This is a genomic window from Candidatus Tisiphia endosymbiont of Melanophora roralis (assembly GCF_964026575.1).
Lineage (GTDB): Bacteria > Pseudomonadota > Alphaproteobacteria > Rickettsiales > Rickettsiaceae > Tisiphia.
Genome location: NZ_OZ032161.1, coordinates 288357 through 403699 on the forward strand (window position 1 = coordinate 288357; position 115343 = coordinate 403699).

The following is a 115343-nucleotide window of genomic DNA, read 5'->3' on the forward strand; positions in this document are numbered from 1 at the left end:
GGTTGCTGAAACTACCGTGGATCAAGAGGTAAAAATTATCGTTGTACGCGATGGCAAAAATCAAGAATTAAGTGGCAAGATTAGTAGTGAAGAGGATCTAGAAGGTAAAAAAGTAAACGACAAGGTAAGCGATAAAACTTCTGATAATAAATTTTCTGTTGTAAAAAATAATGTTACTTTTAGCAATTTAACAGATAATCTTAAACGAAAATTTGCCATTAAAAGTAAAGTCGAGGGCATTATTGTAACTGATATCGCAAAAGATGGAAAAAATTATGGTTTTAAAATTGGTGATTTAGTAATAGCGAGTAATCAACAACCTATAGCTTCTATAGATCAATTAAATGTATTGTATGACAATGCCCAATCTATTAAAAAGCAAAATATAATCTTGTTGGTACAGAGACGGGGTGTTTCTATGTTTATAGCCTTGCCAGTTACCAAATCTGAAAATTAGTAGTAATGAAGTCAGTATGGATAATGATTTTAAAATAGCAGTATTAAGTTTTTATAGTTTTACTAACCTAGAAAACCTTGAGATTTTGCTGCCAAAGATTTTACTTATTGGTAAAAAAAGAAGAATTAGGGGTACTATTCTTTTAGCTCCAGAAGGATTTAATGGTTCAATTTCTGGGACAAAAGAAGAGGTAAATTTTTTAGTAGATGAAATTATAAAACTTACATCTGCGGAAGATGTAAATATTAAAATAAATTATTGTGATATCCATCCTTTTCAAAAATTAAAAGTAAAGCTGAAAAAAGAAATTATTGCTATGACAGTTGGGGATCTTGATATTGCAAATCTTAAAGGAGAGTATATTGAACCAAAGGACTGGGACAAGTTTATTAGCCAAAATAATGTGGTATTAGTAGACACTAGAAATGACTATGAGGTTTGTGTAGGTACTTTTAAAGGGGCTATAGATCCGAAGACAGAAACGTTTAAGCAATTTCCCAAATGGGTAGAGCAGAATAAAGAATTACTTGCTGGAAAAAAAGTAGCAATGTTTTGTACTGGTGGGATTAGATGCGAGAAATCAACAGCCTATTTGAAGACACTGGGTTTTAATGATGTGTACCATCTTAAAGGCGGTATTTTACAATATTTAGAAGTGACCCATAATCGTAATAGGTTATGGCAAGGAGAATGTTTTGTATTTGATGACAGAAGAGCTGTGGCAAGTGACTTGTCACCAGCTGAAGGACATTGGTTGGAACGTGGTAATCAATAGATATCTTTGGCAAACTCTACTTCTGTTGGTAATTTATTCATGCTCCCGGTACTCTGCTCCTCACGTACATTTTGCGCATAAGCGAGTTTCGAAAGATATCTAATAAGCTATTATAGGCAGGGTCAGATTTTAATATGAATTGTCATCCCAACATAGGCTAATATCTAAAAAAATAGCCTAGAAGGATGTGTTAAGTATTATAGCCCCCTGCCTACATGGTGATAACATGGCGAGTAAGCTGCATCGAAGCAGGGATGATATTTAGTCTCTTAATTATCTTGAATAGAGTTCAACTACTAAATGTACTTCTGGTTCAAATGGGTACGGAACATCAGAAATTACTGGGATTCTGACAAACTGACCAGACAATGAATTGGAATCAAAAGTTAAATAGCTTGGTACAATGTTTCCTTGTTTGCTAGCTGTCTCGAGTATTACAGGGATTTGTTTTGCTGATTCCTTTAGCTCGATGACATCTCCTTCTTTTAGTCTTATACTTGGGATATTAACCTTTTTACCATTCACTTTAATGTGACCATGGGTAACAAATTGTCTTGCAGCAAAAATCGTTGGTGCAATATTCATTCTGTATATAACAGCGTCAAGCCTTCTTTCCAACAGGGCTATAAAATTTTCACCCGTATTGCCTTTCATTTTTTGTGCGAGAGTAAAAGTATTTCTAAATTGCTTCTCGTTAATTCTACCATAATGGCATTTAAGTTTTTGTTTAGCCTTCAAATGTAGACCATAATCAGAAGTTTTAACCATACTATTCTGACCATGTTGACCAGGACGATAATTTCTTGTATTGAAGGCATCTTTACTATCGCCCCACAGGCTTACACCAAGTCTTCTGCTAGCCTTATATTTAGAATTAATAATTTTTGTCACGCTCTATGTCTCATAATTTTGATATCATACTGACGTCATTATGACGTTAATTTAAGTATACTCTTCTGCTTTGAAAAATTGTTTTTTGAAAATATCATGGATTCGCATGCGTAACTATACTATATGTACGTTCCGCTTGCTCACCATTCATTAGACTTCTTTCGAAACTCTACTTCTGCTGGTGATTTGTACGTCAATGCGGTACTCGAATCCTCACGTACATTAGAGTACGCTGCGGGTCGAGATTCCGCGTCTCCTTCACACCCTTGTGCATAAGCGAGTTTCGAAAGAAGTCTATTTTCAAATCCAATTCTTCAAATCATTTAAGTATATACATTTTAACAATTAAAGTCAATTCCTCATTTTTTGAAATTATGGAAGTGTCTGCGAATTCCTCAACATAAGCAAATTATACAAGAGGTCTATTCTAATTCCGTGATTTTATCGGATGGTTCGAGCAACTGGGCATCAATAATTTCAGATTTTGATGAAACAAGCTGATAACGCTCTATAGGATGCTGAATTGTTTTGTTACCAATATCTATGCCTAATTTTTGAATATTCCTAGCCTTAGATAAAAAATGTCGATTAAAAGAAGCGGCAAATTTATCATAATTATTGACTATATGCTGAATATTATTGCCAAGTTTCTGCGAATGCTCCGCTAACGAAGCAATAGAGGTCAATAATTTTCTTACCTCTTCTATAATTAATTTGTGATTTTCTGACCGTCTATAATCTGAAATTTGGAATTTAGCAAATGATAGCATATTCATAAGTCCTGCTGGACCAACTGGGAAAATATTGCTTTTCCAAGCCTTGTATAAAAAATTATTATCTGCAATCAGAATTTTTTCAATTGCTTGTTCAGTAGGGACAAACATCAAAGTAACTATATTAGAAAAATGTTCTTTTTTATCTTGGAAACTAACTAAAATATTTTCCGCGTAATCTTTACTATTTAAGGATTTTAAATGATTATTCATGGTTTTACTAAGATTAGAACTATCTTGCCCTAAATCTACTAAAAACTTTGAAGCTTTTGCATCTATAACCATTAAGTTACCAGAAGGTAAGAAAACTAGGGCATCTGGTCTAAGTTTTAAATTATCGGTAGTTGTCACAGAATATTGTATGATAAAGTCTAAATTAGAACGTAGACCTGATGATTTTAGAATGTTCTCAAGAGTAATTTCAGCAAGTAATCCAGCTCCAGATGGAGAAAGAAGGGATTGTTTAATAATGTCTACTGTTCCTTTAGATTGTTCGATATCCCTACTTAATGACCCAACCATGTTTATTAAACGTTCAAACTCGTTATTAAATTTGCTTGTTGCCCCCGAAATATTTTTTTCTGATAATTCCCTTGCTTCTTGATTTTCCCGTCTATGAATTTCAATTAATTGTTTAGACAATTCATTACCAAGATCAAATAAAGCATTTTTTGCCGATGCATATGACTCCTGTCTTGCTTTATCTGCTTCAGTTATCAATTGATTCTGATAGTCTACTTTACTAGATAATTGCTCAATTTTTTGTATATAAGAAATTTTCTCTTGCTGCAAAATTTGATTCTGCTTATTTGCTTCTAAATAGTTATTTGATAGAAAGCCTAATTCTGCATTTAATTTGGTTGTCTTATGATAAAACCAAGCAAATAAACCAAATAAAACAACAAGTCCGGTAGTAAGCAATAATGGAATATAACTCATTGATAAGTTTACTCTTTAGTTAGTAATTTCGGAATTACCCGGTCTTCTAAAGGACCAGTTGGCATAGCTGGCTTTAATAATTTGGGAGTTAAAATGAATTTAGTCTTTTGTTCAATAGGTGAAAGAGTAACAAAATAACTATGCGGTTGCTGAATTATCCCGTATTTATCCCATTCTGGATATTGCCTATCTAGGTTAGCTTTAAATTCATGAGGACCATAAACTTCAATCTCACCAAATTGATATTTCCTCAGTGGAAATACTTCGTTAATATAAAAGAAATCATTAGGAAATCTACGTAACGTTCTGAAATTAGCATATATAAACATGTTGTCTTTTGGGCGAAAAATAAAAATATCTATACATACCTTGTTGCATATAGTGTAAAAATCTTGATGAGAAGTTTTATAACCCAACTCGACAAAATCTGTTAGTATATCTTGTAACCTTATTTCATCAGCGTGCATTACGCCAATATCTAAGTCATCATCAAAAGGTATGATGCCTTTATGCCTTGCTGCCCCAAGAAGTGTACCACTTGTAATCCAATATGGTATGTTATGTTTAGTCAATATCTCATGAGTATCTTTCATTAATTGGTACAATCTTAGGGCTTTGTTTTCACTAATTGTATATTTCTGTACTTGTTGGTCGGTAGGAGTTACATATCTCCATTTGTGATCATAAAACTCTACATAGCCTAGGTAAAAACCATAAGTAATTATAAGTACTCCAGCTATTTTAAAGAAAAGCTTATTAGTTTTTTTATGATTTTTGTGCATATATATTTCCCATGTTTATTTTAGTAGACTTTTTTAAAGTTATAAACTATAAGTTGCTTTAGTTAGATAATTATATAATTAATAATATATGAAAGTACAACCAGTAATTATGGCTGGTGGTCTAGGAACTAGATTATGGCCATTATCACGACAGATGCAACCAAAACAATTTATAAAAATATTTAATAATTTGAGTTTAATACAAAAAACTTTGATTACAAACAGAACTTTAGGCAAACCAACTTTAATAATTGCTAAGGAATATGAATTAATAGCAAAAGAGCAACTTAGAGAGCTAAATATAGAAGCAGACTTAATAATAGAACCTATGCCTAAAAATACAGCTTCATGTGCAATTATATCAGCTATTCAAGCAAAGAATAACGGTTATGATACGATCATACTACTGCCTTCTGATCATTATATACATGATATTGATAAGTACCTAATTACTATTAATGAATCTTTGAATTATGTCGCAAAATTTGGTATTTGTACTATAGGGGTTAAGCCTAGTTTTGCAAATACCGAATATGGTTATATTAAAATAAATAAGTTACTAGCAGATAGAACTTACAACACCCAACAATTTGTGGAAAAACCTACTCTTCAACAAGCACAAAATTATCTAGCAAATGGCAAATATTTTTGGAATTCAGGAATTTTTATTTTTAATATAGATTTTATTTTAGAGCAGGCTAAATTATGGCAAAAAGCACTCTTTAAACATGCATATGATGCATATTATTTTGCAACCAAAGATTATAATAATATAACACTTGCTTTAGAACCATACCTACATATTACCCCAATTTCTTTAGACTATGCTATAATCGAAAACATTAGTCAAATGATTATGATAGAAGCCAATTTTAGTTGGAATGATATTGGCAATTGGCATTCTTTATGGCAAATACAAAAAGAAGATATAACGAATAATTACTGCGAAGGCGATGTTATAAACATTGATAGTACAAATTCATATATTAGTTCTAATAATAAGCTTACTGCTGTAATAGGAGTTGATAATATAATAATTATTAATACTGAGGATGCTTTACTGATCGTAAATAAATCAAGAGTTGAGAAAATAAAGCAGCTTGTAATGGAAATGACAGAGATGGGACGAAAAGAAGTATTATGAACTTACATGAAAATATAAAAAATTATGTCAGCAATTTTCAAGAAGAATATGAATATAAAGAAAGGATGTTGGACTTTCTAGATAATTGTCAAAATCCATTTAGTAGGGAGACAAAAGAAGGACATTTTACCGGTTCAGGATTCTTGCTTAATTCTAATAAAACAAAATTCTTACTGATGCATCATCGTAAGTTGGATAAATGGTTGCAACCAGGAGGACATTGTGATGGTAATAATGACATTTTGGCTGTAGCAATTAAAGAGGCACAGGAAGAATCCGGTATTTTAGAGATTGAACCGGTTTCTAGACAGATTTATGATATAGATGTTCATCTAATTCCTAGTAATTCTATAGACCAAGAACATTATCATTATGATGTGAGATTTTTATTAAAAACCGTTTGCAACGACTATTTTGTAAAAAATTCTGAATCAAACGAATTACGATGGATAGAATTTGCTTCTAATTATCAAGAACTTGTGCTAGATAATTCAGTAGAAAGGATGATAAAAAAGTACACTCTTATGCTTTGAAGAATTGGCTTCGTAAATATATACTGCTATGATTTCAAGAGTTGGTAGACGATAGTATAACTTCAAGAAGAGCTAGGAATGTCAAAGTTGAGCAGCGGAGCGTACATGAGTAACGGAGCAGCGGAGATATTTAGACACGACGACGCCAATTCTTGAAGTTCACCGAGTATACTCTAGATTTTGACCATTAAGAAAGATTGAGTCTATAATAGGATTTGTGTAAGTTGCAAAAAAAGCAGTAAGAGATTACTGTAAAAAGAAGTAAATAAAACAAAGGAAAATTATGGCTAAAGAAATAGATAAAGAAAAATTAAACATAAATAATCAGCTAGTAGAAGAGTTGTTAGCAAAAGCAAATCCGTCAGAAGTGTTTGGTCGGGATGGATTGTTCCAAAAACTCAAAAAACAAATAGTCGAAAAAATATTGGCAAGTGAGTTGTATCATGAATTGGGCTACTTAAAACATAGTAAAGTAGAAAAAGTAGATAATAATCGTCGTAATGGTAGCTATGAGAAGACAGTAATTGATGATGATTTAGGTCGACATTCCATCTCCATAGTGTTAGATTAGGTACTTTATTAGAAAGAAAAATTTTATAATACAAAACTATAGTTAATGGGAATATTAAAATAATTACCAAATTCTTATATGATAAATTTGGTATATATCGAACTATAAGTTCTAAGGCTCTTAACAGCAATTATCTTTTAAAAAAAATTAAATATTTTTATCTGTATTTTATATCAATAAAAAATATTATTGTTATACTATTTTCAATAGTCCGTCTTGACTAGTACATATCTAAATCATTAAGTATATGAAAGTACTTATCTAGCATTTTCTTATCTAAGTTATCAGGCAGCACTAATGGCGGTGTAGCAAATGCTTCATCTAATGCCTTAATAATAGACTGAACCATAAAAAGAGATAATGCTTTGGATATACTGTGTGCATCACCTGAATGTTGCTTATATAAATCTTGGTATTTTGGCACTATATCCTCAATTATGACAACTTTAGTACGCGGATAATTTGACATCATCAGATTCCAAGGATCACCCTGGGTTCTTTTATGATCTCCCACCAACCTAATATCACTTCTATATAATACTGCAGGTTTATTTAAAAATTTACTATGAATAAATTCCACTACTGTACCAGAATCTGGATCTGACCCATCAAAACTAAATATGCCTCCATCAGCTTCTTTTACAGATTTTAAATCATTATTTTTTATGTGTTGAGCATGGATATCCCTTTGTTCTAAATTTTGAGGTAATATACATTTATACTTACCACTAGATGCCTCCTCTAGGGCTAAAGCCAAATATAAATTACCTATAAGATCCTTATTAGTAAATAAGGGACCTGCGAAATACAAATCATAAGATTTTTTAGTTACATTCTCCTTAGAAGATGCTACTGAATTCACATGATTGATCATATATTAAAGTCCTATGTTAGTTATGAATAAAAAACAATTTATGATCTAGACTGATTTGTCAAGATAAAATTTCCAGTAATTTTTTCCTATTGCATTTGATAGTTTATAACTTACTATAACAATTTACAAGCTGTTAATTGTATCATATATGTTGTAAATATATTCCATCAATTCCAATGTGATAAATTGTACAGCAAGTTTGCAAATCAGAATGCCCTCGTTAAGTGAGGAGTTTGACGATGTCATTTACACTCCTGATAAATAATACTGCTCAAATCACTAGTTACGTTGGGATAAGGTTATAATTTAGAGGTCTATCGGCGTTATACATGTCAAAAATCACCATAAGGGATTATACGAACTTTAAGATTGTAAAGATGCCCTACTGATACTAGGTTAGTGAAATTTAGGTTCAGAATTAGCAAACAAACTTTCCTACTTTTTAATGATTTTTATTATTAATATTTAAACTTAAGTTGAATTATTTTTGCTTATTCTTTATAGTTATCGTATAATGTGTTTTATACGTAATCGCTAGGGCATAATTTATTTTTCAACAGTTTCATTATATGAAAAAATTTTTAACATTATTCATATTACTAATTATTTATAGTAATACTTTTGCTCAAAAACAAGTATCTAATTTAATCACCCCAGTTAGTTATTTTGTCAATCATGAGCAACAACTTAAAATTCTTGAGAAACATTTAGATAAATATAGACAAGCAAGTATAGTGGGTACTAGCGGTATAGGTAAAACTCAATTAATTAGGATGTATAGTTATGAGAATAAAAATAATTATGATCTAATTTGGTTTTTTGATTGTAACCTTGATTTGAATGAACAATTTGTTAAATTAGCCCAACAACTCAATACTATCAAACAAACTAATATATCTGAAGCAGTAACTCTAGCTAAAAAAGAAGTAATGTCATATTTAACTTCTACTAGTAAATGGTTATTGGTATTTGATAATTTAAAAGTTAATGAAAATAAAAAAGTACAAGATTTAATTGATTGGGAACATAATGGTCAGGTCGTATTTTGTTCGCAAGATAATGATAAGTTACCTAATATTATAGCAATGACTTTACTTGATAGACCTACTATTGTAGCTTTAGCTAATAACTTATTGGACAACAAGGATAATAATAGTATCGAATTTTTAACGCAATCTTTTAGTGGTTATCCAATACTTATAGTGCAGGGGGCTCAATTACTTAATAAAATTAAAGGTCTAGATAAAGAAGAATATAAAAAGAAAATTTATCAATCGACTGATAAAATAGCAACAAATATTAGTATGGCTATTCAACAATTAAACCCTAATGCAGTAACATTACTTAATAAAATAGCTTTATTAAATAACCAAAGCTTCTCAAAACAGCTTCTTACTACTATTACTGATCATAAGGATACTTTAGATGATGATATATATCAACTATCTAAATTTATGCTAATCAGTAATACTAATGCTAGCGAGGATAATCCTATTTTTGAAATGCATGATATAATTAGCAATAAAATAATGGAACGAAATGGCAATAGTTCTAAAATATATTTAGAAAATATTATTAGCAAATTACCTAAATTTAAAGGGACTTATTCAGGATATTTGTGGAGGGGGGCCAAAACTATACCAGAGAATTTAGAAATTATTCTAAAAAACTCTGAAAAATATAATGTTAACCTATACGCAATACTTGCCTTAAGAGTTGAGTTATTTTCTTTGTATGTCAACCTTCATAATACCAGCAAAGCGCAACAAATGTTTGATTGGTTTAGTCAAAAAGAGAAAGAATTTAAATTGTGGAAGATGTCTGAATCTCAAAAATTTTGTTATGCTAGGTACTTAGTAGCAATAGGAATGTATTTGATAACATCAAGCAATTTTGACGTAATGATTTCTTATCTTACTAGAGCATTAAAGATTTTAGACAAGCTTGATGATGATGAAGCTAATTATTCCCTTAAACTTACTTTAATTTCTTATACATCTTGGGCTTATATATTTTTAGGCGAAATAAAACTAGCTGAAAAATTTCTTAAAAAGGCTGAAAAACTAGCAAAACAAGGAGTAATACAAGAAATTGATATATCTATAATATATTTTTTAAAAAGTACATTATGTGAGGCACGAGGCAAATATCAGGAAAGTTTAGAGTGGGAAGAGAAAGTTATTGAACTACGTATAAAAAATGGGGTACATATTAATGACCCAATCCTTAGTGGACCTTATATATTTAGAGCAAAGATATTGAATTCTCTTGGTAGATATCAAGAAGCTTATGCTCAAGCTCAACAGTTATATGATATACTTAAGCCCATAAAGCATAAAGATCATGAAATATTTGCAGATATTTATACAGAAATGGCAAGAAGTGAACTAGGTTTAGGTAAAATAGATAAAGCTTCTGAATACATTAATAAAGCTATACATATGTTGCTAGCAAATGAAAACAATGATTCTAAAAGTGCAAATTATTCTAAGAATCCTAATTTAGCAGATAGTTATATAGCACAAGGAGATATTTTGTTTGCCCAAGATAGGCTTAAGCAAGCCATAGAATCTTACAAAGAAGCGTTTGTTATACTTCATTATTTATATGGAGATAGAAGTAAAAATATTGCCCTAATAAGTTATTTGTATAATCATGGAGCAAAAGCAGCTTGTAAAAGCAAAGATTTATATAATTACAAATTCTTTGGCAAGCCACAAATTAAGGAGTTTGGTATACACCACCCTAATACCGTTGATATGTTTAAATATTGCAAACAATATAACATGGATTTGTGGGTCAAGAACAATTAAACATTAAGGTTGCTGTTGACAGATCAGCTTTAGGTTAAAGAATAGATTCTTTTAATTTTTAGTTGCAATTTTTAAATCACTATGATATTAATATTTGTAATTATTTTACTGGATTTTCCTCGTATGTTACTTTATAAATTTAATTTAATTTTATTAAGCTGATTCTAGAAATGAACGTTATAGACAAAGAAAGAGCATTGCTTGCTGCACTTAGCCAGATTGAAAAAAGTTACGGCAAAGGTTCTGTCATGAAACTTGGTCAACGCCCTGCTGTAGACGTTGAGGCAATACCAACAGGATCTCTAGGGCTTGATTTGGCACTCGGTATAGGTGGTTTACCTAAGGGAAGAATTATTGAAATTTTTGGGCCGGAAAGTTCAGGAAAGACCACTTTAACTCTACATGTAATTGCTGAAGCACAGAAGAAAGGTGGTACTTGTGCTTTTATTGATGCAGAACATGCTTTAGACCCAGCATATGCCAAAAAACTTGGCATAAATATTGACGAGCTTATTATTTCTCAACCAGATACTGGAGAGCAGGCACTTGAAATAACTGATACTCTAGTACGTTCTGGAGCTATTGATATGGTCGTTATAGATAGTGTTGCTGCTCTTGTGCCTAAAGCAGAGATTGAAGGGGAAATGGGTGACTCTCATATGGGGTTACAAGCTAGATTAATGAGCCAAGCACTTAGAAAACTCACTGCATCAATTTCAAGAACTAATTGTATAATTATTTTTATTAACCAAATTAGAATGAAAATAGGCGTTATGTTTGGTAGTCCAGAAACTACCACAGGTGGTAATGCTTTAAAATTTTATGCCTCAGTAAGGCTAGATATTAGAAGAATTTCAACAATCAAGGATAAAGAAGATCTAGTAGGAAGCCAAACTAAGATTAAAGTTGTTAAAAATAAAGTCTCTCCACCGTTTAAAACGGCAGAATTTGATATAATGTATGGTAGTGGTATTTCTAGAGAAAGCGAGATAATTGATCTTGGTGTTAAATTTGAAATAATAGAAAAATCAGGTTCTTGGTTTTCATATAATGACACTCGTATAGGTCAAGGTAGAGAAAATGTCAAACATTACCTAAGAGAACACCCTGCTATCTGCTCTGAAATAGAACAACTAATTCGTCAAAAGTCTTCTCATAATACTAGTGTTACTTTTGATAGCGAAACGATAACTATAGAAGAGGAAGAATAGAAATGATAGATTTAACTGCTAAAAAATCTCTAATTACTGGAGCATCTGGGACAATTGGTGGTAGCATTGCTAAGCTATTCCACTCTCTTGGTAGTCATGTGATAATTAGTGGTAGTAACCAAGAGCAATTACAAGAACTTGCAAATAACTTAAAAGATAATTATACGATAGTACCATGTAATCTAGCAAATATTGATGAATGTACTAACTTGGTGTCTAGTCTTGAACAAATCGACATTTTAGTTTGTAATGCCGGAATCACTAAAGATATGCTGGCAATAAAAATGTCCAATGAAATGTTTGATCAAGTTATAGATATAAACTTAAAAGCTAGCTTTATTCTAAATCGTGAAGCGATAAAGAAAATGATGAAAACTCGTTATGGTAGAATAATTAACATATCATCTGTGGTTGCAGTTTCTGGTAATCCAGGACAGGCAAATTATTGTGCTTCCAAAGCTGGTTTGATCGGTATGACAAAGTCTCTAGCAATTGAGGTAGCAAGTAGGGGTATCACAATTAATGTAGTTTCTCCTGGTTTTATTAAATCAAACATGACTGATAAATTAAACGAAGCTCAAAAAGAGGCTATAATGCAAAAAATTCCTCTTAGAACTTTCGGAGAAGCCGAAGATGTTGCAAACGTAGTAGCTTTCCTAGCAAGCGACAAAGCTTCCTACATCACCGGTCAAACTATCCATGTTAATGGTGGAATGTTGATGATATAATTGAAGAAGTGAAATTATGAAATGGAGCGACGCCTATTGTATGTAATAGGCGAGCGAAGACGATGCTATCTACTTCTCATCAATTGACTATAGTAGTAAACTATTGTTCGTGCATGCACGCCTCAAAGTTTTGCGATAGCTTTTCTTGAAAGCAGATATATTCTTCTGCTTTCAAGGATATTCTCTTAGTAGGTAATTAAATTCTGCCCCATATATAAAAATCATGTTAATAATATAAAAAAATATTAAAGTCACTATTATACTACCAAGTGAACCATATATTATACTTAATTGGTTATAATATATTATGTAGGTAGATAATAAATATCCACTTATCACCCATAAAGTTACCGTTAATAAAGCTCCAGGAACTACGTCTGTAAAATTTAATGTTACATTAGGGATTATATAATATAGTGATGAGGAGGTAATAAATAATGAGCAGAAAATGATAGCATATCGAAAAAGGGTTAAAGTGTGCTTATGTTCTTCTATCATTTGTAAAATTATCGGTAGTTTTGTTAATATTATTGGTACTATAATAAGAATAAGCATGGCAAAGGTAATGAATATACTGATTACTAAAAACTGTGCTATGCTAAGTAATCTTCGCCTTATGTAGGTAGGAGGAGATTTTATCTCATATACCCTATTTAAAATTGTTCTTAAACATTCAACAAAAGATGAAGCCGTCCAAATACTTCCCATTATCGCTAAGGTCATTAGACTTTGAGGAGGAGTTTTTCCAAGTTCGTTTATCCTAGTTTTTATTGAGTCAGTAGCCAGTTCTGGCATACTCTCAAGAAGAATAGTAATAAAATTCTTTCCCAGTTCTGATGCTCCAACAAAACTTGTTAGTGCTAACAAAAAAACTAAAAAAGGAAAGATTGTTAGGAGTACCATAAATGACATATACCCTGAATGTTCAACACCATCATGTTCAATTGTTCTAAAGGCTGCCTGATATAGGCATTTTATAATTCTTTTCATCAAGTAACTTTCTTTTGTTTTATATAATCATTCAAGTATATATATAAAATTCAACATTATCACTTTTTATATTAAGTATATTTTTTAACATTCTGCAATAATTCTTTAAATATCCTAGTTAATTCTATGATTTTAATTTTTTAGTCTTATTCTATCTAGAATAGTAAAAAAAAGGTTAAAAAAATACGATAAAAATGAAATTATAATTTACAAGGTTGCTAAGTATCTATAAGATCAGTATAATTATATAATAGTTAAAAAATATTAAGCACTACTTGTACATAAACAAAAAATATAATCAATACTTACTGATAGTAGACAGTTTACATGTGGGTATTCCTATGTGAATTGTTGGCTTTCTAGGTTATATAATATATGACAGTAGTCTTTTTATTTGTTAATAATCTATTATATTCTTAAAATTTAATAGTTCATGCATAAGGGAGTTAATTATGGTACGAAGAAATGACTACATACAAAAAGTTGATCAGTTTATAGGTGGGAAAATCTATTCTCTAAGGCTTGCCAAGGGGTTGTCACGTCAACAACTTGCAGAGGTAATAGAGGTAACACATCAGCAGTTACAAAAATATGAAAAGGGTATTAATAGAATATCAATAGGTAGGTTGGTTCTTATTGCTAAAGCATTAGATAAAAATATCGATTATTTCTATCAAGGTTTAGAAGATGCTGACAATGTCGAGCCTGTACTTACTCAACATCAGCGTATGTGTATAGAAGTGTCAAGGAATTTTATGAAAATTCGTAACTCAGAACATCAGCAAGCAGTTAATGCATTGATACGTTCTTTGATTAAAGAAGATTAGATAAAATAAAAAAATCATTGGCTCATTATGAAACTAATAGTTGGCAGAGATGAAAGAGTATAGTAATTATATACGAGTAGTTAGTAGGAATTAAGTAGCTATTTAGAAGAAAATAATTACATATTAATCAAAGATATTTATGCCAATTATTATTTTAGTAGCACCTCAAATGGGTGAGAATATTGGTGCTGCTGCTAGAGCAATGAAGAATTTTGATGTTTCAGAGTTGAGAATCGTTTCACCTAGAGATGGTTGGCCGAATGAACAGGCACGTAATATGGCGGTATCAGCGGTAAATATCATAGATAATGCTAAGATTTATGATAGTTTGGAAGCAAGTATAGAGGATATTGATTATTTATATGCAACAAGTTCAGCAACACGTAATATCAATAAAAACTATGTTCTATCAGAGCATTTAAGTCAGGATTATCCTACAGGTCTTAAAGTTGCCATCATGTTTGGTCGTGAAAATTGTGGTTTGCGAAATAGAGAAATTACTTATGCCCATAAAATTATTAACATTAATACAGGGGGTTTTAGTTCTCTTAACATTGCACAGTCAGTAATTATTATATGTTATGAGCTATTTCGTAATAAACAACTGAGAATGAATGTTAGTAATGAACAGGACGTAGCATCAAAAGGAGAGTTAGGATATTTCTTTGAACATTTGTTTACTGAATTAAACAAAAAGAATTTCTTTAAAGTGCCTGAGAAAAAATTACACATGACTCAAAATATTATGAATATTTTTACTCGTATAGATAAATTATCTAGTACAGAACTACAAACTTTAAGGGGGGTAATTACAACCCTAAGTTCATAAAAATAGCTAATCTAGTCAATGTTGTTAAAAACTCGTTGCTTTTATAAAAAAAATAGCTATAGTTCCACTTGTTGCCACTTAATAGTGAAAGTGGTGCAGTATATGGTTTTCCCTATAGCTTTAAGGGTTGATAGATAATATCAAAAGGAAAAATTTGGAGTATTGAATGCCAACAAACAATCAGTTAGTACGTTTTGGAAGACAGTCGAAGATTCGTAGGACAAAATCCCCAGCTTTGGAATCTAATCCATTTTTGAAAGGTGTTTGTGTAATAGTGAAAACTGTTACTCCTAAGAAACCTAATTCTGCTCTTCGTAAAATGGCACGTGTTCGCTTAAGTAATGGGCAGTACGTGAATGCTTACATACCTGGTGAAGGGCATAATTTACAAGAACACTCTACGGTGTTGGTAAGGGGCGGAAGGGTTCCTGATCTTCCAGGTGTTAAGTACCATATAGTACGCGGTGCTTATGATACTCAGGGTGTAAAAAATCGTAAGCAAGGACGCTCACGTTATGGTACATCAGCGAAGCAAGCTGTAAAAAAATAATTTGAAATAGAGAGATAAAATGTCACGTCGTCATGCCGCAGAGAAAAGGGTTATCTTGCCTGATATGAAATATAATAGCCCTCTGCTTGCTAGGTTTATTAATAATATCATGAAGGAAGGGAAAAAAGCTCTAGCCGAAAAGATAGTATATTCTGCTTTTAGTAAAATAGAAAAAAAACATAGGGTAGATCCTTATGAAACTTTCAATAATGCTATGAATAATGTAAAGCCATATCTTGAGGTTACCTCAGTGCGTGTGGGAGGTGCAAATTATCAGGTCCCTTCCCCTGTTGATGAAAGAAGAGGGTATGCACTTGCGTCACGTTGGATTATCAATGCAGCAAATAAACGTTCTGAAAAAATGATGATTGATAAGTTGGCGGAGGAATTATTTGAAGCATCAAATAATAGAGGAGTTGCTATTAAAAAAAGAGAGGACACTCATAAAATGGCTGAAGCTAACAAAGCTTTTGCTCATTTTAGTCCCAAAAAATCGCAACCAAGGTAATTAAATCATATGGCGATTACAGAATTTTCTCTTGCTAATACTCGTAATATAGGTATTTGTGCTCATATTGACGCTGGTAAAACTACTACAACCGAGCGTATTCTCTTTTATACAGGAAAATCACATAAAATTGGTGAAGTTCATGAAGGCGGTGCCACTATGGATTGGATGGCACAAGAACAAGAACGTGGTATCACTATTACTTCTGCTGCTACTACCTGTTACTGGAAAAATATAAGGATTAACATTATTGATACCCCAGGTCACGTGGATTTTACAATAGAAGTAGAAAGGTCTTTACGTGTTTTAGATGGAGCAGTGGCGGTATTTGATGGTGTGGCCGGTGTTGAACCTCAGTCAGAAATAGTTTGGAGACAAGCTGATAAATATAAAGTACCTAGAATGTGCTTTGTCAATAAAATGGACAGAATGGGTGCTAATTTCTACAAATGTGTAGAAATGATTAAAGATCGTCTTGGTGCAAAACCTCTAGTAATTCAGTTGCCAGTTGGTATTGAAGAGAATTTCAAAGGAGTTATTGATTTAATCAAGATGCAGGCAATAATTTGGAAGGATGAATCTCTTGGAGCTGAATATTCGTACCAAGAAATCCCTGCTGATATGTTAGAAAAGGCTGAAGAATACCGTGCTTTGCTAATTGAAATGGTTGCTGAGACTGATGATCATTTGATGGAGAAATATTTATCAGGTGAAGAATTTACTGAGGAAGAAATTCAAGTAGTGATAAGGAAAGGAACGATTGACCGAGTCTTTTTTCCTGTGTTATGTGGTAGTGCCTTTAAAAATAAAGGTGTGCAACCTTTGCTGGATGCAGTTGTTGACTACTTACCTTCACCAATCGATATTGGAATAGTCAAGGGAATAGATATTAATTTTGGAGAAGAAAAAGATTTTAAAATATCAGCATCTGAACCTTTCTCTGCTTTAGCTTTTAAGGTAATGACCGATCCATTTGTTGGATCTCTTACATTTATCAGGATTTACTCTGGTAAGATTAGTTCAGGTGCTACTGTCATTAATACGGTAAAAGACCAAAAAGAACGAGTAGGTAGGATGCTTCTGATGCATGCTAATGAAAGAGAAGATATTAAGGAAGCTTTTGCAGGAGATATTGTTGCTCTAGCTGGTCTTAAAAATACCACTACTGGTGATACTTTGTGTGATCCGGATAAGCAGGTTATTTTGGAGAGAATGGAATTTCCTGAACCGGTTATTGAATTAGCTGTAGAGCCAAAATCAACTGCTGATCAAGAAAAGATGGGAATGGCATTGTCTAGGTTAGCTGCTGAAGATCCATCTTTTAGAGTATCAACTGATCAGGAAAGCGGTCAAACTGTTATTAAAGGTATGGGTGAACTGCATCTAGAGATTATGGTTGATCGTATGAAACGTGAGTTTAAAGTTGAGGCTAACATTGGAGCACCACAAGTAGCTTATCGGGAGACAATTACCAAGCCTTGTGAAATTGATTATACTCATAAAAAGCAATCTGGTGGAGCTGGACAATTTGCACGGGTTAAAATAATATTTGAACCTCAAGAAGCTGGAACAGGATTTACTTTTGAAAGCAGAATTGTTGGAGGAGCTATACCTAAAGAATTTATTCCTGGTGTTGAAAAGGGTCTAAATAATATTAAAGATACAGGTGTAGTTGCCGGCTATCCAATGATTGATTTTAAAGCAACTTTGATAGATGGAGCATTCCACGATGTAGATTCAAGTGTACTTGCATTTGAGATTGCTGCAAAAGCTGCTTTTAGAGAAGGTATGCCAAAAGGTAATCCAAAATTACTTGAGCCAATTATGAAAGTTGAAGTAATTACTCCTAATGAGTATATGGGGGATATTATTGGTGATCTAAACAGTCGTAGAGGACAAATGCAAAGTATGGATCCAAGAGGTAATGCACAAGTTATAACTGCAAATGTGCCGTTGGCCGAGATGTTTGGGTATGTTAGTACTTTGAGATCTTTATCACAAGGTAGATCTCAATATAGTATGGTTTTCTCTCATTATGAGCAAGTACCATTACAGGTGGCCGAAACTATTAAAGCTAAGAAATAAAAAAAATTATTAAGATAGCTATTAGTGTATCATATATAATATGCTATAATGTTATTTTTTGTGAATAAATAATATAAGGCGTGAAAATGGCTAAGATGTCGTATGTTGAGGAATTTGTAGGAGACACGGAACGCAAAGCCGCAGCGTACTCAGACGTACGTGAGAATTCAAGTACCGTATCGACGTCCGAATCATCGGTAAAAGTAGAATTTTGCAAAATGTCTAATGAATTATTGCAATTAGTTAAGGGTGATATTGACTTGTATGGCAACTGGGTTTATTCAAAATTAAATTTGATGATGGAAGATATTAACGGAGATATTAATAACCGTGATGAGTTGCAAGAGCTACAAAAAGAACTCTTATATAAGGCGGCATGCCTTAGCAAAAATACTAAAATAATGGATTATTTACTAAGTAGTGTTGCCATACAGAAAGATGAGTATGATACAGTATTATTTTTGGCAGAAAGCTTTAGTAATAGTGAGATGGAAAAATGTTTACTAGACTACGCAAAGATTAGAGATAAGACATTAAAACAAGAACTAATTTCTGGTGATAGTAAAGATAGTTCTGATGAGACAATATCAGATACGTTATCTAACGTAACATTAACTGATTCAGAACAAGAACAGTTCGAGGAAGTAACTACTATAGGGGATGGGTCAGAAGCAATTACAAATATACTAAGTGTATAAGTTTAAGTAAGTATAATAGTCCTAAAGGTTGATGTCATTCTCGCGTAGGCGGGAATCTAAAAAATACTATGGATAATGTTGTTAGATATTTTATATCCCGCACCAAAGCGGGGATGACACCGAGGTTGCTTAAGTTAATAAAACTTGCACACTTGGTAAATATAGAACTTTATTAAAAAAATAGTTTGATTTTTTAGTAAAAATATGATAGGAGTGTAGCTCAATTGGTAGAGCGTCGGTCTCCAAAACCGAAGGTTGCGGGTTCGATTCCTGTCGCTCCTGCCAACTATAATGAGTTCGTATAATATGTTAAAGGAAAATAGAGTCTACAAATTTTACGAGCAAGTAAAGCAAGAAGTTTATAAAATTGTTTGGCTTGGTAAGAAAGAGTTGATAACTTCAACTCTTATAGTAGTGGTGGCTGTATTTATTTTTAGTATAATTTGTTTGGTGTTAGACTACGGTATACATAGCATAATGCAGGTTTTACTTAATATTGGGAAGTAAGGAATAGGTTTAGGGAAAATTGTGGTGCAGTGGTACGTTATTCATACATTATCAGGCTCAGAAAAGCGTGTAAAGCAAATGATTCTCGATCAAATTGCTAAGCAGGGTATGTCGGAGTTTTTTGAGGATATCGTTGTTCCGGTTATTGAAGTACCTGAAGTTAAACGTGGTAAAAACGTTAAGACAGAGAAGAAATTTATGCCTGGTTATATTCTGATTAAAATGAATATGACAGATGATTCTTGGCATTTGGTAAAAAGTGTAACTAAGGTTACAGGTTTTTTAGGTGGTAAAAGTACACCACAAGCCCTTAGCGAAAAAGAAATACAAAATATTTTTAGTAAACTAGAAGCTGAAACCAAAGATGCTAGAATTTCGAAATTATATGAAATTGGTGAGGCAGTAATTGTTACTGACGGTCCGTTTGAGACTTTTACAGGGGTTATAGAAGAAATTGATTATGACAAAAATAGATTGCGTGTGTCTATATCTATTTTTGGTAAAGCAACTCCTATAGAACTAAATTTTACGCAGGTTAAGAAAAATAATTAGGGTTTGTTTAGAGTAGGGTGTGTATTCAAATGATCCTACGAATTGGATTTGAAAATGAATGGTGAGAAAGCGTAGCGTACATATAGTATAGTTACACATGCGAATCCATGATATTTTCAAAAAACAATTCGTAGAAGCAGAAGAGTATGCAGTTTATTGTCTCTACCATCCTAGCTAAAGGTGTATGATTGTCAACTTAATGTCATCCCAGCGTAATTTGGGGTCTGAAAAGAGCCTTCTAGGTTGTTTAGACTCTGCCTACGTAGGGGGTAGGGATAATACTAAGCCTAGTATTAATTTGTTACATCGATACTTGAGGTTAAGTTGAATTCGATATAATATTTGTCGTTGATGTCATCCCAACGTAAGTTAGGGTTTAATAGCCTTTACAGGTTATTTTTTGGATTTTCGCTTTTAGCTAGGAATGACCTCGTTTTTGGTTCTGTAAGTACCATTACTTACGTTGGCTTTTTGATCCACGCGTGGGTAATGCCATAACTGTTGAAAGTTAAAAAACCGTTATTGCGAAGTGCCGTTAGGTGCTGTGCAATCTTCGTGGAGTAAGGTATCCTTCACAAGATTGCCACGTTGCCGCTTGCAGCGGCTTTTCGCAATGACGGTTTAAGCCTTACAACAGTGCTTTGCTAATAGACGATTTTTAACTTTCAACAGTTGTGGGCAATGCCTACACGGTAATGACATCGAGAGTGTATTGACAAGGCTCACATGAATAATGCTATTAATTAAATAAGTAAGGATAAGATTATAATGGCAAAAAAAATAACCGCTTATATTAAGTTAACTGTGCCAGCAGGTAAGGCTAATCCATCCCCACCTATTGGTCCTGCACTTGGTCAGAAGAAACTTAATATTATGGAGTTTTGTAAGGCGTTTAACGCAGCAACTAGTGCTATTGAACCAGGTACTCCTATTCCAGTCGTGATTACTGCTTATGAAGATAATAGTTTTACTTTTGTAACTAAGACTTCTCCAGCATCGTATTACTTAAAACAATTTGCTAAAATTCCTAAAGGTTCTAGTGCTACTAAAAAAGAAGCATTTGTTGGTAAGGTTACCATGTCAGATTGCATTGAAATTGCAAAAATTAAAATGGTAGATCTTAATACTGATAATTTAATAGCTGCCGCTAAAATTATTCGTGGTACTGCTGAATCTATGGGGCTTGAAGTGGTAGGAGATTAATATATGTTAGTTGATAAAAAATTAGTTGGTGGCAAAAAGATTAGAGAAGCAAGAAAAAAAGTAGCTCTAGTTGGCAACCGCACTTTAGCAGAAGGAATAGAGTTACTTAAGTCTGTGTCTTATACTAAATTTGACTCTACTTTGGAAGTGGTGATGAAATTAGGGGTAGATCCTAAGCACTCAGATCAAATGGTGCGTGGTGTTGTCGCATTACCAGCTGGTACGGGTAAAGTTAGTAGAGTTGCAGTGATTTGTAAGGATGAAAAGATAGAAGAAGCTAAAGAAGCTGGAGCAGATATTGCTGGTTCTACAGAAATTATCGATGATATTAAAGCAGGAAAAATTAATTTTGACGTTTGTATTGCAACACCAAATATGATGTCAGCAATAGGTGCAGTGGCAAGAATTTTAGGCCCAAAGGGCTTAATGCCAAATCCAAAACTTGGGACTGTAACTACCGATATTGTAACGGCAATTAAAAATGCCAAAAGTGGTCAAGTAGAGTATAGGGTTGAAAAGGCAGGTATTATTCATGCTGGAGTTGGTAAATTATCATTTTCTAAACAAGATTTGCTAGATAATGCATCAACTTTGATATCTGCTGTAGTTAAAGCAAAGCCTTCTGGTGCTAAAGGAAATTATTTAAAAGCAATATATCTATCTTCTACTATGAGTCCATCAGTAAAAATAGATTTAGCAAGTATATCGTAAAATACGACAAGGAGAGTTAAGGTGTTAAGATCAGAGAAACATGAATTTGTCGTAGAACTTGAAGAGGTGTATAAACGGTCAAATTCCGTGATAATTACTCATTATCATGGGCTTACTGTTAGTCAAGTAACTCTACTGCGTAGGTCTCTTAAAGCAAAAAATGCGGGGTTCAAAGTAGTTAAAAATACTTTGTCAAAAATAGCAGCAAATAAGGCTGGTATTGCTGATATAGTACATTTGCTTGTTGGTCCGACAGCCTTTGCATATTCTGAAGACCCTGTTGAGGCTGCGAAAGTTGTCGTAGAATTTGCTAAAACTAATGAATGTTTGAAAGTAGTTGGTGGTTTAGTAAATAATCAAATATTAGATGCGAATTCTGTACAACAACTTGCAAAATTGCCTTCATTAAATGAGCTTAGAGGTAAAATTATTGGTGTGGTGCAAGCTCCTGCAACTAAAATTGCTGGTGTGGTGCAAGCTCCTGCAGCCAAGCTTGCTAGAGTTTTTCAAGCTTATGCAAATAAAGAATAATTTAATAAAAAAGTTTTAAGAGGAAGAAAATTATGACAGACCTAGTAAAAATCGTAGATCAATTGTCAACACTTACAGTAATTCAAGCAGCAGAGCTTGCAAAAATGCTAGAAGAAAAATGGGGTGTAACAGCCGCAGCTCCTGTAGCACAGGCGGTGGGTTCTGTAGCATCAGAAGCAGTAGCTGAAAAGACAGCATTTGAAGTTGTTTTAGTCAGTAGTGGTGATAAAAAAATAGAGGTAATTAAGGTAACTAGAGAACTTACTGGTCTTGGTTTAAAAGAGGCTAAAGAGTTAGTAGATGCTGCCCCAAAAACTATTAAATCTGGTGTAAATAAAGAAGATGCTGAAAGTTTTAAAGCAAAATTAGAAGCAGTTGGAGCAAAAATTGAATTAAAATAATTGAGTGTACCATCGGGTAGAAAAAGCCTAGAGTTTACTTTGGGGGTGTATTAAATAGCTTGTTTGTGTAAGTTCATATTAATTAGGCTCTGTGAAGGTTGTTAGGATAACTTTCTAAGTTAATTATAGAGTGTAGTGATCAAAGAATAGGGACAAAGGGGTAAAGGATTAAGCGTACATTTGTAAGTATGTGAATCCCCAGCAGTTTTTATGGGTATTAACTTAAGCACAGGGTTTTGTTATTGTTGAGCAGTATTTTAACAAAAAAGATGTCATTCCTGTGTAGGCAGGAATGACATTAATCGTCACAGGGATGATATACTCGAATGATTTGGAGAATTGGATTTAAAAATGAGGGGCAAGCAGACTAGGCGTACATAAGGTACGTGAGTACGCGAGTCCCTGATATTTTCAAAAAATAATTTTTCAAAGCAGAAGATTATACTTAGGCTGCTTAAGTTATACCCATGTAGTAGTTTTGTGATAGCCTTTCTTTATAAAGCAAAACAATAATAAATATATGTATACTCGAATGTGATTCCGAATTATTTTTTGAAAATATCAGGGACTCGCGTACTCACGTACCTTATGTACGCCTAGTCTGCTTGCCCCTCATTTTCAAATCCAATTCGGAGTCACATTCGAGTATACCGCAAGATTTAGAATATACATAGATTGGTAGAAACATTTTGGGACTAAATCTAGGTTTGTATTGTTAATAATGGAAATGAACTTGTTGTGTGATATTCTATTTGGTTTACGAGTTATGTTGCTAAATATGTTATCATACCCGTATAAACTATTACATTTTGTACAAAAACTTATAAAACTTTTAAGACAAAGTTCTTTTGCTTTAAGAGGTCTTTGTATTTATTTATCCAAAATTCTGAATCAGATGAAGATAAGAAACAGATTTGTACATTTTAGTATATTTTTCTACTTTAAAGAATTGGTGTGGCAAAATTTCGGGTATTTGTGTATTTACGTACTAGATGTACGCCTAGTTCGCTTAGCCCTTGTTTATTGTCCCCATTCTTCAAATCATTTAAGTACACCCCTATTATATTTGAATAATTTAACGAATTGGTTTCGCAAAATTACAGAGTATTCGCATGTTTTTATTCCTAATGTACATATGCTACGCTCCCCTCTTGTTTTATGCTCTAATTCTTTAAATCATTCAAGTATATTTTTAAATCGAGTTTTTTTAGATTTTTATCTTTATTTGGAGTTTATATAGAATACTAAAAAAGAAATTTAAGGTATACTCTTCTGCTTTGAAGAATTGCTTTCGCAAATAGTTGTGGGGATTTCGCGTGCGAACAACGGTTTACTACGTTGCGTTTGTTCACCCTTTGTTTGTTGTCCCCATTCTTCAGATCATTCGAGTATAACAATTTAGTTTATGTTAAGGTAAAGAAATTGGTAATTAAAGTTTAATTTTGAATTAAATAACCTGAATTTGATGTAACAAGTTAGTAGCAAATTTAATGTTATCTTTGTTAGGGTTGATGTTATCCGAGCTATGATACAGGGATAAGCAAACTCTATATTATCCCAGCGTGGGTAGTGGAATCTAAAAAAGTAGCCTTCTAGGCTTTTTCTAGACCTTGCTACTTTCGTAGGGGGACATTGAAGGGAATGACATTGAGACTATTGTAATATGTGAGATTCCAAGTTTGAAGTAGATTTTTACTTGGTTTCAAAATAAAAAATTATTAAAAGCATTAATCGGGAGATTATATGACAACGCAATCCTTATCAATTGGCAAACGCGTAAGAAAAAATTTTGGTCACATAAATTTGGTAGCGTCTATACCAAATTTGATAGAGGTTCAGAAAAATTCTTATGAAAAAGGTTTTTTACAATTAGGAGTTAAAGATTCTGAGCGAGAAAACAGAGGATTACAATCAGTATTAAGTTCAATTTTTCCGATTCACGACCCCTCTAATGTTGCATATTTAGAATTTGCTAAATATGAATTTGATAATCCTAAATATGATGTCGAAGAATGTACTCAAAGAGGCCTTAGTTATGCTGCTCCTCTTAAAGTCACATTGCGATTAAGTATTTGGGATATTGATGAAGACACTGGAGCAAAAGAAATCAAAGGTATTAAAGAACAAGAAGTTTATATGGGGGATATTCCCCTAATGACAAAGAATGGTACTTTTATTATTAATGGTACAGAAAGAGTGGTGGTATCACAGATGCATAGGTCACCTGGCGTATTTTTCTATCATGATGATGGGAAAATTCATTCTTCAGGGAAGTTTCTATATTCTGCTAGAGTTATACCTTATAGAGGATCATGGCTAGATTTTGAATTTGATGCTAAAGATATTGTTTACTTTAGAATAGATAGGAAAAGAAAGCTTTATGCTACTACTCTTCTTAGAGCCATTGGAATGTCTACCAATGAAATTATAAAATTCTATTATGATACGGTAACATGTTTTACCAAAAATGCAAGCTGGGCAACAAAGTTTATACCTGAGTCTATAACTGCTCATAGGCTAGTTAATGACTTAGTGGATGCGGATACCGGCAATGTGATACTTGCATTTGGTCAGAAGATTACTCCTCGTTTGGCTAAAAAATTTGCTAAAGATGGAGTGAAAAATATTTTGGTAGAACGTGAATATTTAGTAGGTAAATATTTAGCACAAGATCTTGTTAATCCGGATAATGGTGAGGTACTAGCCGAAATTGGTGAAATGATCACAATGGATATGCTGGACTCTATTATGACTCTTGAAATTCCGTCTGTCGATGTACTTGCTATAAATCCACAATCAAGTCCTTACATAAGGAACACCTTATTTGCTGATAAAAATCAAAATTATGAATCAGCATTGATAGACATATTTAGGGTATTAAGACCAGGAGAACCAGCTAATATTGAAGCTGCTAAAACATTATTTAACAACTTGTTCTTTGACCATGAAAGATATGATCTTTCAGAAGTTGGTCGTATTAAAATGAATGCAAGATTGGAACTTAATATACCAGAATCTACAGCTATTTTAACTATTGAAGATATTAAAAATATTCTTAAAGTTTTAGTAGAGCTAAAAGATGGTAAAGGTTCGATAGATGATATTGATCACCTTGGTAACAGAAGAGTTAGGTCAGTTGGTGAACTAATTGAGAATCAGTTCAGAATTGGTCTTGTTCGTATAGAGAAATCAGTACTTGAAAGAATGTCGGTGGTTGATCTTGATGCCGTTATGCCTCATGATTTAGTAAATTCAAAAGTTTTGGTTTCTGTAGTAAAAGAATTTTTTAGTACTTCACAACTTTCTCAATTTATGGATCAAACTAATCCATTATCAGAAATAACTCATAAAAGAAGATTATCAGCTTTAGGACCTGGTGGACTTAGCAGGGAGAGAGCAGGGTTTGAAGTGAGGGACGTCCACCCTACTCATTATGGGAGGATATGTCCAATTGAAACACCAGAAGGACAGAACATAGGTTTGATTAATTCCATGGCTACTTATGCTAGAGTTAATAAGCATGGCTTCATTGAGACACCTTATCGAAAAGTCGTGGATGGTCATGTAACTGACGAAGTTGTTTACTTGTCAGCTATTGAAGAAGGAAAATATAAAGTTGCTCAAGCTAATGCAGTTGTCGATCAAAAAGGTTTGTTACAAGAAGAATTAATTAACTGTCGAACTGAAGGTGGTAATTTTGTTATGGTTACCCCTCTAGAAGTGGATTACATTGACGTTACCCCGATGCAGGTTGTTTCCGTTGCTGCATCACTTATTCCATTTTTAGAAAATGACGATGCTAATAGAGCCTTGATGGGGTCAAACATGCAACGTCAGGCTGTACCGCTTATTAGAAGTGATGCCCCTTTAGTTGGTACTGGTATTGAAGGAATTGTTGCACAAGATTCTGGGGTTTCAGTTGTAGCCTTGCATGATGGGATAGTAGAGCAAGTTGATTCAACTAGAATAGTTGTAAGGACTAAGGAGCAGAAAACAGATGGATCACCTAGTGTGGACATTTATAATTTATTAAAATTTCAAAGATCTAACCATAATACTTGTATTAATCAAAAGCCGTTGATTAACGTTGGTGATTATGTAAAAAAAGGTGAAGTAATTGCTGATGGACCAAGTACAGATAATGGTGAAATAGCTCTTGGTAGAAATGTGCTAGTAGCTTTTTTACCATGGAATGGTTATAATTTTGAAGATTCGATTTTAATATCAGAACGTATTGTAAAAGATGATATTTATACCTCAATTCATATTGAAGAATTTGAAATAATTGCTAGAGATACAAGACTTGGTCCCGAAGAAATTACTCGCGATATTCCAAATGTTAGTGATGAAAGTTTACGCCATCTTGACGAAGTTGGTATAGTATATGTTGGTGCAGAAATAAAACCAGGCGATATCTTGGTGGGTAAGGTTACCCCTAAAAGTGAGTCACCTATGACTCCAGAAGAGAAATTACTCAGAGCTATTTTTGGAGAAAAAGCTTCAGATGTTCGGGATTCATCTTTACGTGTTCCTACTGGGATCACTGGTACAGTGGTAGAAGTACGAGTGTTTTCTCGTAGGGGAATAGAAAAGGATGAGCGTGCTATAGCTATTGAAAAACAACAAATTGAAAAATTATCAAAAGATAGGGATGATGAACTTCGAATCATAGAGCATTTTGTTTTTATGCGTTTAGAGAAGATTTTAACAGGACAAATAATTGTTAGCGGTCCTAAATCTGTAAAATCCGGTCAATTGATTAGTGATCAAACTCTTAAGTCATTATCAAAAGGACAATTTTGGCAACTGATTGTTGAAGATGCTAATGTAATGAATGAAATTGAGCAAATTAAACGTCATTATGATGAAAAGCAAGAGAAGCTTAATAAGTGTTTTACTAGCAAAGTAGAGAAATTACAAAGTGGTGATGACTTACCACAAGGTGCTCTTAAAGTTGTAAAAGTATTCATTGCTACTAAACATAAGTTACAACCTGGAGATAAAATGGCCGGAAGACACGGGAATAAGGGTGTTATCTCTCGTATTATGCCAGAAGAAGATATGCCATTTTTAGAAGATGGCACAGTAGTTGATATAGTTCTTAACCCACTTGGCTTACCTTCACGTATGAATGTAGGGCAGATTTTAGAGACTCATCTTGGTTGGGCGGCAGTAAATCTTGGTAAAAAAATATCTTCTATGTTGGATCAAGTTCATAACAACAAAATTGATGTAGAAGAGCTTAAATCTTTTGTTTCCGAGGTATATGGGCATAACTCAACGACAAGAAATATAAAGAAAATGTCCAATCAAGAGATTATTGAGTTTTGTAATAATATCGATAAGGGGGTATATTTTTCAACCCCAGTTTTTGATGGTGCAAAGGTTGAGAATGTAAAAGAAATGCTAGTCCTTGCAGATCAAGACCCATCAGGTCAAATTAGGTTGATTGATGGTAGAACAGGAGAGTATTTTGATCGTGCCGTTACAGTTGGCTATAAATATTTCCTAAAATTACATCATTTGGCTGATGATAAAATTCATGCTCGTTCTATCGGTCCTTATAGTTTGGTAACTCAGCAACCATTAGGTGGTAAGTCGCATTTTGGAGGTCAAAGATTTGGTGAGATGGAGTGTTGGGCACTGCAAGCTTATGGTGCTGCTTATACGTTACAAGAAATGTTAACTGTAAAATCAGACGATGTGGTTGGTAGAATTAAAATTTATGAATCTATTGTCCGAGGTGATAATAATTTTGAATCGGGTATTCCTGAGTCGTTTAACGTGATGATCAAAGAATTCAGGTCCTTGTGCTTAAATGTAAAGCTTGAGGATACTACCACAGATTAAAGATATTTTTTGCAATTGCTACAGAAGGTCCAAGAGGCTTTTTACTAAACTATATCTGAAAAATTTTTTAAGGAAGAATCTTTATGACAACAGGGATGACAAATTTTTACGGACAATTAAGCAGTACTCAGCAATTTGATCAAATAAGAATTAATATTGCTAGTCCTGATCAAGTGCGTTCATGGTCTTTTGGTGAGGTAATGAAACCTGAGACAATAAATTACCGTACTTTCAAGCCAGAGAAAGAAGGACTATTTTGTGCTAGAATTTTTGGACCCGTGAAGGACTATGAGTGTCTTTGTGGTAAATATAAACGTATGAAATATCGTGGCATCACTTGTGAGAAATGTGGTGTTGAAGTTACTACATCTAGAGTCCGAAGAGAAAGAATGGGGCATATTGAGCTAGCAGCACCAGTTGCCCATATATGGTTCTTGAAATCTTTACCATCAAGGATTAGTACATTGCTAGATATGACTATGAAGGATCTAGAAAAAGTTCTATATTTTGAAAGTTATGTTGTTGTTGATCCTGGGTTATCTGCTCTGCAAAAAGGTGACCTTTTATCGGAAGACGGTTTGCAAAAGGCACAAGATGAGTACGGGGAAGATAGTTTTACTGCTTCTATTGGGGCTGAAGTAATTCAGCAGATGCTTACAGAACTTGATTTACCTGAATTAAAGAAGAGTTTGCAAGAAGATTTATTAAATACATCTTCAGAAGTTAAAAAGAAGAAGATTGTTAAAAGACTTAAGTTAGTTGAAGATTTTCTTGAATCTGAGAATAAGCCAGAATGGATGATTATGACTGTTCTGCCAGTTATCCCACCTGAAATTAGACCATTAGTTATGCTTGATGGAGGAAGGTTTGCAACTTCTGATCTTAACGAACTTTATAGAAGGGTTATTAATAGAAATAATAGATTAAAAAGACTACTTGAACTAAAAGCACCGGATATTATCATCAGAAATGAAAAAAGGATGTTACAAGAATCGGTCGATGCATTATTTGATAATGGTCGTCGTGGTAAAGTAGTGAAAAATACTAATAAACGTCCATTTAAGTCACTTAGTGATATGCTAAAAGGTAAACAAGGTCGTTTTCGTCAGAATTTGCTTGGTAAACGAGTGGATTATTCTGGTCGTTCTGTTATCGTTGTGGGACCAGAGCTTAAGTTACACCAATGTGGTTTACCAAAGACGATGGCGTTGGAATTATTCAAGCCATTTATTTATTCAAAGCTTGAATTATATGGAATTGCTACCACTATAAAAGCCGCTAAGAAAATGGTTGAAGCTGAGAAATCAGAAGTATGGGATATTTTAGAAGAAGTTATACGTGAACATCCAGTATTGCTGAATAGAGCACCAACTTTGCATCGTTTAGGTATCCAAGCTTTTGAACCTTTACTGATAGAAGGGAAAGCTATCCAGCTACATCCTTTAGTCTGTGCTGCGTTCAATGCTGATTTTGATGGTGATCAGATGGCAGTGCATATCCCTCTTTCAATTGAAGCTCAGCTTGAGGCAAGAGTACTTATGATGTCAACAAACAACATATTGAGTCCGGCAAATGGTCGTCCGATTATCGTCCCTGATAAGGACATAGTACTAGGTCTTTATTATTTAACAATGGTTTTTGACAATGAACCTGGTGAAGGGATGAGTTTTGCTAGCATGTCGGAGATTGAACATGCTTTGTATAATAAGGTAATAACTATTCACTCAAAGATAAAATTTCGTCGCGATGTGCTTAATGTTGAAGGGGAGGTTGTCTCAACTATAGTGGATACTAGCTTTGGTAGGTTAATTATAGGAGAATTATTACCACGTAATCATAATGTTGGATTTAAGTTCGTAAATAAATCCATGACTAAAAAGGATATATCTGCGGTTATTGATTTGGTGTATCGCCACTGTGGACAAAAGGCTACAGTGATCTTTGCTGATCAACTAATGAAACTTGGATTTAAATATGCTTGTTCCTCAGGCATTTCTTTTGGTATGGACGACATGGTTGTACCAAAATCAAAAGATAGTCATATTAATTCAACATTGACTGAGGTAAAAGAGTTTGAACAACAATATTCTGATGGTCTAATTACTTACGGTGAAAAATACAATAAAGTGATTGATGCTTGGTCTAAATGTACGGATAAAGTAGCAAATGACATGATGAAAGAAATTGCTATGACACCTGTTAATAATAAGCCTAATCATCAGAAAGTAAATTCGATATATATGATGGCTACTTCGGGAGCAAGGGGATCAGCAGCACAGATTAAGCAATTAGCTGGTATGCGTGGTTTGATGGCTAAACCATCAAGTGAGATTATTGAAACCCCGATTATTTCTAATTTCCGAGAAGGTCTTACTGTTCTTGAATATTTTAATTCTACACATGGTGCACGTAAAGGTCTTGCAGATACAGCCTTGAAAACAGCTAATTCTGGGTATTTAACCCGTAGATTAGTTGATGTTGCTCAAGATTGTATAATTACTGATGAAGATTGTAAAACTACAAAAGGCATAGAAGTTAGAAGTATTATCGATGGTGGTGAAGTTATTGTATCGCTCGCAGAGCAAATTTTAGGTAGAACAGTTGCGATTAACGTATATCACCCAGTTACTAATGCATTATTACTATCAGCCGGTGAATTAATTAATGAAGCAAAATTAGAAGAAATCGAATCTTCTGGTTTGGATGTGGTAATGGTAAGATCTGTTCTAACATGTGAGGTTGTTGATGGAATATGTGTAAGATGTTATGGTAGAGATCTAGCCACTGGTTCTTTAGTATCAGTCGGAGAAGCAGTAGGAGTGATTGCTGCCCAGTCAATTGGTGAGCCAGGTACCCAGCTGACTATGAGAACTTTCCATATTGGAGGAGCTGCAACGAAAGGTGTTGAAATATCTTCAATAGAAGCCTCTCATGATGCAAAAGTGAAGATTTTAGGTCGTAATGTGGTTGTTGATTCTGAGGGACGTAAGATCGTAATGGGTCGTTCATGTGAGTTATTATTATTGGATGCTAATAATAATGAGAGGGCAAGACATAAAGTACCGTATGGTGCAAGATTAATAGCCGATGATTCAGATAAGGTAAAAAAAGGACAAAAATTAGTAGAGAGGGATCCGTACACTATTCCGATTATTACCGAGAAATCTGGAAAGGTTGTATTTAAGGATATGGTAGAAGGAGTGTCAATTCGTGATATCACTGATGAAACAACTGGTATTTCTAGCAAAGTTATAATTGAATCAAAACAATATTCACGCGGAGCAGAGTTACGTCCTCGTATTCAATTAGTTGATGAGAATGGAGAAACTATTATGCTGTCCAATGGTTTGGAGGCTAGATATTACATGCCAGTGAATGCTATTTTAAATGTTGAAGATGGTGCTAAGGTGTCAGTAGGTGATATTTTATCACGTATTCCAAGGGAATCAACTAAAACAAAAGATATTACTGGGGGTCTTCCACGAGTAGCTGAACTTGTTGAGGCTAGACGTCCAAAAGATCATGCTGTTATTGCAGAAGTAGATGGTAGAGTTGAATTTGGCAAAGACTATAAGTCAAAAAGGCGTATTGTTATTCAGCCAAGTGATAACACTACACCAATTGAATATATGGTATCAAAAGGCAAACATGTTGTTGTTAATGAAGGTGATTTTGTTAAAAAAGGCGATATGTTAATTGATGGCAATCCAGTTCTACAGGATATTTTAAAGGTAATGGGAGTGGAAGCTCTTACAAGCTACATGGTGGGAGAAATCCAAGCAGTTTACCGTTTACAGGGCGTAAAAATTGACGATAAGCACATTGAGGTAATAATTCGCCAAATGTTACAAAAAGTAGAGGTAACCCATTCTGGGGATACGACATTAATGGTTGATGAGAAGATAGATCATCGTGAATTTGCTGAAATTAATACAAAAGCTATAGATAACGGTTTAAGACCGGCTGAAGCCCAACCAATCCTACAAGGTATTACTAAGGCATCGTTGCAAACTAGATCATTTATTTCTGCGGCTTCTTTCCAAGAAACAACAAGAGTTCTAACGGAGTCTGCTATAGCTGGAAAAATTGATAAATTGCGTGGGTTGAAAGAAAATGTCATAGTTGGTAGATTAGTACCAGCAGGAACAGGCTTTTACATGAATAGAATGCGTAAACTTGCAGCTAAACTGGACCAGGAAGAGGTCAATTATCAGAAAACTTTAGGATAGATTCTCTTTAATAGGGAGTGTACTCTTCTGCTCCTACGAATTGTTTTTTGAGAATATCAAGGATTCGCGTCTTATCTTCGAGAGGGAGAAGTGCTTGAAGAGGCAGGAAAGTAAGGTTTACAAGAGTTCTGCGATAAATTTGTAGTCATGTAAATGATATTTTTTACTTGACATGGCTAGAATAAGAAGGGTATGAATCTTATTCATGTATATTACAACTGTCCTAAATAGAAATTCTCGTCCTGCAATATTGCTTCGTACCTCTTATCGCGAAGACGGGAAAGTATTAAATAAAACCCTAGCTAACTTAACTAACTGGGATGATTTACGCATTGAGGCTTTTAAGAAATGTAATAAGCACTTACGCAATTTTTATGACCACTTAATTGCTAAACATAAAGCAGCAAAAGTTGCTCTTGTTGTTGTTATGTGCAAATTACTAGCTTTTATGCACTCTATTGTCAAAAATAATTCTTCTTACAATGAAAATTTATGTTAAGTTACTATTTTTTATTGACTTCCATTACGGATGTTTAGGTTACTTTAGCATTTTTTGGATATATATTTAGTCTGAAAGTAGAAGTTTATTCTCTCAACTTACCTTGGAATTTCTCATAAACAATTGTAACAATTTCTTGACTTAATAAATTTAGGTCTGCTTCATTTAGTGTACGATCATCTGCTTGGAATTGTACTTTAATTGCCATTGATTTCTTACCTGATGGTAGTTTATCTCCTGAATAAATATCAAATATATCAACTGATTTTATTATTTTTTTATTAGAATTCTTTATATAAGTCATCATCTCGCCAACCGGCTGTTCTAGATCAACTACAAAAGCATAATCTCTAAAAGTTGGCTGGTAGTCGGAAACAATAAACTCATCTCTTTTAGCAAACTTTGCTTTAGCAAATGGTATATTGGCAATATTTATTTCAAAGGCAAATATCTCGCAATCAATATCAAAATGCTTTAATATAGATGGATGAATTTGTCCAAAATATGCTATGGCATTTTTACCAAGTTTTATAATACTTGATTTTGTCGGATGGTAATACGGTAACTCAGTTGGACAAAATTGGCACTTATCAATCGATAAGCCAGTATAATTTAAAACATTTTCTAGGTCAGATTTAATATCAAAAACATCTACTAAGCGAGCTTCAGAATGACAATCTTTCACATGATATTGTCCACATCTTACTGCAGAAGCAAAAACTAACTCACCATCAGATTTACAAGAGTTAAAGATTGGTCCTATTTCCATCAAGGCAATTTCTCTAATTGATCTTGCTAAATTTTTTTGAACTAATTTAAGTAAATTTGCAATGAGGCCAGGTCGCATATAATTATTATCTACACTAATAGGATTTAGTAGAAATAATTCCTCTTTTATTGGAGCAAATATTGGAGCGAATAATTTTGCGACGTTACTATCCATGAATGAGTTTGTTACAACTTCATCATACCCGCAAGTGGCTAAAATTCTTTTAATATCAGAAATTCTTCTTTGCTCTTTAGGTATAATCCTTGTTAGTTGCATTTCTGGTAATTTAATCGAGTCTAACTTGTCATAACCATAAATACGAACAATTTCTTCAACAATATCTTCTTTGATTGCTATGTCATACCGCCAAGAAGGTATGGTAAGTTTTAGAGTGTCACCTATATCTACTATATCAAAGCCAAGTTTCTCTAAAATATTACAAATCTCTGTCTTATTTAAGCTCAGACCAGTTATTTTAGCTAGACAATCTACAGGGAATTCCACGAATCTTTGAGCAAAGGAGATATCCCCATTATACACTATATCAGAAATTTCACCCCCACAAATAGATAAAATCATTTTACTTGCAATATTTAAGGCTTTTAAGGTAAATGCCTGATCAATATTACGTTCAAAACGATATCTAGAATCAGTATCAATCTGTAGAGATCTACCAGTTTTAGTAATATATTTAGCAGAAAAACACGCCGCTTCTAGCAAGATATTTTGCGTCTCAAGCTCACTTTTGCTACTATCACCTCCTATAATACCAGCAAGAGTAAGTACTTGCCTATCATCTTGAATTACCAAAGACCCTTCATCTAAATCATATTCTTTGCCATTTAAAGCTAGAAATTTAGTTTTTTCTTTAAGTAATGTAATTTGCAGCTTATCTGATAATTTACTTCTATCGTAAGCATGCATTGGTTGCCCGAAACTATACGATATATAGTTAGTGACGTCCACTAGGGCTGAAACCGGTTTTAGCCCAATATTTTGCAATAATTGCTTTAACCAATCAGGGCTTGTCTTGTTTTGTAAATTTCTTATTTCCCGAAAGCAGAATAATGGACATGCTTCTTTATTTTCTATCTCTAAAGCCAAAATAGATTTAAATTCTCCGGCAATTGATGGTACTTCTAATTCTTTAAGCGTACCAATACCCTTGCTAGCTAGGTCTCTAGCTATACCATAGACGCCAAGAGCATCACCACGATTTGGGGTAACGTTAATGTCAAAAACTGGGTCATCATACCCATAATATTGTATAAATGGCTCTCCTATTTTAGCATCGGGCATCAATTCTATTATACCATCAGAATTAGTACCCACTAATAGTTCTTCTTCAGAACATAACATTCCACAACTTTTTTCTCCTCGTATTACCGACTCTTTAATTTTAAATTTACCATTAGGGATTTCACAACCTATTTTTGCCAGTACTACTTTAATATTTTCCCTAGCATTACTTGCTCCGCAAACTATCTGTAAAATACCTTCGCTAGTTTGGACGTCACATATTTTTAGCTTGTCCGCCGATGGGTGAGGTTTAGTAGCTAGTATATGAGCTACTTCAAAATCCTTTAGTTCCGTCCTTCTGTCTATTATTTCTTCTACTTCAAGGCCAAGCATAGTTAAACATTCAGCAATTTCCTCAACAGATCTCTCGGTATCTAGGAATTTTTTTAACCAAGATAAAGTAAATTTCATCTTGTTAATCCTCCAGCTAGACTTGGCAAGTCAAAAGCAGAGAAGTTATAGTGTTTTAACCATCTTATATCTCCTTCAAAAAATTGTCTGAGATCCTTGATACCGTATTTTAACATAGCAAAACGCTCAACACCTAGACCAAAGGCAAACCCTTGATAGAGATCACTATCTATATTAACATTTTTAAGAACATTTGGATGAACCATACCACAACCAAGCACCTCAAGCCATTTATTGCTACCCTGCATCTTAATATCCACTTCTGCCGATGGCTCAGTAAACGGGAAAAAACTTGGTCTAAAACGTATGTCAATATTTGTTTGTTCAAAGAAATCTTTGATAAATTCAGTGATAACATATTTTAAATGTCCCATATTGATATTTTCATCGATCACCAACCCTTCAATCTGATGGAACATTGGTGTATGTGTTATATCGGAATCAGACCTATAAGTTCTACCAGGAGCAATAAACCTAAAAGGCGGTTTACCATTTTGCATCGTCCTGATTTGTATCGGTGAAGTATGAGTACGTAACAATAGGGGATGTTCTGCCTCTTTTGCCTTTAGATAGAAAGTATCGTGCATCTGCCTTGCGGGGTGATCTTCATAAAAATTTAGGGCAGTAAAATTATACCAATCATTTTCAATAGTTGAACCATACTCAATTGTTAACCCAAATTTTGCAAATATTTGAATTAATTCTTCGGTAGCTTGGGTAATGGGGTGTATGCTCCCCTTCTTATACTGCCGGGTTGGAATTGTTAAATCTGTCTTCTCTTCAGCAAATCGTTTATTTAATTCAATTTCCTCCAAGGCTGCTTGTTTTGCTTCTAGCAAATTACTAATCTGTTCTTTAAGCAGATTAACTGCCTCGCCTAACTTTTTGCGATCATTTTGCTCAAGACTACCAAGCTTTCTCATTTCTTGATTAAGTAAGCTTTGTTTCCCAAGAAACTCCACCCTAATTTGTTGCAACTCTGATAGAGCTTGAGTTGATTCTATTCTGCTTTGTGCAGATTTTAATATTTGGTTTAGATGATTCATAACAAGTTAATAATAATATCGAGCCATAAATATTAGACTAAATTTTATTATATCTCTAGATTAATTAGAAGCAAATGTCAATAACATGTTATTGCAGGGCTGCCTTTTGTTTATGTTATTACATAATAGACTTCTTTCGAAACTCTACTTCTGCTGGTGATTTGTACGCGACGTCTGTACTCGAATCCTCACGTACATTAGAGTACGCTGCGGGTCGAGGTTCCGCGTCTCCTTCAAATCCCTCAGCATAAGCGAGTTTCGAAAGAAGTCTAATGCTTAGCATTTTGGTGCTACTTTTGAGAATTTTGTTATGCTCATGGCATCATAATGTCCAAAATTTAAGGTTTTACGATTCTCGCTAGACCACGATTTACAAATGCGATAAAACCCTTGATTTTTTATTAATATTCCTATATAATTCATAGAACTAACTTAATATTATATTTATGCCTGACACACAACGATTATCAGAATCTGAAAACGAAGACTTTGTTAGCTTAATTCGTAATGAAAACCTCAATGATCTTGAAAAATTTATTAATTCTAAAAGACCGATTGATACAAATCAATCGGTGCTTGATACGACTTGCCAATCCTTTTTGCAAGTGGCTGTTATATATGGTTCATATGAGATTTTAGATCTATTACTCCAAAAGTGTTATTATGACTTAAAGTATCAAGATACAAATGGTAATACTGTTTATCATTATGCGGCAGATTTAAATAAAAATAATGAATTGGCTCTACTGTACAGACACGACCAAAAATCTGCTCTTATACCTAATAAAGAAAATATTACCCCGTGCAATATTACTAAGGTTCGTGGTAATGATATTGGATGCAAATTACTTTCAGATCCCGTTGCACCTTTAACAATCATAGGCAAGCTTGCTGCAATTAATTTGTATGGAAATGTTAACAGTCTGGACATTCCTAAAACAATTATCGATGATATTAATGCAGTACCGCAAGATAATAATACTTTGCAATACTCACTCAATATTACAGGAGATGTAACATTTCCTATTCCTGAGGTTTAAATGGAGATAAAAAACTATATGACTAGTTGTAGCAGATCGCTTTTATCGGTAACAAGTAACTCAAATTAAATGACTTTAAAAATACAGTCTAGCTCGATTTAATTGACTCTCAAAATTTCTTGGCTCACATTATAATTGGTTCTATATTTTCCTTCGGCTCACTTTATTTGACCCTAATTACTCCCACAATACTTACTGAATTTAACTTTAAAAAATAATAATCTTATAATTATTTCGTAGTTTATACAGCTAGATGATTAGATAAAAATGCTCGTTATTTTTATAATAGACCTCTTTCGAAACTCTACTTCTGCTGGTGATTTGTACGTCGATGCGGTACTCGAATCCTCACGTACATCTGAGTACGCTGCGGTTCTGCGTTCCGCGTCTCCTTCAAATCCCTCAGCATAAGCGAGTTTCGAAAGAGGTCTAATAAAAATCACATTGAACTTTTGTATCAAATGTAATATACTGCTAGTAAATGAAGAGTTGATAGACGATAGAATCAAAATCATCCACTACGGTCACCAATTTTTATTTTTAAATGATTAATTTTAAAACTCTTTCAATTTACTTACTCAGGCTATATTGTGGCTATTTCATCGGTATATTGCTTCTGATTATCGGGGTTTTAATTCTTTCAAATATCTTTGACCTTTTGCAAAAATTTAAAGCTGTATATATTCCAACACATTTTTTTTGGAAACTTGTATTATATAAAATACCTTATTTAGTTAATGAAGTAGCTTCTCTTCTTAGCTTCATTGCGATGTTATTTTTTCTAAAAAGACTAACTAAACATAACGAACTAATAACTATTTTATGCAATGGTATACATATTTGGAGGGTTATTGCTGTTCCAGTTTTTGCAGCGGTGATTTTTGGTATAATACTAATAACTATATGTAACCCTATTGGTACATTTGGTTTACAAAAATATGAATCTTTAGAAGCAAAATTGAGTAAAAAGACATCTAATAATTTTATAATATCAAAATCTGGTTTACTATTTTTTGAGAATTATCAAGGCAATAAAAGAATTATTCAGGCTGGGTCTATTGATGTAGTGAACAATAAGTTAAATAAGATTATTATATTATTTTTAGATGACAAAAATAATTTCTTAAAAAGAATTGATGGGGAATATGCTATTTTAGTTGATAATAATTTAAAACTAACTTCTGTAAAAATTTCGGATAACTATAATGTCAAACAATATGAGCATTTTACCGTTTCAACAAATTTATCAATAAGTAACTTACTAAATAGTTTTATAAATCCTGAGATGATTGCTATTTGGGATTTACCAGATATAATTAAACATTTAGTAGAATTTGGTTTACCAATAACTAACTACCAAGTTTATTTCTATAAACAGTTATTTAAGCCTATAATTATGGCTACCACAGTGATTTTAGCAGCCTGCTTTTTTAGTCTCAAGCAACGTGATAATTCTCAAGAAAAAATCTTAGTAATTGGCTTATTTCTAGGTTTTATTATTTATTTCCTATTAGAGATTTTGTTTAAAATACTCGCATATAATGCAACCCCCCCTTTCTTAGCTATTTTATTGCCAAATATATGTATATTATTTTTCAGTAATTTTGTTATTATGCATTCTAAAGAAACCTGATGCGTTAAAATGATTTGATTTTGGAGAAATAAAAATGTTAACAAACTTTTTCAGGAAATTTGTATGTGATATGGCCATAGATCTTGGTACGGCTAATACTTTAGTGTATGTCAAAGGCAAAGGAATCGTACTTAACGAACCTTCTGTAGTTGCATTGATTAAAGTGGACGGAGCATTTAAGCCATACGCATTTGGTCAGGAAGCAAAAAATATGTTAGGACGTACCCCAACAGACATTGAAGCAAAAAGACCACTAAAAGATGGTGTTATAGCCGACTTTAAGGGAGCTGAAGAAATGATAAAATATTTCATCAGAACAGTACATAATCGTAGATCATTTACTGGTCCAATGATTATAATTTGTGTACCCTCAGGTTCTACACCAGTTGAGCGTAGAGCTATTCAAGAAGCAGCAGAGAGTGCAGGAGGTAGAGATGTATACCTTATAGAAGAACCTATGGCAGCAGCAATTGGTGCTGGCTTACCAGTAACAGAAGCAACTGGTTCAATGATTGTTGATGTAGGCGGAGGAACAACAGAAGTAGCAGTCCTATCATTAGGTGGTATTGTGTATGCTAGGTCAGTACGGGTAGGTGGCGATAAAATGGATGAGTCTATTATTTCTTATATTAGAAGGCATTATAATTTACTAATCGGTGAAGCTACAGCAGAAAAAATCAAAAAGCAGATTGGGGCTGCTTACGTAGATGATAGTTTAGAACCAAGAGTAATGGAAATTAAAGGACGGGATTTAATCCATGGTATCCCTAAAGAGATGCTACTAAACGAAAGACAAATTGCTGACAGTCTAATTGAACCAATTAGTCAAATTGTAGAAGCAGTAAAAGTGGCGTTGGAATGCACTCCTCCAGAGCTTTCATCCGATATTGTAGATACGGGAATTGTTATGACTGGTGGTGGGGCATTACTCCGAAACTTAGATCATGTCCTAAAAGAAGCAACTAAACTGCCGGTAATTATTGCTGATCAAGCACTATCATGCGTAGCTCTTGGTACGGGAAAAGTACTAGAAGATTTTCAAAAATTTAAGCATGTGTTATTTAAACAAGATTAACCAATGGCATTACTTGCAAACAGAATAAAGCGTTCTAGTAAAATAGTAGAGTTTGCTAGATTTATACTTGTTACTTTGAGACGTGTTTTCGTTTTATTTTTTGTTATCGCCTCACTTTACTTATTTATTGCTGCTCCAAAAAGATTTTCTTCTATTTCTCTTGAAGTCGTTGGACATGTTATTTTTGGTGGATTGCTAATTCATGAAAACATATTTAAGCAAATTAATTTAATAACCCAAAATTTTATTTATTTACGAGACTTAGCAAGAGAAAATATCGAACTACAATTAGAAGTGGCAAGACTAAGAAAGTTACATAGTAATATATATTTGATCCAATCTGAGAATAAAGAACTAAAAAAACTACTATCAGTTGTAGAAGAAGAACAATATAACTATGTCAGTGCTAAATTACTAAGTGTTTCATTAAACCCTTTCAGTAAAACTGCTTTAGTGTCAGCTGGAGTGAGACATGGTGTAGAAGTTGATCAGATAGTTACCAACAGTGAAGGATTAGTTGGGCGAGTAATACAAGTAAGCAACAATTACTCTAAAATAATTTTAGTTAATGACGTAAACTCTCGAATCCCGATCACTACCGTATCTTCAAAAGAAAAAGGCATCATGAGCGGTTATGGTAATGGTAGCAAAATACTCTATTTACCAAAAACTCATCTTGTCCAAAAAGGCGAAAAAGTTATAACATCTGGTTATGGTAATATTTATCCTTACGGCATAACGGTAGGTTACGTAAAAAAAGCAAATGCAGAAAAGGTTCTTGTAAAGCCTGTAGTTGACTTATCAAAAACTGAGTTTGTTAGTATATTGCTTCCTCAATGAATCTAATAATCGGCTTTTATACTGCTATGATTTCAAGAGTTGATAGACGAAGAGGTCAATTTCAAGAAGAGCTAGGCAGTAGCAAAGTCGAGTAGCTAGGCGTACATGAGTAACGGAGCAGCTGAAATCTTTAGACACAACGACCTTATTCTACCTGAGTATATTATGTTTGGACAAAATCCTAAAAGACCAGCCATATTTAATGATGGAACTAGTCTAGAAATTAAGAGTATTTTTAAGACTATTCAGGGAGAAGGTCCTTTTATAGGTATGCCTGCTGTTTTTATTAGGCTTGGTGGATGCAATCTTGCTTGTAATTTCTGTGATACAGACTTTGAAGATTTTAATATGTTAACCATTAACAATATTATCGAAGAAGTTGAAAAACTTGCGATTAATATCAAATTAGTGGTTATAACTGGTGGTGAGCCTTTTCGTCAACCTATAGAATTATTGTGCTATAAATTAGTAGATTTGGACTATATGGTGCAAATTGAAACTAATGGCACATTATATCGTAATCTTCCAGATAAAGTCCATATAGTTTGTTCACCAAAAGCTGGGAAAAATGGTTATGCACTATTGAGAGATGACTTACTATCTCATATTAATGCCCTAAAATTTTTGGTGGCTAAAAATATCCCCAAATACTCTAACATACCAGAAGTAGGACAAAGCAAGTATAATATACCAGTATTTATTCAGCCTATGGATCAAAATAATCTGTTGCTAAATAAAGAAAATGAACGGTTAGCTATTGATTTGGCCATTAAGTATGGTCATCGCCTTTCCTTACAAACTCATAAGATTTTGGGTATTGAGTGATTATATATTAGATATCTTTGGCAAACTCGTTTATGCTGAAGAATTTAAAGAAGCCACGGAATCTTAACCCGCAGCGGACGATGATGTACGTGAGGAGCAGAGTACCGGTAGCACGAATAAATTACCAGCAGAAGTAGCAGCCAAGAATATAACAGCTGATAACCAACTAAGTAGAATAGTTAGGTTCAAACATACGGAGTTTATGGGCATAAAGTTGAGATACGCTTCCTCTTGATTAATAACATTCATATTTACTAATGCTTTTTTATTTCTACTGCTTTTTGGTCATATCGATTTTTTGCTTGTAGAACTATTTCCTGAATTTTTTTCTCAAAGACCTTAATAGGTGGCAATTCAGTCCAATATTCTGCTACATGTATGCCACTTGCTGATACATCCAAAAGCTCAATTTGAGCATGTGATTTTTCAGTGCAAAGAATAATACCAATTGGTGGGTTTTCTCCTTCAAATGTCTCATATTTCCTAAGCCAATTTATATAAAGCTCCATTTGCCCTTTATATTCTGCCTTAAATTTGCCGTTTTTGAGTTCAATCGCTACTAACCTTTTGAGTTTCCGATTATACATAAGTAAGTCTAAGTAAAAATGCTCATTATCTATGGTCATTCGTTTCTGACGTGCAACAAATGAAAATCCTGTACCAAGCTCTAAAATAAATTGTTCAATTTGCTGCAAAATAGCACTTTCTAGATCACTTTCATAAGGTGCATCCGGCAAATTTAAAAATTCTAATATGTATGGGTCTTTTAACACTAACTCTGGAACTAATTCATTATTTGATTTTAATAACGACAAGATTTGTCCACTATGTTTTTCAGATTGCTTGGATAACTCGCTTCTTTCATAAGTCATTTTATGGATACTAGTGCGAAGTTGCCGTACACTCCAACCATCTTGAATACACATATATGCGTAGAATTCTCTTTGGTTTTGTTCTTTCAACGGTAATAACTCTATTATATGACTCCAGCTCAATTGTTGCGACAGTGTCGCAACAATTTGATAATTTTCAAAAGAATCATAAAACTTAATCATCCTAGTTATTCCAGTATAAGTAAACCCTTTTCCATAGTCGACTGAAAGATGCTGTGCTAGTGTTTGTACGATCGAGTGTCCATACTCTGCTCTTTGATCTTTTAAGATTTCTTCCTTAATTCTCTTACCTATGTGCCAATATACCATAGTCATCTCAGAGTTTGCTACTCTTACTACTCGGCTTTTGGCTTGAATAATCAGAAATTTTATATCCTCTATCAAAGAATTATGGTCATTCGTTATTATTTGGTTCATTTATTTTTCCTATCCTTGCATATGGTTATTTTAATTATGACTTTTTATGCTCAGCTATTCTTGCTTGAATCAGCTCGTAAACTCTATGGGGATTTTTTAGACTATAAAATGTTACACCAACTTGATTCATAGTTGCGTTACTAATCATTGAAACAGTACCCAATCCAAAAATACGTTGTAAGACACCACATGTTAAACTTAGTTCTTTTATATCTTCGTACTTAATATCTACCCTTGTATAATTAATAAAACTATTAATATATGAAACTTTATCTGCCCCAATTAAAAAATCTGTACAATGATATTCTAACGCTATAGCTCCAAATAATATAAAAGGTACTAGAATTAATAAAGTGAAGATAAGTGTATTGACATCTGATATATATAAAATTTTAAGAATACACATATAAGGAATACAAATTAGTATTCCATACATACCATAATATACTGCTCGTAAATGAAGGGTTGCAAAGATAGGAGAGATATTGCAGAGTTTAGGAGATTATGAGTAAGAATGTATTGACAGAAGAACAAAGAGAAAAGTTGAAGGAACGTCATAAGACAGAACGAGACGGACGCATACGTGATCGTATTAAGGCAGTTTTGATGTATGACGATGGGTATAGTAATGTAGAGATTGCTAAGGTACTACTCTTGAGCCACGAATCGATAAGAAAACATATTGTTGATTATCAAAAAGCCAATAAGCTTGATACCAACAATGGAGGTAGCACAAGCAAATTAAGTGATGGTGAGAGGGAAGAATTAGCGAGTCACCTAGAAGCAAATAATTATGTTTATGCTAAAGATATCATGCATCACATTTAGAACAAATATGGGGTAACATATACGATAACGGGAGTAACAAAATTACTATACAAATTGGGTTTTGTTTACAAGAAGGCGAAAATAGTACCGGCTAAGCTGGATTTTGACAAGCAAGAATTATTTAAGTTAAACTACAGTTTACTAAAAGGGAATCTCAGAGATAAGGAAGCCATATATTTTATGGATGGTGTTCATCCTCAGTATCAAGCAAGGGCAAGGTGCGGTTGGATAAGAAAGAAGCAAGATAAGACCTTACCAACATTCAGTGGCTGGAGAAGAAAGCACATGATTGGTGCTATTAATCTAGCTGATTTACAGTTAGTAAGGACAGAGAACCCCAAAATAAATGGGGAGCAGATAGTTAATTTTCTACAGAGATTGGAAGAGGAGAATAGTGACAAGGAAAGAATATATTTAATCTGTGACAATGCTAGTTACCACAAATCCAAGAAAGTTAAAGGATACCTAGTAAATAGTAAAATAGAGCTAGTATTTTTGCCACCATATAGTCCAAATCTTAACCCAATTGAGAGATTATGGAAGTTTATGCACAGTATTACAACTAATAATAAATTTTATCATAATTTTGAACAATTTTCGGAAGCAATAAACAAATTTTTCAGCAACATCGCCGATTATAAAGATAGGTTACGTACCTTAATAAACGATAATTTCCAAACTATTACCGTTAACCATTTCTGCAACTCTTCAGGTTAATTGAGTATACCTAAAATCTAATATAAGCTTAATTTGTTCCATATATTATTCGCTCCCATATTGATTTACATATTTCTTTGCTCTTACTGAGAATTCACCGGAATTTATTGTATATGAATGTTCCTGAAAACATAAAAAACTTTTTAAAAATAAAACTTAAAGATAAAAATTTAAAAAGAAAAGACTTTGTAAGAGATAGTGGTCTCCATTCTTCAACATTAGGTAATATTAATAAAGCTGGATATTATCGTCCTACACTCAAAACTATTATCACTATTGCAAACTACTTTGAATGTTCTATGGATGAAGTTGTTGGCAGAAATATGAACTCTTCTTTAAACATAGGAAATTGTAAATTTCAAATGAGTGATTCAGAAAGCATCAGTATTAATCTAAAAAATTTTCTTACTGCAAAACTAAAAAAACTAAATTTAAATTTCTATAAATTAGCTAGATATCTTGGATTTAATGAGCATATTATTTCTGATTTGATAAAAGACAACTCTTCTCAAAAAACCTTAGGTAATGCAATTACCATAGCTCTAGCCGATTATTTCCAAGTATCACTAGATGAAATGGTTGGTAGAATTGTGCCTACTAAAAATACTGATAATGGTAAATCTTCTGAACAAAGCTCTAATAGTGATCCTGATATGAATAATTTATAGCAATTGCTTTTTTAATACATATTACTAACCATCATACCCTAAAACTAAACATTTAGTGAAGTTACAGGAAATAAGATATAACTTTACAATCATAATTGGGGTAAGGCTAAAAATAGCAACCCATCCTTAGTAAGTTGTTTAAAACCTGATCCTTAGTCCTAGGCCTATATAAATCATACAGCTTAGATCCCCTTAATGATTTTTGGCCCACAAATCCATGTTATATTGTTTGCAATATTCAAACATATCAATTGTATTAGGGTGGTGTATGCCAAACTTCTTAATTTGCGGTTTACCAAAAAATTTATAATTATATATATCTTTTGATTTACAGGCGGCTTTTGCCCCTTTGTTATATAATTCACTTACTTGAGCAACATTTTTACTTCTATCTCCATATAAATAATGATATATAACAAACGCTTTTTTATAAGATTCTATAGCTTGCTTAAGCTGATCTTGAGCAAACAAACTATCACCTTGTACTACATAACTAGCTGCTAAGCTAGGATTTTTAGAATAATTTGTTTTTTCCGGATTGTTGTTTTCATCTGCTAAAAATATGGGAATAGCTTTATTAATGTATTCAGAAGCTTTATCTATTTTACCTAAACCTAATTCACTTCTTGCCATTTCTGTATAAATATCTGCAAATATTTCATTATCTTCATTCTTTATGGGCTTATGTATATAATATAACTGTTGAGCTTGAGCATAAGCTTCTTGATATCTACCAAGGGAATTCAATATCTTTGTTCTAGGCATATAAGCTCCAGTAAAGTATGGGTCATTAATATGCGATCCATTTTTTATAAATAGTTCGATAATTTTATCTTCACCCTCTAAAGCTTCCTTATATTTGCCTTGCATATTAAATAATGCACTTTTTAAAGAATATATTATAGATAGATCAGCTTCTTGTATTGTTCTTTGTTTTACTAATTTTTCTATCTTTTTAAGAAATTCTTCAGCAAGTTTTATCTCTCCTAAAAACATATAAGATCCAGATATATGAGATATAAAATTAAATTTGAGAGAATAACTAGATTCATCATCATCAAGTTTACCTAAAATCTTTAATGATTTAATAAGATAAGAAATTGCTGTTTCAAAATTTCTTAATATTATTTTATTATACACTCCTATTGCTCCTAAATATCTAGCGTAATAAAATTTTTGATATTCAGACATTTGCCACAATTTAAATTTTTTGTTTTTATCTTTCCAACTAAACCAATCAACCATTTGTTGTGCTTTATTATTATTGTAAATGTTTATATATAGAGACAATAATTCACTTCTTAAGGTAAGTATTGCATATATGTTAATATTATATTTCTCAGAATTTGTGAGAATAATTTCTAGGTTTTCTAGTACAGTTTGAGCACTTCTCCACAAATATCCTGAGTGAGTTCCTTTCGCCTTAGGTAGCTTAGCAATAATATTTTCTAAATATATTTTATTATTATTGCCATTTAGTTCCATTATTTTATTGCTGACTATGTCATGCATTTCAAAAATAGGGTTATTCTCGCTAGCATTAATATTACTAATTAGCATAAACTTGGATAATTGATATATATCATCATCAAGGGTATCTTTATTATCAGTAATGATGGTAAGCAGCTGTTTTGAAAAAGCTTGGTTATTTAGTAAAGCTATTTTATTAAGTAACTTTGCTGCACTAAAGGGTAATTGTTGAACAGCCATACTAATATTCGTTGCTATTTTATCAGTTGATTGATAAATTTTCTTTTTATATTCTTCTTTATCTAGACCTTTAATTTTGTTAAGTAATTGAGTTCCTTGCACTATCAATATTGGATAACCACTAAAAGATTGTGTTAAAAATTCGATATTATTGTTATTTTTATTGTCTAATAAGTTATTAGCTAAAGCTACAATAGTAGGGTGATCGAGTAGTGGCATGGCTATAATGTTATGTAACTTTTCATTATCTTGCGAGCAAAACACTACATGACCATTATGTTCCCAATCGATTAAATCTTGTACTTTTTTATTTTCATTAACTTTTAAATTATCAAACACCAATAACCATTTAGTAGTAGTAGTTAAATATGATATTATTTCTTTTTTTGTTAAAGTAACTTCTTCAGATATATTAGTTCGTTTAACCATATTGAGTTGTTTGGCTAATTTCACAAATTGTTCATCAAAATCAAGGTTACAATCAAAAAACCAAATAAGATCATAATTATTTTTATTCTCATAACCATACATCCTAATCAGTTGAGTTTTACCTATACCGCTAGTACCCACTATACTTGCTTGTCTATATTTATTTAAATATTCATCAAGAATTCTAAGTTGTTGCTCATGATTGACAAAATAACTAACTGGAGTGATTAAATTAGATACTTGTTCTTGAGCAAAAGTTCTAGTATTAATGATTAATAATATGATTGATATTAGAAAATTTTTCATATAATGAAACTGTTGAAAAATAAATTATGCCCTAACGGTACGTATAAAACATATTATTACGAATAATTATAAAGAATAAGCAAAAATAACTCAACTTAAGTTTGAATATTAATAATAATCATCATTAAAAATATGAATAGAGAATTTTTATGAGAAAAATTTTAATAATTCTAATTTTGCAATTTATCGTAATAGAAGCATTTGCAAGTATTGAAAGAATAAAACTACATTCTTTTGATAATTTAGTTGATCAAATTAAAAATGATACAATAAAAGGTAAAGATACGCTAATTGTATTTGATATTGATGGAGTTATTCTTTGTCCTAAGGACAGCTATTTAAGCCATAATAATCGTGAAGTACGTCATAAATTTCTTGATGACATTGAAAAATCACAAGGTCTAGCTCAGAGAAAAAATATATATGCACTTATTGCTGCTCAGATGGAATATAAGCTAATTGAACCAAGCTTAATGAAATACTTTTGGTTTCTAAAGTTCAATGGTTATGACGTTATTGCCTTAACATCAATGGGACCAAATAATCCATATTTTGATCAGGAACAAGATCGTGTTGATATGCTTAAAGATAAAGGATTATTGTTTGATAAAAGATATCATGGTCAAATAAAAATTGATAAACAAAAAAGACCCCAGCCAAAAGCCATTGAGGGAGTTATTTTTGCAAGAGGATATGAAAAGGGATTAGTTCTCAAGGCATACCTTGATCAACAACATACTGCCTATAGCAAGATAGCACCAAACAAACTGCTGCACATTTGTAAAAACATAAACAAACTTTGGTGGTAAGCCATCAACAACAAGGTATAGTGTTTGCGATTATTGTGTGTTAAAGTTACAGTTAGCCGAGTTGGTAAAGAGCTATAACCGACCACCACAATGGTGCAGCTTTAAGGCAGCCCGTAAGATAGCATGGTTTTGGAGTTGTTGGTAATATCATTGATGGCATTATGTGTTTATGATACGTAAGAGACCTCGTTTAAGAGATTAATTTTTTCATTCAATACTCCAACTTAAAATTAGCTCGGTCTAATTCTTAGTGTAGGAGATGATATGACAAATAAAAAGAATGATAAACAGAAACTATCTGTAATTAATCCTGATGCGGCAGGTATTGATATTGGTTCTAGAGAACATTATGTTTGTGTACCAGCTGATAGGGATGAAAAGAATGTACGAAAATTTGCTGCTTTTACCAGTGATTTAAGAGAAATGGCAGATTGGTTAAAAAAATGTGGAGTTAAGACGATAGCTATGGAATCAACAGGGATATATTGGATACCTGTATTTCAGATTTTAGAGACTACTGGCTTTGAAGTTATATTGGTGAATGCTAGGCATGTGAAAAACGTACCTGGACGTAAAACAGATGTAGCTGATTGTCAGTGGTTACAACAACTTCATAGCTATGGATTGTTAAGTGGTTCATTTCGTCCAAAAGATCAGATATGTGAATTAAGAACTCTTACTAGACAAAGAGACAGATTAACAAAGAATGCTGCAACCCATGTAAACCGTATGCAGAAAGCACTGAATGAAATGAATATCCAATTACATCATGTGATTAGTGATATAACAGGTGTTACAGGAATGAGTATAATAAAAGCAATTATTGCTGGTGAAAGGGATGCAAATAAATTAGTCACATTTAGGGATAGTCGTATAAAAAGTGATAAAAAGACTATTATCAAAGCTTTGGAGGGAGATTATCGCAAAGAGCATCTTGTAGTATTAAAGCAAGAATTAGATATTTATGAATTTTACCTAAAACAAATCAAGGAGTGTGACGAAGCAATAGAAAGCTGTTACAAAGAGTTTGATAAACGTGGTGATGGTGATGTAACAAATAAGCAACGCAAGAACAAAAATTCTCCAAAGTTTGATTTACAACAATCACTATATAACGCAGCAGGAGCAGATTTTACTGCAATTCCAGGGCTAAGTGAGCTAAGTGTACAAACGATAGTATCGGAAGTGGGGTTAGATATGGACAAATGGAGTACAGAGAAACATTTTACATCTTGGCTTGGCTTAAGTCCTGCTAATAAAATTACCGGTGGTAAAGTATTTGATACGAGAACAAAAAAGGTAGAAAATAAAGCAAGTATGGCATTCAGGATGGCAGCTCTTAATCTAGGTAGAGGTAAATCAGCACTAGCAGGATTTTACAGAAGGATAAAAAGTAGAGCTGGTACACCAAAAGCTATTACAGCAACAGCAAGGAAGTTGGCATGTATGTTTTATCGATTATTAAAATATGGTCAAGACTACGTCGAACAGGGAATTGAAACGTACGAAAAACAATACCAAGAAACAATGGTAAAAAATCTGCAAAAACAGGCAACACGACTAGGGTTTAGTGTGGTTAAAATAGAGCAGTCATTGGAATCAGTTTGTTAAGAGAGCAGTCATTGGAATCAGTTTGTTAAGAGTTGTGAAGCAACATAATCTATTGCAACGAAAGGTATATCTGCCATTCTATCCGGCAAGTAACCTTGCAAATCAAAATATTTCATTTTAAGGGCATATACTAACTTGTTATCCTTCTTTTCTAAACAACGAATTTCTCCTGATACTGATTATCTTTCAAAATAGAATTAATAATTTAATTCCAACTAATGATAGACCTAATACTAAATTATACCATGATACCATGTTAATTCTATTTTGAAAGATAATCAGTATGAGGATAATGACCAACTATCTATTAATTCAATTTTAGTACAATATTGTTTCATAGATCAAGTTTTAAAAGCCTCGAACATCAGTTTTGTTAAGCATACCGGCATAAATTTTAGTAAAAAAGTTCTCAGAATTACTAGAGTGGCTACTTTTTATCAAATAAAACCTAGGTAATACCTAGCAATCCATTGACAAACTAGGCTAAAATACATAGTGTGTCAATCACCAAAATAAAAACGTTACTTTCTGCTGTAAAAAATATTAAATTTAGAGCTAGTTTTTTGCTAAATAAAATAAGGATATCAATTTATGTAACGCTGAAGATTATTAGGGTTACAGAGAAATAAGGCTTTAAATTAAAGAAGGGTCGCAAAAAAAACACGCTCTCCTAAAAAGCTTATTGGTATTATGGATACAGGCGTTGGATTTCGCTTTTCGCACGTTCCGTTACGCTGAGCCAACTAGTTTTCTTGTGGTTTTTTGTTCACTTTAAAGTTGGTTTTGCCAAGCCAAAAAAACGGTCATTTTTCTGATAGTTAGATAGATAAATCTTAACTACTATTATAACTACTAAGTTAATATAATCAAATGTTGACTAAATTAACCTATAAGAAATATTATAAATATATTTGACTATTACATTTAACTAATTATACTATAAATTATATATTTATTATAAGTTAAAAGAATGTCTACTAAAATAGCTATTAGCCAATTTAAGTCTCATTGTCTTGAAATAATTGAAAAACTACAAGTTAATGGACAATCAGTTATAATTACTAAAAGAGAGAAAGCAATAGCTAAAGTATTACCAATTGATACCAAAAAAGTTTCATTATTTGGAATGCTTAAAAATAAAGCTGAGATAAAGGCTGATATATTAGAGCCAATTGACGAAAAATGGAACGTAGAACATGAATAATCCTATAGTACTCGATACCCATGTTTTACTATGGGCGTTGTTACAACCTGAAGAATTATCAGAAGATGTTAAACAACAAATAAATTTAGCTCAAGAAAACTCGCAATTATTTCTAAGTTCAATTTCTCTATGGGAAATTGCTATGCTTAAATTAAAAAAACGTATTAACATCTATGAACCTATAAAAGACTTCCTAGAATCTATAGCTAATATTAACGGATTATCTATCAAAGATATCTCCCCAGAAATTGCTGCAGAAAGTATTTCTCTTATGGATGAGTTTCATGGCGATCCAGCTGATAGAATTATTGTGGCTACAGTAAAATGTTATGGGGCTACGTTACTTACCAGAGACCAAAAAATTCTTACTTGGGCTAATTTAGGGCATATTAAATCGTTGTCAACCTAGCCAATTTCTGCAAATTACCTAATCACCATAATTTTAATTTATTCTGTGATAGTGCAAAAGATGGGATAATATTGGGACACCTAAAACCTTGTGTTTTTGGAATGGTAAATTTTCAGGATATGCCAAAATTATTTTATATGTCATGACTTAATAATAGACTTTATTTTATTATCTATTATTATAAATATACCTAATATATAAGTTAATAATGTCATGAAAATAGAACATTCTCAAATGGATAAACACGGCAGGATATTGATACCTTCTACTATTAGAAATTCTTTGAATTATAAATATGGTGACACGTTTGTAATTAGAGTAATTGATGATGAATTGCATATTGTCGGTATAAATAAAGAAATAAAGGCAGCACAAAGCTTATTTAAAAAATATAATACCAGCTCCAATTCTGCAGTAGATGAATTTTTAGACTCAAGACGTATTGAAGCAAACAACGAAAATTTAAAGTTTGGAGCAAAATGAATAAAAGTGATCAGTATGTAATTCTCGACGCTTCAGCTTTAATAGCACTGCTTTCTGAAGAAAAGGGAGGTGAAACTGTGGCATCTATTTTACCTAAATCAGTTATGAGTAGTGTGAATATTGCAGAAGTAGCTAAATTTTTAATTGAAAGGCGTAGCCTTAGTGAAGAAGAAGTATCCAATATTATTCAAAGTCTAATTGAAATAATTATTCCATTTGATACGCAGCTAGCTCTAATAAGTGCAAATATTGTTAGACAAACAAAAGCTTTGGGCTTATCTCTTGGGGATAGAGCATGTCTTGCACTTGCCCTACAGACAGGTTACACAGTATATAGTGCTGATAGAATATGGTCTAAGTTGAATTTAGATTGTAAGATCGTTATTATACGTTAGCTGCTCGAGTAAGCCAGCATATGTCAAAAAGTGCACAATAATGACCCAGTAAATGGGGTTCTAAGCGTAACAATGGCATTCGGTTAAGCTTTTACTTCTCTCAAATTACGATAAGTTGACCATTTATCCCTAGGCTGGAGGTACGAGGATAGGATATTCTAGGTCGTAACTTTTGTCTAGCACGTACGATTGACCCCATTATTTTAGGTATAATATATCATACTATTCTTCTTAACCGAATGCCATTGCTTCCACTAGACCCCTATCTCTATCGAGCTAGTGAAACTCCCATAAGAAGGCATATCAAAATCAAGAGTAAAGCCCATCCGTATGATCCAAAATTTAAAGAATATTTTAAACACAGGGAAAGTACGAGTAAAACTAGAAGAATAACTACTATTAATAATTCTTCGGAGACTAAATTATTAGGTATAGGACTGTTGGGTGACAATGTTGCTTTACTTAGGGCTTGAGCAGTGTGCGGTGAAAGTTGCATCTACAGTTACAATAATATTGCAAACTCTCTAGAAATCATGCAAATTATTCCACGAACTTTTACATTCAATAATCCAGGGAAAAAATTTACTTATGAAGTTAATTCATTGAGTTCTACTCTGAAAATCGTGTATCCGTGTTTAAATTTAATGGAGTAAAGAAGTGAAAAGAAATGGTATATATCTAACAACTATGAACCAAATCGACTAGCGTTAAACAATTTAATAGACGCTTATGAAAAATTATTACCCAGAAAAAAGTATAAGGGAACTGTAAACATTTCTGCAAAAATTTAGCATAAGGCTACAGGTGAGGTAATAAAAGGGCTACAGAGGTGATTTTCTTTCATTTCTTATAAAATCTTTCCATAAAATAAAAAATACAATTTTAGAAATCTCACCTGTATATCTGTGATAATCAATGTCATAATTTCTAATATTCTGTAAAAGAAACTTTTTACTGTAAGTATGAAATTTGAGCTAATACTGATTATCTTTCAAAATAGAATTAATAATTTAATTCCAACTAATGATAGACCTAATACTAAATTATACCATGATACCATGTTAATTCTATTTTGAAAGATAATCAGTATAAAAATGAATAAATTTCTTCTTTAAAAACATTCCGTAAATTGTACCACTTACGGAATGTTTGTAATATGCTAGGTTCTTATATCATAATTTAAAGATATAAGAACCTAGAGAATAAAAATAACGATGAAGTTGACTATTAGATACAAGAACCAGTTATATTAGAAGAAAAGTTATTATTTTTTGCACTTGAAAAAGATCACCTTAGCTGATATAAAATAAACATCTTTGTATATACTCAGGTAGAACTTCAAGAATTAAGGTCTCGCGACCTAAAGATTTCAGCTGCCCCGTTACTCATGTACGCTACGCCGCTCGACTTTGCTACTGCCTAGCTCTTCTTGAAGTTATACTATCGTCTATTAACTCTTGAAATCATAGAAGTATATATATATACTCTTCTGCTTTGAAGAATTGGCTTTTGCAAATACTTGCAGGGATTTCGCGTACTCACGTATTTTATGTACTGCTTGCGTTCGCTCATCCCTTGTTTATTGTCCCAATTCTCCAAATCATTTGAGTATACGCACCCTTAGCTCAGCTGGATAGAGCAACGGATTTCTAATCCGTAGGTCAGAGGTTCGAATCCTCTAGGGTGCGCCATTCTTCGATTTTAGTGCATTTTACGAATGCGTCAAACGGTGGACGCAAGGTATAATCTAGCTTACAGCCATTCAGCTCTAGGTTCGAAAATACAAGATTTAACAATTTGCGTTTTTTCTCAATATTCGAACCTTTAAATGTTTCTAACGCTCCAGAAGCCAGTTCTACTAGGTTAACCAAGCATTATGAAAATTTATCATCGGCATTGTCGTGGCTTGCTATTTAGTTGGCAATATCCTCTCGTTTTTCAGTTAATTGCTGACGCTTTTCTTCATATATTTCTTTTGTTAAATCTCCTTCTAAAAATAAATCTGTTAGTTTATCCATACGAGTTTTCATCTTTGTGTGTTCAGATTGTAACTCAGATATACGACTCTTATTATAATCTTGTTCGATACTGGTTGAGCTTTTTATACAAGATATTACTTCCTTGAGTAATTCAGGCTCTAAATGGAGTATTGCTTATTGTCCTCAATAATGACATTATTGACGGAGCTTTTCCAGTACTAATAGTTGACTTATCTTCTTCAAAAACCTTATCTTAATTAGCTTTTAGTGTGACTAGGTTAGGATTCTAGTCACATTAGAGTCAATAATTTTTTTTCAAAAGGAGTCAAAAGCATATTGCAATCTAAACTCTAAAATTATTCAGGCAATATCCTCCTAAAGATTAATTAAATTGATACATCTATACAAATGCACGATAAGAATGCTGGTTTATCACATTTCTTACTTCGGTTCGGGTTCTACAATCATCCACTAGGGCATGCCTGTAATTGATTCTTTTTAGTAATTTTGTCGTCAAAATTTGCTTCCGTTCCTCACATATATTTGCGTACTGTTTGCAGTACTCAGCTACATTAGATGTCTTTGGCAAACTCTACTTCTGCTGGTAATTTATTCGTGCTACCGGTACTTTGCTCCTCACGTACATCATCGTCCACTGCGTGTCAAGGTTTTGTGGCTTCTTTAAATTCCTCAGCATAGGCGAGTTTGCCAAAGATATCTATTTTTTACTGAAAAATTATTCAATTCGTAGGCACTCCCAATTAATCAAATATCCAATTATGCCTTCAATTAGTCCTATATTATATTTCTTTAATTTTTGGTATTGGAGGTATTGATTTAGGATCAGGGCATTTACGAGTTTGGAACATTAATTGATCAATAGAATGCCCAAATTTATTAGTGCTTAGTAGATTTTTATTTATCCATTTTGCCGTTATCAACTTACTCAGTTCAGAATGAATAACTGGAATATCCAGTACGGCACTAGCACCTATCCCTGCAATTTTAATATGATAACCCTGTTTATCTAATCCATATTGTTGTAATACTTTATCAACTTCTCTTTGAGTAACAATTGTTTGGCGTTCAATATGAGGATTATTACTGACAAATAAAATAACAAAGTCTTTTTGTCTACCAAATTTTCTACTTAAAATTCTTTCAGCAAAATTAACTGCTGCATCATGAGCAGTAGTGGCTGTATCAGGTCTTTCGTTATTCTTGCCTACTTTAGTATTGATTATTTCAGTACGTTTAACTTGATCCTTATTAAGGAACTTGTTTACTAGGTCACTACTCATCAGGTCTTCTGTGAGTTTTCTCTCATTGCTGCTTGCATAATTAGGATAGAATCTTCTAGGAAAAAGACCTAATGGACATTCTTCTTGTGTTTTATATTGAATAAATGGCTGAGCTTTATTTAACTTAATACCGTAATCTTTAGCAAGAGACTCGATATATCTTTCACCTTCCTCAATACAAGCTGAATCATTTCCAACTAATTGTACAGTATCCAATCTATTAATATCTGCCTTTCCTTGCCATGCTTCTAGCAATTCAGTGTATGTTTTGGGGTTAATGCCATCGAGATTAGCCCATAAGGGTCTTGCTCCTGTTAATACTAGTACTAATCCGTTAACTTTAATTTGTTCTGTTAATTTATTATAATAGATTATACGTGTCAATAACCTAATTCTAGCTGCCCCGGCAATCCAAACTTCATCATATTCTTGATAGTGAGGTTTTATTTCATTAATAAGTCCCAATTGTCTAGCATCTACAATATATTGAGACTTATATTTAGTCATCCAATCTTTAGTAGTCAGTTCATTCCGTTCCTGACCAAGATTAAGATCAAACGCATCCTGAGCAACAAATAGTAACCAATCTTCAATATTTCGTACATTTATCTCATTAATAGATTTAAATAAATTTTTACGCAATGATTTAGCATTGAATTTACTAGGAGCGTTTTGATTAGCACCAGCTTTAGCCAAACTGCCCTGAATCAAACGAAATATTTTGTCTGCATTAGTCTTGTCAAAACATACTAGATCGTGCCATAATTTTTGTGGTTCAAAATATCCAGCTAGATAAAAAATCTTTAACAAAGCTTCTTGCTGGGTTGGTGAGGTAAAACCTAATTTGCTAGCAGCTAATTCGAATCCTGAAAGTTCTGATGAATGTTTATAATCCCCGTATGTTACGCTGGTAGTTAGGGCAACTGTTACAGATAGTAGCATTCTTTTTAAGGCTTGAAGCATAATATAATTTTCTTCGTTTAATTATAACCCTAGATTTTTGGGCTTTTGATACTTAATCCAAGTATCAATCAACAACTTAGTAATAATAATCGCAGAGAACATAGATGATATTATACCAATAGTTAGTGTTACTGCGAAACCTTTTATACCTCCAGCTCCAAATATAAAAAGTAAAAATGCTGCAATCAAAGTTGTAATATTTGAATCAAGGATTGTAGCAAAAGCTGATTCAAATCCCATCCTTATGGCATATAGATTAGATGCACCTTTTTTAAGTTCTTCCCTTATCCTTTCATAAATGAGTACATTGGCATCAACTGCCATACCAATCGTTAGGATTATACCAGCAATTCCTGGCAGAGTTAATGTAGCTTGAAAAAGTGACAATAACGCTAAAATATAAAGTAAAGCTAGGCTTAATGCTATATTGGCAAAAATGCCAAGAATTCCGTAAGACCAAACCATGAATATTACCACACTAACAAAACCAATCATACCTGCTTTCTTGCCTGCCTCTATTGAATCTGCTCCAAGATTTGGTCCTACGGTTCTTTCCTCTATTATTTTTAAAGGGGCTGGCAGCGAACCAGCTCTAAGTAATAACGCTAATTCATTTGCTGATTCAACAGTAAAATTACCTGAAATTATACCGCTTCCTCCAAGAATTGGTTCATTAATTACTGGTGCACTTAATAATTTGTTATCAAGCACGATAGCAAGCCTCTTGCCAGAATTATTCTTGGTTATTTCTGCAAATAATTTACTACCAAGATTATTAAAAGAAAAAGCAACAGCAGGTTGGGAATTTTGATTGAAAGAAGCTTGGGCAGTTGTTAGCTGGTCACCACTAACAATAGCTTTTTTCTTAACAACTACGTAATATTCTTGCTTATTTTCATTTTCCCCTTTCACTAAAATTGAACCAAAGGGTAAATGTCCATTTAATGCTTGTTGTATGTTGGCAGTTTCATCTACTAAATGAAAGGTTAGTTTTGCAGTTTTGCCAAGAATATTTTTGAGTTGTTGTGGATTTTCCTCACCTGGTACTTGCAGTAATATATGTTTATCACCTTGCCTTTGTATGTTAGGTTCTGTTGTGCCGGTGCTATCCACTCTCATTCTGATTATTTCAATTGATTGGGCAATAACTTGATACCTTAATTCAGCAAGCTTTGAATCACTATAGCTAAGCTTAATATTAGTATTATCATTTTCCACAGTAATTTCTCGGTCGACTTTACCTAAGATCTTTTTGACCTGTTTATAATCTTCTAGGTTTCTCAATTCAAACTGCACCGCCTTGTTCTTAACAACAAGATTTTTATAACCTATTTTATCTTCCCGTAAATATTTTCGTAAATGGTCAGCTAAACTGTCCATTACATCATTTAAGTAACTATCAAAATCTACATCTAGCAATAGATGAGCACCACCTCTCAAATCAAGACCAAGATTCACCTTATGGTTTGGCAGTATTTTAGAATCTATAGTTGTAAAATTAGGTAAAGCACAAATAAAGGCTGCTATTGTACATAAAATAGAAAGGAATATTTTCCATTTAGGAATATTATACACAGCTTATTTCCCTTTATCTTTTTTACTTTTGGCAGTAACTTCTGTTTTGTGACGACTTGTAATATCAAGTATTGAAGATTTCAGAATTTTGATTCGTATATTTTCAGCTATTTCAAGATCTACCGTGTTGTCAGCATCGTTAATCTTACTTACCACTCCGAAGATTCCACTATTAGTTACCACCTCTTCTCCTTTCTTAACGCTACCAACTACAGCCTCTTTCTCACGACGACGTTTATCTTGTGGTCTAATTAGAAAAAAATAGAATACAACGAAGATTAATACCATCGGTACAAGGCTTGTTAATATTGATTGAGTAGATGATGGTTCAGCTACTGGAGCTACTTCTTCAGTTTCTGTTATTGATATTGTATCGTTGTTATCTGCGTAGGCATTTTCTATAAACATATATATCTCCTGACGTATTATGTAAAAGTAGTTGTATTAATTTATTGTATACTCTTCTGCTTTGAAGAATTGTTTTTTGACAATGAGGGACTCGCGTACTCTAAAAAAGCTTGTACACTTGCAATATAAGACTGTTATCATTTTATTTCAATAAATATTTTTCGGGCGAAACCTATAGCTTTCAGACGTTCGCACACTTTTTCAAACACCGCTTTTGGTAAAATATTTAGTGTAGAAATTTCAATATATCTATTATCTTTTAACTCAAGAGAAAAAGATGGTGACTGAAATCTTGGTCCGTCAATTTCCCTAGCAATTTTTATAAAATTACCTATTATATGACTGTTACAATAATCGTATGAATTAATCATTCTTTTTGCTAATCTATTAATATATGTATCACTTCTTGTTGTATAGGTAAGTGCAAGAGCAATACTCAGCATCAACCTTTGACGATGACTAAAAGGAATATCTGAAGCTAAAATAAATTCAACAATAAAATTAGAGCGAAGAGTTTTATCGATATTTTTATTATATTGTGCAAGCATTATGACCAAAGTAATTATACTAATTGTTGTTGTATCTGGTTGAATTAAGATAGGCTTAATGACTTCTGTATAATTTTTGATATTATAAGTAGTTTCATCAAAATTTACTAATGTCTTGATTCTTTCATAAATAATATCTTTCTCCTGTTCTTCTTTAGGGAGACAAGCAAATCTAACACCTTCTTTTAAACCATAATTTGAAATTATTACCTTTTCAGGTAAAAAGACATTCAGCATAGATTTTGCCACCAAAATTGCGTTAGAATGAATTCTTGATTTATATTGTGTTCTCATACTATGAGCATGAGCCAATTTTTCGAGATATAGTTCAAATTCTCTACGATTTATTTCAAGGTTATGTAAGTTCTTAAGAGGATAATGAACAAACTCCATATAAGAACGTCCAATTAGCCTTAAAGCTCCTCCTATTAAGTATAAGTTTGGACAATGATACCCTTGTTGACATTGTTGTATACCCGAATGATTTGAGTATACCTCTCCAAACTCTTTGTTGATCATTTGGCTAATTATATTAATATCGTCAAAATGATTATTAGTGATTAAGCTAGTGCCTAAAGGTAGAGACTTTAAGATTCCCACTTTTTTGTCTTTGATTTGGGCAAGTTCAAGGCTACCTCCACCTAGGTCTGCTGCTATGCCACAAGCATCATTGATACCAGAAATTAATCCGGCAGCTGTAAGATAGGCCTCGCGATTACCAGAAATAATTTCAATATTAATATTGAATTTTCTTTTAACTATTTCTCTAAATTCTTCAGCTCTTGGATGCCCTCTAAGTACAGCAGTAGCAACGCATTTAACATCTGTTACTGATAACCTATCAAAAATATGTACAAAATATTGTAGTGACAGATATACTTGATGCTTTACTTCTAGGTCATCTAGATTAAGTAAATTGATAATATCACTTTTAAATTTATCATTGAAAATTTCTGGAGCTCCAAGTCTATCACATTCATAAACTACAGCTCTTATGGCATTATAGCCAATATCAATAATGGCTGAACGCATAGAGTTTTATCTTATTTCTTACTTAAAAAATTAATCTTCTTTAGTAGTAGAATCTGTATCGTCTTGTTCCTCATCTACATTATTTTTATTAGGATCATAAGGTTTTTGAGTTGGAACAAATGTAGGCGGTAATAACCTATTTGTAAAGAACTTATCCTCATAATACTTAATTTTTAAAGATTTAATAGGTGGAAAAGATTCAATTAAAACGATTTGTTCATCTTTTGGTAATTGAATTACTTCTTGAGGCAAAAGCAGAGCCCTGGAAACTTGTGATACATTCTGCGTTCTTGTTGAAATATTAAGATCAAAAAATAGTGGTTTACTATAAGATCGTTGTTCAACTGTTTTATTACCAACTAGCTGAGATATTAAGTTAGCTGTTTCATAGTTATTAGCTGCAAAAGTAATACGATATGTAGAATTTGACAAGAACGAGTTCATTCCAGCATCCTCATAAGTTCCTTTGAGCTGTTGAGTATCTTGTATAATCAAGAATAGGCGAACTCTATATCCCCTGAAAAATGCGATACCAGCCTTAAATGTATCCATTTTGCCTAAAGTAGGGAATTCATCAAGCAGGAACATAACCCCATAAGGTTCTTCTTTTAAATCAGGCATTTTGCGGCTTAAAAATTCCGTAGCTTGTTGGTAAAAAACCTGCATCAATTTTTGTAAACGCTGTATATTATCCGGAGTTAAACCAACATAAACTGAGGTTTTAATCTTCTTAAACTCAAGTATATTAAAGTCAGATGATGCAGTAGCTGAGTCGATTAGCGGGTTTGCCCATAATTCTAAAGAAGAGTTCATTGTAGAGATAACACCTGAACGCTCTTTATCTGCTTTTTGTAGAAATGCAGCAATATTCATATAGGCCACAGGATGTATTACCTTGCCTAAAGTATCTAGAACTACTGCCAAGTTGTACACCACGTCATCACTACGCATTGTCCTGACCACTTCGCCAAAGGATTTAGTTTTTGTCGGATCAGCAATTAAGTATAGTACCACACCAAGAAATAAACTACGTGCTTCATTATTCCAAAAATCTTTTTCAGGCATAATCAGATTTGAGATTTTTTGTACGTCATCCACCATTTGACCTGGTTTGGTACTTACCCAGTCTATAGGATTGTAACAATGAGTTATCCCATCAGGATTGGAAGGTTCCCAAACAAATACTCGTTGTCCTTGTTTCTGTCGCCAGCCACTTGTAAGACCATGATTTTCTAGCTTAATGTCATGTACTATAATAGAGTGTTCCCAAAATAATAAATTAGGAATTACAAATCCTACACCCTTACCTGAACCGGTTGGGGCAAAAAGCAAAGCGTGCTGAAATCCATCAGCAACAAAATATCCTCCGCTATTGGTGCCAAGCAACATACCATGCTTTGAACGTAGACCGGCTCTATCTACATCAGCTTCAGTAGCCCAACTAGCATCTCCATAAACTTTTTCCGGTTGAATAAAAAATTGTAAATTCTTTATTCTTTTAAAATTTTTCCAGTAAAATATGATAACTGTAATTGTCGGTATAGTAAGGGATAATATTAACTTAACTTTTAAGTAGTTATATGCTTGAAAAGTTAATTGCGACCATACACTAATTAGCCAATAAGTCCACTTATAAGCTATATCTATGGCTGTTAAGTCAACATTTATAGCTCTAATCTCGTTAGTAGTAAATGCAACTAGCACTCCACTAATCCATATCGTACAAAATACTACCAAAGGGTGTATTATAAAATGACCTAAGAGGTTACGGGTAATGTTTACTATTTTCTCCAATCCCATCATTAGTCTTGCCTATTCTTACTATAGTATATTTCTGAGACATATCTCTTCCCACCACTACCACGTTTTAATTGTATCACAATATCGACGACCGCTAATATATATTTTTTCACTTCTTCTGGTGGCATGCCTAAACTAGCTTGCATAACCATTAGCTTAAGTTGTTCTATAGCCATTGCTGGTGCATCAGCATGTAAAGTAGATATAGAGCCAGGATGGCCTGTATTAATTGCTCGTAAGAAACTAAATGCCTCAGCTCCTCTAAGTTCACCTACAATAATTCTGTCAGGTCTTAGACGTAAACATGCTTCAATTAAATCCTGAGTAGTAACTTTTGCACGACCTTGCCCCCCTTTTGAAGCAAGGAGATGTAATTTATTAGGGTGATTTGCTAAGATTACCTCCCTAGCATCTTCAACAGTAATTAATCGCTCGCTATTTGGAATTTCTGCTAAAGCAGCGTTAGTAAAGGTTGTTTTACCAGTTGATGTACCACCACTAATAATAATATTTTTTTTAGAAATTACAGCATGTCGAATAAATTCTTTTATTTTATTTTCTTTTAAATAATTATTTAAGATTTTTGCATTCTCGTCAATTAATTCTCCAGTAGATGTTGAATCAAAAGCTCCCAGCTTGGCATATTGATCTAGTGTAAGGTTCATTGTACTACCTTTCCTGATAGCATATCCGACATGACCTGGTTCACAAGCAGGAGGAAATACTATTTGGATACGATAGCCATTTGGTAGGGATGCAGAGAGTAAAGGTTTCTCCTCAGAAATTGTCTGATCAGTTGACTGAGCTACAAGCCTACCAAGCGATATAAGATGTTCAAAATCAAGTTCAGGTACTGATTTACAAAACAAATCTCCTTTCTTCTCAACCCATACTTCTCCTGGTTTATTTACCATGATCTCATTGACACCATCTTCTGCGAACAGTTCTTTAAATGGTAATAGAAAAGTCTCTAATGCAGCAAAATTATCACTCATTTTATCAATCTTGATTTTCTCAGTACAGATTGAGGAAATTTATAATCTTTATTGACATAAATTTTAATTACCGTACCTTGATCTATGGTAATAGTTGGTCTAAATTCATGTTGCTGAATCATACCTTTCATAGTATCACTGATATCAGTAAAAGCTTTTTTTGAAGCTGTTTGTGCCTGGGTTGGAGTGCTAGCAGTTGCAGTGCTAGTTAGCAAACTAGCTGCTGCATTAGTTACTGCAGTCATTAATGCAACAATCCTTTGACCAGGCTGTGATCCAGTTGGATTTTGTGCAGTATTACAAGCCTGCATCATGGAAATATAGGCTGCTGAGGTCTTGTCGGGAATGGCGTTCATGACACTAGAACATATCTGTGAAATTTTAACATCCTCAGTACCAGGACCATTATTAATACTTTGTGCTAAACTTTGTATATTAGCAGCAACAGCAGCATTAGCGGCAGCAGCTTGTGAATTAACTGGGGGAGCTACCACTTTGTCAAGGGCATTGGCAAGTCCAATATTAAATGCCGATAATAATACAGCATTGGTTAATCGTTCTTTATATTTATTATCTACTCTTCCTTGCTCACCTTTCCTTCCAAGATTATCAACAGCTATAGCATCTAAGGTAATGGTATAACCGTTTGATAGATCAATACGATTCCATATTATTGCAATTCGACCATACGCTCCATCAATACCAGTTGTATAAGCACCAAAAATCTTTGATCCTTTAGGAATTAAAATAATCTTTTCCCTTTCAGAAAATACATCTCTGCTAATTATTGCCCTTACTTCCCCACCTAAGTCAGTATTAATAGCAGTCTCTAGTACCGCTTCAATTATCTTACCACGACCAAGAACAAATGCCATATCTCCACGATCTTGAAAATTTGCTTCTTCGGCAATTTGACTTGGTGTTTTTTTCTCTGGAACTCCTGCAATTAATACTATAGAAGATTTTCTCTTTGCTTCACGGCGTTTCTTTTCCTCGTCACTTTCAGCTATTCCTCCAGGAAGGGGTGATGATACAACGGAAGGAAGAGAAGCTTTATCAGCACTTTTGTCAGCATTATTATCTACTGAAGTAGTAGGTAAAGGAAGCTTTGGCACATCAGCAACTTTAGGGGGAGGAGGAGGTGGTGGTGGAGGTGGTGGAGGCTCCACAGGTGTTTCGAGTTTAGGTGCTTCTGGTAATTTTGGAATCTCTGGTAGATTTTTAGAATTATCTTGTGTCGGTTTAGTAATATCAGTAGGTGCTGATGGAGCTACCACCTCAGCTGGTTTATTATCAGCAATAAAAAGTTTAAAAAAAATAAATATAAAGACAGCAGAAATAACAAGTAGAATCAGAATGCTTTGCTTAGGATTAGTGGCAACTTTTGATAGCTCATTTTGAACTTCTGGTATGTCTTGTTCCTCTGCACTCTGTGTACTGATTTGAGAAGAGGTATTATTTTGCTTTGCCATAGTAAATTAATATCATTATTACGCGAATTTGGGATAAGAATTAATTAATTCTTATCCCGAATTGAGGTATTATTGTGAAGTACTAAACCTTTTTTTAGGATAATAAAACCTAACTACATATACCAAGTCTTTTTCACGACCTTCTTCCAATTCTTTGGATACAACATCGAATTGGTAAGTCCTTTTATTAGTTATGATAGTCATATTTGTTCTAATGTTTTTTTCCAATGGCTTAATGAATAATCTATTTGCCAACGGGGTCATTTTCCAAGCATAGGATTCTCCTAGAACAATATTTTGTATCTCCTCATTTTTGGCAAATTCTATACTTGACTGAAAACCAAAATGCAGAACTAATAAATAAACTTCATTAGGATTATGTATATAAGTTTTAATTCTGTTATCAGTAGTTATGGCTAGATCATCTACATCATTATCTATATGCATATTACCTGCACAAGCGTTGGCAATAACCGAATGTAATAATATTGCCGCTACGAAAAGAAGTCTAGCTATTATCATCATCTACCCTATAATCATTAACTTGAAAACCTACTGGGTTAATATCTCGATCTGCATCTGTTAATTCCATTGGAATATATGCGTAACTTACCACAGCTATTTTATTGAAAACCGTTTTATTGCCTGTTGTTTCATTAATAGAGAACCTAACCATATATTTATTTTTTTCTACTCCTGACCAAGATTTAATTACCAAAAAAGTTGTGTTGTTTTGACCATATATTAAAACTGGATTTACATCTTTATTTTGTATATATCCTAGATAGTTATAATATACTGGACTTGAAGATAATAATCTAACGCTTTTCCTTGCTTCAGTATCAAAATCAACAGGATTATATGTTTCTCTAGCTATGAGGTATTTTTTAATAAAATACCTTGAAAGTGCCTCGTCACCGTTTAGTATCTCCGAAGATATTGGATTTACAATCGTTGCCATCCCCGTACTATCATCAATTTGGATAACAAAAGGGCTAAACTCTCTTGAATTTACCACTATAGTTACTGCTGCTATGGATGCCATTATAAGTATTATTAGTAATATAGATAATACCAACAAGATATTACGTTGTACAATTAACCTATCAGATCTTTCCTCATACCAATTCCTAGTAGCTTTAACAAAGTTGTTAGACTGAACACTTTGATCCTCTACCGCATCAGAAGGTGATTTTAGTATATTTAATATATTAGCTAACTTAAACATTGTACATCCCCACTACTTGTAAAACCTAAGACAAGTTAGTGAATAAATTAATTCAAACATTATAATCATAACTTATTTCATAACAAAAACATTGACAATATAATTCATCAATTCTCAATATTTTTGCAGTATACACTAATTTCGAGCTACACTAATAGGTTATTTGTCATAATTCAAAAATATTACTTAACCTTAATTCGATATAAGAATTAATAATTCTTATATCGAACTGGCTTTGTTATACTCGGTGAACTTCAAGAATTGGCGTTCCCGCGACCAAAGATCGAAGCTGCTCACGTACTAATGTACGCTACGCCGCTCGACTTTGACACTCCTAGCTCTTCTTGAAGTTATACTATCGTCTACCAACTCTTCATTTACGAACAGTATATAAGGAAAAATGCACTCTTGAAGCGGTTCTGCAAGTGCATTTTAACTTTTTTCATCATTCAATAATGTGATTTTAATTATTAAAATCACATTATTGAATGGAGTGTTACTTACGGCCACTACCAAAGGAATAAATTAATTTACCTATTAAGGATTCAATATTAACTGCTGACTGGGTGTATTTTATCTGATCACCTCCAGCCAAATTTTCTTCAGATGAACCGGGAGTTACGGATATGTATCTACTACCAAGTATTCCACTTGTGACTATTGCTATACTAGTGTCTTTAGGTAACTTTATATCATTATTGATGCTAAGGGTTAATAAAGCAAAAAAGCTAGTTTTATCTAGAGTTATGTTAGTTACTGATCCGATTTTTATACCAGCTAACATCACGCTACTGCCTTGAACTATCCCTTCCGCATTCTGAAAGTTTGCCTTAACTATATACCCAGATTCAACTTTTGATGAGTTACCAATTTTATAAGCAAAAACAAAAAAGGCTAAAGCAACTAGTATTACTATAAAGCCAACTAAAGTTTCTATAACATTCTGTTTCATTATTTTGATTTATCTAAAGGTTTCCAGCTACTATATTTAGCTTCAGTTGTACTATTTTTTATTAGGTTATGAGATAAGCTAGTGCCAGTGATATTAGGGAGATAATTTTGTTGCCAGTCAAATTTATTATTGTTAGTTGGCACTTCATTAGTCATATAATGCAACCAAGCATGCCACATAGGAGGAACTTTCGATGCTTCCACTTTACCTTTATAAACCACTTGTCTTCTAGCTTGACCTAAATAATTCTGCTTTTTACTTTGATAATATTTGTTACCAAATTGATCTTTTCCAATTTCCTTAGAGAAAATAGATATAAAAAAATTATCTATGAATGACATTTAAGTATTTTTATAGCAGTTTCTTTTCCTTGCACAGCTAGCCTATCAGCCATTTCATTACCTTCATTATTATTGTGACCTTTAACCCAATTCCAAATAATATAGTGTTTACTTAACTCTTCGTACAATTTTTTCCATAAATCAACATTCTTGACTGGATCATTGTTGTTTTTATGCCAGTTATTTTTTATCCATGTGTTAATCCACTGTGTTATTCCAAGCTGTAAATACTTACTATCTGTGTAAAGTTCTACATAGCATGATTTTTTAAGAACTTTTAATGCTTCAATTACTGCTGTCATTTCCATGCGATTATTAGTGGTATATAGTTCATGACCAAATATACTCTTCTGCTTTAAAGAAAAGCTATCACGAAACTTCGTAGAGTTCTCACATATATCTAACTCGTTTAACTTTTTTTTGTTATACCAATTTTTTAAAGCATTTGGGTCTAGCTCTACACTATCTCCATGAAACTGTAATAATGCCCCCCAGCCACCTGGTCCAGGATTACCTGAACAAGCTCCATCAGTGTATATGGTAACCTTAGGCAAAGTAGCTTGACTCTTTGAAATATTTGGCTCTTGCAGATTCATTATAATTTAACCTAAGTTCGATGTAAAACATTGTCCATCCCTACGTCTTCGATGGCACATACCAAATTATGTAGTTAATTCAGGAGGATTGGGTGCTAGGAGCGATGGAGCGATGCCTATAGATAATAGGCGAGCGATCGAAGACGACGTCACCAAATTCTCATCAATTGACTATACCTCTAAATAACGCCAAAGTCTGTCTGTACCTTTGCTAATACCAATTCTAGGAGTACTACCTACATCAATAATACAAAAAGACTTATTACTAGTTACATCTTGACCATTTTGGGTTTTATTAATTCCAAGAGTACGACATAATTTACCAGGTCCATCAAGTAAAACTTGTAAAGGACTATATTGATACACCCCCCTAATTAATACAGCAGCTGGAAATCCCTGTTTTTCTGTTACTATATTTAAACAATAATACATACCATAAATCAAATATACATATGCATAACCTGCAGAACCATACATAATCTTTGTACGGGGCGTTATACCCTTTGCTGCATGACAAGCAGGATCATCTTCTCCAACATAAGCTTCTGTTTCAATAATTCGTGCTTCTATATTACCAAAGCACAAAACCTTTCCAAGTAACTCTTGTGAGACAATAAGCGTATCTCTTTCATAAAATGTTTTTGGAAGTATTTTAAACATCTTAGTGGTTTAATAAAATATGATATAATTGTATTGATGCACTATAATTCACTATTACATCATTTCACAGCTTTTTCTTGACAAATATTAAAGGTAAGATATTTTGTACTTAGGTTTGTATATTATAGAAAAATATTTGAGATTATTACATATATGTCAAAAGCTAAAACAGCGTCTAAAAATAACCCAACCTCTAGAGAACAGGCAAAGGAGTATTTTCATAATGGACAAAAAATTAGACCTGTAAAACTTATATCCGGTAAATCTTCTTTTTTGGCAGCAGAATATGATGTATCAGGAGATTTGGTACTTGGATCTGATGGCAAGGCATTACCTTGGGACAGAACAAAAATTTAGCCTAAATATTAAGTTTTCAAACAAGTTTGTTGACCTTACATGTAAAAAGGTATATAAGCTACCTATCATTAATATGGTTTGGGGATGTAGCTCAGGGGTAGAGCATCTGCCTTGCACGCAGAGGGTCGGGGGTTCGATTCCCTTCGTCTCCACCAATACTTATGCCACTTCCAAGGTTTTCTAACTTTTGCTAAAAATTTCATATGTAACTTCTCAGACAAATTTCCTGAAATTTGACCTACAAAAAAATCTATTTTTAACCCTGTTACAAATTTTCTCTATTACCCGACGGGAAAAATATGGATTTACAATACCAAGTTAATGAACCCTAATAATAGAGTGTAATGGCTTGAATAACTAATAATTTTATGTCTATCGTGGTTCTGAAATTGTCCACTACGCCCCGTCACTGTGGTACAAGTCGTCGTTTTTTCAAAGATATCGAACGGAAAACGTAGAGAGGTCTCAAGTTTTTTGCCCCTCAGTTTAAGGTTCTGAAATACGAAATTTATCATTTTGCGTTTTTGAGGGCTTTCAGAACCTTTAAAAGTTTCATAGGCTTCAGATGCTAGAGTTATTAGCGTTGTAGCGGTATCAGTAAATTTATCGTCTGCTTCATCATAAGTTTTCAGTAAACGAGCAATTTCATATTGGCGATCTTTTAATTGTTGTTTTTTTCTTTGAAATTCTTCTGTGCTAAGTTCTCCATTGAGTCGCAAATCTATTAATGAATTTAATCTATTCTCATTTTCGGTATGTTCTTTCTTTAACATAGAGGTTGCTTGGTCATGCTCAGTTTTTTTTAGCTCATTAGTGTTTCTTAGGTATGCAAGGGGCTCTTTTAGCATTTCCGGGTCTCTCTTAACCTATTCTTTTAAAAACCTCTTCTATTTGCTTTAAAACCTCATCTTCCCTTATATACTCAATTAACCTGAAGAGTTGCAGAAATGGTTAACGGTAATAGTTTGGAAATTATCGTTTATTAAGGTACGTAACCTATCTTTATAATCGGCGATGTTGCTGAAAAATTTGTTTATTGCTTCCGAAAATTGTTCAAAATTATGATAAAATTTATTATTAGTTGTAATACTGTGCATAAACTTCCATAATCTCTCAATTGGGTTAAGATTTGGACTATATGGTGGCAAAAATACTAGCTCTATTTTACTATTTACTAGGTATCCTTTAACTTTCTTGGATTTGTGGTAACTAGCATTGTCACAGATTAAATATATTCTTTCCTTGTCACTATTCTCCTCTTCCAATCTCTGTAGAAAATTAACTATCTGCTCCCCATTTATTTTGGGGTTCTCTGTCCTTACTAACTGTAAATCAGCTAGATTAATAGCACCAATCATGTGCTTTCTTCTCCAGCCACTGAATGTTGGTAAGGTCTTATCTTGCTTCTTTCTTATCCAACCGCACCTTGCCCTTGCTTGATACTGAGGATGAACACCATCCATAAAATATATGGCTTCCTTATCTCTGAGATTCCCTTTTAGTAAACTGTAGTTTAACTTAAATAATTCTTGCTTGTTAAAATCCAGCTTAGCCGGTACTATTTTCGGCTTCTTGTAAACAAAACCCAATTTGTATAGTAATTTTGTTACTCCCGTTATCGTATATGTTACCCCATATTTGTTCTAAATGTGATGCATGATATCTTTAGCATAAACATAATTATTTGCTTCTAGGTGACTCGCTAATTCTTCCCTCTCACCATCACTTAATTTGCTTGTGCTACCTCCATTGTTGGTATCAAGCTTATTGGCTTTTTGATAATCAACAATATGTTTTCTTATCGATTCGTGGCTCAAGAGTAGTACCTTAGCAATCTCTACATTACTATACCCATCGTCATACATCAAAACTGCCTTAATACGATCACGTATGCGTCCGTCTCGTTCTGTCTTATGACGTTCCTTCAACTTTTCTCTTTGTTCTTCTGTCAATACATTCTTACTCATAATCTCCTAAACTCTACAATATCTCTCCTATCTTTGCAACCCTTCATTTACGAGCAGTATATATATACTACTCGTAAATGAAGAGTTGATAGACGATAGAATCAAAATCATGATAGTAGCGGGAATTACCAAGTCGAGGTGCTAGGCGTACTATAGTACGTGAGTACCGCAGATCTTGGATAATGACGACGCAATTCTTGATTTTCTATCTGAGTATATATCAGTTTAAACATTCTGACTTTATAATATATGCTGCTACGCTTGAAGGAGAGCTAGGGCTTTTAAAACCTAATTCTATTAAAATCTTCCTGCTTTCTTTCACTTGCTGCGCTGCTTTTTTCCTGTCAACTAATAGTGATGTAAGCTTATCTGCTATATTTGATTTAGTACAGTTAAACTGGATAAATTCTGGTAATATCTCTTTATTAGCAATAATATTAATCAAAGAAATATAAGGTATTTTTATTAGTAACTTTATTAATAGAAAGCTTAAGATATTTAATTTATAAGCAACAATCATTGGAGTATTACAAGCGGCAATTTCTAAGGTATTAGTGCCAGATTTTGCTAGAGCAAGGGTAGCTACAGCAAAAATCTTAAGTCTATCACTCGAGAAATGGTAGTTAAATGCTGCATCTGATAAAAATGGTTCAATTAAAGATTTATGACTAGGCTCAGCCGTGACAAATATCACTTCAAGATTAGGGAATTTTTTTGCTAGTAGATTGATTGCCGCCGTGAATACCGGAGCATGTCTTGTTATTTCACCTTTGCGGCTACCACAAGTGACACATAACACTTCTGAATAAACAGGTATTTGTAATTCTCGCTTTAATAGCTCTTTATCTTTATTATCATAAAAATACTGCTCTAATATTGGATGACCAATATACCGGCAATCTAGACCTACCTTCTGAAAGTATGGTGGTTCGAATGGCAGTAAAGCCAACAAATAATCGTAAATTTTAGCGTATTTCATAGCCCGGGAAGGTTTGTATGCCCAAACGGAGGGTGCAACAATATGAATAATCTTTAAATTGGGCCGGACTGCTCGAATCTTCTTTGCCACTCTATAAGTAAAGCCTGGCGAGTCTATGGTAATTAACAAATCTGGGGCATGCTGAATTATATCAGCAATAGTATGCTTGATTAGCTTAGTGATCTTAAAAATATGTGGTATAATTTCGACGAAACCCATAAGGTTTATTTGACTAATCGGGAAAAGGCTATGCTCTAACCCCGCTTCTTCCATCTTGCTTCCCCCTACACCAACGAACTCTAATTGTATCTCCTCCAGCTTATAGAGATCTTTTAGGCTTTGTATCAAATGACTCCCTATAAAATCTCCTGAAATTTCACCAGCAATTAGATAAATTTTAGCCATTTGACCGTTGCTTACTACATAGGCTTAAATTTTTGTCAATCACAGCAGAATGAATGCCAACACAATTAAGGATCGAATGAAATACATAGTCATGACTAATTTCAGTGCCTAAATGATTGGCTATAGAACTTACCAAATCAGGATGTTTTTCTTTAAATTCATTCGATACCCAAACTAGAAAAGGCACTGTGGTCTGTTCTGGGATCATAGGTCCACCGTGACCGTAATAACCATGTTCTCCCAAAGATTCTGCATGATCAGAAACATACATTAGGATAGCGTTACTATTTTTTAATAGACCTATTACATTATACAAAAAAAAATCTGTATATAAAATGGTATTATCGTAATCATTAATCAACCCTTCAATATCACAACTGCTCTGATCTACCTTAGTAATGGAATTACACTTAGGAGTAAATTTTTGAAATTCTTGAGGATATCTAGCAGAATATTTCCAATGACTACCAGCTGTGTGGATAACTAAAACATTTTTAGTAGTAGAATTTACAATATTATTTTCAATATGAGGTAACATTTCTCCATCGTGATCAAGCCTCTTTAATAAAATAGAACCACTGGGTATTATAGCAAATCTAACTTCATCATAAATTGTAACGGGGTTTTTACTTCTTAAGTATCCTACTATACTCTGAGTGCCAATCCAATTAGTGTTAAAACCAAGCATGGTAAAAATTGATAAAAAACTCGTTTCTTCTGTACTTTTGTCTAAGCTACTCGCAGGATGGCGAGATAGAAGAGATGGGACAGAAAGATGTGTGTGATTGGAAGCAGACTGTGCTTTAAATGAAAAAAGATTTTCAACAGAACTTAAATATGGAGTAGTGTTCCTGTGATAACCATTAATACCAAAATGATCAAATCGTGCTGATTCTCCTATTACAAGTACTACTGTAATATTTTGATCCGATTGATCAATGAAAGAAAACTTCTTACTTATATCATCACGCATTGCACTTTTTTTGCTATTTAAAGATAAATATGTATTATGTAAATATTGGATAGGAAAATAACCCTTTAGCAAATTAAACTGCGGCATAATAATATTATTAATGGTAATTAAAAGACAAATTGCCGATAGTAATTTTGTAACAAATAGTTTACTATCTAAAATAGAGAAATGCTTCATCGTATAAATACAAGTAGCTAGGCTAAAAATTAGCCAAACAATTAGCCTAATACTAGCTATCTCATATACTTCATTGAAGTCAGTAGAGAAAAAGCTACCCATCATCTCTTTTGTAGGAGAAATTTTGAAAAGATATAGATAATAGCTGGCAATTGCTCCCGTTATAAATAAAAATATTGCTCCTATTATAAAAACAAGTCGATGGATAGTTAAACCAAAAAAAATGATAAAGCAAGTAAAGCAAATATAAATAGAGTCCTTACTCAACTCCAATATTGCTTTAAAAAAAGCGACTTTGTAGTAGCTGAACTTGTAAACAATAACTGCTGAATTAAAAAGTAGAAAATAAATAAAAGAGAACACCAAAGATAGTTTGATTAGGTTACTATCTAAATGTTTTTGGATTAGTTTTAACATATAAATAACGTACTTTTGTATGATTGTAACTTAGGTATCATGATAACATCAACACTGCAAGAGTTTTTTCAACTTTTACAAGTTAATAAACCAATTATATCTGTTGATTATGGGACACGAAAAACAGGCATCGCTGTCTCAAATCAAGAACATACCATCGCTATGCCTATAAAAACTATATATGAGATAACAGAAGAAAATAAGATCAAATCAATATTAGACTTGATCACAACCTATTCTAGCTGTGGTGTTGTCGTAGGGCTGCCGATTAGTATGAATGGTCAGGCTAGTGATCAAACTGCGATTGTATTAAAATTTAGCAAAAAGCTTAGTTTAGCCATAAATCTTCCTATATATCTACAAGATGAAAGACTTACTTCCCTTGCTGCCAATAGTTTATTAAAATCGCTAGGAATCAAAAGACGAGAACGTAACCAAAAAGATAATTCAATTGCAGCAAGTATGATTTTAGAAACTACTTTAGATTCTATTAAGAAACTCCACAGCAACCTAGGTGTATCCTAGTGTAATAAAAATACATAGGCGTCATATACTGCTCGTAAATGAAGAGTTGATAGACGATAGAATCTAAATCATGATAGTAGCAGGAATTACCAAATCGAGGTGTTAGGCGTACATATTAGTACGTGAGTACCGCTAGAATCTTGGATAATGACGACACAATTCTTGATTTTCATCGAGTATATATGGGACACTACAAGAACAAACTCAGATAGACTAAAACTCGTACCATAATTGGTTGCGGGGGTTGGATTTGAACCAACGACCTTCAGGTTATGAGCCTGACGAGCTACCAAACTGCTCCACCCCACGATAATGGAAGTACCTGTGAATTGATTCTTTTTGGTAATTTTATTGTCAAAATTTGCTTCCGTTCCTTACGTATATTTGCGTACTGCTTGCGGTATACTCTTCTACATTTTTCCTAAATACGCACACACCTACTATGACGTCACCCTAAATTTATTTCAGAACCTAAACTACTTAGTTTTAACAAATCCTCCACCCCGTTCAGGTTGACATCTACCTTGAGTAAAAAGCCTAGCTATACCTTTTTACCAAAACTAAGCCCAGCAAACTTTTTATTAAAGTCACTGATATTTTTATTAGATTGGTTAACAACATTTCCAGATTCTTTAGTCCATGCTGGATGTTTCCTATAATCCACATCCATCAAAATCTCTTCTGCATGACCACCGGAATTTGTTTCAAAAACATCCTTACTAATAATAATTTTGAATTTTTTATATTTTGGGTGTATTCCAGTTTTCATAATGAAGCACCAACTTTTTTCTCAACTATCTTTCTTTTAATTATCTGTGCTTTATCTGAGAGTACATCACATGATATTTTAAGCATATATGCATCAAAACCACCTACTTTCTCAACAGAACGCATACATTTGGCATTTACCGAGAGCTTATATTCTTGCTTCGTCAGATCACTTGCAAACCTTACCACCCTTAGGTTAGGTTCAAATCGTCTTCTAGTTTTTCTTTGTGAGTGTGATACTTTATTACCATATAAAACACCTACTCCACTAAGCTCACATCTACGAGACATCGTGATCTCCCTTCCCATAATTTATAACACAGGATTATACTATATAATAAGGTCTTATGTCAATATGTATATTAATATTATGTAAACTTTAATGTAAAAATCGTCAACACTTTTGAAGTAGTGAGAACATATCACGCATTGAATAAAGACCGGCTGGTTTATCAAATAACCAAATGGCAGCCTGAATTGCCCCATCAGCAAAAGATTCTTTACTTAATGCTTGATGTTTTATACTAAGAACTTGGTTATTACCTAAAAATAACACTTCATGTTCCCCATGTACCTGTCCTCCCCTAATAGAACTAATACCAATTTTATCAGGCTGTCTTTGACCTTTTTGACTACGATCAAATACTGCATATTCATCAAAATCTAAATTTCTAGCCTTAGCTACAGCCTTACCCAACATTATAGCTGTACCAGAAGGGGCGTCTTTCTTCATACGATGGTGACAATCTAGAATCTCTATATCGTAAGTATTATCTAGAATTTTTGCTGCCTTTTCTGCCAGTACTGTAAGTAAGTTCGCACCTAAACTCATATTAGCTGAATATAATATAGCCAAGCTTTTGGAAGCTGCGTTTAAGTGATCAAGCTGATATTGAGTTAGGCCAGTAGTGCCAATCACTAATTTATTGTTGTAGCTAATAGCATAATCAAGTAATTTTTCTAATATTTCACTGCTAGAAAAGTCGATAATTACATCAGAATTCTGACAAAACTCAGCAAGATCATCTATGCTATTTTTTCTAGTAAATGTTGTAGAAAGTGTACAAGCATTAAATCCATTCATTCTTTGAATTATCATCTGCCCCATTTTACCAGTTGCACCACAAACACCTATACAAACAGTCATTTTAATCCTCTATATTGTCTTAAACAATGTACTAGTGGGTTTAAGTTACTGTTCACTATAGTATTTATCACCTTACCAATCAGTATAACATGATCTCCTGCTTCATATTGACTAAACTTGTTGCATTCAATATGGCAAACTGCTCCCTCAATCAAAGGACAATTAGTAGTACACCCTAAATTATACGAAATACCCGCAAATTTATCAGTGTTAAACTTAGAAAAATGCCTAGAAATATCTTCTTGATCCTCAGCTAGAATACTAACAGCAAAATACTCGCTACTAGTAAAAGCACTCATGCTAAAAGCTTGTTTAGCAAGACAAAACGATACCAAAGGTGGTAACAAAGAAACTGAGGTAAAGGAATCTGCAGTAAAACCAAATAGCTTATTATTGTATAAAGTAGTGATAATAGTAACCCCTGTAGGCAAAGTACTAAGAGCTTGTTTAAATCGTTCGGAATTCACTGTTGAAGCCATCTTTTAGTAATACGGCTAATTGTTCCATCTTCTGTCAATTCAACAATAGCTTTATTAACACTCTCAATAAGTTTAGAATTTTTTGGCATAGCGATAGCTAGTTCAGATGAAAACTCTGTTAAACTGAAGCTAGCAAGATCAGGATTATTCTCAATAAATTTCTTAGATTGGGATGCCTCTAGTACCACCGCATCTATAACTTTTGACTTTAACTCTTCGACTAGCATTAAATTATTTGATAAATAATTTATTCTAATATTAAACTGCTTAGCTAAATCCTGAACTATTACCGCCCATGTTGTACCAAGTTGTACACCCACAGCTTTATTATCCAAATCTTCAGTATTCTTTAAATTATCTGCTGATCTATACAATATTGACACATTCGTTGATACATAAGGAACTGAGAAGCTAATATGTTTTTTACGCTCTTCGGTTACTGATAACCCAGCTATCACTATATCAACATTCTCAGTAGTCAAGGATGCAAGTAAACCATTAAAATCAAAATTTTTAATTATAACTTTTTTCCCTATTTGTTCTCCTATAGCATTAATAATATCAATATCAAATCCTACTATTTGACCATTTTGGATAAATTCGTAAGGGGGGTTATCTGCAGAAGTTGCAACTATTAAATTTTGTTCCTTAGATTGATTATCACAACCAGTCATCAAAAAGGAACAACATATAACAAGGAAGAATAGCTTTATTAGTTTCATAAAAATCAAATAACTGTTTTAATTAATCTGAGTTACCCGAATTTGGGATAAGAATTGACTAATTCTTATCCCAAATTCGTGTGAGTTCGATGTAATAATTATCCTTCTATACTGGGTATAATGCCTACGCGGGAATGACATCGAGGGAATTAGAATCGAACTCATGTTAATTGATTATCGCACTTCTTATAAGTATATACAATAGACTTTTTTAAAATTTGCCCTTTACATCCTATTATAATTTTTGTAGCATAGAATTGCTGATTTTGTAGCTATAGTAATAAACGTGATTTAGAATAGAGGTTGCGGACTCGGGGGCGGTACCCGACGCTTCCACCAAATTAAGTTGTGATAAAAGGATACTACAGGTTTTATCCATAAGCTTTCATGGGGGCGAAATAGGATCGACGTGCTTAATAAAAAAATTATCTTTACTCGGTATAATTCCGCCGGACCTTGTGTCGTTGGGTTAAAAAAAAGAAACGCAAATGATAATGAACGTTTCGTAGGAACTACAGCACTAGCTGCCTAGTCCTACGCGGTTAGGGGCTTAACCGGGCAACAGAAAAAGCCCCGCTAGAATTTTATCTTGCATAACTAGAGATATACTAAACCTCATGTGAATAAGGCTTGAACTAAGACTATTTAAATTTTGTTCAGCCTATAGCTAACCTGAAAAGGTTTTAGTTATAATGTGACCTAGCTAGAAGCTATGTCATTCCCGTTTTTAGCTAGGAATGACATCAAGGTTGTTACTATGGATCAAACATTTTCGGGTTAGCTATATCTAGTTTTGTGTTATTTTCTTTGTTTAGTTTATAACTATGAAGACCCCATATCAACAATTTCTTAACGAATGTATGTTGGAATTTGTAAAAAAGATTCTTTCAAAAATTCGTACCGATAAGTTGCAGCTGAATCAACTCTTGTATATTTCTTACAAAACTGATAATCCTGCCGTAGTTTTATCTTCTAGGATAAAAGAGCGTTATCCCAAAGAAATAACTATAGTAATACAATATCAATTTGAAGATTTAACTGTAGGACTCAATGGCTTTTCTGTAACAATTAGTTTTGATGGTATCAAAGAAACTATCTATGTACCATTTGATTCGCTTATCAGCTTTGTTGATCCTAATAATGGTTACAGCCTAAAGTTTAAGTTAGAAACAATCAAATCTAATGAATTGCCTAACGAGAAGAAAAGAGAAACAATTAAGGTGTCTAGCGATTCTAAAAGTAAATCTAATTCAGCAGATAATATAATAGTTTTGGACAAATTTCGGAAACCCAGTAAACCCGTATAACGCGAATTTGAGATAAGAATTTGTCAATTCTTATCCCAAATCGGTGAAATTATAGAAACAATCAGATTTGAGACGTCTCTGCATCTGATTGTTAAGTTTATAAGATAGCTTTTTGCATAATATCATTAAGTCTTTTTGCAAATCCGCCAGTATTATTGACTGGCTCACCTTCTACAATACAGGCTTGGTCATACATTAATCTAACCAATTCTTCATTAGCATAGTCCTTATTATTTGAGATTACATCAGCGTTAATTTTCTCAATAATTTTATGCTTAGGGTTTAGCTCAAGTATTTTAGCAGATGCTGCTATTAATTGTTTTTGTTCAATTAAGAATCTTTCCATACGAATATCCATAGCTCCGTCTCCAACGGCGATACAAGCTGGGCTTGAAGTAAGTTTTTTAGAAATCCTTACATCTTTTACTAAATCACCTAATATTTCTTTAAAATATTCCGTTAATTTTATATATTCATCATTTTCGTCTTTTACATCTTCTATTTTCTGCTCAGATTTCTCTAAATCAATATCACTTCTAGTAACTGATTTAATAGCATAACCTTTATAGCTACTATTGACATTAACCCAAAAATCATCAACTGTATCAGTAAAAAGAAGTACATCTATGTTTTTACTTAAAAATCCTTCTATTTGAGGACTAGAAAGTAATTTTGCTGGATCATCACCACTAAGATAATATATAGTGTCTTGCCCTTCTTTAAAGTTGCTAATATAGTCATCAAGACTAATCATCTTATTTAAAAGGCTACTGCTAAATATACATGTCTCAAGTAATTTGTCATGATCACTAGTTGCTTCACACAGTCCTTCTTTTAAAGCAGCTCCAAAATTGGACCAAAATTTGCTGTATTCCTCTATAGACTCGTCTTTTTTCTTTTTAAGTTCACTCAAGACTCTTTTAGTTATAGCTGCTTTAATCTTTTCTAAAGTACTATTATGCTGCAAAGATTCACGACTAATATTTAGAGGTAAATCTTCTGAATCTACTACTCCTCTTAAAAATCTTAGGTAAGAAGGTATTAAATCTATATTTTCATCAGAAATAAAAACTCTTTTGATGTATAATTTTACTCTTCTCTTACGGTCAGGGTGGAATAAATCAAAAGTCTTGGTTGACGGAATAAATAATAAATTAGTAAATTCAACTGTACCCTCATTTTTATTATGAATAGTTAACCAAGGGTCATCAAGCGAATAAGACAGAGTTTTATAAAATTCTTTATATTGCTCAAAAGTCAAATCAGACTTAGGTCTTGTCCACAATGCTGAAGCTGAATTAAGCTGTATTTCATTAGCAGTTGACTCATCAATAAAATATATAGGTATGGCTATATGATCAGAATAACTTTTAACTATATGCTTCAATCTAAAATGATCAATATAACTATCTTCATCTTGCTTGATATGAATAACCACCTCAGTTCCCCTTGTAAAATCATGGTCTAGATCATCTACAGTATATTCTCCAAGACCATCTGACTGCCAAACATAAGCTTTTGTTTCTCCTGCTTTTCTTGAGGTAACGGTGATGCTATCGGCAATCATAAAAGCTGAATAAAACCCAACCCCGAACTGTCCTATTAACATACTGTCTTTTTTAGCATCTCCAGACAGATTGTTTAAGAAATTTCCTGTACCAGACCTTGCGATAGTTCCTAGATTATCAATCAAATCTTCTCGGTTCATACCAATACCGTTATCTCTAACAATAATCTGCCTTTTATCTTTATCAATTCTGACGGTAATTTTAAAGTGAGGATCATCTGCAATAAGCTTTGCGTCACTTTGTGATAAATATCTTAATCTATCACAAGCATCAGAAGAATTAGATATTAATTCACGCATAAAAATCTCTTTATTACTATAAAGAGAGTGAATCATTAAGTTTAAAATCTTACCAACTTCAGCGTCAAACTTCTTTTTTTCTTGGGTCATATAAGTCCTATAAAATACTATACTTCAATGTTATTAGTTATGTATATAATGCTTTAAATGTAAATTTAAATAGTCTAATTCAATATTTTTTATTGCTAAGAGTTTTATACTATTAGTGTGACCTAATATTATCTCAAAATTATTTTTACAAATTTTCCATTCTTTGGATAGAAAATTGACAATAGCATCGTTAGCCTTACCATCCTTTGGAACTGCTTTTATAGATAATTTTAGATGATATTGATTATTAATTATGACAAACTCACTTATCTTATTTGTCTTTGCGTTAGCTTTAACCTTAAGAGCAATAATGGCTAATTTCTTATTGGGGTTATAGTTAAAAATCTTACTCATATACTGCATTATCAACTTATTTTATAGTCCCATTATATTATCTATTCTTTCCCAAGGAAAATCTTGATCTTCCCGTCCAAAATGCCCATATGATGCTGTCTTAAGATAGATTGGATTATATAAAGATAGTTTTTTTATAATACCGCCTGGGCTTAAATCATAATTATTCTTTATTAATTCAATTATTGCTGATTCACTCATTTTGCTAGTTCCAAACGTTTCAATACTTATAGACACTGGCTGGGCAACTCCAATAGCATAAGAAATTTGAATTTCACAACGCTGTGCAACACCTGCTGCTACAATATTTTTTGCTATATATCTTGCTGCATAAGATGCAGATCTATCGATTTTTGTTGGATCCTTACCAGAAAAGCATCCGCCACCGTGGCGTGCTATTCCGCCGTAAGTGTCAACTATTATTTTTCTTCCTGTAAGTCCACAGTCTCCTAAAGGCCCTCCAATTACGAACCTTCCTGTTGGATTCACAAGATATTTAGTATTTTTATCAATCCATTCATCTGGTAACACAGGCTTAATGATTTCTTCAATTACTGCTTCTACTAAATCAGCATGAGAAATATCAGGGTGATGCTGCGTAGAAAGCACAACGGTATCTATACCAACTGGTTTATTCTCAACATATTTAAAAGTGACTTGGCTTTTAGCATCTGGTCTTAACCAAGGCAAGATGCCCTTTTTTCTGAGTTCAGCTTGTCTCATAACTAATTTATGAGCATAGATAATTGGTGCAGGCATAAATGTAGGAGTCTCATTCGTTGCGTACCCAAACACCAAACCTTGATCACCAGCACCTATTTCATGATCTTCACGATTATCTACACCTAATGCAATATCCGGAGATTGATTGCTTATTGAAGTAATCACACTACAAGAGTCTGCGTCAAAACCTATATCAGAGCTAGTATAGCCTATATCTCTTATAATATTGCGTACTATTTGATCAATGTTAACCCAAGCATCTGTTGTGATTTCTCCAGCTATAAATACTAGTCCAGTTTTTATAAGTGTTTCGCATGCTACCCGGCTCTTTTTTGGATCCTCCTTAAGAATTGCATCCAGTATAGAATCTGAAATTTGGTCAGCCATCTTATCTGGATGTCCCTCAGAGACAGACTCAGAAGTAAATAAATGATAATTCTTCATAATATTATTTCCTAAATTTAGTATTGAGCATTAAGGAGTTATAGAGTATGTATTACAAATTGTGAAGTTTAAGTATATAATGGACTGGAAAAATTAGATAAAAAAGCAGGTAGTTTTGCTTATGTTTATATTAACTGTTGATTATGACGTTTAAATTGCCTTGTTGTTTATCAACTATTCATTTGCAAGGAGTATATATTTTTTTATGAATTTGTTTATTACTATTTTAATTATGGAGGTTTTATGCGGAGCAGAGGTAGATTTATTTGTCCCTAGTTTTCCAGATTTACAAGATACCTTTAATCTTTCTACTTTTAATGTGGAATTTTTATTAGGAATAAATCTCATAGCCCACTGTGTTACTTCTCTGATTGTAGGAAATTTAGGGGACAGGTTTGGCAGGAAGTTAATTATTATTATAGGTCTTATAATATTTATTATTGGTAGTAGCTTTTGTACTTTTGCCCCCAATTATTACGTGTTACTATTTGGTAGATTTCTGCAAGGGGTAGGTATATCTGGGGTAGCAGTATTAGGCTATGTAGTACTGGCTGATTTATATTCGGTTAAACAACAACAAAAAATGGCGGGAACTTTAAATGGTGCAATTACTTTAGCCATGGCTTTTGCACCGGTAGTAGGAAGTTATGTAAATTTTTTGCTTAGTTGGCGAGGTAATTTTGCTATACTGTTAATATTCGGGATATTTTGTTTGATAACAGGCCTATTATTTATTCCCAAAGGGCAGATAAATTATAATATTAACATATCTTTAAAAGGCTATAGCGTAGTATTTAAATCTAGAAAAGCTGTCTATCATATAGTAACCATGCTTTTTATTATGCAGGGTTATTGGGTTTTTATTGCTATCTCTCCCATTTTGTACATGCGAGATCTAGGAGTGTCTATTCAGCAGTTTGGTTTTTATCAGGGAGCAATGGCTGCAGTATTCTCGGCTGTAAGTTTTAGCAGTGGTTATTTATTGAAGAATTTTGGACAAAAAAAATGTTTTTTCTTTAGTATTTTAGCACTTGTAGCTTTTATAATTGCCGCTATAGTTTTGGTGATATGCAAGACTAATGACCCATTAACTATAACAATAGTAACACAATTAGTGGCTATTGGCATGATATTCCCTTGTAATATTTTATGGCCTTTGGCATTAGAGAGTATACCAAATGCTAAAGGCAGGATTACTGCTATATTGGTATCAGGAAGATTGATTGTTACCGCATTATGTTTGCAGCTAGTTAGTTATTTTTATCAGGGTACTTTTAAGCAATTAGCAATTGTTATGTGCATCACTATAGTTATAGCATTGATTGGTTGTTATAAATTATTGCAAGTAGATAGAATATTTGATGAACCTAAATAAATGATAAAAGATAATTTTATTCTAAAAGTAGCAGATCGATATTTTAGAGCTAAGAAGAATGAGCGATTTGTTTCTATTATTGCTGGTGTTTCTTTGATGGGTGTAACTATCGGTGTTGCTGCATTGATAGTGGTTATGTCCGTTATGAACGGTTTTCATTATGAACTGACTAAAAACATTATTGGTCTTAATGGTGACATTAGCATAACACCAGTATCACGTTCTATTGCAAATTATGATGAAATTAACAAAAAATTAATTAGTCAGAATTATATAAAACATATTTCTCCAAGCATTGTCGGTCAAGCTCTTGCACTAGGTAAAAGAATGAATAGTGGTGCTATAATTAAAGGTATAGATTTAACTGAACTCAAATATAAAAATCAAATTTTACAGAATGTTAATACTGGAGATTTTACCGATTTTTTTGGTACAGATGTGGTAGCAGTTGGTAATGAACTTGCTCGTAACCTAGGAGTTCAAGCAGGTGCAAAAATAAAATTAATTTCTCCCAATTCAATTTCTACTGCTTTTGGTAGTATGCCTAGGTCTAAAGAATTCAGGGTTGTGGCTACTTTCACTAGCGGTATGTATGATTATGATTCAGCAACTATTTTAATGCCACTTATTGCTGCCCAAAATTTTCTGTCTTTCAAGGAAGTTATTAATCTAATTGAGGTAACAACCATAGAACCGCATAAAGCAGAAATTTTTGCTTGGGAGATACAAAATCTTTTAGGATTAAGGTTAAAAGTAACAAGTTGGCAGAAATCACATTTACAGTTTCTAAATGCTTTAGCTGTTGAAAGGATAGCAATGTTTACTATTCTCTCTTTGATTATTATGGTAGCAGCCTTTAACATCGTGTCTAGCTTATTTATGTTAGTTAAAGACAAGACTTCGGATATTGCAGTACTGCGTACTATTGGTGCAAGTACTAGGCAAATTATGCTTATTTTTATTTGTAATGGCATGTTTATAGGTTTGCTCGGTACGATTTTAGGTATCATATTGGGTACAAGCTTTGCTTATAATATCCAGTCTATTAGAAATATCTTGGAGAAAGTAACTGGTACTAAAATTTTTGAAGCAGCGATTTATTTTTTATATACTCTACCATCAGAGGTAAGATTAGAAGATGTTATATTAGTATCAACTATCTCTATAGTTCTATGTTTTTGTGCAACAATTTATCCTTCATATAAAGCTGCTAAGTTGAATCCTGTGGATGCCTTGCGTTATGAATAAAGCCGTATTAATGTTAAAAAATATTTCTAAGAAATATAAGCAGGGAAAATCTATTATTGAAGTATTAAGTAATGTTAACTTAACTGTAATGCAAGGAGAGCTAGTCGCCATAATAGGCTCTTCTGGTAGCGGTAAATCAACTTTACTGCATATAGCTGGTCTACTTGATACCCCAAATAGTGGAGAGGTGCAGATAGAGTCAACAAACTATTGCCAAAATCACGCTCATATAATAAGACTGCGTAATATAGGTTTTGTCTATCAACAACATCATTTACTCAAAGATTTTACTGCCTTAGAGAATGTAGCAATGCCAAAATTAATTGCTGGTGATAGTTATAAATTAGCTCTGAAGAAGGCAGAAGAGCTATTAGCAGAGTTAGGGCTAGCTAATAAAATACATAATATGCCGGGTGAGCTATCTGGCGGTGAGCAACAAAGAGTAGCTATTGCTCGTAGCCTAATTAATAATCCTCAAATTATTTTAGCTGATGAACCTACTGGGAATCTAGATCCTAATACTGCTAATGAGATTTTTAACTTATTACTTAAAACTGCCAAACAACAAAATACCTCTATTATTGTGGTAACTCATAATCATGAAATGGCACATAAGATGCATAGAGTGTATGAATTGCAGTATGGAGAGCTGAAATAGGCGGTAAATAAATTGATGAATCAAATACTTGATTTTTATAGATATAAGATTACCATTGAATATTTAGGAACTGCTTTTGTTGGTTGGCAGAGACAGTGTAATGCTATATCTATTCAACAAATACTGGAAGATGGGATCTACAAATTTACCGGTGAAAAAGCCGTAATTTACGGAGCTGGCAGGACTGATGCAGGGGTTCATGCTTTAGGGCAAGTAGCACATTTCGATTTAGTGAAATATATGCAGCCCTATAAAGTTATGCAGGCTATCAACTATTTTGTAAGATCTCATAATATAGGGGTAGTTGATTGTGTTCTAGTCGACGGAGATTTTCATGCAAGATTTTCTGCTGTAGAACGTCATTATGTATATAGAATTATTAATAGACCTAGTCAAGTTATAATAGATTTAAATCGTGCTTGGTGGATAAAACAACCTCTTGATGTTGAAGCAATGAAATATGGAGCTTTCTATCTCATAGGAAATCATGATTTTAGCTCATTTAGAGGTAAATATTGCCAAGCAAAGTCGCCTATCAAAACCTTATCTAAGTTAGTTATTACACAAGAAAACAACGATATAAAAATATATGTTTCTGCTCGATCTTTTTTACATCATATGGTTCGAAATATTGTTGGTAGTTTAGTATTAGTTGGACGTAATATATGGCAGGCAGGTGATATACAAAAAGCTTTGGATGCTAAAAAAAGAGAGGCAGCAGGTATAAAAGCTCCAGCATGTGGGTTGTATTTTCTTAGAGTTGACTATTAACTCATGTATGGAGCTTCTGCGTACCAAACTCGCAATCAGGCTCTTTCGGCACTATTGCCTCGACGGTCTCTAGGTTGCTAACACTTTTTACACCATTTGTCATTTTTTCTGTACCTAAAAATTTATTTTTGGTGGGTAACTCGCAATGACGGTTTTTTAACTTTCAACAGTTGTGGACATCACCCCTAATGGCGATGATTACTTGAGGTTACTATTAATTTATTATATCAAACTGAGGTTAATTTATGTTAAAAATCTTTGAATAATATAAGTCTCATCCATTTGCTAAATATTTTCTGATTTTGTTTGGTGTAATAGTCGTTTACCTAGCTTATCATATTTATATTTGGAGTCATACAGAATCGACTGATAATGCGTATATTGAGGCTGACATATCCAGCGTTAGCTCTGAGATTAATGGAGTGATTAAGAATGTATTTATTTCAGATAATATGAGGGTAAAAAAAGGTGACCTTATTGCTGAGATCGATGATCAGGATTATAAGTCACGTCTTGCTTCACTGGAAGCTTCTATTAAGGCATCTATTAAAAATATAGAAATCATAGAACAAAAGACTTTAATAGCTCAAATTAGTTTAGAACTTTGTCAAGAGGTTGTTGATTCTGCTAGTACTAATTTGGAGATTAACTCAGTTGATTATATAAGAACTCAAGAGCTTAACAAAGAGAAATTTGCTAGTAAAAAAACATTAGATGAATCTAAAATGTCTTTTACTAAAGCAAAGACTGATTATAATCAGGCAAAGTTAAACTTGCAAATTGCACAACAGAACTTACTACTTTTAGCTTTACAGAAAACTGCTGAGGAAGAAAAAATGAAAGGGTTACTGGAAGATAAAAATATAGTAGCTAGAAGTTTAGTAAATACCCAAATTATAGCCCCAGTTGACGGAATAGTAGCAAATAGTAGCTTGCAGGTAGGTAATTTTATTAATCTAGGGAGAGTATTATTTTTTGTTGTGCAGGATGAACAAATGTATGTAAAAGCTAATTTTAAAGAGACGCAAATTGCAAAATTGCAACCAAAGCAAAAAGTTAAATTACAGTTTGATTCTTTACCAAAAAAGATCATATACGGCAGAATACGTAATATATCACCAGCTACCGGCTCAAAATTTAGTCTAATTCCGACTGATAATGCAACTGGTAATTTTACTAAGATTGTTCAACGGATTCCTGTGCTAATAGATTTTGAGACTCCTAAAGATATTACTAGTAATTTGATACCAGGAATGTCTGCTATAGTTTCGGTCAGGACTAATTAACCCCAATTCGTATGATTATTCGAGTATACCTCAATTAACCTGAATTCTATGTAACAAGTTACATCGAATTCAGTATTATATATAGAAACAATCAGGTTTGAAGCGGCTGCCCACCTGATTGTTAAAATATAATACTCCATTCAATATGTGATTTTAATAATTAAAATCACATATTGAATGATGAAAAAAGTTAAAATGCACCCGCATCAGCCGCTTCAAGAGTGCATTTTTCCTTATAACAAAGCAAGTATCGATATAAGAATTAATAATTCTTATATCGAACTGAGGTTCAATTAATTAATTTTTTGCTCTACGACTAAACCAGCTTTGCAAATAAGTTTCTGCAATATCGCTATTCTCTATTAATAAGACGTTTTCGGCATTTCTATTATCAGCTGCATTGGTAAAATTAAAGCTACCAGTAATCACCTTACTTTTATCAATGATCATAACTTTGTTGTGAGCAATACCTGGTACTTTATCTATTGAGACATCAATACCAGCCCGTTTTAATTCATGCATTTTAGAATATCTATCGTGTAAGTTACTACGATCCAATAATACCCTTATTTGAACACCGTTTTGCTTAGCTTTAATTAGTTGATCCACTATATTTTGCGAAGTTAAGCCAAATGCTTGAACATAAATGCTATCCTTAGCCTTGGATATTTCTTTTGCTATTAATGATCCGCAGCCGGATGGTGGGGTAAAACAAACATTTAAATTATCAGTTTCGGTATGAAAACTATGCCAAGAAGCTGTTTCTCGTACTTCATTATATCCTATCCCGGTAGTAATGCCGAGTAAGAACGATATTATTACTGATAGATTAAGCTTTTTAGGTAGTTTTTTCATTTTCTTATACTATGCCGAAACCGAGGCCTTAGCACCCTTTAATTTTTGGAAATCGTCACCAGCATGATAAGAAGAACGGGTTAATGGACTGGCGGAAACCATCAAAAACCCTTTAACCCTTGCTACTCTTTCAAAATATTTAAATTCTTCTGGGGGAACATATCTAGCAACTACTGCATGGTTTTTGGTTGGCTGTAAATATTGTCCTATAGTTAGAAAATCAACTTTAGCTTCCCTTAAATCGTCCATTACTTGCATAATTTCATCGTTTGTTTCTCCAAGACCAACCATCATACCTGATTTAGTAAAAATCTCAGAGTCTAGTTTTTTTACGTTATGCAAAAGACTTAATGAATTATAGTATCTCGCTCCTGGTCTGATAGTTTTGTATAGAGAAGGCACTGTCTCTACATTATGATTATAAACGTCAGGTTTTGCTAATACCACTATTTCAGCTGCCCCATCTTTCTTAAGAAAATCTGGGGTTAGAACTTCAATTGTGGTATTAGGTGCAACTAATCTTATTTCCTTTATACAATTGGCAAAATGCTCAGCCCCACCATCATCTAAGTCATCTCGATCAACTGAAGTAATTACCACATGTTCAAGCCCTAATTTCATTACGGCTTGTGCTAGTCTCTGTGGCTCGTGAGGATCGAGTAAATCGGGACGACCAGTTTTAACATTACAAAATCTACAAGCACGAGTACAGACAGATCCTAAAATCATAACTGTAGCATGTTTTTTTGCCCAACATTCCCCTATATTAGGGCAAGCAGCTTCTTGACAAACTGTATTTAATTTTAAACTCTCAATTAGTTTTCTTGTATCATGATATTGATATGAATTTGGTGCTTTAACCTTTATCCAATCAGGTCTTTTAAGGGTTTGAGCTTCTTCTATCTTGATTATGTTTGACATATAATCCTACTTTGTTTATGGCCTGCTTTTTTATGAGTTTTATATTCAAATCATTTGAGTATATCATTAAACAAAATTTTTTATTGGTAGTTTAACTATATCTGTAAGGCTAGTGCTGTTATCACAGTTGTAAGATAATTTGGGTTCAATAGGAATCTTACAGATTAAGGGTATATTATATTCTTTGGCAAAATTTTCTCCACTATTACCGTTAAATATCTGAATTGTCTTTCCCGAACTTGGTTCAACTAGATAGCTCATATTTTCTATAATACCTAAAATTGGTAGGTTAAATTTTCTATATAAATCAATCGATCTAACGACGTCTATTGCAGCCATTTTTTGTGGAGTAGTTACTATTATTACTCCGTCTAGTTGGTAATTTTCTAAAATACTTAAGTGAATATCACCAGTACCAGGGGGCATGTCAATAATTAAATAATCTAACTCCTGCCAATGGGTGAGAGATAATAGTTGATAAATGGTCTTGCTGGCCATTGGACCACGCCAAACAATGGCTGAATTATCCTTAATAAGAAATCCGATAGAAATAATTTCAATGCCTCGCGATTTTAAAGGGGTCATTTTATTATACACTATTTCAGGTACACCACTAATACCAAATATTTGCGGAATTGACGGACCATAAATATCAGCATCCACTATTCCCACCCTATACCCTTCAAGATTTAATTGCTCCGCTATCAATGCTGTTATAGTAGATTTACCAACTCCCCCTTTACCGGATGCCACCAATATTATCTTCTTTACTCCGTCAATGAAATGTTTAACTTTTGGATTAGTTGATTTTTTAGCTACATCTTTGCTACTAGTTAAAACTATAGTTATTTTCCCAATATTAGGTATTTCATTTAATTTATTAATAGCTTTAATTTTTATTTCATCGATTTCCTTGGAATCTTTACCAAGAATATCAATGGCAAACCCAATATTTTTATCCTTAATTATAATATTAGATATAATACTGACTAATTTTGTATTGTCACTAAAAGTGATATCTGAAATTTTATTTAGTATTTGTTGCTGGTTTATATCAATCATCGTTTTTAAGTAAAATGAAGCTCTTACCGTTAATAATCTTATTTTTCAACGCACATTAACCCATTTACTAGGTCATTATTGCACGCTTTTTAACTCACCCATTTCGCCGATTTTAATAATGGACCATATAAATCTTCTTCCATACTAATGACAATGCTAAGTTTTTCCTCTTCCGATGGAGGTCTGTCAAGAAAGGTTAGACGGGGAGCATCCTTAATAATAGTTATAGGGGTTTGTTCATTGCCTTCCCCCATAACAAAAACAGCTGCTCCTGCTAATGAATCTAATATATTAATTTGTGTGACATTTAAAGATTGATTATAAATATCATGCTTACCAATATAGGAATATAATGGGCTAAAACCACACCAACCAAGAGCAATCCCAGTTACACCTCGTCTCATAATAGTTGTATGACTATCGGTTATAACAATTCCCAGATCGCAGATATTATGTGTACTGCACAAATATTGCCAAATCCAATAGGCTGTTTTCTGAACATCTTGAGGATATAATACATAAACACCATCGGCATTAGATTCATCAATACCCGCAGATGGAATTAGTAAGCCATTTTTTAGAGTTAAATAAATATCATATCTATTTTCTTCTGTCTCTAATATTTGATCTGCCTCTTGTAGAATTAATGTATATTTATCAATATCACCTTTTTTAACAAACCTTACCTCTAATACACTAATTACTTTTGAAGTTATAGCTACAACATCACCTTCTTTTAAATCCGCAATATATTGAGTCAATATAGTTTGTAATGACTCACCATATTGGATTTTATGAGTCTTAATAGCATGAATTTGCATATAACTCCATCCCATCAAGAAATTGCCAAAGTAATTTAGCCCCCTTCACAGCTCCATAATGTACTTGTTTTTGTTCTATGTTATTAAGTTTGTTAATCAGCTTAATAAGTTCATTGGTATGCCATATATCAGTTTTTGCATGGACAGCGAAAAATTCTAAGGTTCTTATATCTTTAAAATGTATTTTAAATTGGTAAATCTTAGTATTGTCAGACATATAAAAGCAATTTATCAGTTACTATAAAAAGCTAGGCATATTTTTAGCAAAATTTAGCTTTCCCCCTGCTTTTGAAGGGTCTCCACTCCGTATCAACTAATACATGTAACTGGAGTAGGTTACTCGACTTTATTTTGGCTTTACATAATAATTATAAGGAGTTAATAGAGTATATTTATTATTTTTATAATATTTATGCAACATGATAAAAGCTTCATAAGATGATTTTGGGGCATTATGACATTTTTTACTCATCTTTACACATAAATGCAGCATCTCAGGAATAAAATCTTTATCTTTAAATTTATTGTAGCTATCAATACTTGAATGACAAAAATAATCCACTTTATTAGAAAGATTTTTCTTGAAAAAAGACCATTCTTTTTTAGCTAGTTCTTTATCTTCTTTTGTTAAAAATTCCCCATAATTATTTAGATCAAAATTTGCTAAATCCTGGTCATTCCACCAATTCTCACTATTCATACTCAATTCTGTTAAATTTAGATCCTTTTGATAATAAGAATCGTTGCGCCATAAATATGATTTGATAAATATATTTAAACCAGGAGAACGCATTATAATCAGGTGAGCTAATTTCTGTTTAACTTCTAAATTTTTCTCAGATAAAAATCCATTAATAACATCATTTAATTCCGGATTTAATTTCACCAAAAGAGAAGATATATTTTCAGCTTCTGATATTTCTCCCAATAATATATAGCGTGTCCAAGCACTAGCAATTAGGCGTTTCTTTAACCATTTTGGTATATTACAATCTAGGCCTTCAGTAAGCATTTTAGTAGGGACATTTTCAATGAGATTGTTGCTCTGTCCTATTATATCCATAATTTTTCCTGAGATATCATTCGCATATTCTATTGAGGAATCAGTATACATATATAACACAGGTTGTACTATGTAAGTTAAATACTCATGGTAATTTTTTGCAGCATATGAACGTAAGTAATTAAATAAATTTACTTCATAAGGTGCTAAATTAGGAATTTTTAAAACTTTTGTTGTAATATCATCCAATAGTTTGTAATTTTTTTCAGATAAGGCAAGTTTGGCTAAATAATATTGAGTTAATATGTATCCTTGCGTATTTTCAGTAATTTCTTGTGCTTTTTGGATAACTTTTTGAGCTTCCTGCGATTTAATATCTGATAATTTGATCTTTTTTAAAGATAGTATCAGCCAAGGTAATGAATTATAGTTTTGCCATTTTTTATATGTATCTAAAAAATTATCTTGAATATAAAAATAATTTGCCCATTCTAAAAATGGGTGGTTAGTAATCAGCCCATTTTTTATAGTATGATCATTATAATCTGATACTAAATATCTAAAATCATTATAATCTTCTGACCTTATCTCTTTGGAGATTAATTGTTCAGAGAGTTGTATTACTTCTTTATTTATATCTTGTTTAATTATAAAATATTTTAATAATTTATCTATTTCAGCTTTAAAAGGTGATGTATTAATTAAAGGTTGTAATTTTTTATATAATACAAAAAAATCATTATTATCTTTATTTTGATATTTTATTTGCCTAAAAAGAGAACGAAATATTAAATAAAGAGCTAAATCTTTATATTGAGAATCACTCTCTGATATTTTGGTAAATAATTCACTACTAGTATCATAATGCATAGCATAGAAATAAGCTGAAGCAAGTTGGTAGTTATAATCATCTAATTCTTCTTTTGTTGCATTTTCTGACAAAATAGTAGGTAGTATTAATACGTTCTGATCACAGTTATTAAATACTTTATTTTGGTTAGATACCCATTGTTTTATTTGAGAAGCATTATATTTCTTGCTTTTATCATTAAATAATTCTACAGCAAAGGTAAAAGCATTGTTCAAGCAATTCTCAAAATAGAAACTAGTTTGCACCTGATTTTCTTTGTTGCTAACTGATTTATATGACGAAAGATAGTTTTCTTCATTAACTATTTTATTGCTATTTTCTCGCCATATATTTTGTGAGTTAATTTCTTCATTTATTGGTTTAGATAAATTATCTAGGTTTTCTGTAGTAGGTGGATTATTTGATAAATAACGATATGCTAGAATTAGCCCTAGCAGATTAGTTTTATCAGGCAATATTGCTATGGAACCTCTAGCAAAGGTTTTTAATATTCCTTCTTGTCTTAAAGGTAGGGTTATATTAAAATTATCTCCTTCATAAGGGAAAGACCTTGTTTCGATTGTACTAATACAAGCTAAGCTAATATGCATGAAAAAGGTAATTAATATTAGAGTTCCTGCATAAATCAATTTAATTGGTGTGTTCTTAGATTTCATAATTGAACATTTTTTATAATTTTATAATATGTTTCTTTATTCCATTTATCTTTATTAAATACAAAGACTTTAAAGCTTGTTGGCACAGTAAGCACATCACCTGCCATAAGACCAATATAATTTTGACATTTTTTGCTACGCCAATTTTTATTATCAGTAAAAAATTTTTTTACTCGTCTTATATCTTGATTTTCTTTTCTGCCTTGATACACCATTGGCACGGCATATTCTATTGAAAGTTTATCTATCCAATTATCAAACATACACCATGAAGATAAGGCAGTAATAGAAATTTTCCTATTGTTTTTTACTAATGTTTCAATTAGTTGAGAGTAAATTTTTCTTTGATTATAAGTGGCATCAAAATCTAATTGTATCAGTTGTCCAGGTTTAGATGCAGATAAAATAATATTACTTAGATCAGTTAAACTTTTTGCGTCTAATTTTCCTTTTGCTTTCGTTTCTAAACGAAAAACTGGAATAATAAAAGTATTAGCTGGGGTTATAAGAGTATTGGTTCTTGGTATAATTTTATTTTATCTAGGTCTATATAGATGGTAGCTATTAAGGATGCAACGGCTGTATTATTATCAATAAATAATAAGTCATCTGATCTATGCCAACTCCATAGTGTTAGATTAGGTACTTTATTAGAAAGAAAAATTTTATAATACAAAGCTATAGTTAATGGGAATATTAAAATAATTACCAAATTCTTATATGATAAATTTGGTATATATCGAATTATAAGTTCTAAGGCTCTTAGCATAGCAATTATCTTTTAAAAAAAATTAAATATTTTTATCTGTATTTTATATCAATAAAAAATATTATTGATTAACAACAAATAAGCGTTTTTGTTGAATAAGCTTATGACAAGCTTCAAGTCACCCTCTTATAACTACTTATAATATGTTTTTAAGATATAAGAACCTATAATTAGACCTATCTAGTAGAAGGTAATCATTTCGTTTGACTTTTCTTGTATATATCTGTATAAGTCCACTGACTTATAATAATAATAAAATAGTATGAATAAGGTAGAAAATAATAGTTATTTCTCAGAAATGAGAAGAGTGGTTTGGCCAATTGAATGGCATGAAAATAAGAAATTCTTGCCTATGGCTGGCATGATGTTTTGTATCTTGCTAAACTACTCTACCCTCAGGTCTATAAAAGACGGGTTTGTTGTAACATCTATTGGTCCTGAAGCAATAAGTTTTGTAAAAACCTATGTTGTTTTACCAATGGCAGTACTATTTATGGTTGCTTACGTAAAGCTTTGTGATATGTTAAAACAAGAAAATGTTTTTTATGCTGTAACTAGTTTTTTTCTTGCATATTTTGTCCTATTCACTTTTGTCTTATATCCTTACCCAGAGTTAGTGCATCCTAATCCCAAAACAATCGATGCATTGAGTAATGAATATCCAAATTTTAAGTGGTTTATTAGGGTAATTGGTCAGTGGAGTTTTGCCATCTTTTATGCTATGTCAGAACTTTGGGGAAGTATGATGCTTAGCTTATTGTTTTGGCAGTTTGCTAACCAAATTACTAAGACCGAAGAGGCAAAACGCTTTTATTCTATGTTTGGTATGCTGGCAAATTTATCTTTACCAGTCACTGCATTAATACTTGCCTATTTTTTAAGCAAAGAAACTCAAATAGTTTCAGAAGATCTGAAATTTATTCCACTGCTTCTTATTATGATATTTAGTGGTCTAGTCATCATGTTATTGTATAGATGGATGAATCAACATGTTTTAACCGATCCTACTTTATATCAGCCAACAAGTAAAACAAACAAGAAAAGCAAGGTTAAATTGTCTCTTGGTGAAAGCTTTAAAATGATTTTTACTTCAAAATATTTAGGACTTATTGTCTCGTTAATCTTAGCCTATGGGGTGTCAGTAAATCTTGTGGAAGGTGTATGGAAGTCAAAAATTCGACAACTATATCCAACTAAAGAAGAATATACCATGTATATGGGGCAATTTCAGGCTTGGCAAGGTGTGACAGCTATATTATTTATGATTGTTGGCAGTAACATTTTAAGAAGGGTTTCTTGGTTCACAGCTGCTATGATTACTCCTGTGATGATGTTAATTACCGGTATTGCTTTTTTTGCCTTTATTTTCTTTGATAGTACTATTGCAATGTATATTACTGGTCTACTCACTTCTGGACCTTTGGCAATAGCAGTGATGATTGGGATGATTCAAAATATTTTAAGTAAGGCAACAAAATACTCACTATTTGACGCTACCAAAAATATGGCATATATTCCTCTTGATAAAGATCTTAGAACCAAAGGGCAAGCGGCAGTAGAAGTTATAGGTGGTAGGTTTGGTAAATCTGGTGGTGGTATTATCCAGTCAACATTCTTTATCTTGCTTCCTTCTTTTACCTTCGTTGAAGCTACGCCTTATTTCGCTGGCATATTTTTTGTTATTGTAATATTGTGGATATATGCAGTTAAAGCACTTAATAAGGAATATCAAGTTCAGATATCTAATGCCAAATCCGAAAGTTAGTTGTAACGAAATTAGATTTATGAGACTACAACGCGAATTTGGGATAAGAATTAACTAATTCTTATCCCAAATTGGGGTACAATAGGTCTGTTCATGCGGCTAGATAGCTCAGTTGGTAGAGCAAAGGACTGAAAATCCTTGTGTCGCCGGTTCGATCCCGGCTCTAGCCACCATCTCTATGATAAATCTCTTATACTATACTTCTAGATTGTATAATAACTATTATACAATAATGAACAATATTCTGAAATATAAATTATTGTAAGAAAACTTGAGTATTTTCTAACTGGCGTTTATACTATTGCCATTATTTTGTAAAATTAAATAACCATGATAAACGCACGTTTTTATAAGAAATCTGCTCCTTATAAATTGTCAGAAATTGTAAAATTAATAGATGCTGAGATAGTATACTCAAATGATTTGTTAATCCATAATGTTAAGTCATTAGAAGAGGCTGATGTTGGTGATATAAGTTTTTTAATTCATAACAAATATATTATTCAATTCCAAAACACTAAAGCTTCATGCTGCATAGTCCCAGAGGATTTTTCGCACGAATCTAATAATGGAACAATTTTATTAAAAACAAAAAATCCGTATTTTGCTTATGCAAAATTAGTAGATTTATTTTATAGTAAAGCAAAAACTTATCCTAACAAAATTATGCCTTCTAGCTATATTGCAGATTCTGCTATTATAGGAAAGAATTGTTATATAGGACATAATGTTGTTATTGAAGATCATGTTATAATAGGAGATAATTGCATTATAGAATCTGGGACGAGTATAGATTTTGGAGTAGTAATAGGTAATAGAGCGTTAATACACTCAAATGTTTCAGTAAGTTACAGTATAATAGGTGATGATGTGGTAATATTAGCGGGAGCGAGAATTGGACAAGATGGATTCGGTTTTGCAACAGATAAAGGAATTCATAAGAAAATTTTGCACACTGGTATGGTAAAAATAGGTAATAATGTTGAAATAGGTAGTAATACTACTATTGATAGAGGATCGATAAATGATACAATAATAGAAGATTTTTGTAGAATAGATAACTTAGTGCAGATAGGACATAATGCTATAATAGGACGGGGGTCAGTTATTGTTGCCCAAGTAGGTATAGCAGGTAGTACTAAGGTAGGAGCATATTGTGCTTTAGGGGGGCAGTCAGGCATATCCGGACATATAGTATTAGGCGATAAAGTCCAAGTAGCAGCCAAATCTGGCGTGATAAAAGATGTTGCACTAGGAGCTACAGTTGGTGGATATCCTGCAGTACCAATTAGAGATTGGCATAAACAATCAGTAATTATGAAGCAACTTGTAAACAAAAAAATGAGTTTAGATAACTAAAAAATCTATGTTTTAAGAATTTAAGATAATAGCATGTCGTCCTTTAAATGATTACAAGCTCGATTTAAGATTTGCTGACCTAAAAATGAAATAGCTTACAGATAAGAAAGAGGAATGTATATAATGACAATTAATATTATAGAAATAATGGAAATGCTACCTCATCGTTATCCATTTTTATTAATAGATAAGGTACTAGAATTTAAGCTTCATGAGTCTATTGTTGGTATCAAGAATGTTACTTTTAATGAGCCGCAATTTACTGGTCATTTTCCTACAAAACCAGTAATGCCTGGTGTACTAATTATTGAGGCTATGGCTCAACTATCTGCTATTTTAGTAGCCAAATCAATGGACTTCAAAGATAAAGATGTTTTCTTTATGACTATTGAAGAGGCAAAATTTCGTAAAGTTGTTGAGCCAGGTGATACATTACATATTTATGCTAAAATAGAACAAAATAGAGGCTCTGTTTGGAAATTTTCAAGTAACAGCAAAGTTAATGATCATATAGTTGCAGAGAGCAAATTTACTGCAATGGTTAAAAATAGGAATTAACAATGACCTTATCAGCTATACATGCAACTGCCATAATAGACACAAAGGCTTCGATTGGTAAAAATGTCAGAGTCGGTCCTTTTTGTACTGTTGGGCCGAATGTGGTTTTGGCGGATAATATTGAGTTAAAATCGCACGTAGTTATAGAGGGAAAAACAAAAATTGGTGCTAATACAGTTATATATCCATTTGCTTCTATTGGTCAGCCCCCTCAAATACTTAAGTATGAGGGAGAAGAGTCAGAGGTTATCATAGGTAATAATAATACTATTAGAGAATATGTAACTATTCAAGCCGGTAGTAAAGGTGGTGGTATGGTTACCTCTGTAGGTAATAATTGTTTATTGATGGTTGGAGTGCATATAGCACATGATTGTATTGTGGGTAATAATGTAATTCTTGCTAACTATGTTAGCCTAGCTGGTCATGTTAAAGTTGATGATTATGCCATTATAGGAGGTCTTTCTGCTGTTCTGCAATTCGTACGTATAGGACAACATTCGATGGTGGGTGGTATGTCTGCAGTGAGCAAAGATGTGATTCCATTTGGGCTAGCTACAAATGAAAGGGCATTTCTTGAAGGAATAAACTTAGTTGGGATGAAAAGACGTGGCTTTGATAATCAGGAAACGCTTGATACTATAAAAGCCGTAGATGAGATTTTTATTGGCGAAGGTATTTTTACTGATAGAATTGAGATAGTTTTAAAGCAATATAAAGGTAATCCTATTGTAGAACAAATTATCACTTTTATAAAACAGGATCTTAGTAGAGCATTTTGCCAGCCAAGACAAGTTGAACATGATAAGGTAAGTAAGTAAAATGTTGCAAATATACCCTTTAAAGCAAAAGAGTATAGTTGGAATTATAGCAGGAAATGGCTTATTGCCAATTTCACTCGCCAATAGTTTCATTAAGCAAGGCGGGCAATGTTATATCGCAGCTTTGGAGGGAGAAGCAAGTCCGGTATTGTATAAGGATTTTACCCACCAATTTTTTAAAATCGGTATGGTTAAGCCAATAATTGAATATTTTCGTAAGTATGATGTAAAAAATATAATTCTTGCTGGTAGTGTAAATCGTCCTAATTTGCGGTCAATTAAAGTAGATTTAATGGGATCAAGGTTACTTGCACGCATATTGAAACAAAAATTTTTAGGAGATGATAAACTTCTTAGTATAGTGATAGATTTCCTAGAAGAAAAAGGGTTTAAAGTAATTTCTAGTTATGAAATATTAAGAACAAATAATGATGTTATGACCATAGCTGTTCCATCTAAAATAGATAACACAGATATTGAACTGGGGATAAAGCTATTAGATAGTATCGGATATCTTGATGTAGGACAGTCAGTAATTGTTGATAATGGGTATATTATAGGTATTGAAGCGGCTGAGGGTACAGATAATTTAATAGAAAGATGTTCATATTTACGTAAAAATTCTATAGGTGGTGTACTTATTAAAATGATGAAGAAAGATCAAGATACTAGAATTGATATACCTACAATAGGAGCAGAGACAATAAGTAACTTAGCTAATTATGGTTATAAAGGATTAGCCATACAGAAAGATAAAGTGATTATTCTAGAGATAGAAAGAACTATTGGACTCGCTAATGAATGCGGACTTTTTATTAAACTTATTTAGTGTATCTATACTCAAATGATCAGGGTAATTTAAAAGTCCCAACTAATGATAGAAAAGTTTGTTTTTTAAAATGCATAAATGTCTATTAGCGAGGAGCCGCAAAGCGGCGACGTGGCAATCCAAAAGTTGCAGTGGCAAAAAATAAAACAGCGAGCTGTTTATTTGGATCGTCACGCCACTTTGTGGCTCGCGATGACAACTATTTATTTCTATAATTTAGTATTTCCTATCATTAGTTGGGACTTTTAAATTACCCTAAAAATTGCAGTAACTGATTTTCTTGACAAAACAGTACAAAAAATTCAGAATAAAATTCTTTCGCGTATAAATGATAATTTCTAGGCTAGAATACCAAATTTTATTGATATTTGAAACATTTTCTTCAAATTATTTGAGTAATATTACTTAGTGCTATGAAAAATTCATGCTACAATAAAAAAAATTTTTTTCCAAGAAACATGAGACCTATTACAAAATTCACTTATGTGTAAGGATTTGAAGAGTCTGTAGAAAAATATATTACTTTATGACAGCCAATGTACTAGTAGTTGATGATATAGAATCAAATGTTAAATTACTGGAAGCTAAACTTTTAGGAGAATATTATACAGTCTTTACTGCCAATAACGGCAAAGATGCATTGAATGTTCTTGCCCTTAATAGAATTGATATTGTATTACTTGACGCCATGATGCCTAATATAGATGGATTTGAAACCTGCAAACGAATTAAGTCTAATCCTTACACTATTCATATACCAGTGATTATGGTTACGGCTCTTTCTGATACTGAGGATCGCATAAAAGGTCTTGAAGCTGGAGCTGATGAATTCTTAACAAAACCTATTGATGACACTGCTCTTTTTGCAAGGGTACGATCTCTTGCTAGAATGAAGGCGGTTATTGATGAACTCAAACTTAGAAACACTACTAATGCTGAATTAGGTGGTGACGTCATAGAGGTAAAAGATAATTTTTCAGATAGTAAAATACTTTTAGTTAACGATGATATAGTGCAGGCAAGAAACATAAATAAAACGCTTCTCAGCCTTACCCCCAATATCAAAATAATATCTGATATCAATGAATTGAAGAAAGATAGTGAATATACCCCGGATTTAGTAATTATCAGCTGCCAATTAGAGCAAGGAGATCCTTTAAGAATAAGCGTAATGCTACGGTCTGATGCTAAATTCCATGATACGGTACTCATATTACAAGCTGAAGAAGAAAATACATCGATAGTTATCAAAGGTTTAGAGCTGGGTATTAATGATTATTTTACATACCCAGTAGATAAAAACGAGCTATTAGCTAGAATCAGAACTCAATTGAAAAGAAAACATTACCAAGATACTTTACGCAATGATTTAGAGTTAAGCGTAAATTTGTCGATCAAAGATGGTTTGACAGGCATATTTAATCGTCATTATTTTGATACACACATAAAGCAAATGGTAAAAAAATCTACTGATAGCAAAAGACCTTTATGCTTACTTATGTGTGATATTGATCATTTTAAGCAAGTTAATGACACTTATGGTCATCAAGCAGGAGACATAGTGCTAAAAACCATTGCTAATGTTCTGAAGAACATTTTTAGGGTTACAGACTTGGTTGCTAGATATGGCGGAGAGGAATTTGCTATCCTTTTAAATGACATAACGATTGACGAAGCTATGTATATAGCGCAGCGGGCAAGAACAAGAGTGGAGTCTATCGATTTTAAAGTTAAAACTCAGAAAGATCCTATTAAGAAAACTATCTCCATAGGAGTAACTGAATACAAAATTGGGGAATCTATTAGTGATTTTATAGAACGTACCGATAAAGCTCTGTATCAAGCAAAGGAGGACGGAAGAAATAAAGTGATAAGAATAATTTAGATACACAAATGAAGATTCATCAGGTATACTAGACTTATTGTAAAACTAGCTTATGAGAGGGTAATTCTTAAAGAAGTCTACCTTTCATATAAAAACCTAAAATCATGAAAAATGAAACTATTTGTAAATGTTATCGTGAATTGCCATATAGACCAAGTGTAGGCATGATGATAATAGATAGTGCTAATAGAGTATTTGTTGGTAAAAGAATAGATACCAAAATACCAGCTTGGCAAATGCCTCAAGGTGGTATAGATCTAGGAGAAACGCCTAGTGTTGCTGCCCTTAGAGAAATGTTCGAAGAGATAGGTTGTAATAAAGGTTATATTATTGCAGAAAGCAAATATTGGTATAGTTATGATGTACCTAAAATTTTAATACCTAAATTATGGGGTGGTAATTTCCGAGGTCAAAAACAAAAATGGTTTCTAATTAGGTTTACCGGTACTAACGAAGATATTAATATTAATACTCGTAACCCAGAGTTTGAGGAATGGCGTTGGGCTAAGTTTGATGAGTTATTATCAATTATAATTCCCTTTAAACGCAAGCTTTATAAAGCTGTAGTTAAGGAATTTGCCCCTATCGTTCATGATAGAAGTTAGGTAGCGTTGTCTTCTCAATTGACTATAGCTAATCTAAAGAAGGTTTTAGCTATATACTCTTCTACTTTGAAGAGTTGATAGACGATAGAATCAAAATCATGATAGTAGGCAGGAGTCAAAGGGTCGAGGTACACAACTGTTGAAAGTTAAAAAATCGTCATTGCGAGGAGTCGCTGAAAGCGGCGACGCGGCAATCTAGGATACGCGAAGCGTTACTCTAAAAAAACAGCTTCGCTGTTTACTTGGATCGCCACGGCATCTAAAGATGCCTCGCGATGACGATTATAGAAAAATGTAGGTACTATGCTATTAGCCTTTTAGTCGTTCTTTGAAATGTGCTGAATTCTTTTACTCATAGTAAAATTACCAAATTTTAGATTGTCGATTGATGATTGTTCTAGAGCATGAACTAATAACATACCATTTGATATGTTAAGTGTTACAGTTCCTGGTGTAAGAGTAATAGAATTACTATATATTACAAGACTTGTATCGTTTTTTTGTTCTGAATTAATCCACTCAAAGACTGGCTGTAGATTAAGATTTCTACGCCATATAATCTTCATTACTCCTAAGCTAGATACAACTATTTCTTTAATTAACCAAATAAAATATAATATAGAATGATAATCTAAATAAATCCTATCAGGGATCAAATTGAGTTTTATTGCCACAAGATAAGCTATACTGGGGATAATTAAGGAAAACAACAATGCAAAAATATCAGTAGGTACTCCTGTTAGACCAAACAACACTAATAACAAAATAATTAAAGTAAAGATTTTAGTGTGCATCATACTTTCCTCCACCTTTAACAGTTGATGTAAACGGTAGAAAGATCATTACCACAAAAAATAATGCACTTATAATACCAAAAATGCTATTTATCGCAATTACAAATGCTTCCTTATTTATATTACTGGCTAACAAAAAATACGAAGCCTTTTCCGGATCAACCACTTTACCATCCAATAATTGTCCTAAAAATTGTAATTTCATTAGAACAGAGGGTGAAGTGGAAGGAATATTTTCATTTAAATATTGGCTAAAAATTTTAGTTTTATCTGTAAGAAGTAGGCTAATAACTGCAAGACCAACAGCCCCTCCAAGATTACGAGTAAGATTATATAACCCACTAGCATTCCCTACTTTATCTTTACTCATGCTATCTAAAGCAATATTATTAGTAGGTAAAAAGCAAAACATTAAAGCAAGCCCCCTAATAAATTGTGGTAAAAAAAACTCGGCAAATTTAGCATCTGCTGTTAAAAAACTATTTAGGTAGCAACCTAAACTAAACGTAGCTAGACCGATAGCCAGCATAATTCTTAAATCTAGTCCAGAGCCAAGCATTTTTCCTGCAAGTGGAGCTGACAGAAATTGTGCCATACCAGTAACCATCATGGTAAAACCAATTTGCACAGTATTAAAACCAGCTATTGTAAATAAAAATAAAGGTAATAAATAGACTGCACCATATAGCCCTATACCTATGACAAAAGAGTAGATACAACCAAAAGTAAAATTTTTATTAGCAAAAGTTGTTATATCTAAGATTGGATTAATAAATGTCAGTTCTCTAATAACTAACATAATAAATCCAACAACAATTAGTATGATAAGGAATAATATCAAATTATCTTCTATCCAACCTTTCTTATTTCCTTCTTCTAAAACATATTGCAAAGAAGCAAGAGTAACAGTCAGTAAAATAATGCCAACAAAATCAAAATTCTTGAGCAAATTGTAATTAGGTTGATCAAAATCAGCGTATAAATATACGACCACACAAACAAAAATACCAGGTATTACATTGAGTAAAAACATAAAATGCCAAGATAAGTTTTCAGTAATGTAACCACCAAGTGTTGGTCCAAGTGTTGGGGCTATTGTTACGACTAATCCTACTATCACAGTAACTACGGGGCGTTTTGAGGCAGGAAAAATTATAAATACTGTACTAAAGACAGTTGGTATCATTGCTCCACCAAAAAATCCTTGTAAAGCTCTAAAAATAATCATTGCTTCTATATTGCTGGCTAGCGAACATAGAATACTCATAACGGTAAAACCAAGAGCAGCAATAAAATAAGAAATTCTAGTGGAGAGAAGCTTGGCTGTAAAACCGGTTATTGGTATTATAATCACTTCTGCTATAAGATATGATGTTTGAACCCAAGATAATTCATCACTAGAAGCAGAAAGACCGGCTGCAATGACTGATAAAGAACTGGCAACAATTTGAATATCCAACACTGCCATAAACATTCCTACTATCATTGCAAAGAATGCAAGTAACTGCTTATTTGATAGTGGGGGAGGGTCAAGATCTTGTTGCATAGAAAATGAAACCTAATTATAGCATATCACTTATATCACAAAAGTAACAATCTTACAAGCAAATATCCTCAAAAAATATATATTTGATAAAATTATTTAGTAGTATCTAATAGAATAAACTATAATAACTTATGTATTTAAATAGCGGGTTAGTTACATATGTCCAAGAAAAAATCTAATGATTTGAGTAAGAAAATACAAAATATTGATGAAAAATTTGAGAAAACACTTGGCGAGTTAGATAAGAAATTGCTTGAATCCGAGATGGTGACAGATGTGATGAATGACTCATTAGATAGAATGGGTGGTTCTGTTTCTTCTTCGGAAGTAGATAAGTTGATGGAAGAAATACAATCTGAAGTTAATTTAGATAATAAATATGCTGAATTAGGTAAACGAAAAGATCGAGAAATAGAAGATAGACTTAAGGCTCTAAGAGATTCAAGACCTAAGGAAGAAACATTAAAGAATTCTGCAACTCCAACTGTGGAAGGTCCAATTCCAACTGTAGACGATTTGCGAGAAACACTGAAAAAATTAAAAGAAGATGAGAAAAAAATACTTCAATCAACAAAACCAATAGGTAAAGTAGCCCCACGCCCAAGGAATAATAATTTAGCAGCTAATTCCCGTAAGGTACAGGAGCAGAAACCATCTAAGCCACCGGAAATTAACAATAATAATAGACGACACGATGTTCCAAAGGAAAACGCTATTTTGGATGATATAAAGCCGGAAAAAAGCTGGTTTGCAAAGATTATAGATAAGGTTGTTGATATTGTTAAAGAACTCTTGAACAATTCACAAAATCAAGATACTCCATCTCCTAAACAACAAGATCTACAACAAAATCTACAGGAGTTCAGGCAGAAAAGACAAGAAATATTAGCACCAGTAATACAGGCACAAAAGAAAGCAAAATTATTAAAAGAAGAACAAAAAGTGAGCAGAGAAGTATCCAAGGCAAAAAAACTAAGGAATAGTTTCGCAAAGCATGATAATAATAAACCTTTGCGTTCTAGTACTTCATCTATTATTTCACCACCTAGTACTCCTCCAGTAAAACCACCAGTAAATAAGAACGATAGGGGTGGTAGGTAACTTACATCTTTTAAAAGCCATACACTTTGAAGATATCGATGTCATCCTAAACTTGTTTCAGGATGACGTCCCACGAGTCCAAAGATGTGGGTAATGGTAGGTGAGTTACATTGAATGTTGATTGTTATCTATAGAATTACTTCTCTGCAGTTTTTTCCGATGAAGAAAGCGTTCTTCTTCTTGTAATAAATTTGGTGCAGATTTACTTTTTCGTAACTGTGCTATAACCTCAGGTGTTACGATCTCTTTAGCAGATTTTTTAGCAGCCTCCATAGCTTTCGTTAATGGGCTATAATCCCTTATTACCTTAGGTTGTTTATAAAAAGGATTATGTGTCCTACCTAGATCTTTTAAAAGGCTTAGTGTACCTTTTGCAGCTGCTGTCAGTATATTATTACTTTTGTTCTTTTCTTTAGTTTCAGGTTCAGTTGCTTTTTCATTAGGTTTTTCTTCAAATTTATTGACTGCTGTATGAAGTGTAGCTCGTTTTTGCTCATCGGTTAACTTGTTATAATTTTTGTCAAACATCAGTTCAGTTAAAGCTTGTTGATATATATCAAATTTATTTTGTTTTTGCTCATCGGTTAACTTAAAATAATCTTTATCTTGTATTAATTCAGCCAAAGCTGCAGTTTGGATATGTTGTTTTTGGGTGATCTCACGTAGCTCTCGTAAATTCCTATAATAGGCAACATCATCCTTACGGAGTTCATCATTAATATTGATTTTAAATGTTGTAGTAAGGTTAGCTGAGTCCTTTTCAGTTACACCTGAGCCAATTATAGAAATAGCTGAAAGTGTACCACTTTTTAGTGCTGTAAGAATCTTAACAGGATTCCCACTAGTAGCAGCAGTTATGTTAGACGCTAAATTAGCGGCATTTTGAAGATTATCAACTATGAATTTGCTTGCACTAAATGCCATTTCTACTTTGGGATCTACATAGTGGTAATGTTTATCTTTGCCATTTGGAACATGATTATTTGGGACATGTAATTTCTTTTCCAATGCCTTGGCTAATTTGGGATCGAGTAGTAGTAAGTATTGTTGCTTGTCTATGTCCCCTCGATTTTGCATCAATAGGTCATTTTCTTGTGCAAGTTTACGGAGTCTTCTTGTTTTGATAACATCAGCTACTATTTCGCTAGTTACTCCAGCTAATGCTATTGCAGCCGCGGTCAAAGCTGCTGGAGGGGAGACCCCGGCTAGTGTTACTATTGCAAGTGCAATTGTAACAGTACGACCTATAGCACTACCAAATAGCACCTTCGCCAATTTTGTATCTAACAGCCACTCTATACCCTTGAAAAGTCTTGTACTCTTTGTCCAATCCCCAACAGCTTTAATTTTATTTAAAAATCTCTTAAATTTTGATTCTGTCTTTGGTTCTGTACTTTCCTGTTCTAAAGATTTTGCAAATTCATCTGAAATTTTAACTTCATTTGTTTTAACCGATTTTAATCTTTCACTTTTCTCTTGCTCAATTATATGTAAATCATCTTTACTTTTTACAGATTTTTGAGAGGGAGTACGTTTTAACTTATTTTCACGTTCAAGCTCCATGTCATCAAAGCTTTTGGAAAGCTCTGCTTTTCTTTGCTTGGGTTGCACTGTTTGATTGTCTAACGTATTAGCTATTTCTATCTCTTTAGGTACAATTGTAGTACTATCTATCTCAGAACTTTCAAGGTTTTCAAACGGCGTAGATTCTTTTTTGTCATCTGTCATAATATACTACCTATTGGTATTAGACTCCTATCATATTTAATCTTAAAAGAGAGTCTAACAGCAAATTATACAAGATTAAAGACTAATTCTATAATAAATAAAATTATTCAGCAATGATTGCTATATATTCTAGTAGCAATTCTACCACAAACCTAGTGTTTTCCACCACATACCGCCTATAAAAATCCATATAATGCCATATACTAGACTCAAAACTAAACCAAGATACCACCATGTTCTGATCTTCATATATCCTGTCTCAAAATATATTGGAGCACTACTGAGTCCATAATGAGTAAGACCCGAAGATAATATTGATAAAAAACTAAGTAGCAATACAGATAGTAAACTAGGCATTTTAGCATGTATAAATAACGCTAGAAAAGTAGGAAAAAGTATAGCAATATGGGTTGTAGTACTGGCAAAAAAGTAATGTATATAAAAATATATTACAGAAAGTATAATTATACCAATCATTGGAGAGAAAAAACTTAATAAATTGTCTCTAAGTTTATCACTAACCCATGCTATTAAACCAAAATCAGACAAAAAACTTGAAATCATAACTAAAGTGCCATACCAAATAAAGGTATGCCATGCCCCTTTGTCTGCAAGAGTATCTTCAAATTTAATTACTTTGCATAATAATAAAATACATACGCCCAATAGTGCAACTGTAGTAGCTGATAATCCCCATTTGCTGCCAAGCATCCATAAAAAAATTAAAATTACAAAAGTTATTAGCATAATAATCTCTTGCAATGATATATCACCTATTTCTTGCAATTTTGCCCTAGCTATTTGTATAGCAGATGGATCGTATTTAATTGAGGGTGGATGTAAATAATAAAGAATAAGAGGCATGACAGCAAGAGAAATCACGCCTGGCACTATAGCTGCTATTGCCCAGTCACTCCATGAAATTATAATCCCAGCATCAGCTGCGAACTTAACAGCTAAAGGATTAGCGGCCATAGAGGTAATAAACATAGCACTAGTTATCACATTTGATTGAAAGACTACTTTCATGAGAAATCCACCGTTTGAAACGGATGTTTCGTAATTTGTTTTATTAGAGTAAGCAGTGCAGAGTGACTGAGCAATAGGAAAAATTATCCCTCCTCCCCTAGCACATACACTAGGAATGAAAGGTGCGAGTATAAAATCAACAATTACTAGAGCATATGAAATACCAAGGGTACTTTGCCCGACAAGTAGAATGATGTGATAAGCTATCCGCTCCCCAAAGCCTGTTTTTATAAAACCCTGAGCAATAAAAAAAGCAAGCAGCACCAGCCATATAATGCTATGACTAAACCCGGATAGACTTTGTTCTAAGGAAAGGGTTTGCGTCAGAATACAACAGAGTATGCTAAATAAGGCTATAGCACCCATAGGTAAAGGATTAAGAATTATAGCTGCAATAGTGGTAATAAATATAATAGAAAGATGCCACACCTTAACATCAAGTCCTTCAGGGGCCGGTATATACCATATTACACAAGCTAAAATAACAAGAATTAGAATAGGTAAATTTTTGTTCCAATTACACATATTAGGCATAATAAATTTATTTCAAGATCGAGTAAAAGCTTATTTGAATGAACCTTGTCCATATCTTATGTAATATAATTGATTGTCAAGAAAAAAAGAAGAGTTTATTAATCAGTAGGTGAGTGGGGGTTTTTCGTATCAATTGATAATGCGTGTAGTCCGCTAGCTAGTTCATCTGCTAAAAGATTGTTAATTATTTTATGCTGTTCTAGCAAACTTTTTCCTATAAAAGCTGCTGCAAAAATTTTGATCTTAAGATGACTTTCAGTAATGCCACCATTATGGCTGGCGTGCTTGTAACTTTCATCAATTATTTCGCAATAATGTGGTTTTAACACATCTAGTTTTCTTTTTATTCTATTTATTTTGGTCATAGTTATATATATATAAAACTTTTACTTGTATCAAGTCTACTGGGATTTTAGTATTTAGTAAATATTATATTTAGTTGGTTATGGCAAAATTAGATACAAAAATTAGAAATTTGCAATCTGAACTTGATAAAGCCGGGCATGGGTATTGTATCTCTTTTAAGTTATTAAATTACGACGAATTGAATGCCATGATGGGAGGAGATATTTATATAATTGACAAACTTAATAAAATTATTTCTGAAGTTTGTAATAAATTAATTACTGCTCCTTCTATATCAGTTTATAAACAAATTGAGCATGATAGAATATTGTTGGTTTTACCCACACTAGACCAAAATCTAGCTAAGGAAGTTGTCCTAAAAATACATTTATTATCTCAACTTTATGTCGATGATCTGTTACCTGCAGTTTATATGAATTGCAGTAGTGCTAGCATAGAGTTTCCCAAATTTACCAATCAAGCTAAAGAAGTATATAATCTATTAAATTGGCTAGTTTCTTATCAAGGTGACCAAAGTTATTATCGTGAGTATGACCATAAATATTATAATATAGAGTTTGTTAAAGAGTCCAATAAGCAGCTGAATCTCTTAAGAAAAGCTTTATTAAACAAAACAATGGTTTTTGCTTATCAGCCAGTTATTGACCGTAAAACAATGAAGATTCATTACTATGAATGTTTACTAAGGATTCCTGACACAAATAATAATCTATTTTCTGTAGGTGCAATAATTCCAGAAGCTGAAAAGAAAGGTTTAATTTTTATAATAGATCAAATAGTGCTAGAAATGGCAATTAAAGAACTAGATGCTAACCCTAGCTTAGTGCTTGCAGTTAACATTTCAAATATTGGTATATTAGATGTTTCTCTCCTAGAGATAGCAGAAAAACTATTACAAACATATGATGTTTCAGGAAGATTAATTATTGAGATTACTGAGACTACCCTTAATCAGCATTACCAACAAATAAAATTCTTTATGCACAGATTAAGAAAATTTAGTTGTAAATTTGCTTTGGATGATTTTGGAGCTGGGTTTACTTCATTTAAACAATTACAAAATCTACCGATAGATATTATTAAAATTGATGGTAGTTATGTACGTAACATCACTAGCGATATACAAAGTCAAGATTTCATTAAACGGTTAATTAAAATTTCTGAAAATTTAGGTGTTCAAACTGTAGCAGAATTTGTTGAAAATGGGGAAATAGCCAATTTTTTAATCAACTTAAAAATCGATAATATGCAAGGCGATTTCTTCTCACCGGCATCGGTTAACAGAATAAAATAATCATCAGAACGATGTCCCCACAACTGTTGAAGGTTAGAAAAGGGAGCGGTTTTAAAGCTCATCATGGCAGTTTAAAAGTTGCAGAAAAATAACCAAGGTCATTGCGAGGAGGCTGTAAGGTCGACGAAGCAGTCCAGTAACATCATTTATCTATAGATTGTTTCCTAGATTACTTCGCTTACGCTCGCTAATAGACTCTGTGGTATAGGTATTTGTAAACTTTCAACAGTTGTACACCGGAGCGTACAACTAGTCACACTACTGGACGAAAAGGTTATATTGGTTGTGCAAAGTGTAACTTAAGCAATTTTATGACTAAGGAATCAAAAAATTGCTTAGAACGACTATAAGCTTGTTTAATTGATCTTATACCTAACTGTAGTACAGAATAACTCCTGCATCCTAACGTTTTCTTCATTTTTATCGGTTGTTCTTGCTCTCCAATTGCTCCTATTTTTATTGCTATTGCATATGCTACAAATAAACATTTTATAAAATTCTCTAATCGTACTTTACTCTTTATATGCGTATCTTCCATTCTAAAACCATTACTTTTGCACTCTTTAAAGGCAGCTTCGATATCCCATCTCTTGAACGTATTTAGTCTTGAATCTTTCATCTAAAAATGATTAGGTAGTAATTCGGCTAGTAACATAGAGTCCCACAGATTTTTTTGTATTCAATCTAAAATACTCTATTTACTAGCTCTTGCAACCACTCCATTTCTTTTGTCCAGTAGTGTGACAACTAGTACGTGAGGAGCGGAGATCATGAAGTACGACGACGTGATGATTAGTTTTCAGAAATGGTATTAGGTGGTTAATTTTTATTAGAGGGTCAAACACTGCTTACAATTTACAGTTACGACCTAGTAGGTATTTTAAAGATATATTAATTAATTCGTTTGCTATATCATTCATATTAAGATGCATAGCAAGTGGTACAAAATAACATAAAGTTTCATTAACTGTTTTATCAATTTTTTCAGAGGATTTTGCGTAAAGAGTTCTCATATTATGCAAACGATCAAAAATTTTAATAATCAATATATCTGACTTTCCTTGAATAAATAAAGAATTAATCATTTCCACGACACTAATCTTTTTTTCTGGTTTTATTCTAGTTAAGTCTTGAACTTGATTAGCAACTTTACTACCAAAGATAATATTAATCGTTTCTTCAGTTATATTTGTATCTTCAAGGCAGTCATGAAGTAATGAGGTAACTATCATGTCTGTTCTAAAAAATCGTGGACGTGTTTGAGCCGTGTAAGTAGCAACCATGTAAGCTACCTCTATTGGATGTGAGTAATATGGCTCTCCTGATTGTCTTTTTTGGTCAGCATGATATTTCCTAGCATAATATATTGCTTTCTTAATTTCAATAATATCCACCTTGTCTTTAATATGTTCATTTAATATTAAAAGCTGGTTTAACAATCTTTTTGAGTATTGACACATTTTGAATTTTATTTGCCAATAATCCTGATCTCTCATAAAGTCTCGTATTTTTATAATAAGTATAAAGAAACCATATATAAACACACTTGGTAAGACTGAAAATAGGGGGCAAGAATAGCATGCTAAAATTATGCTATTGTAATTTAGTGCTTTTTAATTTTAATTCTTATTATTAAAATAATAAAAAGCAGTTCCTCTAATTGTTCAATGGTAAAATTATGAATAACTGGAAATTAAAAACTATTATTGATTCTTATAGAGAAACTAAGGAATTTAGATTTAATAATTATATTATTAACCCACACGTAAAAAATATTATAGGAAATGTAAGAGACAAGGCTCTATTAGAGATAGGTTGTGGATTTGGTAGATATTTAGAAATTTTCTATGCTGAGAATCCACTGAAATTAGTAGGGTGCGACATTTCTCCTTATCAAGTAGAGCTATGTAAAGAAAATATCAAAAATAGTAATATTGAGTTACATGTATTAGATTTTTCTGATGTTGAAAGTTCTGTAATTTTGGGACAACATGAATACGATATTGTATATAATATCTTTGTGATTTTATATATAGATGCTTTAAGTAAATTAGAAATATTTATCAAAAATTGTTATGAATGCTTAAAACAAGGAGGAAAAGTTATAATATGCACTTTAGATATTATAAGTGCATATTCTTATCCAGAGGTTTTTGATATATTAAAATTTCCTACGAAGTTTTTGAAAGATGAGTACACGGATGGTTGCCCCATAGAAATTAGTATTACAAATGATTGTGTTGTAACGTGCTATCATATGGATTTTGATACTATAAAGAGATTAATGGAAAAATTGGGCTTCAAGAATGTAAGGAAACATAACTTGTTTTTAAAAGAAAATGCTTTACAGAGCTTTACAGAACAAGAATTTAACCTTATAAAAGAATCTAATATACTCTTATTAATAGAGGCAGAGAAATAAATATAATAGACTCACCAATTTTAATCACTTTAAGTTCATTTAATTATACGAGAATTTGGTATGGAAGAAGATTTGAATTTTAGTGTTGAAGAAGTCAAATGGTCTGAAGTTAAGGATGAAGTTTATAAGGTTAATCCTGAACTGGCAGAAAAATGTGATAATGTTAATCAATGCGGAAAATATTCTTTATTCAAAATAAAATATCCTTATGGAGCATATATTGTTAATAGGGGGGAGTTTCATCTACCAACTAAAGACGGCAAACTAATTTCTATAAATGACTCAAGAATTCCAGAATTTCTAAAAAAGAAGTTGAGATATAGTCATATTCCCTTATCCTTAATTCTTAATAGTTTGAGTGAAGTATTTGTTCAGATACAAAATAGAATTGTTTCTCTTAATGTTCTTTTGACTGGTGAACTTTTTGGTCTATTTGAATTAATGCATATGTTAAACCAAACATCTTCACTAGACATGCCTATTTGGAATGTGTCAGCCGGAGCTCGCTCTACTGTTATGATTCCAAGTATTTCTGACACAGTGGGTCATAATAGAATTAAAAAAAAATTAGGGGTTGATATCCATGCTCCCTATAGTTTGTCAGATCATTGGCAGACATTTGTAGATATTAATAAGTATTCTCATAATTCAAATTGGAATAATAGCATTTTAGTATTTTCTAATGAGTGGTTTCTTCAACCAAATGATCTTGGATATAGTGGTTTTTATAATTATCTAGTTAATCAATGTTGGAAACAATTTCAATTGTTAGAAGATTTTACAGATTTTAGTTTATTATGGTCATTTTTTATTCATGCAATTAATCTACGTAATTTAAAACCACGATCATATTTAATAGACACTGTTAGACTTTAATTTTGATTTCTAAAGGTTCTGCTATAGCATTTAAGCCATCCACGGATGATACAGGTTTGCCAATGAATTTAATACAGCAAATATATGTAAATGATTATAATCTAAAAGATTATATACCAAATATTATGCAACCAGCAAAATTTACTAAAAATAGTAAAGTCTATTATTCTCTTAGCTTTCCTACTCTATTTAATAGCTCTCCTTATTGTAGAAATCCTCCAAGTATAATTGAAGATCAAAGAGAGATTAAAAGATTATTAGATATTTTAATAAATACTATTCACCAAATTGAGAATCATAGTGTCAACTCACTTAAAAACATAAAATTTGAGTTATTTCATTCTGGAAACGATCCATTTGGTCAGATATTATCTAGTAAAATTATATCTGAAGATGATGCTAGATTTTTAGAGTATAATAGTAATGGTAAGGAAGCAAGAGTATTTTGCTCCTCATCTAGTTTTTTTAATGGTTGTATTGCTATATACAATGACGAGTAATTTTTTGAGTTTATTATGAGTAATTTAAATACACCCATATTAGCAACTCTACAAAGTATAATAGATAAATTAAAAGGATGTAAGTATCTTAATTTAAAAAATGTTACCTTTGTTTGTGTACAACATTTGTTATTTACAACAATAGATTTAATAAAATCTCTTATCAGATTAGGTGCTAAGCCGAATAATATTCATATAATGGGTAA

111 protein-coding genes, 5 tRNA genes, 1 other RNA gene and 1 pseudogene (2 of these 118 cut by a window edge) are annotated in these 115343 nt (G+C 32.7%); 63 read left to right on the forward strand and 55 right to left on the reverse strand.

The annotated features are described in order from the left end of the window. A protein-coding gene (locus AAGD53_RS01405) for a Do family serine endopeptidase (RefSeq protein WP_375332539.1) crosses the window boundary here: on the forward strand, nt 1–457 show its end. The gene continues 1112 nt to the left of window position 1, outside the view; 457 of the gene's 1569 nt are visible here — the last part of the coding sequence; its start codon lies beyond the left edge, outside the window; its stop codon occupies nt 455–457. Nucleotides 458–473: 16 nt separating this feature from the next. Next, on the forward strand, nt 474–1232 hold the full coding sequence (locus AAGD53_RS01410) for a rhodanese-like domain-containing protein (RefSeq protein WP_341763005.1): 759 nt from the start codon (nt 474–476) through the stop codon (nt 1230–1232). A gap of 273 nt (nt 1233–1505) precedes the next feature. Here the strand turns inward: AAGD53_RS01410 and rpsD are convergent, their stop codons facing one another. The 3 genes from rpsD to AAGD53_RS01430 form a co-directional block, all read right to left on the reverse strand. Beyond that, the gene (gene rpsD / locus AAGD53_RS01415; RefSeq protein WP_341755185.1) at nt 1506–2123 is read right to left on the reverse strand and encodes a 30S ribosomal protein S4; all 618 of its coding nucleotides are present in this window, start codon (nt 2121–2123) and stop codon (nt 1506–1508) included. Nucleotides 2124–2545: 422 nt separating this feature from the next. Further along, entirely contained in the window at nt 2546–3835 is a 1290-nt protein-coding gene (locus AAGD53_RS01425) for a DNA recombination protein RmuC (protein ID WP_341763006.1), read from the reverse strand. 8 nt (nt 3836–3843) lie between these two features. After that, nucleotides 3844–4617: a LicD family protein gene (locus AAGD53_RS01430; RefSeq protein WP_341763007.1), complete on the reverse strand. Its 774-nt coding sequence runs from the start codon at nt 4615–4617 to the stop codon at nt 3844–3846. A gap of 88 nt (nt 4618–4705) precedes the next feature. Here AAGD53_RS01430 and AAGD53_RS01435 point away from each other — a divergent pair, with 88 nt between their 5' ends. The 3 genes from AAGD53_RS01435 to AAGD53_RS01445 all read left to right on the forward strand — a co-directional run bounded on the left by AAGD53_RS01435 (nt 4706) and on the right by AAGD53_RS01445 (nt 6865). Further along, entirely contained in the window at nt 4706–5761 is a 1056-nt protein-coding gene (locus tag AAGD53_RS01435) for a mannose-1-phosphate guanylyltransferase (protein ID WP_341763008.1), read from the forward strand. After that, on the forward strand, nt 5758–6294 hold the full coding sequence (locus tag AAGD53_RS01440; protein WP_341763009.1) for an NUDIX hydrolase: 537 nt from the start codon (nt 5758–5760) through the stop codon (nt 6292–6294). Before AAGD53_RS01435 ends, AAGD53_RS01440 begins: the two co-directional genes overlap by 4 nt. A 283-nt stretch (nt 6295–6577) precedes the next feature. After that, nucleotides 6578–6865: a transposase gene (locus AAGD53_RS01445; protein WP_341763010.1), complete on the forward strand. Its 288-nt coding sequence runs from the start codon at nt 6578–6580 to the stop codon at nt 6863–6865. 220 nt (nt 6866–7085) lie between these two features. Here AAGD53_RS01445 and AAGD53_RS01450 read toward each other — a convergent pair whose 3' ends face one another. Further along, on the reverse strand, nt 7086–7739 hold the full coding sequence (locus AAGD53_RS01450) for a nucleoside 2-deoxyribosyltransferase (protein WP_341763011.1): 654 nt from the start codon (nt 7737–7739) through the stop codon (nt 7086–7088). A gap of 569 nt (nt 7740–8308) precedes the next feature. Between AAGD53_RS01450 and AAGD53_RS01455 the strand changes: the two genes are divergently transcribed. From AAGD53_RS01455 to fabG, 3 genes are all read left to right on the forward strand, one after another. Next, nucleotides 8309–10552, forward strand: coding sequence for a tetratricopeptide repeat protein (locus AAGD53_RS01455; protein ID WP_341763012.1), 2244 nt, complete (start codon nt 8309–8311; stop codon nt 10550–10552). Nucleotides 10553–10722: 170 nt separating this feature from the next. Next, entirely contained in the window at nt 10723–11763 is a 1041-nt protein-coding gene (recA, locus tag AAGD53_RS01460) for a recombinase RecA (protein ID WP_341763013.1), read from the forward strand. A 2-nt stretch (nt 11764–11765) separates the two neighbouring features. After that, nucleotides 11766–12491 carry a 3-oxoacyl-ACP reductase FabG gene (gene fabG / locus AAGD53_RS01465; RefSeq protein ID WP_341763014.1) on the forward strand — a complete coding sequence of 242 codons (726 nt, stop codon included), beginning with the start codon at nt 11766–11768 and terminating at the stop codon, nt 12489–12491. 171 nt (nt 12492–12662) lie between these two features. On the opposite strand, the gene AAGD53_RS01470 is transcribed toward fabG, so the two are convergent. Then, entirely contained in the window at nt 12663–13481 is an 819-nt protein-coding gene (locus AAGD53_RS01470; protein WP_341763015.1) for a YihY/virulence factor BrkB family protein, read from the reverse strand. A gap of 452 nt (nt 13482–13933) precedes the next feature. On the opposite strand from AAGD53_RS01470, the gene AAGD53_RS01475 reads away from it, so the two are divergent. The 16 genes from AAGD53_RS01475 to AAGD53_RS01550 all read left to right on the forward strand — a co-directional run bounded on the left by AAGD53_RS01475 (nt 13934) and on the right by AAGD53_RS01550 (nt 33461). After that, on the forward strand, nt 13934–14308 hold the full coding sequence (locus AAGD53_RS01475) for a helix-turn-helix domain-containing protein (RefSeq protein WP_341747243.1): 375 nt from the start codon (nt 13934–13936) through the stop codon (nt 14306–14308). A 139-nt stretch (nt 14309–14447) separates the two neighbouring features. Next, entirely contained in the window at nt 14448–15137 is a 690-nt protein-coding gene (locus tag AAGD53_RS01480; protein ID WP_341763016.1) for an RNA methyltransferase, read from the forward strand. Nucleotides 15138–15303: 166 nt separating this feature from the next. Beyond that, nucleotides 15304–15687: a 30S ribosomal protein S12 gene (gene rpsL / locus AAGD53_RS01485; RefSeq protein ID WP_341747241.1), complete on the forward strand. Its 384-nt coding sequence runs from the start codon at nt 15304–15306 to the stop codon at nt 15685–15687. A gap of 19 nt (nt 15688–15706) precedes the next feature. Next, on the forward strand, nt 15707–16195 hold the full coding sequence (gene rpsG / locus AAGD53_RS01490) for a 30S ribosomal protein S7 (RefSeq protein ID WP_341747240.1): 489 nt from the start codon (nt 15707–15709) through the stop codon (nt 16193–16195). Nucleotides 16196–16204: 9 nt separating this feature from the next. Continuing rightward, entirely contained in the window at nt 16205–18280 is a 2076-nt protein-coding gene (gene fusA / locus AAGD53_RS01495; RefSeq protein ID WP_410521107.1) for an elongation factor G, read from the forward strand. 86 nt (nt 18281–18366) lie between these two features. Beyond that, nucleotides 18367–18978 carry a palindromic element RPE1 domain-containing protein gene (locus AAGD53_RS01500; RefSeq protein WP_341763017.1) on the forward strand — a complete coding sequence of 204 codons (612 nt, stop codon included), beginning with the start codon at nt 18367–18369 and terminating at the stop codon, nt 18976–18978. 209 nt (nt 18979–19187) lie between these two features. Next, nucleotides 19188–19263 (forward strand) — tRNA-Trp (locus tag AAGD53_RS01505). Between the two features lie 21 nt (nt 19264–19284). Continuing rightward, nucleotides 19285–19485, forward strand: coding sequence for a preprotein translocase subunit SecE (gene secE, locus AAGD53_RS01510; RefSeq protein ID WP_341748453.1), 201 nt, complete (start codon nt 19285–19287; stop codon nt 19483–19485). Between the two features lie 3 nt (nt 19486–19488). After that, a complete protein-coding gene (gene nusG, locus AAGD53_RS01515) occupies nt 19489–20037 on the forward strand; it encodes a transcription termination/antitermination protein NusG (protein ID WP_341763380.1) in 549 nt (182 codons plus the stop codon). A 768-nt stretch (nt 20038–20805) separates the two neighbouring features. After that, entirely contained in the window at nt 20806–21240 is a 435-nt protein-coding gene (gene rplK, locus AAGD53_RS01520) for a 50S ribosomal protein L11 (RefSeq protein WP_341758590.1), read from the forward strand. Nucleotides 21241–21243: 3 nt separating this feature from the next. After that, a complete protein-coding gene (gene rplA / locus AAGD53_RS01525; RefSeq protein ID WP_341761989.1) occupies nt 21244–21951 on the forward strand; it encodes a 50S ribosomal protein L1 in 708 nt (235 codons plus the stop codon). A gap of 21 nt (nt 21952–21972) precedes the next feature. Then, nucleotides 21973–22482 carry a 50S ribosomal protein L10 gene (rplJ, locus tag AAGD53_RS01530; protein ID WP_341763018.1) on the forward strand — a complete coding sequence of 170 codons (510 nt, stop codon included), beginning with the start codon at nt 21973–21975 and terminating at the stop codon, nt 22480–22482. A 32-nt stretch (nt 22483–22514) separates the two neighbouring features. Next, nucleotides 22515–22883, forward strand: coding sequence for a 50S ribosomal protein L7/L12 (gene rplL / locus AAGD53_RS01535; RefSeq protein ID WP_341763019.1), 369 nt, complete (start codon nt 22515–22517; stop codon nt 22881–22883). Between the two features lie 1743 nt (nt 22884–24626). Continuing rightward, nucleotides 24627–28733, forward strand: coding sequence for a DNA-directed RNA polymerase subunit beta (rpoB, locus tag AAGD53_RS01540; protein ID WP_341763020.1), 4107 nt, complete (start codon nt 24627–24629; stop codon nt 28731–28733). A gap of 83 nt (nt 28734–28816) precedes the next feature. Then, nucleotides 28817–32962, forward strand: coding sequence for a DNA-directed RNA polymerase subunit beta' (rpoC, locus tag AAGD53_RS01545; protein WP_410521108.1), 4146 nt, complete (start codon nt 28817–28819; stop codon nt 32960–32962). Nucleotides 32963–33167: 205 nt separating this feature from the next. Continuing rightward, nucleotides 33168–33461, forward strand: coding sequence for a hypothetical protein (locus AAGD53_RS01550; RefSeq protein ID WP_341761466.1), 294 nt, complete (start codon nt 33168–33170; stop codon nt 33459–33461). 85 nt (nt 33462–33546) lie between these two features. Here AAGD53_RS01550 and pheT read toward each other — a convergent pair whose 3' ends face one another. The 4 genes from pheT to AAGD53_RS01570 all read right to left on the reverse strand — a co-directional run bounded on the left by pheT (nt 33547) and on the right by AAGD53_RS01570 (nt 37409). Beyond that, nucleotides 33547–35940 carry a phenylalanine--tRNA ligase subunit beta gene (pheT, locus tag AAGD53_RS01555; protein WP_341763021.1) on the reverse strand — a complete coding sequence of 798 codons (2394 nt, stop codon included), beginning with the start codon at nt 35938–35940 and terminating at the stop codon, nt 33547–33549. Continuing rightward, nucleotides 35937–36986, reverse strand: coding sequence for a phenylalanine--tRNA ligase subunit alpha (gene pheS, locus AAGD53_RS01560; protein ID WP_341763022.1), 1050 nt, complete (start codon nt 36984–36986; stop codon nt 35937–35939). Before pheS ends, pheT begins: the two co-directional genes overlap by 4 nt. A gap of 118 nt (nt 36987–37104) precedes the next feature. Beyond that, nucleotides 37105–37269 carry a palindromic element RPE1 domain-containing protein gene (locus AAGD53_RS01565; RefSeq protein WP_341763023.1) on the reverse strand — a complete coding sequence of 55 codons (165 nt, stop codon included), beginning with the start codon at nt 37267–37269 and terminating at the stop codon, nt 37105–37107. After that, on the reverse strand, nt 37263–37409 hold the full coding sequence (locus AAGD53_RS01570) for a hypothetical protein (protein WP_341763024.1): 147 nt from the start codon (nt 37407–37409) through the stop codon (nt 37263–37265). Before AAGD53_RS01570 ends, AAGD53_RS01565 begins: the two co-directional genes overlap by 7 nt. Nucleotides 37410–37432: 23 nt before the next feature. On the opposite strand from AAGD53_RS01570, the gene AAGD53_RS01575 reads away from it, so the two are divergent. Further along, a complete protein-coding gene (locus AAGD53_RS01575) occupies nt 37433–38026 on the forward strand; it encodes a hypothetical protein (protein WP_341763025.1) in 594 nt (197 codons plus the stop codon). Nucleotides 38027–38283: 257 nt separating this feature from the next. Here the strand turns inward: AAGD53_RS01575 and AAGD53_RS01580 are convergent, their stop codons facing one another. After that, a complete protein-coding gene (locus tag AAGD53_RS01580; RefSeq protein ID WP_341763026.1) occupies nt 38284–38535 on the reverse strand; it encodes a palindromic element RPE1 domain-containing protein in 252 nt (83 codons plus the stop codon). Between the two features lie 35 nt (nt 38536–38570). On the opposite strand from AAGD53_RS01580, the gene AAGD53_RS01585 reads away from it, so the two are divergent. From AAGD53_RS01585 to AAGD53_RS01600, 4 genes are all read left to right on the forward strand, one after another. After that, nucleotides 38571–39659, forward strand: a complete 1089-nt coding sequence (locus AAGD53_RS01585; RefSeq protein WP_341763027.1) for an LptF/LptG family permease — start codon at nt 38571–38573, stop codon at nt 39657–39659. Nucleotides 39660–39693: 34 nt separating this feature from the next. Further along, complete coding sequence (locus AAGD53_RS01590; protein WP_341751642.1) at nt 39694–40734, forward strand: rod shape-determining protein; 1041 nt, start codon at nt 39694–39696, stop codon at nt 40732–40734. 3 nt (nt 40735–40737) lie between these two features. Next, complete coding sequence (gene mreC / locus AAGD53_RS01595; RefSeq protein WP_341763028.1) at nt 40738–41574, forward strand: rod shape-determining protein MreC; 837 nt, start codon at nt 40738–40740, stop codon at nt 41572–41574. Between the two features lie 165 nt (nt 41575–41739). Continuing rightward, entirely contained in the window at nt 41740–42399 is a 660-nt protein-coding gene (locus AAGD53_RS01600; protein ID WP_341763382.1) for a 7-carboxy-7-deazaguanine synthase QueE, read from the forward strand. A gap of 254 nt (nt 42400–42653) precedes the next feature. On the opposite strand, the gene AAGD53_RS01605 is transcribed toward AAGD53_RS01600, so the two are convergent. After that, nucleotides 42654–43709 carry a YhcG family protein gene (locus AAGD53_RS01605; RefSeq protein WP_341763029.1) on the reverse strand — a complete coding sequence of 352 codons (1056 nt, stop codon included), beginning with the start codon at nt 43707–43709 and terminating at the stop codon, nt 42654–42656. Between the two features lie 34 nt (nt 43710–43743). Next, entirely contained in the window at nt 43744–44145 is a 402-nt protein-coding gene (locus AAGD53_RS01610) for a PH domain-containing protein (RefSeq protein WP_341763030.1), read from the reverse strand. Nucleotides 44146–44213: 68 nt separating this feature from the next. Between AAGD53_RS01610 and AAGD53_RS01615 the strand changes: the two genes are divergently transcribed. From AAGD53_RS01615 to AAGD53_RS01625, 3 genes are all read left to right on the forward strand, one after another. Next, a complete protein-coding gene (locus tag AAGD53_RS01615) occupies nt 44214–44537 on the forward strand; it encodes a helix-turn-helix domain-containing protein (RefSeq protein WP_341756103.1) in 324 nt (107 codons plus the stop codon). Between the two features lie 54 nt (nt 44538–44591). After that, nucleotides 44592–45254, forward strand: coding sequence for an IS630 family transposase (locus AAGD53_RS01620; RefSeq protein ID WP_341762806.1), 663 nt, complete (start codon nt 44592–44594; stop codon nt 45252–45254). Nucleotides 45255–45367: 113 nt separating this feature from the next. After that, nucleotides 45368–45922 (forward strand): helix-turn-helix domain-containing protein, encoded by a 555-nt coding sequence (locus AAGD53_RS01625; RefSeq protein ID WP_341763031.1) that lies wholly within the window; start codon nt 45368–45370, stop codon nt 45920–45922. A 192-nt stretch (nt 45923–46114) separates the two neighbouring features. Here the strand turns inward: AAGD53_RS01625 and AAGD53_RS01630 are convergent, their stop codons facing one another. After that, entirely contained in the window at nt 46115–48367 is a 2253-nt protein-coding gene (locus AAGD53_RS01630; RefSeq protein WP_341763032.1) for a tetratricopeptide repeat protein, read from the reverse strand. Nucleotides 48368–48516: 149 nt separating this feature from the next. On the opposite strand from AAGD53_RS01630, the gene AAGD53_RS01635 reads away from it, so the two are divergent. The 7 genes from AAGD53_RS01635 to AAGD53_RS01665 all read left to right on the forward strand — a co-directional run bounded on the left by AAGD53_RS01635 (nt 48517) and on the right by AAGD53_RS01665 (nt 54969). Next, nucleotides 48517–49176, forward strand: coding sequence for a DUF2608 domain-containing protein (locus tag AAGD53_RS01635; protein ID WP_341763033.1), 660 nt, complete (start codon nt 48517–48519; stop codon nt 49174–49176). Nucleotides 49177–49440: 264 nt separating this feature from the next. Further along, nucleotides 49441–50787, forward strand: coding sequence for an IS110 family transposase (locus tag AAGD53_RS01640; RefSeq protein WP_341762534.1), 1347 nt, complete (start codon nt 49441–49443; stop codon nt 50785–50787). A gap of 970 nt (nt 50788–51757) precedes the next feature. After that, entirely contained in the window at nt 51758–51991 is a 234-nt protein-coding gene (locus AAGD53_RS01645) for a type II toxin-antitoxin system Phd/YefM family antitoxin (RefSeq protein ID WP_341757355.1), read from the forward strand. After that, the gene (locus tag AAGD53_RS01650) at nt 51984–52400 is read left to right on the forward strand and encodes a type II toxin-antitoxin system VapC family toxin (RefSeq protein ID WP_341763034.1); all 417 of its coding nucleotides are present in this window, start codon (nt 51984–51986) and stop codon (nt 52398–52400) included. Before AAGD53_RS01645 ends, AAGD53_RS01650 begins: the two co-directional genes overlap by 8 nt. Nucleotides 52401–52613: 213 nt before the next feature. Next, nucleotides 52614–52883 carry an AbrB/MazE/SpoVT family DNA-binding domain-containing protein gene (locus AAGD53_RS01655; protein ID WP_341763035.1) on the forward strand — a complete coding sequence of 90 codons (270 nt, stop codon included), beginning with the start codon at nt 52614–52616 and terminating at the stop codon, nt 52881–52883. Continuing rightward, nucleotides 52880–53278 (forward strand): type II toxin-antitoxin system VapC family toxin, encoded by a 399-nt coding sequence (locus tag AAGD53_RS01660; RefSeq protein ID WP_341763036.1) that lies wholly within the window; start codon nt 52880–52882, stop codon nt 53276–53278. The genes AAGD53_RS01655 and AAGD53_RS01660 overlap by 4 nt, the downstream gene beginning before the upstream one ends. A gap of 1614 nt (nt 53279–54892) precedes the next feature. Continuing rightward, nucleotides 54893–54969: transfer RNA gene (locus AAGD53_RS01665), tRNA-Arg, on the forward strand. A 1088-nt stretch (nt 54970–56057) separates the two neighbouring features. Here AAGD53_RS01665 and AAGD53_RS01670 read toward each other — a convergent pair. The 13 genes from AAGD53_RS01670 to AAGD53_RS01735 all read right to left on the reverse strand — a co-directional run bounded on the left by AAGD53_RS01670 (nt 56058) and on the right by AAGD53_RS01735 (nt 69128). Continuing rightward, a complete protein-coding gene (locus AAGD53_RS01670; protein WP_341763037.1) occupies nt 56058–57521 on the reverse strand; it encodes a hypothetical protein in 1464 nt (487 codons plus the stop codon). A gap of 21 nt (nt 57522–57542) precedes the next feature. Beyond that, nucleotides 57543–59096: a protein translocase subunit SecD gene (secD, locus tag AAGD53_RS01675; RefSeq protein WP_341763038.1), complete on the reverse strand. Its 1554-nt coding sequence runs from the start codon at nt 59094–59096 to the stop codon at nt 57543–57545. Nucleotides 59097–59099: 3 nt separating this feature from the next. After that, nucleotides 59100–59504: a preprotein translocase subunit YajC gene (gene yajC, locus AAGD53_RS01680; RefSeq protein ID WP_341761490.1), complete on the reverse strand. Its 405-nt coding sequence runs from the start codon at nt 59502–59504 to the stop codon at nt 59100–59102. Between the two features lie 137 nt (nt 59505–59641). Further along, nucleotides 59642–61084 carry a Ppx/GppA family phosphatase gene (locus tag AAGD53_RS01685; protein ID WP_341761489.1) on the reverse strand — a complete coding sequence of 481 codons (1443 nt, stop codon included), beginning with the start codon at nt 61082–61084 and terminating at the stop codon, nt 59642–59644. Nucleotides 61085–61114: 30 nt separating this feature from the next. Next, nucleotides 61115–62884, reverse strand: coding sequence for a type IV secretory system conjugative DNA transfer family protein (locus AAGD53_RS01690; RefSeq protein ID WP_341763383.1), 1770 nt, complete (start codon nt 62882–62884; stop codon nt 61115–61117). Nucleotides 62885–62886: 2 nt separating this feature from the next. After that, nucleotides 62887–63879 carry a P-type DNA transfer ATPase VirB11 gene (gene virB11, locus AAGD53_RS01695; protein ID WP_341748334.1) on the reverse strand — a complete coding sequence of 331 codons (993 nt, stop codon included), beginning with the start codon at nt 63877–63879 and terminating at the stop codon, nt 62887–62889. After that, on the reverse strand, nt 63876–65351 hold the full coding sequence (locus AAGD53_RS01700; protein WP_341763039.1) for a TrbI/VirB10 family protein: 1476 nt from the start codon (nt 65349–65351) through the stop codon (nt 63876–63878). The genes virB11 and AAGD53_RS01700 overlap by 4 nt, the downstream gene beginning before the upstream one ends. A gap of 69 nt (nt 65352–65420) precedes the next feature. Beyond that, nucleotides 65421–65873 (reverse strand): TrbG/VirB9 family P-type conjugative transfer protein, encoded by a 453-nt coding sequence (locus AAGD53_RS01705; RefSeq protein ID WP_341751373.1) that lies wholly within the window; start codon nt 65871–65873, stop codon nt 65421–65423. Then, nucleotides 65860–66579: a virB8 family protein gene (locus AAGD53_RS01710; protein WP_341763040.1), complete on the reverse strand. Its 720-nt coding sequence runs from the start codon at nt 66577–66579 to the stop codon at nt 65860–65862. Before AAGD53_RS01710 ends, AAGD53_RS01705 begins: the two co-directional genes overlap by 14 nt. Nucleotides 66580–67075: 496 nt before the next feature. Continuing rightward, nucleotides 67076–67531, reverse strand: a complete 456-nt coding sequence (mlaD, locus tag AAGD53_RS01715; protein ID WP_341763041.1) for an outer membrane lipid asymmetry maintenance protein MlaD — start codon at nt 67529–67531, stop codon at nt 67076–67078. Further along, a complete protein-coding gene (locus AAGD53_RS01720) occupies nt 67531–67872 on the reverse strand; it encodes a complex I NDUFA12 subunit family protein (protein ID WP_341763042.1) in 342 nt (113 codons plus the stop codon). The genes mlaD and AAGD53_RS01720 overlap by 1 nt, the downstream gene beginning before the upstream one ends. Next, nucleotides 67860–68468: a ribonuclease HI gene (locus AAGD53_RS01725; RefSeq protein ID WP_341763043.1), complete on the reverse strand. Its 609-nt coding sequence runs from the start codon at nt 68466–68468 to the stop codon at nt 67860–67862. Before AAGD53_RS01725 ends, AAGD53_RS01720 begins: the two co-directional genes overlap by 13 nt. A 171-nt stretch (nt 68469–68639) precedes the next feature. Next, a complete protein-coding gene (locus tag AAGD53_RS01735) occupies nt 68640–69128 on the reverse strand; it encodes a DNA-3-methyladenine glycosylase (RefSeq protein ID WP_341763044.1) in 489 nt (162 codons plus the stop codon). Nucleotides 69129–69281: 153 nt separating this feature from the next. On the opposite strand from AAGD53_RS01735, the gene AAGD53_RS01740 reads away from it, so the two are divergent. Next, nucleotides 69282–69485 (forward strand): hypothetical protein, encoded by a 204-nt coding sequence (locus tag AAGD53_RS01740; RefSeq protein ID WP_341748342.1) that lies wholly within the window; start codon nt 69282–69284, stop codon nt 69483–69485. Between the two features lie 80 nt (nt 69486–69565). Continuing rightward, a tRNA-Ala gene (locus AAGD53_RS01745) sits at nt 69566–69640 on the forward strand. A 150-nt stretch (nt 69641–69790) separates the two neighbouring features. On the opposite strand, the gene AAGD53_RS01750 is transcribed toward AAGD53_RS01745, so the two are convergent. From AAGD53_RS01750 to AAGD53_RS01770, 5 genes are all read right to left on the reverse strand, one after another. Then, a complete protein-coding gene (locus tag AAGD53_RS01750) occupies nt 69791–70333 on the reverse strand; it encodes a hypothetical protein (RefSeq protein WP_341763045.1) in 543 nt (180 codons plus the stop codon). A gap of 78 nt (nt 70334–70411) precedes the next feature. Then, a complete protein-coding gene (locus AAGD53_RS01755; RefSeq protein ID WP_341763046.1) occupies nt 70412–71074 on the reverse strand; it encodes an IS630 family transposase in 663 nt (220 codons plus the stop codon). 54 nt (nt 71075–71128) lie between these two features. Continuing rightward, complete coding sequence (locus tag AAGD53_RS01760; protein ID WP_341756103.1) at nt 71129–71452, reverse strand: helix-turn-helix domain-containing protein; 324 nt, start codon at nt 71450–71452, stop codon at nt 71129–71131. 220 nt (nt 71453–71672) lie between these two features. Continuing rightward, a complete protein-coding gene (gene lpxB / locus AAGD53_RS01765; RefSeq protein ID WP_341763047.1) occupies nt 71673–72836 on the reverse strand; it encodes a lipid-A-disaccharide synthase in 1164 nt (387 codons plus the stop codon). Beyond that, nucleotides 72829–74403, reverse strand: coding sequence for a phosphoethanolamine transferase (locus AAGD53_RS01770; protein ID WP_341763048.1), 1575 nt, complete (start codon nt 74401–74403; stop codon nt 72829–72831). Before AAGD53_RS01770 ends, lpxB begins: the two co-directional genes overlap by 8 nt. Nucleotides 74404–74442: 39 nt before the next feature. On the opposite strand from AAGD53_RS01770, the gene ruvX reads away from it, so the two are divergent. Then, the gene (gene ruvX / locus AAGD53_RS01775) at nt 74443–74928 is read left to right on the forward strand and encodes a Holliday junction resolvase RuvX (RefSeq protein WP_341763049.1); all 486 of its coding nucleotides are present in this window, start codon (nt 74443–74445) and stop codon (nt 74926–74928) included. A gap of 232 nt (nt 74929–75160) precedes the next feature. Here the strand turns inward: ruvX and AAGD53_RS01780 are convergent. The 6 genes from AAGD53_RS01780 to AAGD53_RS01805 form a co-directional block, all read right to left on the reverse strand. Further along, a tRNA-Met gene (locus AAGD53_RS01780) sits at nt 75161–75237 on the reverse strand. A gap of 232 nt (nt 75238–75469) precedes the next feature. Continuing rightward, nucleotides 75470–75697: a 50S ribosomal protein L31 gene (gene rpmE / locus AAGD53_RS01785; RefSeq protein ID WP_341748295.1), complete on the reverse strand. Its 228-nt coding sequence runs from the start codon at nt 75695–75697 to the stop codon at nt 75470–75472. Continuing rightward, entirely contained in the window at nt 75694–75987 is a 294-nt protein-coding gene (rpmB, locus tag AAGD53_RS01790; protein WP_341761471.1) for a 50S ribosomal protein L28, read from the reverse strand. The genes rpmE and rpmB overlap by 4 nt, the downstream gene beginning before the upstream one ends. Nucleotides 75988–76090: 103 nt before the next feature. Beyond that, on the reverse strand, nt 76091–76843 hold the full coding sequence (gene dapB, locus AAGD53_RS01795) for a 4-hydroxy-tetrahydrodipicolinate reductase (protein ID WP_341763050.1): 753 nt from the start codon (nt 76841–76843) through the stop codon (nt 76091–76093). Continuing rightward, nucleotides 76840–77322 carry a flavin reductase family protein gene (locus AAGD53_RS01800; RefSeq protein WP_341763051.1) on the reverse strand — a complete coding sequence of 161 codons (483 nt, stop codon included), beginning with the start codon at nt 77320–77322 and terminating at the stop codon, nt 76840–76842. Before AAGD53_RS01800 ends, dapB begins: the two co-directional genes overlap by 4 nt. Further along, nucleotides 77307–78044 (reverse strand): ABC transporter substrate-binding protein, encoded by a 738-nt coding sequence (locus AAGD53_RS01805; protein ID WP_341763052.1) that lies wholly within the window; start codon nt 78042–78044, stop codon nt 77307–77309. The genes AAGD53_RS01800 and AAGD53_RS01805 overlap by 16 nt, the downstream gene beginning before the upstream one ends. 220 nt (nt 78045–78264) lie before the next feature. Here AAGD53_RS01805 and ssrA point away from each other — a divergent pair. Together ssrA and AAGD53_RS01815 are read left to right on the forward strand one after the other, a co-directional pair. Next, nucleotides 78265–78622, forward strand: a transfer-messenger RNA (tmRNA) gene (gene ssrA / locus AAGD53_RS01810). Nucleotides 78623–78868: 246 nt separating this feature from the next. Further along, nucleotides 78869–79351 (forward strand): ClpXP protease specificity-enhancing factor SspB, encoded by a 483-nt coding sequence (locus AAGD53_RS01815; RefSeq protein ID WP_341762000.1) that lies wholly within the window; start codon nt 78869–78871, stop codon nt 79349–79351. Nucleotides 79352–79448: 97 nt separating this feature from the next. Here the strand turns inward: AAGD53_RS01815 and htpG are convergent, their stop codons facing one another. The 3 genes from htpG to metK are packed head-to-tail and all read right to left on the reverse strand — an operon-like array spanning nt 79449 to nt 82829. After that, a complete protein-coding gene (htpG, locus tag AAGD53_RS01820) occupies nt 79449–81308 on the reverse strand; it encodes a molecular chaperone HtpG (protein ID WP_341763053.1) in 1860 nt (619 codons plus the stop codon). A 33-nt stretch (nt 81309–81341) separates the two neighbouring features. Then, entirely contained in the window at nt 81342–81662 is a 321-nt protein-coding gene (locus AAGD53_RS01825) for a DUF167 family protein (RefSeq protein ID WP_341762002.1), read from the reverse strand. 21 nt (nt 81663–81683) lie between these two features. Beyond that, nucleotides 81684–82829: a methionine adenosyltransferase gene (gene metK / locus AAGD53_RS01830; RefSeq protein ID WP_341763054.1), complete on the reverse strand. Its 1146-nt coding sequence runs from the start codon at nt 82827–82829 to the stop codon at nt 81684–81686. Nucleotides 82830–83034: 205 nt separating this feature from the next. Between metK and AAGD53_RS01835 the strand changes: the two genes are divergently transcribed. The 5 genes and pseudogenes from AAGD53_RS01835 to AAGD53_RS01855 all read left to right on the forward strand — a co-directional run. Beyond that, complete coding sequence (locus AAGD53_RS01835; RefSeq protein WP_341763055.1) at nt 83035–84204, forward strand: MFS transporter; 1170 nt, start codon at nt 83035–83037, stop codon at nt 84202–84204. After that, entirely contained in the window at nt 84205–85452 is a 1248-nt protein-coding gene (locus tag AAGD53_RS01840) for a lipoprotein-releasing ABC transporter permease subunit (protein ID WP_341763056.1), read from the forward strand. It begins immediately after the preceding gene. Further along, complete coding sequence (locus AAGD53_RS01845) at nt 85445–86110, forward strand: ABC transporter ATP-binding protein (protein WP_341763057.1); 666 nt, start codon at nt 85445–85447, stop codon at nt 86108–86110. Before AAGD53_RS01840 ends, AAGD53_RS01845 begins: the two co-directional genes overlap by 8 nt. A gap of 15 nt (nt 86111–86125) precedes the next feature. Next, nucleotides 86126–86881 carry a tRNA pseudouridine(38-40) synthase TruA gene (truA, locus tag AAGD53_RS01850; protein ID WP_341763058.1) on the forward strand — a complete coding sequence of 252 codons (756 nt, stop codon included), beginning with the start codon at nt 86126–86128 and terminating at the stop codon, nt 86879–86881. A gap of 266 nt (nt 86882–87147) precedes the next feature. Continuing rightward, a pseudogene (locus AAGD53_RS01855) lies at nt 87148–88167 on the forward strand (HlyD family secretion protein); the annotation flags it as partial. A 297-nt stretch (nt 88168–88464) separates the two neighbouring features. Here AAGD53_RS01855 and AAGD53_RS01860 read toward each other — a convergent pair. The 8 genes from AAGD53_RS01860 to AAGD53_RS01895 form a co-directional block, all read right to left on the reverse strand. Next, a complete protein-coding gene (locus AAGD53_RS01860) occupies nt 88465–89022 on the reverse strand; it encodes a phospholipase D family protein (protein WP_341763059.1) in 558 nt (185 codons plus the stop codon). Between the two features lie 9 nt (nt 89023–89031). Continuing rightward, a complete protein-coding gene (gene lipA, locus AAGD53_RS01865; RefSeq protein ID WP_341762011.1) occupies nt 89032–89943 on the reverse strand; it encodes a lipoyl synthase in 912 nt (303 codons plus the stop codon). A gap of 66 nt (nt 89944–90009) precedes the next feature. Next, complete coding sequence (locus tag AAGD53_RS01870) at nt 90010–91005, reverse strand: Mrp/NBP35 family ATP-binding protein (protein WP_341763060.1); 996 nt, start codon at nt 91003–91005, stop codon at nt 90010–90012. Between the two features lie 89 nt (nt 91006–91094). Continuing rightward, a complete protein-coding gene (locus AAGD53_RS01875; RefSeq protein ID WP_341763061.1) occupies nt 91095–91826 on the reverse strand; it encodes a coenzyme F420-0:L-glutamate ligase in 732 nt (243 codons plus the stop codon). After that, nucleotides 91807–92043: a hypothetical protein gene (locus AAGD53_RS01880; protein WP_341763062.1), complete on the reverse strand. Its 237-nt coding sequence runs from the start codon at nt 92041–92043 to the stop codon at nt 91807–91809. Before AAGD53_RS01880 ends, AAGD53_RS01875 begins: the two co-directional genes overlap by 20 nt. 129 nt (nt 92044–92172) lie before the next feature. Further along, nucleotides 92173–94356, reverse strand: a complete 2184-nt coding sequence (locus AAGD53_RS01885; RefSeq protein WP_341763063.1) for a hypothetical protein — start codon at nt 94354–94356, stop codon at nt 92173–92175. After that, a complete protein-coding gene (locus AAGD53_RS01890; protein WP_341763064.1) occupies nt 94353–94619 on the reverse strand; it encodes a hypothetical protein in 267 nt (88 codons plus the stop codon). Before AAGD53_RS01890 ends, AAGD53_RS01885 begins: the two co-directional genes overlap by 4 nt. Nucleotides 94620–94858: 239 nt before the next feature. Then, on the reverse strand, nt 94859–95125 hold the full coding sequence (locus AAGD53_RS01895) for a hypothetical protein (protein ID WP_341763065.1): 267 nt from the start codon (nt 95123–95125) through the stop codon (nt 94859–94861). A 262-nt stretch (nt 95126–95387) separates the two neighbouring features. On the opposite strand from AAGD53_RS01895, the gene AAGD53_RS01900 reads away from it, so the two are divergent. From AAGD53_RS01900 to AAGD53_RS01935, 8 genes are all read left to right on the forward strand, one after another. Beyond that, the gene (locus AAGD53_RS01900; RefSeq protein ID WP_341763066.1) at nt 95388–96890 is read left to right on the forward strand and encodes an NTP/NDP exchange transporter; all 1503 of its coding nucleotides are present in this window, start codon (nt 95388–95390) and stop codon (nt 96888–96890) included. A 97-nt stretch (nt 96891–96987) separates the two neighbouring features. Continuing rightward, a tRNA-Phe gene (locus AAGD53_RS01905) sits at nt 96988–97063 on the forward strand. Between the two features lie 157 nt (nt 97064–97220). After that, nucleotides 97221–98249, forward strand: coding sequence for a UDP-3-O-(3-hydroxymyristoyl)glucosamine N-acyltransferase (gene lpxD, locus AAGD53_RS01910; RefSeq protein ID WP_341763067.1), 1029 nt, complete (start codon nt 97221–97223; stop codon nt 98247–98249). 123 nt (nt 98250–98372) lie between these two features. Continuing rightward, entirely contained in the window at nt 98373–98807 is a 435-nt protein-coding gene (gene fabZ, locus AAGD53_RS01915) for a 3-hydroxyacyl-ACP dehydratase FabZ (RefSeq protein WP_341762023.1), read from the forward strand. Between the two features lie 2 nt (nt 98808–98809). Beyond that, entirely contained in the window at nt 98810–99628 is an 819-nt protein-coding gene (lpxA, locus tag AAGD53_RS01920; protein ID WP_341763068.1) for an acyl-ACP--UDP-N-acetylglucosamine O-acyltransferase, read from the forward strand. Between the two features lies 1 nt (nt 99629). Beyond that, nucleotides 99630–100457: an LpxI family protein gene (locus AAGD53_RS01925; RefSeq protein ID WP_341763069.1), complete on the forward strand. Its 828-nt coding sequence runs from the start codon at nt 99630–99632 to the stop codon at nt 100455–100457. Nucleotides 100458–100983: 526 nt separating this feature from the next. After that, complete coding sequence (locus AAGD53_RS01930; protein ID WP_341763070.1) at nt 100984–102342, forward strand: PleD family two-component system response regulator; 1359 nt, start codon at nt 100984–100986, stop codon at nt 102340–102342. A 104-nt stretch (nt 102343–102446) separates the two neighbouring features. Beyond that, nucleotides 102447–102947, forward strand: a complete 501-nt coding sequence (locus AAGD53_RS01935) for an RNA pyrophosphohydrolase (RefSeq protein ID WP_341763071.1) — start codon at nt 102447–102449, stop codon at nt 102945–102947. 317 nt (nt 102948–103264) lie between these two features. Here the strand turns inward: AAGD53_RS01935 and AAGD53_RS01940 are convergent, their stop codons facing one another. Both AAGD53_RS01940 and AAGD53_RS01945 read right to left on the reverse strand, forming a co-directional pair. Then, nucleotides 103265–103744, reverse strand: a complete 480-nt coding sequence (locus tag AAGD53_RS01940) for a Na+/H+ antiporter subunit E (protein ID WP_341763072.1) — start codon at nt 103742–103744, stop codon at nt 103265–103267. Further along, the gene (locus tag AAGD53_RS01945; protein ID WP_341763073.1) at nt 103731–105287 is read right to left on the reverse strand and encodes a DHA2 family efflux MFS transporter permease subunit; all 1557 of its coding nucleotides are present in this window, start codon (nt 105285–105287) and stop codon (nt 103731–103733) included. The genes AAGD53_RS01940 and AAGD53_RS01945 overlap by 14 nt, the downstream gene beginning before the upstream one ends. A 159-nt stretch (nt 105288–105446) precedes the next feature. Between AAGD53_RS01945 and AAGD53_RS01950 the strand changes: the two genes are divergently transcribed. Beyond that, the gene (locus AAGD53_RS01950; RefSeq protein WP_341763074.1) at nt 105447–106388 is read left to right on the forward strand and encodes a hypothetical protein; all 942 of its coding nucleotides are present in this window, start codon (nt 105447–105449) and stop codon (nt 106386–106388) included. 105 nt (nt 106389–106493) lie between these two features. Here the strand turns inward: AAGD53_RS01950 and AAGD53_RS01955 are convergent, their stop codons facing one another. The 3 genes from AAGD53_RS01955 to AAGD53_RS01965 all read right to left on the reverse strand — a co-directional run bounded on the left by AAGD53_RS01955 (nt 106494) and on the right by AAGD53_RS01965 (nt 110044). Beyond that, complete coding sequence (locus tag AAGD53_RS01955) at nt 106494–108116, reverse strand: hypothetical protein (protein WP_341763075.1); 1623 nt, start codon at nt 108114–108116, stop codon at nt 106494–106496. A 141-nt stretch (nt 108117–108257) separates the two neighbouring features. Continuing rightward, the gene (locus AAGD53_RS01960; protein ID WP_341763076.1) at nt 108258–109679 is read right to left on the reverse strand and encodes a DASS family sodium-coupled anion symporter; all 1422 of its coding nucleotides are present in this window, start codon (nt 109677–109679) and stop codon (nt 108258–108260) included. 98 nt (nt 109680–109777) lie between these two features. Next, nucleotides 109778–110044 (reverse strand): BolA family protein, encoded by a 267-nt coding sequence (locus AAGD53_RS01965; RefSeq protein WP_341763077.1) that lies wholly within the window; start codon nt 110042–110044, stop codon nt 109778–109780. A gap of 80 nt (nt 110045–110124) precedes the next feature. Here AAGD53_RS01965 and AAGD53_RS01970 point away from each other — a divergent pair, with 80 nt between their 5' ends. Then, nucleotides 110125–111339: an EAL domain-containing protein gene (locus tag AAGD53_RS01970; RefSeq protein ID WP_341763078.1), complete on the forward strand. Its 1215-nt coding sequence runs from the start codon at nt 110125–110127 to the stop codon at nt 111337–111339. Nucleotides 111340–111613: 274 nt separating this feature from the next. On the opposite strand, the gene AAGD53_RS01975 is transcribed toward AAGD53_RS01970, so the two are convergent. Then, nucleotides 111614–111958 carry a hypothetical protein gene (locus AAGD53_RS01975; RefSeq protein WP_341763079.1) on the reverse strand — a complete coding sequence of 115 codons (345 nt, stop codon included), beginning with the start codon at nt 111956–111958 and terminating at the stop codon, nt 111614–111616. Nucleotides 111959–112187: 229 nt separating this feature from the next. Next, the gene (locus AAGD53_RS01980; RefSeq protein WP_341762036.1) at nt 112188–112835 is read right to left on the reverse strand and encodes an HD domain-containing protein; all 648 of its coding nucleotides are present in this window, start codon (nt 112833–112835) and stop codon (nt 112188–112190) included. Nucleotides 112836–113017: 182 nt separating this feature from the next. Here AAGD53_RS01980 and AAGD53_RS01985 point away from each other — a divergent pair, with 182 nt between their 5' ends. The 4 genes in view from AAGD53_RS01985 to AAGD53_RS02000 are tightly spaced (at most 60 nt apart) and all read left to right on the forward strand, a layout consistent with a single transcriptional unit that may run on beyond the window. Then, complete coding sequence (locus tag AAGD53_RS01985) at nt 113018–113761, forward strand: class I SAM-dependent methyltransferase (RefSeq protein ID WP_341763080.1); 744 nt, start codon at nt 113018–113020, stop codon at nt 113759–113761. Nucleotides 113762–113821: 60 nt separating this feature from the next. Continuing rightward, complete coding sequence (locus tag AAGD53_RS01990; RefSeq protein WP_341763081.1) at nt 113822–114637, forward strand: hypothetical protein; 816 nt, start codon at nt 113822–113824, stop codon at nt 114635–114637. A 2-nt stretch (nt 114638–114639) separates the two neighbouring features. After that, nucleotides 114640–115137 (forward strand): hypothetical protein, encoded by a 498-nt coding sequence (locus AAGD53_RS01995; protein ID WP_341763082.1) that lies wholly within the window; start codon nt 114640–114642, stop codon nt 115135–115137. Nucleotides 115138–115152: 15 nt separating this feature from the next. After that, on the forward strand, nt 115153–115343 hold the beginning of the coding sequence (locus AAGD53_RS02000) for an NAD(P)-dependent oxidoreductase (protein ID WP_341763083.1). The gene runs 1111 nt beyond the window's last position; the window shows 191 of its 1302 coding nt (coding positions 1–191); the start codon lies at nt 115153–115155; its stop codon lies off the right edge, out of view.

Bases quoted from the DNA above. Each gene is read 5' to 3' on its own strand.
- AAGD53_RS01410 (WP_341763005.1), top strand. From the start codon at position 474: ATGGATAATGATTTTAAAATAGCAGTATTAAGTTTTTATAGTTTTACT.
- AAGD53_RS01425 (WP_341763006.1), bottom strand. From the start codon at position 3,835: ATGAGTTATATTCCATTATTGCTTACTACCGGACTTGTTGTTTTATTT.
- AAGD53_RS01430 (WP_341763007.1), bottom strand. From the start codon at position 4,617: ATGCACAAAAATCATAAAAAAACTAATAAGCTTTTCTTTAAAATAGCT.
- AAGD53_RS01435 (WP_341763008.1), top strand. From the start codon at position 4,706: ATGAAAGTACAACCAGTAATTATGGCTGGTGGTCTAGGAACTAGATTA.
- AAGD53_RS01440 (WP_341763009.1), top strand. From the start codon at position 5,758: ATGAACTTACATGAAAATATAAAAAATTATGTCAGCAATTTTCAAGAA.
- AAGD53_RS01445 (WP_341763010.1), top strand. From the start codon at position 6,578: ATGGCTAAAGAAATAGATAAAGAAAAATTAAACATAAATAATCAGCTA.
- AAGD53_RS01450 (WP_341763011.1), bottom strand. From the start codon at position 7,739: ATGATCAATCATGTGAATTCAGTAGCATCTTCTAAGGAGAATGTAACT.
- AAGD53_RS01455 (WP_341763012.1), top strand. From the start codon at position 8,309: ATGAAAAAATTTTTAACATTATTCATATTACTAATTATTTATAGTAAT.
- recA (WP_341763013.1), top strand. From the start codon at position 10,723: ATGAACGTTATAGACAAAGAAAGAGCATTGCTTGCTGCACTTAGCCAG.
- fabG (WP_341763014.1), top strand. From the start codon at position 11,766: ATGATAGATTTAACTGCTAAAAAATCTCTAATTACTGGAGCATCTGGG.
- AAGD53_RS01470 (WP_341763015.1), bottom strand. From the start codon at position 13,481: ATGAAAAGAATTATAAAATGCCTATATCAGGCAGCCTTTAGAACAATT.
- AAGD53_RS01475 (WP_341747243.1), top strand. From the start codon at position 13,934: ATGGTACGAAGAAATGACTACATACAAAAAGTTGATCAGTTTATAGGT.
- AAGD53_RS01480 (WP_341763016.1), top strand. From the start codon at position 14,448: ATGCCAATTATTATTTTAGTAGCACCTCAAATGGGTGAGAATATTGGT.
- rpsL (WP_341747241.1), top strand. From the start codon at position 15,304: ATGCCAACAAACAATCAGTTAGTACGTTTTGGAAGACAGTCGAAGATT.
- rpsG (WP_341747240.1), top strand. From the start codon at position 15,707: ATGTCACGTCGTCATGCCGCAGAGAAAAGGGTTATCTTGCCTGATATG.
- fusA (WP_410521107.1), top strand. From the start codon at position 16,205: ATGGCGATTACAGAATTTTCTCTTGCTAATACTCGTAATATAGGTATT.
- AAGD53_RS01500 (WP_341763017.1), top strand. From the start codon at position 18,367: ATGGCTAAGATGTCGTATGTTGAGGAATTTGTAGGAGACACGGAACGC.
- secE (WP_341748453.1), top strand. From the start codon at position 19,285: ATGTTAAAGGAAAATAGAGTCTACAAATTTTACGAGCAAGTAAAGCAA.
- rplK (WP_341758590.1), top strand. From the start codon at position 20,806: ATGGCAAAAAAAATAACCGCTTATATTAAGTTAACTGTGCCAGCAGGT.
- rplA (WP_341761989.1), top strand. From the start codon at position 21,244: ATGTTAGTTGATAAAAAATTAGTTGGTGGCAAAAAGATTAGAGAAGCA.
- rplL (WP_341763019.1), top strand. From the start codon at position 22,515: ATGACAGACCTAGTAAAAATCGTAGATCAATTGTCAACACTTACAGTA.
- rpoB (WP_341763020.1), top strand. From the start codon at position 24,627: ATGACAACGCAATCCTTATCAATTGGCAAACGCGTAAGAAAAAATTTT.
- rpoC (WP_410521108.1), top strand. From the start codon at position 28,817: ATGACAACAGGGATGACAAATTTTTACGGACAATTAAGCAGTACTCAG.
- AAGD53_RS01550 (WP_341761466.1), top strand. From the start codon at position 33,168: ATGTATATTACAACTGTCCTAAATAGAAATTCTCGTCCTGCAATATTG.
- pheT (WP_341763021.1), bottom strand. From the start codon at position 35,940: ATGAAATTTACTTTATCTTGGTTAAAAAAATTCCTAGATACCGAGAGA.
- pheS (WP_341763022.1), bottom strand. From the start codon at position 36,986: ATGAATCATCTAAACCAAATATTAAAATCTGCACAAAGCAGAATAGAA.
- AAGD53_RS01565 (WP_341763023.1), bottom strand. From the start codon at position 37,269: ATGCTAAGCATTAGACTTCTTTCGAAACTCGCTTATGCTGAGGGATTT.
- AAGD53_RS01570 (WP_341763024.1), bottom strand. From the start codon at position 37,409: ATGAATTATATAGGAATATTAATAAAAAATCAAGGGTTTTATCGCATT.
- AAGD53_RS01575 (WP_341763025.1), top strand. From the start codon at position 37,433: ATGCCTGACACACAACGATTATCAGAATCTGAAAACGAAGACTTTGTT.
- AAGD53_RS01585 (WP_341763027.1), top strand. From the start codon at position 38,571: ATGATTAATTTTAAAACTCTTTCAATTTACTTACTCAGGCTATATTGT.
- AAGD53_RS01590 (WP_341751642.1), top strand. From the start codon at position 39,694: ATGTTAACAAACTTTTTCAGGAAATTTGTATGTGATATGGCCATAGAT.
- mreC (WP_341763028.1), top strand. From the start codon at position 40,738: ATGGCATTACTTGCAAACAGAATAAAGCGTTCTAGTAAAATAGTAGAG.
- AAGD53_RS01600 (WP_341763382.1), top strand. From the start codon at position 41,740: ATGTTTGGACAAAATCCTAAAAGACCAGCCATATTTAATGATGGAACT.
- AAGD53_RS01605 (WP_341763029.1), bottom strand. From the start codon at position 43,709: ATGAACCAAATAATAACGAATGACCATAATTCTTTGATAGAGGATATA.
- AAGD53_RS01610 (WP_341763030.1), bottom strand. From the start codon at position 44,145: ATGTATGGAATACTAATTTGTATTCCTTATATGTGTATTCTTAAAATT.
- AAGD53_RS01615 (WP_341756103.1), top strand. From the start codon at position 44,214: ATGAGTAAGAATGTATTGACAGAAGAACAAAGAGAAAAGTTGAAGGAA.
- AAGD53_RS01625 (WP_341763031.1), top strand. From the start codon at position 45,368: ATGAATGTTCCTGAAAACATAAAAAACTTTTTAAAAATAAAACTTAAA.
- AAGD53_RS01630 (WP_341763032.1), bottom strand. From the start codon at position 48,367: ATGAAAAATTTTCTAATATCAATCATATTATTAATCATTAATACTAGA.
- AAGD53_RS01635 (WP_341763033.1), top strand. From the start codon at position 48,517: ATGAGAAAAATTTTAATAATTCTAATTTTGCAATTTATCGTAATAGAA.
- AAGD53_RS01640 (WP_341762534.1), top strand. From the start codon at position 49,441: ATGACAAATAAAAAGAATGATAAACAGAAACTATCTGTAATTAATCCT.
- AAGD53_RS01645 (WP_341757355.1), top strand. From the start codon at position 51,758: ATGTCTACTAAAATAGCTATTAGCCAATTTAAGTCTCATTGTCTTGAA.
- AAGD53_RS01650 (WP_341763034.1), top strand. From the start codon at position 51,984: ATGAATAATCCTATAGTACTCGATACCCATGTTTTACTATGGGCGTTG.
- AAGD53_RS01655 (WP_341763035.1), top strand. From the start codon at position 52,614: ATGAAAATAGAACATTCTCAAATGGATAAACACGGCAGGATATTGATA.
- AAGD53_RS01660 (WP_341763036.1), top strand. From the start codon at position 52,880: ATGAATAAAAGTGATCAGTATGTAATTCTCGACGCTTCAGCTTTAATA.
- AAGD53_RS01670 (WP_341763037.1), bottom strand. From the start codon at position 57,521: ATGCTTCAAGCCTTAAAAAGAATGCTACTATCTGTAACAGTTGCCCTA.
- yajC (WP_341761490.1), bottom strand. From the start codon at position 59,504: ATGTTTATAGAAAATGCCTACGCAGATAACAACGATACAATATCAATA.
- AAGD53_RS01685 (WP_341761489.1), bottom strand. From the start codon at position 61,084: ATGCGTTCAGCCATTATTGATATTGGCTATAATGCCATAAGAGCTGTA.
- AAGD53_RS01690 (WP_341763383.1), bottom strand. From the start codon at position 62,884: ATGGGATTGGAGAAAATAGTAAACATTACCCGTAACCTCTTAGGTCAT.
- virB11 (WP_341748334.1), bottom strand. From the start codon at position 63,879: ATGAGTGATAATTTTGCTGCATTAGAGACTTTTCTATTACCATTTAAA.
- AAGD53_RS01700 (WP_341763039.1), bottom strand. From the start codon at position 65,351: ATGGCAAAGCAAAATAATACCTCTTCTCAAATCAGTACACAGAGTGCA.
- AAGD53_RS01705 (WP_341751373.1), bottom strand. From the start codon at position 65,873: ATGATAATAGCTAGACTTCTTTTCGTAGCGGCAATATTATTACATTCG.
- AAGD53_RS01710 (WP_341763040.1), bottom strand. From the start codon at position 66,579: ATGTTTAAGTTAGCTAATATATTAAATATACTAAAATCACCTTCTGAT.
- mlaD (WP_341763041.1), bottom strand. From the start codon at position 67,531: ATGAAACAGAATGTTATAGAAACTTTAGTTGGCTTTATAGTAATACTA.
- AAGD53_RS01720 (WP_341763042.1), bottom strand. From the start codon at position 67,872: ATGTCATTCATAGATAATTTTTTTATATCTATTTTCTCTAAGGAAATT.
- AAGD53_RS01725 (WP_341763043.1), bottom strand. From the start codon at position 68,468: ATGAATCTGCAAGAGCCAAATATTTCAAAGAGTCAAGCTACTTTGCCT.
- AAGD53_RS01735 (WP_341763044.1), bottom strand. From the start codon at position 69,128: ATGTTTAAAATACTTCCAAAAACATTTTATGAAAGAGATACGCTTATT.
- AAGD53_RS01740 (WP_341748342.1), top strand. From the start codon at position 69,282: ATGTCAAAAGCTAAAACAGCGTCTAAAAATAACCCAACCTCTAGAGAA.
- AAGD53_RS01750 (WP_341763045.1), bottom strand. From the start codon at position 70,333: ATGCTAAAAGAGCCCCTTGCATACCTAAGAAACACTAATGAGCTAAAA.
- AAGD53_RS01760 (WP_341756103.1), bottom strand. From the start codon at position 71,452: ATGAGTAAGAATGTATTGACAGAAGAACAAAGAGAAAAGTTGAAGGAA.
- lpxB (WP_341763047.1), bottom strand. From the start codon at position 72,836: ATGGCTAAAATTTATCTAATTGCTGGTGAAATTTCAGGAGATTTTATA.
- AAGD53_RS01770 (WP_341763048.1), bottom strand. From the start codon at position 74,403: ATGTTAAAACTAATCCAAAAACATTTAGATAGTAACCTAATCAAACTA.
- ruvX (WP_341763049.1), top strand. From the start codon at position 74,443: ATGATAACATCAACACTGCAAGAGTTTTTTCAACTTTTACAAGTTAAT.
- rpmE (WP_341748295.1), bottom strand. From the start codon at position 75,697: ATGAAAACTGGAATACACCCAAAATATAAAAAATTCAAAATTATTATT.
- rpmB (WP_341761471.1), bottom strand. From the start codon at position 75,987: ATGTCTCGTAGATGTGAGCTTAGTGGAGTAGGTGTTTTATATGGTAAT.
- dapB (WP_341763050.1), bottom strand. From the start codon at position 76,843: ATGACTGTTTGTATAGGTGTTTGTGGTGCAACTGGTAAAATGGGGCAG.
- AAGD53_RS01800 (WP_341763051.1), bottom strand. From the start codon at position 77,322: ATGGCTTCAACAGTGAATTCCGAACGATTTAAACAAGCTCTTAGTACT.
- AAGD53_RS01805 (WP_341763052.1), bottom strand. From the start codon at position 78,044: ATGAAACTAATAAAGCTATTCTTCCTTGTTATATGTTGTTCCTTTTTG.
- AAGD53_RS01815 (WP_341762000.1), top strand. From the start codon at position 78,869: ATGAAGACCCCATATCAACAATTTCTTAACGAATGTATGTTGGAATTT.
- htpG (WP_341763053.1), bottom strand. From the start codon at position 81,308: ATGACCCAAGAAAAAAAGAAGTTTGACGCTGAAGTTGGTAAGATTTTA.
- AAGD53_RS01825 (WP_341762002.1), bottom strand. From the start codon at position 81,662: ATGAGTAAGATTTTTAACTATAACCCCAATAAGAAATTAGCCATTATT.
- metK (WP_341763054.1), bottom strand. From the start codon at position 82,829: ATGAAGAATTATCATTTATTTACTTCTGAGTCTGTCTCTGAGGGACAT.
- AAGD53_RS01835 (WP_341763055.1), top strand. From the start codon at position 83,035: ATGAATTTGTTTATTACTATTTTAATTATGGAGGTTTTATGCGGAGCA.
- AAGD53_RS01840 (WP_341763056.1), top strand. From the start codon at position 84,205: ATGATAAAAGATAATTTTATTCTAAAAGTAGCAGATCGATATTTTAGA.
- AAGD53_RS01845 (WP_341763057.1), top strand. From the start codon at position 85,445: ATGAATAAAGCCGTATTAATGTTAAAAAATATTTCTAAGAAATATAAG.
- truA (WP_341763058.1), top strand. From the start codon at position 86,126: ATGAATCAAATACTTGATTTTTATAGATATAAGATTACCATTGAATAT.
- AAGD53_RS01860 (WP_341763059.1), bottom strand. From the start codon at position 89,022: ATGAAAAAACTACCTAAAAAGCTTAATCTATCAGTAATAATATCGTTC.
- lipA (WP_341762011.1), bottom strand. From the start codon at position 89,943: ATGTCAAACATAATCAAGATAGAAGAAGCTCAAACCCTTAAAAGACCT.
- AAGD53_RS01870 (WP_341763060.1), bottom strand. From the start codon at position 91,005: ATGATTGATATAAACCAGCAACAAATACTAAATAAAATTTCAGATATC.
- AAGD53_RS01875 (WP_341763061.1), bottom strand. From the start codon at position 91,826: ATGCAAATTCATGCTATTAAGACTCATAAAATCCAATATGGTGAGTCA.
- AAGD53_RS01880 (WP_341763062.1), bottom strand. From the start codon at position 92,043: ATGTCTGACAATACTAAGATTTACCAATTTAAAATACATTTTAAAGAT.
- AAGD53_RS01885 (WP_341763063.1), bottom strand. From the start codon at position 94,356: ATGAAATCTAAGAACACACCAATTAAATTGATTTATGCAGGAACTCTA.
- AAGD53_RS01890 (WP_341763064.1), bottom strand. From the start codon at position 94,619: ATGTTTGATAATTGGATAGATAAACTTTCAATAGAATATGCCGTGCCA.
- AAGD53_RS01895 (WP_341763065.1), bottom strand. From the start codon at position 95,125: ATGCTAAGAGCCTTAGAACTTATAATTCGATATATACCAAATTTATCA.
- AAGD53_RS01900 (WP_341763066.1), top strand. From the start codon at position 95,388: ATGAATAAGGTAGAAAATAATAGTTATTTCTCAGAAATGAGAAGAGTG.
- lpxD (WP_341763067.1), top strand. From the start codon at position 97,221: ATGATAAACGCACGTTTTTATAAGAAATCTGCTCCTTATAAATTGTCA.
- fabZ (WP_341762023.1), top strand. From the start codon at position 98,373: ATGACAATTAATATTATAGAAATAATGGAAATGCTACCTCATCGTTAT.
- lpxA (WP_341763068.1), top strand. From the start codon at position 98,810: ATGACCTTATCAGCTATACATGCAACTGCCATAATAGACACAAAGGCT.
- AAGD53_RS01925 (WP_341763069.1), top strand. From the start codon at position 99,630: ATGTTGCAAATATACCCTTTAAAGCAAAAGAGTATAGTTGGAATTATA.
- AAGD53_RS01930 (WP_341763070.1), top strand. From the start codon at position 100,984: ATGACAGCCAATGTACTAGTAGTTGATGATATAGAATCAAATGTTAAA.
- AAGD53_RS01935 (WP_341763071.1), top strand. From the start codon at position 102,447: ATGAAAAATGAAACTATTTGTAAATGTTATCGTGAATTGCCATATAGA.
- AAGD53_RS01940 (WP_341763072.1), bottom strand. From the start codon at position 103,744: ATGATGCACACTAAAATCTTTACTTTAATTATTTTGTTATTAGTGTTG.
- AAGD53_RS01945 (WP_341763073.1), bottom strand. From the start codon at position 105,287: ATGCAACAAGATCTTGACCCTCCCCCACTATCAAATAAGCAGTTACTT.
- AAGD53_RS01950 (WP_341763074.1), top strand. From the start codon at position 105,447: ATGTCCAAGAAAAAATCTAATGATTTGAGTAAGAAAATACAAAATATT.
- AAGD53_RS01955 (WP_341763075.1), bottom strand. From the start codon at position 108,116: ATGACAGATGACAAAAAAGAATCTACGCCGTTTGAAAACCTTGAAAGT.
- AAGD53_RS01960 (WP_341763076.1), bottom strand. From the start codon at position 109,679: ATGCCTAATATGTGTAATTGGAACAAAAATTTACCTATTCTAATTCTT.
- AAGD53_RS01965 (WP_341763077.1), bottom strand. From the start codon at position 110,044: ATGACCAAAATAAATAGAATAAAAAGAAAACTAGATGTGTTAAAACCA.
- AAGD53_RS01970 (WP_341763078.1), top strand. From the start codon at position 110,125: ATGGCAAAATTAGATACAAAAATTAGAAATTTGCAATCTGAACTTGAT.
- AAGD53_RS01975 (WP_341763079.1), bottom strand. From the start codon at position 111,958: ATGAAAGATTCAAGACTAAATACGTTCAAGAGATGGGATATCGAAGCT.
- AAGD53_RS01980 (WP_341762036.1), bottom strand. From the start codon at position 112,835: ATGAGAGATCAGGATTATTGGCAAATAAAATTCAAAATGTGTCAATAC.
- AAGD53_RS01985 (WP_341763080.1), top strand. From the start codon at position 113,018: ATGAATAACTGGAAATTAAAAACTATTATTGATTCTTATAGAGAAACT.
- AAGD53_RS01990 (WP_341763081.1), top strand. From the start codon at position 113,822: ATGGAAGAAGATTTGAATTTTAGTGTTGAAGAAGTCAAATGGTCTGAA.